Source organism: Streptomyces sp. NPDC048461 (assembly GCF_055587105.1).
Genome location: NZ_JBVJGW010000011.1, coordinates 55,262 through 168,081 on the forward strand (window position 1 = coordinate 55,262; position 112,820 = coordinate 168,081).

99 protein-coding genes and 2 tRNA genes (2 of these 101 running past the window's edge) are annotated in these 112,820 nt (G+C 73.1%); 66 read left to right on the plus strand and 35 right to left on the minus strand.

Translation table 11 applies throughout. The features are described from left to right. The 6 genes from ACZ6S8_RS20225 to ACZ6S8_RS20250 form a co-directional block, all read left to right on the plus strand. Positions 1–300, plus strand: partial view of an O-antigen ligase family protein gene (locus ACZ6S8_RS20225; RefSeq protein WP_469457563.1) — the final stretch only. The gene continues 1,077 nt to the left of window position 1, outside the view; only the last 300 of its 1,377 coding nucleotides appear in the window; its start codon lies beyond the left edge, outside the window; its stop codon occupies positions 298–300. Positions 301–557: 257 nt separating this feature from the next. Beyond that, a complete protein-coding gene (gene murJ / locus ACZ6S8_RS20230) occupies positions 558–2,294 on the plus strand; it encodes a murein biosynthesis integral membrane protein MurJ (RefSeq protein WP_469457884.1) in 1,737 nt (578 codons plus the stop codon). Further along, a complete protein-coding gene (locus ACZ6S8_RS20235; protein WP_469457565.1) occupies positions 2,284–3,060 on the plus strand; it encodes a polysaccharide deacetylase family protein in 777 nt (258 codons plus the stop codon). Before murJ ends, ACZ6S8_RS20235 begins: the two co-directional genes overlap by 11 nt. Positions 3,061–3,065: 5 nt before the next feature. After that, positions 3,066–4,379: a glycosyltransferase gene (locus ACZ6S8_RS20240; protein ID WP_469457567.1), complete on the plus strand. Its 1,314-nt coding sequence runs from the start codon at positions 3,066–3,068 to the stop codon at positions 4,377–4,379. A gap of 73 nt (positions 4,380–4,452) precedes the next feature. Further along, positions 4,453–5,169 (plus strand): YveK family protein, encoded by a 717-nt coding sequence (locus ACZ6S8_RS20245; protein ID WP_469457569.1) that lies wholly within the window; start codon positions 4,453–4,455, stop codon positions 5,167–5,169. After that, complete coding sequence (locus ACZ6S8_RS20250) at positions 5,166–6,308, plus strand: GNAT family N-acetyltransferase (RefSeq protein ID WP_469457571.1); 1,143 nt, start codon at positions 5,166–5,168, stop codon at positions 6,306–6,308. Before ACZ6S8_RS20245 ends, ACZ6S8_RS20250 begins: the two co-directional genes overlap by 4 nt. A gap of 5 nt (positions 6,309–6,313) precedes the next feature. On the opposite strand, the gene ACZ6S8_RS20255 is transcribed toward ACZ6S8_RS20250, so the two are convergent. Next, positions 6,314–7,966, minus strand: a complete 1,653-nt coding sequence (locus ACZ6S8_RS20255; RefSeq protein ID WP_469457573.1) for a glycoside hydrolase family 26 protein — start codon at positions 7,964–7,966, stop codon at positions 6,314–6,316. Positions 7,967–8,116: 150 nt separating this feature from the next. Here ACZ6S8_RS20255 and ACZ6S8_RS20260 point away from each other — a divergent pair, with 150 nt between their 5' ends. The 5 genes from ACZ6S8_RS20260 to ACZ6S8_RS20280 all read left to right on the plus strand — a co-directional run bounded on the left by ACZ6S8_RS20260 (position 8,117) and on the right by ACZ6S8_RS20280 (position 13,717). After that, a complete protein-coding gene (locus ACZ6S8_RS20260; RefSeq protein ID WP_469457575.1) occupies positions 8,117–9,763 on the plus strand; it encodes a carboxylate--amine ligase in 1,647 nt (548 codons plus the stop codon). Positions 9,764–9,794: 31 nt separating this feature from the next. Beyond that, entirely contained in the window at positions 9,795–11,069 is a 1,275-nt protein-coding gene (locus ACZ6S8_RS20265) for an NAD(P)-binding domain-containing protein (protein WP_469457577.1), read from the plus strand. Positions 11,070–11,092: 23 nt separating this feature from the next. Then, positions 11,093–11,362, plus strand: coding sequence for a hypothetical protein (locus ACZ6S8_RS20270; RefSeq protein ID WP_469457579.1), 270 nt, complete (start codon positions 11,093–11,095; stop codon positions 11,360–11,362). 14 nt (positions 11,363–11,376) lie between these two features. Further along, positions 11,377–13,464: a SpoIIE family protein phosphatase gene (locus tag ACZ6S8_RS20275; RefSeq protein ID WP_469457886.1), complete on the plus strand. Its 2,088-nt coding sequence runs from the start codon at positions 11,377–11,379 to the stop codon at positions 13,462–13,464. Positions 13,465–13,549: 85 nt separating this feature from the next. After that, the gene (locus tag ACZ6S8_RS20280) at positions 13,550–13,717 is read left to right on the plus strand and encodes a hypothetical protein (RefSeq protein ID WP_383921939.1); all 168 of its coding nucleotides are present in this window, start codon (positions 13,550–13,552) and stop codon (positions 13,715–13,717) included. 36 nt (positions 13,718–13,753) lie between these two features. Here ACZ6S8_RS20280 and ACZ6S8_RS20285 read toward each other — a convergent pair whose 3' ends face one another. Further along, on the minus strand, positions 13,754–14,200 hold the full coding sequence (locus ACZ6S8_RS20285) for a DUF6299 family protein (protein ID WP_469457581.1): 447 nt from the start codon (positions 14,198–14,200) through the stop codon (positions 13,754–13,756). Between the two features lie 178 nt (positions 14,201–14,378). Between ACZ6S8_RS20285 and ACZ6S8_RS20290 the strand changes: the two genes are divergently transcribed. After that, positions 14,379–14,993 carry a DUF4352 domain-containing protein gene (locus tag ACZ6S8_RS20290; protein ID WP_469457583.1) on the plus strand — a complete coding sequence of 205 codons (615 nt, stop codon included), beginning with the start codon at positions 14,379–14,381 and terminating at the stop codon, positions 14,991–14,993. A gap of 56 nt (positions 14,994–15,049) precedes the next feature. Continuing rightward, on the plus strand, positions 15,050–15,547 hold the full coding sequence (locus ACZ6S8_RS20295) for a DUF5949 family protein (protein WP_469457585.1): 498 nt from the start codon (positions 15,050–15,052) through the stop codon (positions 15,545–15,547). A 115-nt stretch (positions 15,548–15,662) separates the two neighbouring features. Here the strand turns inward: ACZ6S8_RS20295 and ACZ6S8_RS20300 are convergent, their stop codons facing one another. From ACZ6S8_RS20300 to ACZ6S8_RS20310, 3 genes are all read right to left on the minus strand, one after another. Further along, the gene (locus ACZ6S8_RS20300) at positions 15,663–16,928 is read right to left on the minus strand and encodes a cytochrome P450 (RefSeq protein WP_469457587.1); all 1,266 of its coding nucleotides are present in this window, start codon (positions 16,926–16,928) and stop codon (positions 15,663–15,665) included. A gap of 135 nt (positions 16,929–17,063) precedes the next feature. Next, entirely contained in the window at positions 17,064–18,230 is a 1,167-nt protein-coding gene (locus ACZ6S8_RS20305; protein ID WP_469457589.1) for a low temperature requirement protein A, read from the minus strand. 28 nt (positions 18,231–18,258) lie between these two features. After that, positions 18,259–18,984: a sirohydrochlorin chelatase gene (locus ACZ6S8_RS20310; protein ID WP_469457591.1), complete on the minus strand. Its 726-nt coding sequence runs from the start codon at positions 18,982–18,984 to the stop codon at positions 18,259–18,261. 246 nt (positions 18,985–19,230) lie between these two features. Here ACZ6S8_RS20310 and nirB point away from each other — a divergent pair, with 246 nt between their 5' ends. The 11 genes from nirB to ACZ6S8_RS20365 all read left to right on the plus strand — a co-directional run bounded on the left by nirB (position 19,231) and on the right by ACZ6S8_RS20365 (position 33,947). After that, positions 19,231–22,008, plus strand: coding sequence for a nitrite reductase large subunit NirB (gene nirB / locus ACZ6S8_RS20315; RefSeq protein WP_469457593.1), 2,778 nt, complete (start codon positions 19,231–19,233; stop codon positions 22,006–22,008). A gap of 173 nt (positions 22,009–22,181) precedes the next feature. Beyond that, positions 22,182–23,588, plus strand: coding sequence for an MFS transporter (locus ACZ6S8_RS20320; RefSeq protein ID WP_469457596.1), 1,407 nt, complete (start codon positions 22,182–22,184; stop codon positions 23,586–23,588). 271 nt (positions 23,589–23,859) lie between these two features. Then, complete coding sequence (pflB, locus tag ACZ6S8_RS20325; protein ID WP_469457598.1) at positions 23,860–26,130, plus strand: formate C-acetyltransferase; 2,271 nt, start codon at positions 23,860–23,862, stop codon at positions 26,128–26,130. 105 nt (positions 26,131–26,235) lie between these two features. Then, positions 26,236–27,102 (plus strand): pyruvate formate-lyase-activating protein, encoded by an 867-nt coding sequence (gene pflA / locus ACZ6S8_RS20330; RefSeq protein ID WP_469457599.1) that lies wholly within the window; start codon positions 26,236–26,238, stop codon positions 27,100–27,102. Positions 27,103–27,170: 68 nt separating this feature from the next. Continuing rightward, positions 27,171–28,280 (plus strand): MFS transporter, encoded by a 1,110-nt coding sequence (locus ACZ6S8_RS20335; protein ID WP_469457601.1) that lies wholly within the window; start codon positions 27,171–27,173, stop codon positions 28,278–28,280. Then, complete coding sequence (locus ACZ6S8_RS20340) at positions 28,277–30,613, plus strand: molybdopterin oxidoreductase family protein (protein ID WP_469457603.1); 2,337 nt, start codon at positions 28,277–28,279, stop codon at positions 30,611–30,613. The genes ACZ6S8_RS20335 and ACZ6S8_RS20340 overlap by 4 nt, the downstream gene beginning before the upstream one ends. 6 nt (positions 30,614–30,619) lie before the next feature. After that, positions 30,620–31,219, plus strand: a complete 600-nt coding sequence (locus ACZ6S8_RS20345; RefSeq protein WP_469457605.1) for a 4Fe-4S dicluster domain-containing protein — start codon at positions 30,620–30,622, stop codon at positions 31,217–31,219. After that, positions 31,216–31,875 carry a Rieske (2Fe-2S) protein gene (locus ACZ6S8_RS20350; protein WP_469457607.1) on the plus strand — a complete coding sequence of 220 codons (660 nt, stop codon included), beginning with the start codon at positions 31,216–31,218 and terminating at the stop codon, positions 31,873–31,875. Before ACZ6S8_RS20345 ends, ACZ6S8_RS20350 begins: the two co-directional genes overlap by 4 nt. Beyond that, positions 31,827–32,240 carry a hypothetical protein gene (locus ACZ6S8_RS20355; RefSeq protein ID WP_469457608.1) on the plus strand — a complete coding sequence of 138 codons (414 nt, stop codon included), beginning with the start codon at positions 31,827–31,829 and terminating at the stop codon, positions 32,238–32,240. Before ACZ6S8_RS20350 ends, ACZ6S8_RS20355 begins: the two co-directional genes overlap by 49 nt. A gap of 2 nt (positions 32,241–32,242) precedes the next feature. Then, positions 32,243–33,670: a NarK family nitrate/nitrite MFS transporter gene (locus tag ACZ6S8_RS20360; RefSeq protein WP_469457610.1), complete on the plus strand. Its 1,428-nt coding sequence runs from the start codon at positions 32,243–32,245 to the stop codon at positions 33,668–33,670. Positions 33,671–33,713: 43 nt separating this feature from the next. Beyond that, positions 33,714–33,947 carry a hypothetical protein gene (locus ACZ6S8_RS20365; RefSeq protein ID WP_469457612.1) on the plus strand — a complete coding sequence of 78 codons (234 nt, stop codon included), beginning with the start codon at positions 33,714–33,716 and terminating at the stop codon, positions 33,945–33,947. Positions 33,948–33,978: 31 nt separating this feature from the next. Here the strand turns inward: ACZ6S8_RS20365 and mscL are convergent, their stop codons facing one another. The 7 genes from mscL to ACZ6S8_RS20400 form a co-directional block, all read right to left on the minus strand. Further along, complete coding sequence (gene mscL, locus ACZ6S8_RS20370; RefSeq protein ID WP_469457614.1) at positions 33,979–34,491, minus strand: large conductance mechanosensitive channel protein MscL; 513 nt, start codon at positions 34,489–34,491, stop codon at positions 33,979–33,981. A 123-nt stretch (positions 34,492–34,614) separates the two neighbouring features. Further along, positions 34,615–35,184 carry a hypothetical protein gene (locus ACZ6S8_RS20375; protein WP_469457616.1) on the minus strand — a complete coding sequence of 190 codons (570 nt, stop codon included), beginning with the start codon at positions 35,182–35,184 and terminating at the stop codon, positions 34,615–34,617. A 126-nt stretch (positions 35,185–35,310) separates the two neighbouring features. Then, on the minus strand, positions 35,311–35,535 hold the full coding sequence (locus ACZ6S8_RS20380; RefSeq protein ID WP_469457618.1) for a hypothetical protein: 225 nt from the start codon (positions 35,533–35,535) through the stop codon (positions 35,311–35,313). 97 nt (positions 35,536–35,632) lie between these two features. Continuing rightward, a complete protein-coding gene (locus ACZ6S8_RS20385) occupies positions 35,633–36,466 on the minus strand; it encodes an S-methyl-5'-thioadenosine phosphorylase (RefSeq protein ID WP_469457620.1) in 834 nt (277 codons plus the stop codon). 68 nt (positions 36,467–36,534) lie between these two features. Next, positions 36,535–36,846, minus strand: coding sequence for an FmdB family zinc ribbon protein (locus ACZ6S8_RS20390; protein WP_469457622.1), 312 nt, complete (start codon positions 36,844–36,846; stop codon positions 36,535–36,537). A gap of 67 nt (positions 36,847–36,913) precedes the next feature. Then, the gene (locus ACZ6S8_RS20395; RefSeq protein ID WP_469457624.1) at positions 36,914–38,308 is read right to left on the minus strand and encodes an MFS transporter; all 1,395 of its coding nucleotides are present in this window, start codon (positions 38,306–38,308) and stop codon (positions 36,914–36,916) included. A 466-nt stretch (positions 38,309–38,774) separates the two neighbouring features. Then, positions 38,775–40,238, minus strand: coding sequence for a potassium/proton antiporter (locus ACZ6S8_RS20400; RefSeq protein ID WP_469457626.1), 1,464 nt, complete (start codon positions 40,236–40,238; stop codon positions 38,775–38,777). A gap of 277 nt (positions 40,239–40,515) precedes the next feature. Between ACZ6S8_RS20400 and ACZ6S8_RS20405 the strand changes: the two genes are divergently transcribed. Beyond that, on the plus strand, positions 40,516–43,374 hold the full coding sequence (locus ACZ6S8_RS20405; RefSeq protein ID WP_469457628.1) for a penicillin acylase family protein: 2,859 nt from the start codon (positions 40,516–40,518) through the stop codon (positions 43,372–43,374). Positions 43,375–43,377: 3 nt separating this feature from the next. Here the strand turns inward: ACZ6S8_RS20405 and ACZ6S8_RS20410 are convergent, their stop codons facing one another. Continuing rightward, positions 43,378–44,025: a 5-formyltetrahydrofolate cyclo-ligase gene (locus ACZ6S8_RS20410; RefSeq protein WP_469457630.1), complete on the minus strand. Its 648-nt coding sequence runs from the start codon at positions 44,023–44,025 to the stop codon at positions 43,378–43,380. A 61-nt stretch (positions 44,026–44,086) separates the two neighbouring features. Between ACZ6S8_RS20410 and galU the strand changes: the two genes are divergently transcribed. The 7 genes from galU (at position 44,087) to ACZ6S8_RS20445 (ending at position 49,547) form a co-directional block, all read left to right on the plus strand. Beyond that, positions 44,087–44,989: a UTP--glucose-1-phosphate uridylyltransferase GalU gene (galU, locus tag ACZ6S8_RS20415; RefSeq protein ID WP_386530026.1), complete on the plus strand. Its 903-nt coding sequence runs from the start codon at positions 44,087–44,089 to the stop codon at positions 44,987–44,989. Positions 44,990–44,993: 4 nt separating this feature from the next. Further along, the gene (gene glp / locus ACZ6S8_RS20420) at positions 44,994–46,355 is read left to right on the plus strand and encodes a molybdotransferase-like divisome protein Glp (protein ID WP_469457633.1); all 1,362 of its coding nucleotides are present in this window, start codon (positions 44,994–44,996) and stop codon (positions 46,353–46,355) included. Positions 46,356–46,430: 75 nt separating this feature from the next. Further along, positions 46,431–46,910, plus strand: coding sequence for a cyclic pyranopterin monophosphate synthase MoaC (gene moaC, locus ACZ6S8_RS20425; RefSeq protein WP_469457635.1), 480 nt, complete (start codon positions 46,431–46,433; stop codon positions 46,908–46,910). A 107-nt stretch (positions 46,911–47,017) separates the two neighbouring features. Continuing rightward, the gene (locus ACZ6S8_RS20430) at positions 47,018–47,518 is read left to right on the plus strand and encodes a MogA/MoaB family molybdenum cofactor biosynthesis protein (RefSeq protein ID WP_469457888.1); all 501 of its coding nucleotides are present in this window, start codon (positions 47,018–47,020) and stop codon (positions 47,516–47,518) included. A gap of 17 nt (positions 47,519–47,535) precedes the next feature. Next, positions 47,536–48,144, plus strand: a complete 609-nt coding sequence (locus ACZ6S8_RS20435; RefSeq protein WP_386530022.1) for a GNAT family N-acetyltransferase — start codon at positions 47,536–47,538, stop codon at positions 48,142–48,144. A 200-nt stretch (positions 48,145–48,344) separates the two neighbouring features. Beyond that, the gene (sepX, locus tag ACZ6S8_RS20440) at positions 48,345–49,397 is read left to right on the plus strand and encodes a divisome protein SepX/GlpR (protein ID WP_469457637.1); all 1,053 of its coding nucleotides are present in this window, start codon (positions 48,345–48,347) and stop codon (positions 49,395–49,397) included. A gap of 76 nt (positions 49,398–49,473) precedes the next feature. Then, a tRNA-Ala gene (locus tag ACZ6S8_RS20445) sits at positions 49,474–49,547 on the plus strand. Positions 49,548–49,818: 271 nt separating this feature from the next. Here ACZ6S8_RS20445 and ACZ6S8_RS20450 read toward each other — a convergent pair. From ACZ6S8_RS20450 to ACZ6S8_RS20465, 4 genes are all read right to left on the minus strand, one after another. Beyond that, positions 49,819–51,063 (minus strand): hypothetical protein, encoded by a 1,245-nt coding sequence (locus tag ACZ6S8_RS20450; RefSeq protein ID WP_469457890.1) that lies wholly within the window; start codon positions 51,061–51,063, stop codon positions 49,819–49,821. After that, complete coding sequence (locus ACZ6S8_RS20455; protein ID WP_469457639.1) at positions 51,063–51,929, minus strand: YwqG family protein; 867 nt, start codon at positions 51,927–51,929, stop codon at positions 51,063–51,065. The genes ACZ6S8_RS20450 and ACZ6S8_RS20455 overlap by 1 nt, the downstream gene beginning before the upstream one ends. Before the next feature lie 66 nt (positions 51,930–51,995). Beyond that, positions 51,996–52,484 (minus strand): DUF4265 domain-containing protein, encoded by a 489-nt coding sequence (locus tag ACZ6S8_RS20460; protein WP_469457641.1) that lies wholly within the window; start codon positions 52,482–52,484, stop codon positions 51,996–51,998. 58 nt (positions 52,485–52,542) lie between these two features. Continuing rightward, positions 52,543–53,154 (minus strand): DUF6461 domain-containing protein, encoded by a 612-nt coding sequence (locus ACZ6S8_RS20465; RefSeq protein WP_469457643.1) that lies wholly within the window; start codon positions 53,152–53,154, stop codon positions 52,543–52,545. A 102-nt stretch (positions 53,155–53,256) separates the two neighbouring features. Here ACZ6S8_RS20465 and ACZ6S8_RS20470 point away from each other — a divergent pair, with 102 nt between their 5' ends. The 3 genes from ACZ6S8_RS20470 (at position 53,257) to ACZ6S8_RS20480 (ending at position 55,130) form a co-directional block, all read left to right on the plus strand. Beyond that, complete coding sequence (locus ACZ6S8_RS20470; RefSeq protein WP_469457892.1) at positions 53,257–53,904, plus strand: SIMPL domain-containing protein; 648 nt, start codon at positions 53,257–53,259, stop codon at positions 53,902–53,904. 612 nt (positions 53,905–54,516) lie between these two features. Further along, a complete protein-coding gene (locus tag ACZ6S8_RS20475) occupies positions 54,517–54,822 on the plus strand; it encodes a hypothetical protein (protein WP_469457645.1) in 306 nt (101 codons plus the stop codon). After that, positions 54,819–55,130 carry a hypothetical protein gene (locus ACZ6S8_RS20480; RefSeq protein WP_469457647.1) on the plus strand — a complete coding sequence of 104 codons (312 nt, stop codon included), beginning with the start codon at positions 54,819–54,821 and terminating at the stop codon, positions 55,128–55,130. The genes ACZ6S8_RS20475 and ACZ6S8_RS20480 overlap by 4 nt, the downstream gene beginning before the upstream one ends. Positions 55,131–55,728: 598 nt before the next feature. Here ACZ6S8_RS20480 and ACZ6S8_RS20485 read toward each other — a convergent pair. Next, positions 55,729–56,226 carry a GNAT family N-acetyltransferase gene (locus tag ACZ6S8_RS20485; RefSeq protein WP_469457649.1) on the minus strand — a complete coding sequence of 166 codons (498 nt, stop codon included), beginning with the start codon at positions 56,224–56,226 and terminating at the stop codon, positions 55,729–55,731. A gap of 38 nt (positions 56,227–56,264) precedes the next feature. Between ACZ6S8_RS20485 and ACZ6S8_RS20490 the strand changes: the two genes are divergently transcribed. Beyond that, positions 56,265–57,068: an exodeoxyribonuclease III gene (locus ACZ6S8_RS20490; RefSeq protein WP_469457651.1), complete on the plus strand. Its 804-nt coding sequence runs from the start codon at positions 56,265–56,267 to the stop codon at positions 57,066–57,068. Here ACZ6S8_RS20490 and ACZ6S8_RS20495 read toward each other — a convergent pair. Next, a complete protein-coding gene (locus ACZ6S8_RS20495) occupies positions 57,053–57,766 on the minus strand; it encodes a MerR family transcriptional regulator (protein WP_469457653.1) in 714 nt (237 codons plus the stop codon). The two genes, ACZ6S8_RS20490 and ACZ6S8_RS20495, sit on opposite strands and share 16 nt — an antisense overlap. Positions 57,767–57,918: 152 nt before the next feature. Between ACZ6S8_RS20495 and ACZ6S8_RS20500 the strand changes: the two genes are divergently transcribed. The 4 genes from ACZ6S8_RS20500 (at position 57,919) to ACZ6S8_RS20515 (ending at position 61,656) form a co-directional block, all read left to right on the plus strand. Then, the gene (locus tag ACZ6S8_RS20500; protein WP_469457655.1) at positions 57,919–59,580 is read left to right on the plus strand and encodes a flavin-containing monooxygenase; all 1,662 of its coding nucleotides are present in this window, start codon (positions 57,919–57,921) and stop codon (positions 59,578–59,580) included. Then, positions 59,577–60,503: an alpha/beta fold hydrolase gene (locus ACZ6S8_RS20505; RefSeq protein WP_469457657.1), complete on the plus strand. Its 927-nt coding sequence runs from the start codon at positions 59,577–59,579 to the stop codon at positions 60,501–60,503. Before ACZ6S8_RS20500 ends, ACZ6S8_RS20505 begins: the two co-directional genes overlap by 4 nt. Next, positions 60,500–61,381 (plus strand): SDR family oxidoreductase, encoded by an 882-nt coding sequence (locus tag ACZ6S8_RS20510; RefSeq protein WP_469457659.1) that lies wholly within the window; start codon positions 60,500–60,502, stop codon positions 61,379–61,381. The genes ACZ6S8_RS20505 and ACZ6S8_RS20510 overlap by 4 nt, the downstream gene beginning before the upstream one ends. Positions 61,382–61,467: 86 nt before the next feature. After that, positions 61,468–61,656, plus strand: a complete 189-nt coding sequence (locus tag ACZ6S8_RS20515) for a hypothetical protein (RefSeq protein WP_469457661.1) — start codon at positions 61,468–61,470, stop codon at positions 61,654–61,656. Between the two features lie 73 nt (positions 61,657–61,729). Here ACZ6S8_RS20515 and ACZ6S8_RS20520 read toward each other — a convergent pair whose 3' ends face one another. Next, on the minus strand, positions 61,730–65,011 hold the full coding sequence (locus tag ACZ6S8_RS20520; RefSeq protein WP_469457663.1) for a S41 family peptidase: 3,282 nt from the start codon (positions 65,009–65,011) through the stop codon (positions 61,730–61,732). A 152-nt stretch (positions 65,012–65,163) separates the two neighbouring features. Here ACZ6S8_RS20520 and ACZ6S8_RS20525 point away from each other — a divergent pair, with 152 nt between their 5' ends. Together ACZ6S8_RS20525 and ACZ6S8_RS20530 are read left to right on the plus strand one after the other, a co-directional pair. Further along, positions 65,164–65,754 carry a TetR/AcrR family transcriptional regulator gene (locus ACZ6S8_RS20525; protein WP_469457665.1) on the plus strand — a complete coding sequence of 197 codons (591 nt, stop codon included), beginning with the start codon at positions 65,164–65,166 and terminating at the stop codon, positions 65,752–65,754. A gap of 122 nt (positions 65,755–65,876) precedes the next feature. Beyond that, the gene (locus ACZ6S8_RS20530; protein ID WP_469457667.1) at positions 65,877–68,078 is read left to right on the plus strand and encodes an MMPL family transporter; all 2,202 of its coding nucleotides are present in this window, start codon (positions 65,877–65,879) and stop codon (positions 68,076–68,078) included. 70 nt (positions 68,079–68,148) lie between these two features. Here the strand turns inward: ACZ6S8_RS20530 and ACZ6S8_RS20535 are convergent, their stop codons facing one another. Then, positions 68,149–68,550 carry an SsgA family sporulation/cell division regulator gene (locus ACZ6S8_RS20535; RefSeq protein ID WP_469457669.1) on the minus strand — a complete coding sequence of 134 codons (402 nt, stop codon included), beginning with the start codon at positions 68,548–68,550 and terminating at the stop codon, positions 68,149–68,151. A gap of 180 nt (positions 68,551–68,730) precedes the next feature. Here ACZ6S8_RS20535 and ACZ6S8_RS20540 point away from each other — a divergent pair, with 180 nt between their 5' ends. The 4 genes from ACZ6S8_RS20540 (at position 68,731) to ACZ6S8_RS20555 (ending at position 72,551) form a co-directional block, all read left to right on the plus strand. Continuing rightward, a complete protein-coding gene (locus ACZ6S8_RS20540; RefSeq protein WP_469457671.1) occupies positions 68,731–69,795 on the plus strand; it encodes an energy-coupling factor ABC transporter permease in 1,065 nt (354 codons plus the stop codon). Position 69,796: 1 nt separating this feature from the next. Next, a complete protein-coding gene (gene cbiQ / locus ACZ6S8_RS20545) occupies positions 69,797–70,558 on the plus strand; it encodes a cobalt ECF transporter T component CbiQ (protein ID WP_469457673.1) in 762 nt (253 codons plus the stop codon). After that, a complete protein-coding gene (locus ACZ6S8_RS20550) occupies positions 70,546–71,307 on the plus strand; it encodes an energy-coupling factor ABC transporter ATP-binding protein (RefSeq protein WP_469457675.1) in 762 nt (253 codons plus the stop codon). Before cbiQ ends, ACZ6S8_RS20550 begins: the two co-directional genes overlap by 13 nt. Before the next feature lie 62 nt (positions 71,308–71,369). After that, positions 71,370–72,551 (plus strand): serine hydrolase domain-containing protein, encoded by a 1,182-nt coding sequence (locus tag ACZ6S8_RS20555; protein ID WP_469457677.1) that lies wholly within the window; start codon positions 71,370–71,372, stop codon positions 72,549–72,551. 186 nt (positions 72,552–72,737) lie between these two features. On the opposite strand, the gene ACZ6S8_RS20560 is transcribed toward ACZ6S8_RS20555, so the two are convergent. Continuing rightward, a complete protein-coding gene (locus ACZ6S8_RS20560) occupies positions 72,738–73,223 on the minus strand; it encodes a YbaK/EbsC family protein (protein ID WP_469457679.1) in 486 nt (161 codons plus the stop codon). Positions 73,224–73,397: 174 nt separating this feature from the next. Beyond that, the gene (locus ACZ6S8_RS20565) at positions 73,398–75,029 is read right to left on the minus strand and encodes a penicillin-binding transpeptidase domain-containing protein (protein ID WP_469457680.1); all 1,632 of its coding nucleotides are present in this window, start codon (positions 75,027–75,029) and stop codon (positions 73,398–73,400) included. Positions 75,030–75,160: 131 nt separating this feature from the next. Here ACZ6S8_RS20565 and ACZ6S8_RS20570 point away from each other — a divergent pair, with 131 nt between their 5' ends. After that, entirely contained in the window at positions 75,161–75,835 is a 675-nt protein-coding gene (locus ACZ6S8_RS20570; RefSeq protein ID WP_469457682.1) for a histone deacetylase, read from the plus strand. A gap of 34 nt (positions 75,836–75,869) precedes the next feature. Here the strand turns inward: ACZ6S8_RS20570 and ACZ6S8_RS20575 are convergent, their stop codons facing one another. Beyond that, on the minus strand, positions 75,870–77,639 hold the full coding sequence (locus tag ACZ6S8_RS20575; protein WP_469457683.1) for a dolichyl-phosphate-mannose--protein mannosyltransferase: 1,770 nt from the start codon (positions 77,637–77,639) through the stop codon (positions 75,870–75,872). Between the two features lie 192 nt (positions 77,640–77,831). On the opposite strand from ACZ6S8_RS20575, the gene rsmI reads away from it, so the two are divergent. From rsmI to ACZ6S8_RS20640, 13 genes are all read left to right on the plus strand, one after another. Further along, positions 77,832–78,761, plus strand: coding sequence for a 16S rRNA (cytidine(1402)-2'-O)-methyltransferase (gene rsmI / locus ACZ6S8_RS20580; RefSeq protein WP_469457685.1), 930 nt, complete (start codon positions 77,832–77,834; stop codon positions 78,759–78,761). A 139-nt stretch (positions 78,762–78,900) separates the two neighbouring features. After that, the gene (locus ACZ6S8_RS20585) at positions 78,901–79,422 is read left to right on the plus strand and encodes a hypothetical protein (RefSeq protein WP_469457687.1); all 522 of its coding nucleotides are present in this window, start codon (positions 78,901–78,903) and stop codon (positions 79,420–79,422) included. 10 nt (positions 79,423–79,432) lie between these two features. Beyond that, on the plus strand, positions 79,433–80,308 hold the full coding sequence (locus tag ACZ6S8_RS20590; protein WP_469457689.1) for a TatD family hydrolase: 876 nt from the start codon (positions 79,433–79,435) through the stop codon (positions 80,306–80,308). A 591-nt stretch (positions 80,309–80,899) separates the two neighbouring features. Beyond that, complete coding sequence (locus ACZ6S8_RS20595; RefSeq protein ID WP_469457894.1) at positions 80,900–82,159, plus strand: ubiquitin-like domain-containing protein; 1,260 nt, start codon at positions 80,900–80,902, stop codon at positions 82,157–82,159. Positions 82,160–82,294: 135 nt separating this feature from the next. Further along, entirely contained in the window at positions 82,295–83,206 is a 912-nt protein-coding gene (gene rsmA, locus ACZ6S8_RS20600) for a 16S rRNA (adenine(1518)-N(6)/adenine(1519)-N(6))-dimethyltransferase RsmA (protein WP_469457690.1), read from the plus strand. Then, complete coding sequence (locus ACZ6S8_RS20605; RefSeq protein ID WP_469457692.1) at positions 83,203–84,111, plus strand: 4-(cytidine 5'-diphospho)-2-C-methyl-D-erythritol kinase; 909 nt, start codon at positions 83,203–83,205, stop codon at positions 84,109–84,111. Before rsmA ends, ACZ6S8_RS20605 begins: the two co-directional genes overlap by 4 nt. A 119-nt stretch (positions 84,112–84,230) precedes the next feature. After that, entirely contained in the window at positions 84,231–85,580 is a 1,350-nt protein-coding gene (locus tag ACZ6S8_RS20610; RefSeq protein ID WP_469457693.1) for an acyltransferase family protein, read from the plus strand. Between the two features lie 28 nt (positions 85,581–85,608). Beyond that, positions 85,609–87,411 carry an ABC-F family ATP-binding cassette domain-containing protein gene (locus tag ACZ6S8_RS20615; protein WP_469457694.1) on the plus strand — a complete coding sequence of 601 codons (1,803 nt, stop codon included), beginning with the start codon at positions 85,609–85,611 and terminating at the stop codon, positions 87,409–87,411. A 155-nt stretch (positions 87,412–87,566) separates the two neighbouring features. Continuing rightward, positions 87,567–89,237 carry an outer membrane protein assembly factor BamB family protein gene (locus ACZ6S8_RS20620; RefSeq protein WP_469457696.1) on the plus strand — a complete coding sequence of 557 codons (1,671 nt, stop codon included), beginning with the start codon at positions 87,567–87,569 and terminating at the stop codon, positions 89,235–89,237. Between the two features lie 41 nt (positions 89,238–89,278). Beyond that, on the plus strand, positions 89,279–91,009 hold the full coding sequence (locus tag ACZ6S8_RS20625; protein WP_469457698.1) for an outer membrane protein assembly factor BamB family protein: 1,731 nt from the start codon (positions 89,279–89,281) through the stop codon (positions 91,007–91,009). A 156-nt stretch (positions 91,010–91,165) separates the two neighbouring features. After that, positions 91,166–91,858, plus strand: coding sequence for a response regulator transcription factor (locus tag ACZ6S8_RS20630; protein WP_469457896.1), 693 nt, complete (start codon positions 91,166–91,168; stop codon positions 91,856–91,858). A gap of 104 nt (positions 91,859–91,962) precedes the next feature. After that, the gene (galE, locus tag ACZ6S8_RS20635; RefSeq protein WP_469457700.1) at positions 91,963–92,922 is read left to right on the plus strand and encodes a UDP-glucose 4-epimerase GalE; all 960 of its coding nucleotides are present in this window, start codon (positions 91,963–91,965) and stop codon (positions 92,920–92,922) included. A gap of 487 nt (positions 92,923–93,409) precedes the next feature. Beyond that, the gene (locus ACZ6S8_RS20640; RefSeq protein WP_469457702.1) at positions 93,410–94,177 is read left to right on the plus strand and encodes a LuxR C-terminal-related transcriptional regulator; all 768 of its coding nucleotides are present in this window, start codon (positions 93,410–93,412) and stop codon (positions 94,175–94,177) included. Here the strand turns inward: ACZ6S8_RS20640 and ACZ6S8_RS20645 are convergent. After that, positions 94,136–94,633 (minus strand): MarR family winged helix-turn-helix transcriptional regulator, encoded by a 498-nt coding sequence (locus ACZ6S8_RS20645; protein ID WP_383929601.1) that lies wholly within the window; start codon positions 94,631–94,633, stop codon positions 94,136–94,138. The genes ACZ6S8_RS20640 and ACZ6S8_RS20645 overlap by 42 nt on opposite strands. A 161-nt stretch (positions 94,634–94,794) precedes the next feature. Here ACZ6S8_RS20645 and ACZ6S8_RS20650 point away from each other — a divergent pair, with 161 nt between their 5' ends. Beyond that, positions 94,795–95,652: a trans-aconitate 2-methyltransferase gene (locus ACZ6S8_RS20650; RefSeq protein ID WP_469457704.1), complete on the plus strand. Its 858-nt coding sequence runs from the start codon at positions 94,795–94,797 to the stop codon at positions 95,650–95,652. Between the two features lie 111 nt (positions 95,653–95,763). Here the strand turns inward: ACZ6S8_RS20650 and ACZ6S8_RS20655 are convergent, their stop codons facing one another. After that, positions 95,764–96,438, minus strand: a complete 675-nt coding sequence (locus ACZ6S8_RS20655) for a TetR family transcriptional regulator (RefSeq protein WP_469457706.1) — start codon at positions 96,436–96,438, stop codon at positions 95,764–95,766. Continuing rightward, the gene (locus ACZ6S8_RS20660) at positions 96,435–97,415 is read right to left on the minus strand and encodes an acyl-CoA desaturase (protein ID WP_469457708.1); all 981 of its coding nucleotides are present in this window, start codon (positions 97,413–97,415) and stop codon (positions 96,435–96,437) included. Before ACZ6S8_RS20660 ends, ACZ6S8_RS20655 begins: the two co-directional genes overlap by 4 nt. Before the next feature lie 388 nt (positions 97,416–97,803). On the opposite strand from ACZ6S8_RS20660, the gene ppc reads away from it, so the two are divergent. Further along, on the plus strand, positions 97,804–100,575 hold the full coding sequence (gene ppc, locus ACZ6S8_RS20665) for a phosphoenolpyruvate carboxylase (protein WP_469457710.1): 2,772 nt from the start codon (positions 97,804–97,806) through the stop codon (positions 100,573–100,575). 92 nt (positions 100,576–100,667) lie between these two features. Here ppc and pth read toward each other — a convergent pair whose 3' ends face one another. The 5 genes from pth to ACZ6S8_RS20690 form a co-directional block, all read right to left on the minus strand. Next, positions 100,668–101,258 carry an aminoacyl-tRNA hydrolase gene (gene pth, locus ACZ6S8_RS20670; protein WP_469457712.1) on the minus strand — a complete coding sequence of 197 codons (591 nt, stop codon included), beginning with the start codon at positions 101,256–101,258 and terminating at the stop codon, positions 100,668–100,670. 91 nt (positions 101,259–101,349) lie between these two features. After that, a complete protein-coding gene (locus tag ACZ6S8_RS20675; RefSeq protein WP_469457715.1) occupies positions 101,350–101,931 on the minus strand; it encodes a 50S ribosomal protein L25/general stress protein Ctc in 582 nt (193 codons plus the stop codon). A gap of 191 nt (positions 101,932–102,122) precedes the next feature. Then, positions 102,123–103,100, minus strand: a complete 978-nt coding sequence (locus ACZ6S8_RS20680; RefSeq protein ID WP_150519288.1) for a ribose-phosphate diphosphokinase — start codon at positions 103,098–103,100, stop codon at positions 102,123–102,125. Between the two features lie 135 nt (positions 103,101–103,235). Next, positions 103,236–104,681 carry a bifunctional UDP-N-acetylglucosamine diphosphorylase/glucosamine-1-phosphate N-acetyltransferase GlmU gene (gene glmU / locus ACZ6S8_RS20685; protein ID WP_469457717.1) on the minus strand — a complete coding sequence of 482 codons (1,446 nt, stop codon included), beginning with the start codon at positions 104,679–104,681 and terminating at the stop codon, positions 103,236–103,238. Between the two features lie 109 nt (positions 104,682–104,790). Then, positions 104,791–104,862 (minus strand) — tRNA-Gln (locus tag ACZ6S8_RS20690). A 151-nt stretch (positions 104,863–105,013) separates the two neighbouring features. Between ACZ6S8_RS20690 and ACZ6S8_RS20695 the strand changes: the two genes are divergently transcribed. Continuing rightward, positions 105,014–106,279 carry a sensor histidine kinase gene (locus ACZ6S8_RS20695; RefSeq protein ID WP_469457719.1) on the plus strand — a complete coding sequence of 422 codons (1,266 nt, stop codon included), beginning with the start codon at positions 105,014–105,016 and terminating at the stop codon, positions 106,277–106,279. Between the two features lie 187 nt (positions 106,280–106,466). Here ACZ6S8_RS20695 and ACZ6S8_RS20700 read toward each other — a convergent pair whose 3' ends face one another. Together ACZ6S8_RS20700 and ACZ6S8_RS20705 are read right to left on the minus strand one after the other, a co-directional pair. Further along, the gene (locus ACZ6S8_RS20700) at positions 106,467–106,976 is read right to left on the minus strand and encodes an SUKH-3 domain-containing protein (RefSeq protein ID WP_469457721.1); all 510 of its coding nucleotides are present in this window, start codon (positions 106,974–106,976) and stop codon (positions 106,467–106,469) included. 2 nt (positions 106,977–106,978) lie between these two features. Continuing rightward, entirely contained in the window at positions 106,979–107,443 is a 465-nt protein-coding gene (locus tag ACZ6S8_RS20705; RefSeq protein WP_469457898.1) for a YwqJ-related putative deaminase, read from the minus strand. A 437-nt stretch (positions 107,444–107,880) separates the two neighbouring features. Here ACZ6S8_RS20705 and ACZ6S8_RS20710 point away from each other — a divergent pair, with 437 nt between their 5' ends. The 3 genes from ACZ6S8_RS20710 (at position 107,881) to ACZ6S8_RS20720 (ending at position 112,464) form a co-directional block, all read left to right on the plus strand. Then, positions 107,881–108,876, plus strand: coding sequence for an SMI1/KNR4 family protein (locus ACZ6S8_RS20710; RefSeq protein WP_469457723.1), 996 nt, complete (start codon positions 107,881–107,883; stop codon positions 108,874–108,876). Between the two features lie 7 nt (positions 108,877–108,883). After that, complete coding sequence (locus ACZ6S8_RS20715; protein WP_469457725.1) at positions 108,884–111,457, plus strand: SUKH-4 family immunity protein; 2,574 nt, start codon at positions 108,884–108,886, stop codon at positions 111,455–111,457. Positions 111,458–111,591: 134 nt separating this feature from the next. Beyond that, positions 111,592–112,464 (plus strand): cellulose-binding protein, encoded by an 873-nt coding sequence (locus ACZ6S8_RS20720; RefSeq protein ID WP_469457727.1) that lies wholly within the window; start codon positions 111,592–111,594, stop codon positions 112,462–112,464. A 65-nt stretch (positions 112,465–112,529) separates the two neighbouring features. Here the strand turns inward: ACZ6S8_RS20720 and ACZ6S8_RS20725 are convergent, their stop codons facing one another. Beyond that, positions 112,530–112,820 carry the 3' portion of an alpha/beta fold hydrolase gene (locus ACZ6S8_RS20725; RefSeq protein ID WP_469457728.1) on the minus strand. It continues 600 nt past the right edge of the window, so 291 of the gene's 891 nt are visible here — the last part of the coding sequence; its start codon lies off the right edge, out of view — the gene reads right to left on this strand; the stop codon is at positions 112,530–112,532.

Sequence of the window (112,820 nt, forward strand, 5' to 3'; positions counted from 1 at the left end):
GAGCAGGGGCTGATCGGACTGACCGCGCTGGTGGGCGGCTGGGCGGCGCTGCTGGTGGCGGGCCTGCGACGGCTCGCCGGCGGCGGGTCGGTGCGGGACTGCGGGCTCATCGCGGTCGGCCTGCTCGTGTGGCAGCTGACCGACTTCCTCTACGCGGACATCGGCGGGCCGTCCACCGTCCTGACCGGGGTGATCATCGGCCTGGCCGCCTGGTGGGCCCTGCCCCCGCGGGACCCCGCGGCCGGGCGCACCGGCCCCGCGGCCGGACCGCGCGCCGTTCCGGGTGCGGCCGGCCGGTGACGGACACCACGCCCTGGCGGCCCGCCTCCGGCCCTCCGGCCGGGGCGGGCCCCGCCCGTGTGCCGGGGATCCCGCACGGCGCCGCCGGGCCGGATCCGGTCCGCCCGCCGGGGGAGCCCGCCGGGGGAGCCGCGGCGGACCGCGGCCGCTGCCGGGACGTCCGCAGCGTGCGGGTCGCGGCCCGGACCGCGGCCGGCGCCGGGTCCGCGACCGGATCCGGCACCCCCTCCGGCACCCCCTCGGGCACCGCGTCCGGGGTGCCCGAGTCGCCCGCCGGGCCCGCCCGGTACGCGGGCGGCGCCGCCCCGGGGGTCCGCACGGCCCCCCGCCGGGCCGCCGCCGCGGGCCCCCGCCCGCCCGCCGCCCCGGGCGGCAACGCGCCCGCGCCGCTGGGGCGGTTCCTCGCCAAGGCCGCCGCCGTCACCGCGGGACTCACTGCCGCCGGGGCGGTGTTCGGGCTCGTGCGCGACCAGACCATCGCGCACCTCTTCGGCGCCGGGCACGACAGCGACGCCTTCCTGATCGCGTGGACCGTGCCGGAGATGGCCTCGACGCTCCTCATCGAGGACGCCATGGCCCTGCTGATGGTCCCCGCCTTCAGCCACGCCCTGGCCCGCCGGGCGGCCGGCCGCGCCGGGCTCACCCGCCAGGAGGCCCGCGCGCAGGACCCCGTACGGATGCTGGTGGCGGCGACCCTGCCGCGGCTGGCCGTGTTCCTCGCCGCCGTCGCCTCCGTGCTCATCGTGGCCGCGCCCCTCGTCGTCGCCGCCCTCGCGCCGGGCCTGCCCGATCCCGGGCTGGCCGTTCAGTGCACCCGGCTGACCGCGCTGACCGTGCTCTCCTTCGGCATCGCCGGCTACTTCAGCGCCGCACTGCGGGCGCACCGCTCCTTCGTGCCGCCGGCCGCGATCTACGTCTCGTACAACGTGGGCATCATCGGCACCATGCTCGCCCTGCACGCCCTGTGGGGGGTGCGGGCCGCGGCCGCCGGGGTCGCCGTCGGCGGGCTGCTGATGGTCCTCGTCCAACTGCCCGCCTTCATCCGGAACGTGGGCTTCGGACCGGCCCGGGCCAAGGGCGCCCCGCGCAGCCAGCGCGACCGCGACCGGCCCACCCTCATCGCCTTCGGCCTCATCGCCCCCGTGATCTTCTTCGCGGTCTTCCGGCAGTCCCAGGTCCTGGTGGAGCGGTTCCTCGCCGCCTCCCTGCCCTCCGGCGCCATCTCGCACCTGAACTACGCCCAGAAGGTGGCGCAGATGCCGATGGTGCTGTCCCTGATGATCTGCACCGTCACCTTTCCGGTCGTGGCCCAGGCCATGGCCGCCGGAGAGCGCGAGAAGGCCCGCCGCCGGGTGGAGCAGGACCTGGCGCTGGCCTCCCTCGCGGTCCTGATGGGCACCGCCCTCGTCATCGGCTACGCCCCGCAGATCATCCAGGTCCTCTTCGAACGCGGCGCCTTCACCCACCAGGACACCCTCGCCACCGCCTCCGTCATGCGGGTCTACGGACTCGGACTCCTCGGCCACTGCCTCGTCGGCGCGCTGTCCCGGCCCTTCTTCTCGACCGCCCGGCCCACCTGGTTCCCGGCGCTCGCGATGGGCGCCGGCCTCCTCGTCAACATCGTGGCCGGAGCCTTCGCCGTCGGCTGGTGGGGCACCTGGGGCATCGCCGCCGCCAACGCGGCCGGCATCACCACCACCGCCGTGCTGCTCCTCACCGGCCTCGGCTCCCGGATCGTCGCCATCCAGGTCCGCCGGGTCGCCGTCAGCATCGGCCGGCTCGCCGTCGCCGCCGCCGCCGCCTGCGGCACCGGCTGGATCGCCGGCCCGATGATCCCCGACCCCACGGTCAGCGCGGCGCTCGGCTGCCTGCTCGTCCCCGCCATGTTCGGGGCCACCGGCATGGCCATACGGGCGCTCGAAGTCACCGCCCTGCCCGGCCAGATCGCCCAGTTCTCCTCCCAGCTCACGCAGAGGTTCCGCAATGTCCGCTGACACCGACACGGCGCCCGCCGCCGTGGTGGTCCCCGCCCGACGGGCCGCTTCGCCGTGGGTCCTGATGTACCACTCGGTCGCCGAGTTCACCGACCCCGCCGAGGACCCGTACGGGATCACCGTCACCCCGCGCGCCCTGGAGGCCCAGCTGCTGTGGCTGCGCTCCCGGGGCCTGCGCGGCGTCTCCGTCGGTGAGCTGCTGCGCGCCCGGGCGGCCGGGCGCGGCGACGGGCTCGTCGGCCTCACCTTCGACGACGGGTACACCGACTTCCTGACCCGGGCCCTGCCGCTGCTGCGCCGCCACGACTTCACCTGCACCCTCTTCGTGCTGCCCGGACGGCTCGGCGTCGACAACGTGTGGGACCCGCTGGGCCCCCGCAAGTCCCTGCTCACCGCCGAGGGCATCCGCGAAGTCGCCGCCGCCGGACAGGAGATCGGCTCGCACGGGCTGCTCCACCAGGACCTCACCGCCGCCGCCGACGACGTGCTCCTGCAGGAGCTGCGGGGCAGCCGCGACCTGCTGCGCGAGCTGACCGGGACCCGGCCGGAGGGCTTCTGCTACCCGTACGGGCACCTCGACGCGCGGGTCGTCGACGCGACCCGGGCCGCCGGGTACGGCTACGCCTGCGCCATCGACCCGGGCCGCCTCGCGGGACCGCACGCGCTGCCCCGCACGCACGTCAGCCAGGCCGACGGCGGGGCGCGGCTGCGGGTCAAGCAGCTGCGCCACCAGGTGCGGGAGCTCCGGCGGGGGGTGCGCCGGTGAAGGGCGTGGGCAAGGACGTGCGGGAGGCCAGGGCGCTCCACATCATCACCGGGCTCGGAGTGGGCGGCGCCGAGCAGCAGCTGCGGCTGCTGCTGCGGCACATGCCCATGCCCTGCGACGTCCTGACGCTGACGAACCCCGGGCCGGTCGCCGAGGGGCTGCGCGCCGACGGGGTCCGCGTCGTCCACCTCGGGATGACGGGCAACCGGGACCTGGGCGCGCTGCCGCGGCTGGCGAAGTTCATCCGCCGCGGCCGGTACGACCTCGTGCACACGCACCTGTACCGGGCCTGCGTGTACGGGCGCCTCGCGGCCCGGCTCGCCGGGGTCCGCGCGACCGTGGCCACCGAGCACTCCCTCGGCGCGGGCGAGATCGAGGGCCGGGCGCTGTCGGGCGGCGTACGGGCGCTGTACCTGGCCAGCGAGCGCCTCGGCGCCGCGACCGTGGCGGTGTCGGACACCGTGGCCGCCCGGCTGGAGGGCTGGGGGGTGCCGGCCGCCCGGGTGCACGTCGTGCCCAACGGCATCGAGGCCGTCCGCTTCCGCTTCGACGAGGGCGTACGGCGCTCCACCCGGGCCCGCACCGGGCTGCCGGAACGGGCCTTCGTGGTCGGCGGCGTCGGCCGGCTGGTGCCGGGCAAGCGGTTCGACGTCCTGGTCAGGGCCGTCGCGGCGCTGCCCGGCGCACACCTGCTGCTGGCCGGCGACGGCCCGGAGCGGGCCGCGCTGCGACGGCTGGCCGCCGAACTCGGCGCGCAGGGCCGCATCCACCTGCTGGGGGAGCGGGACCCGCTCGGCGACAGCGCCGACGGCCGCACCCCGGGCATCCCGGCGCTGCTGGCCGCCATGGACGTCTTCGTCTCCCCGTCCCGGGAGGAGGCGTTCGGCCTGGCGGTGGTGGAGGCGCTGGCCGCCGGACTGCCGGTGCTGCACGTGACCTGCCCGGCCATCGACGACCTGCCGGCCGCCCAGGCGCCCGGCGCCCGGCGCATCGGCCCCGGCACGGAGGAGCTGGTCGCCGCCCTGCGGGGCCACATGGAGGCGGGGGCCCGACGGCTGCCGCCGCCGCCCGTGGTCCGCCGCTACGACATCGCCCGCAGCGCGGAGCAGCTCCTGGGCGTCTACGCCCTCGCGCTGGCCGGACCGGCGGACCGGGCCCGGACGGTACCGGCCGCCGCCTCCCCGCGGCCGGGCCGGACGCCCGCGGCCGCACCGGCCCCGGGCCCTGCCCCGGCGCCCGCTCCGCAGCTCCCGGCGGAGCCGGGCCCGGCCCGCCCCCGCTCGGGACGGGACGGGGCCGGCGCGCCCGGGCCCGGCTGATCCGCACCCACCCGGCCGGGGCAACGGCCGGGACCCGACAACGCCCCTCCCCTCCCAGGAAGCGAGCACGCCCATGGCCGACACCGCCGACCAGAAGAAGTCCGACCACCGCTCGGAGAAGAAGAAGGGCGCCCGGCGCAGGCCCGGGCCGCCGCCCGCGTGGTGGCCGCTGCCCGTCTGCGCCCTGCTCGGGCTGGCCGCGGGCGGTGCGTACGGGGTGCTCAAGGCCCCCGAGTACGCCGCCACCAGCTACGTCGTCGCCGTCCCCGACGACACCACCGAGCCGGCCACCGCGCTGGGCTTCGCCCAGGCGTACGCCCGCATCGCCACCAGCAGTTCCACCCTCGCGTACGCTCAGCCGCGCGCGGGCATCACCGTCCAGCGGCTGCGGACCCAGGTGCGGGCGGAGACCTCCCCCGAGTCCCCGATGATCGCCATCACCGGGACCTCCAAGAGCCCCGCCGAGGCCGCCGACATCGCCAACGCCGTCGCGGACGCGCTGTCGCTGAGCAGCAATCAGGCCGCGAAGAACACCGGCGTCCAGCTGCTGCTGTTCAACCAGGCCGTGGCCCCCGCCGACCCGGCCTCCCCGTCCGCCCCGATCAGCGGCGCCGTCGGGATGTGCGCGGGCGGCCTGCTGGGCGGACTGTGGCTGCTGGCCCGGCCGGCGCGCGGACGGCGCCGGGACCAGGCCGCCGTCGCCGCGGGCGCGCCCGCGGTCGAGGAGTACGCCACGCTCCCGGCCCAGGGCGACCACGCCGAGACCAAGGAGAAGGAGTCCGTGCGATGAGTCCGGGCTCCGCCGGGGCCCTGGCGGTCACGCTGTGCCGCGATCCCCGGCAGTTCGCCGCGCTGGAGGAGCCGTGGAACCGGCTCGTCCGCGGCTGCCCCACCGCCACCCCCTTCCAGAGCCACGCCTGGCTGCACTCCTGGTGGCTGTCGTACGGGAAGGAGGGGCGGCTGCGGATCGTGCTCGTGCGGCGCGACGGGGAACTGGTCGGCGCGGCCGCGCTGATGCTCGTCCACCGGCCGCTGCCGCTGCTGGTGCCGCTCGGCGGCAACATCACCGACTACTTCGACGTGCTGGTGGCCGCCGAGCACGCCGGCCAGGTCGTCCCGGCGCTGGCCCGCGGGCTGCACCGGGCCGCCCGGAGCGCGGTGGTCGACCTGCGCGAGGTCCGTCCGGGGGCCGCCGCGGAAGGCGTGTACGACCACTGGGCCGGGGCCCGCAGCAAGCTCACCGACTCCACCTGCATGGAGCTGCCGACGCTCCCCTTCGACGAGCTCGTCAAGCGGATGCCGGCCTCCGGCGGCCAGCGGGTGCGGGCCAAGCTCCGCAAGACCGACGCGGCCGGGATCGAGGAGCACGAGGTCACCGAGCAGGAGGTGCCGCGCGCCGTACGGACCCTGCTGCGGCTGCACGAGAAGCAGTGGCGCGGCCGCGGGGTGACCCCCGAGCACCTGAGGCCCCGGTTCGCCGAGCACCTGACCCGGGCCACCCGGCGGATGGTGCGGGCCGGGGAGGGCCGGCTGACGGAGTTCCGCCTGGACGGCGAGGTGGTGGCGGCCAACGTCACGCTGCTGTCGGCCGGCCTGAGCGGCGGCTACCTGTACGGAGCCGACCCGGACCTGCGCACGCGCAAGGTGGACGTGGCGTCGCTGCTGCTGCGCCACGAGACCGGCCGGGCGCTGGCCGACGGCCGCCCGGTGGTGAGCTTCCTGCGCGGCAACGAGCCGTACAAGAACCACTGGCGGCCCGAGACGGTCGTGAACCAGCGGTTCCTGCTGGCCACGACCGCGCTCGCGCCCCTGCTGCGACTGCACGAGTCGCAGCTGGCGGGGCGCGGGCGGGCGGTGGACGCGCTGCGGGAGGCGTTGCCGGCCGCCAGGGACTGGCGGGCGCGGCTCAACGACCTGCGGGTGCGATGACCCGGCTAGAAGGGCCAGAAGCGGGAGTCGTGGTTCCAGTCGACCTGGACGCAGAACGACTGCTTGCCGACGAGCTTGGAGAGCCACTCGCCGAAGTTGAGCGGCACGCACCACTGCTTGCTGTTGGCCGGCGGCTTCGGCGGCTGGGGCTTGGGCGTCACGGGCACGGGCGTGGGGACGAGCGGGCTCGGCGCCGCGGGCGAGGGCGCCGGGCTCGCGGGCGACGGGACCGCCGGCGAGGGGACCGCCGGCGACGGGACTGCCGGCGACGGGACGGGTTCGGGCCCGGGGACCTCGGGCGTGGGGACGACCGGGCTCGGGGCGGCCGGCGACGGCACCTCGGGCGTCGGGACCTCCGGCGTGGGGATCTCCGGCGTGGGGACGAGCGGGCTCGGCGCGACGGGGCTCGGCACCTCCGGGCCCGGCACCTGCGGCGACGGGACGAGGGGGCTCGGGGCGGCCGGCGACGGGACCTCGGGCGTCGGGACCTCGGGCGTGGGGATCTGGGGGGTCGGCACCTGAGGGGTCGGCACCTCGGGCGTCGGGACCTGCGGCGTCGGGACCTGCGGCGTGGGGATCTGGGGGGTCGGCACGACCGGCGTGGGAACCACGGGCGTCGGGACCACCGGGGTCGGGACCACGGGCGTCGGGACCACCGGGGTCGGGATCACCGGGCCCGGCTTCTCGGGCGTCAGCGCGTCGCGGAAGGCCTTCGCCGAGTCGGGGTTCTGCTTGCACTGCCACACGCCGTGCGGGCAGTAGTCGGTGATGGTGTGGTAGAGCGGCTTGTGCTGCTCGATCCACTTCAGCATGCGCCGCACGTACTCCGGATTGTCGCCGTGGCGGAACAGCCCCCACTCCGGGTAGGAGATCTGCTTCCCGTGTGCCTTCGCGAAGTCGACGTGCTGCTGGAGCCCGTACGGCTGGGTGATCTGGTCGTCGAACGTCCGGCCGGGAGCCTGGTCGTACGAATCCATCCCGATGATGTCGACCACGTCGTCACCGGGGTAGCACTTGGTCCAGCCGATCGCGTCCGTACCCCGGTTCGGGGCGAAATCGAACTTGAACTTCTGTCCGGGCACCGACCGCATCGTGGTGACGACGCGCTTCCAGTACGTCTTCCAGCCCTCCGGGTCCGGCCCGCAGCGGTGGGTGTAGGTGGTGCCGTTCATCTCCCAGCCGAGCACGATCACCGTGTCGGGGACGTCCAGCGCCACCAGCTTCTCGGCGAGCCTGCGGAAGTGGCGGTCGTACTGGCCCTCCGCGCCCGCGCGGATCAGCTGGGCCACCTGGTAGTCGGGCACCCGTTCCTCGTTCCGTGCCTGCATGGGCACGTTGAGGACGAACATCCGCCTGTCGTCGGCCAGCCGCCAGGCGGCCCAGTTCGCGAGGAACGAGACGTTCCCCTCGATGCCCGCCCACTGGTCGCCGGGGAGATAGGTGTGTCCCACCCGGATCTCCCTGCCGCCCAGCCAGCGCGACAGGAGCGGGATGCGGGCCACTCCGGGCGGTCCGTAGTCGAGATAGGCGCCCATGGCGATGTCGGAGCTCTTGGGCCGGTCCTCCTCGGGCGCCGCGAGCGCGGCCCCCGTCGCAAGCAGTCCGGCCGTGACCGTACCGATGCAGGTGCTCGCCAGTCGGCGGCGTGGTCTGGGCATGGCGTCTCCCGAGCTTTCCTGAATCGGTGTGCTTACCAAAGACGTTAGACATCAGATCTGACGAATGGCCTGTTCGGTGATCGCCGCATAGGCCATTCGCAGGTGCGCACCACCCCCGCTTGGTCCGACTAGGTGAAAGACACCGTTTCCATGCACGCGTTCACCAACCATGTGCCCGCCGTCCTGCTCAGACTCGATCGCAATCCGTTCCACCACGGAACCCTCGGCGCCGTCAGATCCCTTGGCCGCAAGGGCGTGGAGGTCCATGCCGTCGTCGAGGCCGGGGGAGGCCCCGTGGGGCGTTCGCGGTACCTGCGCGCCGCGCACGCGGGACCTGACGGAGGGTTGGATCCGGAGGCGCCCGAGCCGCTGCTGGAGTGCCTGACCGGGGTGTCCGAGCGGATCGGGCGGCCCGCCGTGCTCATCGCCATGGACGACCTGAGCGCCATCGCCGTGTCCCGCGTCGCGCCCGGGCTGACGGACCGATTCCGGATTCCCCATCAGCCCGACAACCTGCCCGCCCGGGTGGCCGACAAGGCGGAACTGTCCCGGCTCTGTGCCCGGTGGGACGTCCCGCACCCGGAGACGGTGATCCCGGCGAGCGGGGCGGAGGCGGCGGAGGCCGCGTGGAGCCTGGGGCTGCCGGTGATCGCCAAGTGGAGCCGGCCGTGGCTGCTGCCCGCGGGGGCCGGGGGCCTGCGCAGCACCCTGCTCGTGCACACCGTCGCCGAGGCGCGCCGGCTCTACGAGCGCTCCGCCGAGGCCGGAAGCCGGCTGCTGCTCCAGCGGTTCCTGCCGGCCGGGCCGGACACCGACTGGTTCTTCCACGGGGCCTTCGCCCGCGGCGGGCGCCCGCTGCTGGCCGGGTCGGGCCGCAAGGAGCTTTCCTGGCCGGTGCGGACGGGCCTGACGGCGGTGGGCCGCTGGCTGCCGGACCCGGCGGTGGAGGAGGCCGGGCTGAAGCTCGCCGAACGCCTCGGCTACCAGGGGATCCTGGACCTGGACTTCCGGCGGGACGAGCGCGGCACCTTCCGGCTCGTGGACTTCAACCCCCGGCCGGGGGCGCAGTTCCGGCTGTTCACGGACGCGTCCGGGCTGGACGTCGTCCAGGCGATGTACCTGGACCTGACGGGCCAGCGGGTTCCGGAGCCCTCGGGCGGTCCGGGCCGCGTGTTCGTCGCCGAGAACTACGCGCTGCTCGCGGCGCTGCGCGGCGGTTCGCTGCCGCGCCGCCTCCCGGCGGGCCAGGCGGCCCCGAAGCCCCCCGCGGCCCCGAAGCACCCCGCCCCCGCGAAGCGCGCCGGGGCCGCCCCGGGCGGGTCTCCCGTACCGCCCGTCCCGCCCGCGGTGGGGGCCGGGGCGGTCCCCGGGCGGCGGGCCGGACCCGTGGTGGCCGGGCCGCGGTCCGCGCCCGGTGCGGCGGCTGCGACTCCGGCCCAGGCCCAGGCCCCGGCCCCGGCGGCGACCGGTACGCCGGGGGCCGCGGGCGCCGCAGGACGCGGGCCCCTGCGGGCGCTGCCCCCGGGGGAGCGGGGGCGGGTGGAGGCGGCCTGGTTCGCGTCCGACGACCTGCGGCCGTTCCTGGCCATGCTGGCCGCCTTCCTCGGCCGGGGCGCCGACAAGGGCGTGCGCGTCCTGCGCGGCGTGCCCGCCCACGGCCGCCGGACCGCCCGCGCGGTGGTCCGCGCCCCCCGCCAGCGCGGCCGCGACCGGCCGGACGCCGCGGGCGGCGCCGCGGCCTCCCGGCCGGCCCCGCCGGAGGCCCCGGCCGAGCCGGACGAGCTGGTGACCCGTTGACCGTGGAGAGGGAAGGACGGCCGTGACGCGGATGGACGATCTCGTGGTGGTCGGCGCGGGCCCGTACGGGCTGTCGATCGCCGCGCACGCGGCGGGCGCCGGGCTCGGCGTGCGCGTGCTCGGGCGGCCCATGGCCTCCTGGCGCGACCACATGCCCGACGGCATGTACCTGAAGTCGGAGCCCTGGTCCTCCAACCTGTCCGCACCGGACGGGCGGCACACCCTCGGCGACTACTGCGCGACGCGCGGAACGGTCGCGGAGCACGGCACTCCGCTGCCGATCGGCACGTTCAGCGCGTACGGGATGTGGTTCGCCCGCCACGCCGTGCCCGAGGTGGAGGAGGTGACCGTCACGGAAGTGACCCCGTCCGGCGGTGCCTTCCGCGTCCACACGGCCGAGGGGCCGCCGCTCCTGACCCGTACGGTCGCCCTCGCGGTCGGGGTGATGCCCTTCGTCCACCACCCCCGGGCGCTGCGGGACCTGCCTCCCGCGCACTACTCGCACAGCAGCGGCCACCGGGACCTGTCCCGCTTCGCCGGGAGCGAGGTCGCCGTGCTCGGCGCCGGACAGGCGGCCCTGGAGACCGCCGCCCTGCTGGCCGAGCAGGGCGCCCGGCCGTGCCTGGTGGCCCGGCGGGACCGGCTGAACTGGAACACGGTGCCACAGCCCCTGAGCCGGCCCGCGCTGCGCGCCCTGCGGGCCCCGCACAGCGGGCTCGGCACCGGCTGGCGCAGCTGGGCGTGGTCGGAGCTGCCCTGGGCGGTGCACCGGCTGCCCGCCGCGACCCGGGAGCGGATCGCGGCCACCGCCCTGGGCCCGGCGGGCGCCTGGTGGCTGCGGGACCGGTTCGAGCGGCGCGTACCGGCCCTTCTCGGGCACCGGCTGCACCGGGCGTCCGCGGTGGGCGACCGCACCCGCCTGGAGCTGACCTCCCCGTCCGGGGAGCCGCTGGTGCTGGACGCCGCACACGTCATCGCGGCCACCGGGTTCACCCCTGACCTGGACCGGCTCGGCCTGCTCGACGCGGGGCTGCGGGACGCGCTGGAGACGGTGGGGCAGAGCCGTACGCCGGAGCTGAGCGCCGGATTCGAGTCCTCGTGGCCCGGACTCTTCTTCGCGGGGCTGCTGACGGCTCCCTCATTCGGCCCTTCCATGCGATTCGTGCACGGTGCGGGCTTCACGGCGGGGAGACTGGTGGGAGGAGTCCGCAGGCGCCTCGGTGCCGGGGGTCCGCTGCCGGGCTCCACCGGCGCCGCACGGACCGACCGCGCCACGGCCGGGCATCCGAAGACGTACCTGCGGTGAGAGCCGCGTGAGAGGGGTCCGCGATGAGCGGGGAGCGAGCACAGGGCAGAGGCTGGGTACGGATCCCCGCCAGCCGCGGCGAACAGCCCGCGGTCCGGAACGCCGGGTACGACCGCCCCGCCCGCGCCGCCGGGTACGACCGTCCCGCGTACCCGGCGCCCGCCCACCCCGCCCAGCCGCCGATCTACCTGTCGCTCGTCACGCGCTGGCGGGAGGCCGGACGGACCCTTCCGGGGCATCCTGACGAGGAGTGGGAGCGGCTGATCTCCCAGCCGTACTGGCCGGGCCGTTAGGTGGTGTGAGTCTCTTGGCAGCGGCGGAGCGAGACAGCGCCGGGCGGCGCCGGCCGTCCCCCCTGACCGGACCGGGCGAGCGGCTCGCGCTGAACGGCATGGGCAGCTTCGAGTGGGACCTCGGCGACGGGACCCTGGCGCTGGACGAGGCCGGGATGACCGTCTTCGACCTGGAGCCCGCCGAGTTCGACGGCACGCCGGAAGGGCTCGGGGTGCGGATCCCGCCCGAGGACGGCGCCCGGCTGGGCGAGACGGTGGTGGCCGCCCTGGACAGCGGCGCCGAGACGTACGGGGCGTACTTCACGGTGCAGCGCCGGGACGGCCGCGACCAGTGGACGCACACCCAGGGCCGGGTGCTGCGGGACGCGGACGGGCGGGCCCACCGGATCGTGGGCATCGTCCGCGACGCCACGGCCGAACTGGCCCAGGCGACGCAGCTGCGCAAGCTGGAGTCGGCCCGCGCCCAGCAGTCGACGATCGTGCAGCGGACCACGGACGCCCTGTCGCGGGCGGTGACGGTCGACGACGTGACGGCCGCGCTGACCGGGGCCGGCGCGCTGGAACGGCTCGGCGCGGACGGGCTGGCCCTGGGCCTCGTCGAGGGCGGCACGATGAAGATGATCGCGATGAGCGGGGAGTCCCTGGAGATCCTCGACGAGCGCAGCACGACCCGGCTGGACGGCTCGCTGCCGCTGTCGCAGACGGTCCTCACCCGCCGGGCGCGCTTCGTCACCTCGCTCGCCGCGCTCGGCGAGGAGTTCCCGCTGCTGCGGGACTACCTCGGCCGGATCCGGTACGACGCCGCCGCCTACCTGCCGCTGATCGCACAGGCCCGGGCCATCGGCGGGCTGGTGCTCTTCTACCGCCGGCGCACCGAGTTCAGCCCGGAGGAGCGCAACCTGTGCCTGGGCCTGGCCGGCATCGTGGCCCAGTCGCTCCAGCGGGCGCTCCTGTTCGACCAGGAGCGGGAGTTCGCCACCGGCCTCCAGGCGGCGATGCTGCCGCGCCGGATCCCCGAGATCACGGGCGGGGAGATCGCGGTGCGCTACCACGCCGCGTGGAGCGGGCGGGAGGTCGGCGGGGACTGGTACGACGTGATCTCCCTGCCCCGCGACCGGGTCGGCATCGTGGTCGGCGACGTACAGGGCCACGACACGCACGCGGCCGCCATCATGGGTCAGCTCCGGATCGCGCTGCGGGCGTACGCGGGGGAGGGCCACCCGCCGTCCACGGTGCTGGCGCGGGCCTCGCGGTTCCTGGCCGAACTGGACACCGAGCGCTTCGCGACCTGCATGTACGCGCAGGTGGACCTGGAGTCCGGAGGCGTACGGGCGGTCCGCGCCGGCCACCTCGGCCCGCTGATCCGCCACACGGACGGGCGCACGGGCTGGCCCAACGTGCGCGGCGGTCTGCCGCTGGGCCTGGCCACGCACTTCGCACAGGAGGAGTTCCCCGAGACGCGGCTCGACCTCGTCCCCGGGGAGACGCTGGTGCTCTGCACGGACGGCCTGGTGGAGGAGCCCGGCACCACCATCACCCAGGGCATGGAGTCCCTCGCGCACGCCGTGCGCAGCGGCCCGCAGGAGGCCGGGGCCCTCGCCGACCACCTCCTGGACCGGCTGTGGGAGCGCTGGGGCTCCGGGGACGACGTGGCCCTGCTGGTGCTGCGCCGGGCCCCCGACCCGGGCACGCACCGGGCGCCGCGCATCCACCAGTACATCCACCAGGCCGACCCCGAGGGGCTCTCCGAGGCCCGCTACGCCCTGCGGCAGGCGCTGCGCGACTGGGGCGTGCCCGAGCTCGCCGACGACGTCGAGCTGGCGGCCGGGGAACTGCTGGTCAACGCGCTGCTTCACACGGACGGCGGAGCGGTGCTGACCATGGAGGTGCTGCCGGAGCCGGTGCGCCGGATCCGGCTGTGGGTCAAGGACCGCTCCAGCGTGTGGCCCCGCCGGCGCACCCCCGGTGAGGCCGCCACGACGGGCCGCGGTCTGCTGCTGGTGGATGCGCTGGCGACGCACTGGGGCGTGGAGTCCCGGGGCGACGGCAAGGCGGTCTGGTGCGAGTTCGACGCCGGGGGAAGCCCCCGGAGCGCGGGGTGACCGTGCGCTCACGCCGAGTTGTGGGGCGCCCGGGGGCGGGTGATGATGCGGTCATGGAACGGAAGTCTTCGAGTGGGACCGTGCCGTGCGCAGGCTGAGCAAGGGAGCCGCGACGGGAATCCTGGCGCTGCTCCTGCTGGCGGCCGGGGTGCCGACGGTCGTGGACTGGACGACGGGGCGCCCGCACGCGGACCCCGGATGCCAGTCGACCGCGTTCATGTCGATGACGGGCGTCGCGCCCGAGTGCCGGTAGCGGCGGCCACCGGTCCCGCGCGCGGGCCCGTTCCGGTCAGCGGTGCGCGTGGAGTTCGATGTCCCGGCGGTCCTCCGCGACGGTGCTGAGCCGCGTCGGGAGCAGCCCGCCCGAGCGGCCGATCTCCTGGAGGCGGACCTCGGCGCCGGCCCGGCCCGGGTGGACGTCGGGCGTCAGGCGCAGCGTGCCCGTGGCCTCCCAGCGGTGCACCTGGCCGTCGCAGTCGGCCTCGCCGCCGCCGAAGCCCAGCTTCGTGCCCTCCTGGACGAGGGTGGCCGCGATCTGAACCGTCCCCATGGGTGACGGCGGGGTGCAGCGGTAGGTGCCGGAAAGAGTGACGGTGCCCTGTTCTCCGATCTGCGCATCGCGCTGTACGGAAATCTCATTACCGTTGTGGGCCGCGCTCGCGGTGGCGGTGAGAACGGTGGCGGCGGCCAGTGCGGAAAGGCCCGCCAGAGCCAGGCGGGGTCCGGAAACGCGCATGAATTCCTCCAGGGTGACGCGGGTGTGGACGGGGTGCGGATTCGGTCGGCGGGAATCCGCCGGAACGCATTGTGCTGGCATATGGGCGGCAGCGGGCTCCCCACACTCGTGTCGGTGTGTGCAATTGCCCGCTCGGGCGCGTGAGACTGACCGAAATACATCCCCGAAGGGATTCCGCATGCGCCAGTCCGCCGTCCCCGCCCCGCTCCTCGCCGCCGCCCTGCTCCCGCTCCTCCTGTTCGGTGCCACGGCCTGCCAGCGCGCCCCCGAGGGCGCCGCGCTCGCGCCCGCCGCTGCGCCCGCCGTCCCGGTGGACGACGGGGCGCCGGGTGCGGGGGCCGCCCCGGGGGCCGAGGGGGAACCCGGGCGGCCCGCCGTGAAGGACGCCCGTGTGGGTGACTCCGTACGGGTGCGGGGGCAGCAGGTCGGCCGCCACCTGGAGGCGGTGCTGAACGCGTACGTGGACCCGGCGGTCAGCGTGGAGAAGAACTTCGCGCCGCCCGCCGGCAAGCGCTGGGTGGCGGCCTCGATGTCGTTCGTCAACGTGGGCGGGGACTCGTACGGGGCCCTCGGACGCATGTGGGCGCACGACAGCGCGGGGCAGCGCCACGCGGTGGTGCCCACCGGCGAGCTGACGACCGGCAAACCGCTCGTCTTCGATTCCCTCGCGGTCGGTGAGCGGGCCGAGGGGTGGGTGGTGTTCGAAATCCCGGAAAACGCCTCCATCGCGCGCCTCCAGTACCAGGACGCGAACACGCAGGCGAATTCCGGAGGGGGTTTCTGGGAGGTCTAGCCCGCCCGGGTGAAAGGCCGTGAAAGGGCCGGGCGCCGGGCCACTAGGGTGCGCGCATGACTTCTACTCAAGCCGAGATCGACCGGTCCCACCTCGGCACCCTTTCGGTGCTCGCCTGGATCGGCGACCCCTCCGACGGGCACGACATCCCGTACCTCCTCGCCTACACGCTCGGCGACGGCCCCGAGGGCCGGGAGGCCGGGGAGACGGCCGCGCGCGGGCTGCTGGAGGAGATCGGCCTGCCCATCGGCGACGTGGTCATGGACGGGACCCGCAGCCCGCGCACCTTCGCGGTCCAGATCGTGCTGATGGCCGGCAATCAGGTCACGCTGACCCTTCCGGGGCTGAACGCGACCTGCACCGCCCCCGACGAGTGGGTCGCGGCGGCCAACGAGAGCGGGCAGGCCTACTTCCTCTTCGCCACGCGCGCCTGGCCCGAGGCGGTCCCGGGACGCCCGGTGACCGCGGAGATCCTGCAGGCCTTCGCGGGCGACGAGGAAGTGCTCACCAGCAGCGCCCACTGCGTCATCGCGGTGCAGACCCTCCAGGTCTGACACCCGCGCCCTCCAGGTCTGACACCCGCGACGGGCCGCCGACCGCCGGCCGCCGGGCCCCCAGCCTGCCCGGTGGCCGGCCCCGGCCGGGGATCCCGCGGCCGGGGCCCCGGAATCAGGGCCGTTCGAAGGCGAACCTGAGCGAGCGGACCCGGTTGTCGAAGTTCGACCCCGCCAGGTCGGGCAGGCCGACCGCGCGCAGCCCGACCGGCCGGGTCAGCAGCTCGCGGAAGAGCGCCCGCATCTCCACCCGCGCCAGGTGCGCGCCCAGGCAGAAGTGCGGGCCGCCGCCGCCGAAGCCCAGGTGCGGATTGGGCGAGCGGGTGATGTCGAAGGCGTCCGGGTCCGGGAAGACGGCCTCGTCGCGGTTGGCGGAGGCGTAGTACAGGACCACCTTGTCCCCCGGGCTGAACAGGTGCCCGTCCATGGTGTGTTCGGCGACGACCGTCCTGCGGAACTGGATGATCGGCGTCGAGTGGCGGATCATCTCGTCCACCGCGCCGTCCGCGTGCGCCTCGAAGTCCGAGAGCAGCAGGTCCCGTTGGGCCGGATGGTCGGTCAGCAGGGTCAGCCCGTGGGTGATCGCGTTGCGGGTGGTCTCCACCCCGGCGACCATCAGGAGCGAGAAGAACGCGCCGAGTTGGCGGGCACCGAGCGCCTGGCCGTCGACGTTCGCGCGGACCAGGGCCGAGATCAGGTCGTCGGTGGGGTTCTTGCGCCGCTCGCGGCCGATGCCCGCCACCATCCGCTGCATCCGGGCCAGCGCCCGCAGGCCGCGCCCCGGCATCCGCAGCCGGGCCGCCAGGCCCCGTTCCACGCCGATGTGCTCGGAGGCGTGGTTGACGCGGTCGGCGATCTCGGCGCGGTGGCGCTCCGGGATGCCCATCATGTTGCAGATGACCTCCAGGGGAAGCCGGGAGGCCACCGCCGACACGAACTCGTCCGGGCGTTCGTCGAGCACGTCGTCCACGATCCGGGCCGCCACCGCGTGGATGTCCTCCTCGGCGGCCGCCAGCAGGCGGGGCGTGAAGGCCCGTTGGACGATCTTGCGGAGCTGCGCGTGGTCGGGGCCGTCCAGGTTGACCATCGAGTCACCGAACAGCGCGCGCACCCACCGGGCCGGTTCGGGGGTGGTCACCCCGGGGGCGCTCGCGAACACCTTGGGCAGGCGGCTGGCCTCCTGCACCTGGGCGTGCCGTACGAGGGCCCAGTGCCCGGGCCCGGTCCCCTCGGGGACGAACACGGGGGCGCCGAGGGCGCGGAGGCGGGCGAAGGCCGCCAGCCGGTGTTCCGGCGGGAGCTGCCAGAAGCCGGGTTCGGCCAGTTCCCCTCCGGGACCGGGTCCCGTTCCGGTGCCGTGCCGCTGAGCCGGGAGTGTCATGGCCGTGCCTCTTCCTGTCGCGCCGTTGTGCCGCGCTGGAGAACGGTCGCGGCGGCGCGGGGGTGACGGCCCGGCGCGGAGCCGTTGCCGGGGCCCCGCCGGAGCGGGGGGCCGGGGCCGCCCGCCGCCGGGGCGTCAGAGCACGACGTGGTCGGGGCGGGTGTCCCGACCGGCCAGGGTCAGGCCGATGGCGATCGTCGCCGTCGCGGCGAGGCCCGCGTACAGGACGGCGTACGGGCCGGCCCAGGTGCAGGCCAGGATCACGAGGGCGGAGAGCGGCAGGGTCAGCTGCTCGGCGACACCGCGCTTGAAGTAGCGCGAGTGCAGCAGCCACACCATCAGCAGGAACAGCGCGGACGGGATGGTGACGGCGGCGTTCGCCGCGACCTGCGAGATGTGCGCCTTGCCGACCGCGTGCTCGACCGCGACCTCGATGCCCGCCCCGATCGCCGCCCCCGAGGCGAAGATCAGCAGATGGCCGTAGCCCCACGGGATCGCCTCGCGGTTGGAGGTCAGCCGCCGGTGCATGGGGACGGCGAAGTAGATCCACCACGCGGCGAAGACGATCAGCAGGCCGCCGGCCGCGATGGGCAGCAGCTCGCCCAGGGCCTCGTGCTCGTCCAGCGCCGACTTCACGGCGACCGTGCTCGCGGCGATCGTCTCGCCCAGCACGATGATGGTGAACAGGCCGTACCGCTCCACGATGTGGTGCGCGTGCCACGGCGTCCGGTGCCCGCGCTCGGCCACCACCGGGACCAGCAGCTCGGCCGCGGCCACCACCAGGAACAGCCACCGCTTCAGGTCGCCGGGGGCGAACAGCAGCGCCACCCAGCCCGCCTGGCAGACCACCAGTCCCGCGGCGTACGTCAGGGCCGCCCTGCGGGCCGGGCCGCTCTCCCCGGCCGCGGCCCGCAGCCACTGGGCGGTCAGCGCCACGCGCATGATCAGGTAGCCGATGACGGCCACCGTCCAGTCGTTGTCGTCGGAGGCCCGGGTGACGCCCGCCGCGTAGACGAGGACGCCCGCGATCTGGACCAGCGTCGCGATCCGGTACGGGACGTCGTCGCAGTCGTAGGCGGAGGCGAACCACGTGAAGTTCATCCACGCCCACCACACGCCGAAGAAGACGAAGAAGTAGCCGATCACCCCGGTCAGCGGGTGCCCCTCGGCCACCGCGTGCACCAGCCGGGCACCGCACTGGGCGATCGCGACGACGAAGCACAGGTCGAAGAACAGCTCCAGCGGGGTCGCCGCGCGGTGCGCCTCGTCGGGGCTGCGGGCGATCATGGGTGAGTAGGCCATACCGGCCAGCAGACCAGGAACGCCGCCTTCAGCAGGCCAGGCGCGCGGCCCGGACCGCTCCGGTGCCCCGCGCGGAGGCCTCGTACCGCGCCAGCACCAGCCGGGCCACGCGCGGATGGTCGGCCAGCGGCTGCGACACCGTCCACGCGCCGCAGCCCGCCAGCGCGTCCGTGAACCGGCCCGGGGCCAGCAGGTGCGCCGCCACGGCGATCCGCCGGTGCCCGGCCGCCCGGAGCGCGGCCAGCGCCTCGGGCACGGTCGGACCCGCCGACGTCAGGTACGCGGGTACCACCGGGACGGGGTCCGGACCGCCGTCGTCCGCCAGCAGCGCGGCGAGCCCGGCGGCGCAGAGCTCCGTACCCCGGGTGCCGCCGGGGCGGGAGGAGCCCGCGCCGGCCACGACCACGGCGTCGGCGCGGGCGTACGGGCCGCGGCGGCGCTCCGCCTCGCGCAGCCGGCCGTACAGGGCGAGCGCGACGTCCCGCTCCCCGCCGAGCCCCTCGGTCAGCACGCAGCCGGTGCCGGCCAGGACCGCCGGGACGTCCACGCGGCGGTGGTAGCCGTCGCCGAGCAGCAGCGGGACGACCACGGAGCGCGGACGGGTCCGGACGACGTCCGCGAGGGACGGCGATCGGACGTCGAGGTGGCCGACGACCGGCCGGACGCCGCTCAGCGCCTCGACGGCGCCGGTCAGCCGCCGGAAGACCCCGGCGGCGGCCGGGGACGCGCTGCCGTGCACGGCCAGTACGAGCATCTGGTGCCTCCGTGGACCTGCCGGGACCCCCTCGCTCCACCGGGCGGTGGACCCTGTCCACGCTAGGCGCGCGGCGGGCCGCGGGGAGCCTGCCCAAGGGCCCCCGCCGCGGGTCGCAGGTCCCGCGCGGGACGGGCCGGTGTCCCCGGGGTGAGGGGCCCTTTTCGGGCGCCGCGGGCCGGGGCGCGGACCTACGGTCGAGCAGGGGGACATCCGTCCACACACCAGGCACACGGAGTGAGACCCATGGCGCAGACGCTGGTTGTCATCGGCCACGGCATGGTGGGGCACCGCCTGCTGGAGGCGCTCGCCGAACGCGACGCGCTCGCCGGCCCGGCCCGCCCGGGGGACACCGGCTGGCGGGTGACCGTCCTCGCCGAGGAGGAGCGCCCCGCCTACGACCGGGTCCACCTGTCCGCCGCGTTCACCGGCTCCACCGGCGAAGACCTCTCGCTCGTCGCCCCCGGCTTCCTGGAGCGGCACGGGATCGACCTGCGCCTCGGCGACCCGGCCGAGCGGATCGACACCGCCGCCCGTACGGTCACCAGCCGCTCGGGCGCCGTCATCGGCTACGACGCCCTGGTCCTGGCAACCGGCTCCTACCCCTTCGTGCCGCCGATCGAGGGCGCCGGCGCCGAGGGCTGCTTCACGTACCGCACGCTCGACGACGTCGCGGCGCTCACCGCCCGCGCGGCGGACGCCCGCACCGGCGTGGTCGTCGGCGGCGGACTGCTCGGGCTGGAGGCGGCGGGCGCGCTGCGGACCCTCGGCCTGACCACGCACGTCGTGGAGTTCGCGCCCCGCCTGATGCCCCTCCAGGTGGACGACGGGGGCGCGGCCGCGCTGCGCGCCACCATCGAGTCCATGGGCGTCGCCGTGCACACGGGCGTCGGCGCGGCCGCCGTCGCCACCGACGGCGACGGCAGGGCCGTCAGCCTGCGGCTGACCGACGGCCAGGACATCAGCGCGGACGTGGTGGTCTTCTCCGCGGGCGTGCGCCCCCGCGACCGCCTCGCGCGCGAGTGCGGGCTGACCGTCGGGGACCGCGGCGGGGTGGTCGTGGACGCGCACTGCCGCACCGGCGACCCGTACGTCTACGCGATCGGCGAGTGCGCGCAGACCGCCGACGGCACGGTGTACGGGCTGGTCGCGCCGGGCTACCAGATGGCCGAGACGGTCGCCGAGGCGCTGGCCGGGGCCGGCGAGCTGACCTTCACCGGGGCCGACACCTCCACCAAGCTCAAGCTGATGGGCGCCGACGTGGCCTCCTTCGGCGACCCCTTCGCGCCGGAGGGCCGCGACGGGGCCGTCGCGGTCGTCTTCTCCGACGCCCGCGAGGGCGTGTACAAGAAGCTGCTGCTCGGCCCGGACGGGGCGCTGCTCGGCGGCATCCTGGTCGGCGACGCGGAGGCGTACGGCTCGCTGAAGCCGCACGCGGGCCGCCACCTGCCGGCCCCGCCGGAGGCCTTCATCCTTCCCGCCGCCGAGGGCGCGGCCCTGCCGGGCGCGGATGCGCTGCCCGACGACGCGGTGGTGTGCTCCTGCCACAACGTCACCAAGGGACAGGTCCGCGGCGCGGTGGCCGACGAGGGCCTCACCGACCTCGGCGGCGTGAAGAAGTGCACCAAGGCCGGCACGGGCTGCGGCGGCTGCATCGGCACCCTCCAGGCCGTGCTCGACGCCGAACTGGAAGCGCGGGGCGTCGAGAAGCCGCGCGGGCTCTGCGAGCACTTCGCCCTCACCCGCTCCGAGATCTACGAGAAGGTCCGCACCGGGCGCATCCGCGGCTTCGCCGAGCTGCTGGAGGCGCACGGGCAGGGCGGCGAGGGCTGCGCCGTGTGCAAGCCGGTCGTCGCCAACGTGCTGGCCTCGCTGGCCCCGGAGCTGGGGATCGGGCACGTCCTGGCGGGGGAGCAGGCGTCGTTGCAGGACTCGAACGACCTGTTCCTCGCCAACCTCCAGAAGGACGGCACCTATTCGGTGGTCCCGCGCGTCGCGGGCGGCGAGATCACCGCCGAGCAGATCATCGCGCTGGGCGAGACGGCCCGCGACCACGGCCTCTACACGAAGATCACCGGAGCGCAGCGGATCGGCCTCTTCGGGGTCCGCAAGGAGCAGCTCCCGGACGTCTGGCGCCGCCTGGGCGGCGCGGGCTTCGAGTCCGGGCAGGCGTACGGGAAGTCGCTGCGCGCGGTGAAGTCGTGCGTGGGGGCGCGCTTCTGCCGGTTCGGGCAGGGGGACTCGATCGGGCTGGCGGTCGACCTGGAGCTGCGGTACCGGGGCCTGCGCACCCCGCACAAGTTCAAGGGCGGGGTCTCGGGGTGCCTGCGCGAGTGCGCGGAGGCGCGCGGCAAGGACGTCGGCGTCATCGCGACCGCGAAGGGCTGGAACCTGTACGTCGGCGGCAACGGGGGCGCGACCCCGCGCCACGCCGACCTGCTGGCGGCGGACCTGACGCGGGACGAACTGTTCGCCCTCGTCGACCGGTTCCTCATGTACTACGTCCGCACGGGCGAGCGTCTGGAGCGCACGGCGGCCTGGATCGAGCGGCTCGGCGGCCCGGTGGCCGGCGTGGAGCACCTCCGGTCGGTCCTGATCGAGGACTCGCTCGGGATCCGCGCCGAGCTGGAGGCGCAGATGGAGCGGCACGTGGCGGCGTACGAGGACGAGTGGCAGGCGGTCCTGGAGGACCCGGCGGCGCTGGAGCGGTTCGGCGCCGTGGACCTCGGCGCGGTGGACTTCGGCGCGGCGGACTCCGTGCTGGAGCCGGGCCGGGGGCGTACGGCGCGGCGGGCGGACGGCACCGAGGCGGCGGTCTTCAAGGACCGCGGGGGCCGGGTGTACGCGGTCGGCAACCGGGACCCGTACTCCGGGGCGGACGTGATCGCCGACGGCATCATGGGCACGCGCGGAGGGGTGCCGGTGGTGGCCTCGCCGATGCACAAGCAGGTCTTCGACCTGCGGACCGGGGTCTGCCTGGACGATCCGGAGGTCTCGCTGGCCCGGGTGACACCGGAGGCATAGGGCCGCGGGAGGCGGAGGACCCGGCACGCGGCCTACCAACGCACCGGGGACGACGGGACTTCGGGCCGTCGCCCCCGGTGCGTTGTCCTCTGCCGCGAGCGTGCCGGGCAGCGGAGTCTGGATAGGTCAGGACCTTTCTCGCAGGTCAGGCCCCTTTGACTTCAGGAAGTGCAATGAGTACCGCCACCAAGGAAGCGCAGAGGTCGTTCGCCGATCCGGCGCAGTACCGCCCCGGCCGCACCATCACGGACTGGGCGCCGGAGGATCCGTCCTTCTGGCGCTCCACGGGGAAGAAGGTCGCCACCCGCAACCTGTGGATCGCGGTGCCCGCCCTGCTCGTGGCCTTCGTGGTCTGGCAGGTCTGGAGCATCACGGCGACCAACCTCAAGGACGTCGGCTTCGGCTTCTCGCAGTCCCAGCTGTTCTGGCTGACGGCGGTCCCCGGCATCACCGGCGGCACCGCGCGGATCCTCTACACGTTCATCGGCCCGATGATCGGCCAGCGGCGCTTCACGGCGATCTCCACGGTCGTGCTGATCGTCCCGCTGCTGTGGCTGGGCTTCGCGGTGCAGAACCCGGACACCCCGTACGGCACGATGATCGCCATCGCCGCCCTGTGCGGCATCGGCGGCGCCAACTTCTCCTCCTCGCTGGCGAACATCGGCTTCTTCTACCCGAAGCAGGAGAAGGGCAACGCGACCGGCATCAACGGCGGCCTGGGCAACCTCGGCGTCTCGGTCGTCCAGCTCCTGACCCCGATCCTGATCACGTCCTCGGTCCTCGCGATCGGCGCGGGCCAGAAGAAGGCGGACGGCTCGGAGATCTACCTGCAGAACGCCGCCTTCGTGTGGGTGCCGGTCCTGATCGTGCTGGCGGCCGTGGCCTGGTTCGGGCAGAACGACCTGAAGGTGGCCTCCACGCCCTTCAGCCAGCAGAAGATCATCTTCAAGCGCAAGCACAACTGGGTGATGACCTGGCTCTACGTGGGCACCTTCGGCTCCTTCATCGGCTTCGCGGCGGCGCTCCCGCTGCTGATCAAGACCACCTTCCCGGCGTACTCGGTGGCCACCTACGCCTGGATGGGCCCGGCGCTGGGCGCGCTGGCCCGCTGGGCGGGCGGCTGGATCGCCGACAAGCTGGGCGGTGCCCGGGTGACGATCCTGTCCTTCGTGGGCATGGGCGCGTCGATCATCGGCGTGATCACCTTCCTGCCGGCCGGTTCCGACCAGGGGTCGTTCTACGGGTTCTTCTTCTGCTTCCTGTCGGCCTTCTTCTTCTCGGGCATCGGCAACGGCTCGACCTTCCGGCAGATCCCCGTGATCTTCCGGGGGCAGCACCTCAAGGGTCTGACCGAGGGCACCCCGGAGTACGCCGGCGCCCTGAAGCAGGCGGAGATCGAGTCCGGCGCGGTGACCGGCTTCACGGCCGCCATCGCCGCGTACGGCTTCTTCTTCATCCCGGCGATGTTCGCGAACTTCGCCGTGACGAGCGCGATGTGGGGCTTCGTGGCCTTCTACGCCTCGTGCGTGGTGGTGGCCTGGTGGTTCTACGCCCGCAAGGGCGCGGAAGCGCCCAGCTAGACGCTGCGGAAGCGTCGCCGGGTGCTGTTCCTGGTTCCTCCCGTCCTCTGTACCTCCGTAGCTCCGTCCGAAATTTCTTGTGAATGCTTTCACAAGCACACGAGGGACCTTTGACCTGCTCGAAATGCCAGGTCAAGCCGGGTGGGGGAGGCTGGAGGGCGGGAATCGCGGGACCTTCGGGCCCCAGCTCGGGACCAACGCGGCGCCAAATGATCGATCAAAAAGCGTGCAATGGATACAAGCAACGACGCGACTGAAGAAGGTGCGGGCGATGACTGCCACCCCTGCGGTGACCACGAAGAACGGCGAGGCCTGGGACGGCTTCAAGGGCGGCCTGTGGCGCGACGCCGTCGACGTCCGCGACTTCATCCAGCAGAACTACACGCCGTACGAGGGTGACGACGCCTTCCTCGCCGGTCCCACCGAGCGCACCACCGCCGTGTGGAAGGCGATCACGGACAAGTTCCCGGAGGAGCGCGAGAAGGGCGTCTACGACGTCGCGTACGACATCCCGTCGACGATCACCGCGCACGCCCCCGGCTACATCGACCGCGACAAGGACCTCATCGTCGGCCTCCAGACCGACGCCCCGCTGAAGCGCGCGATCATGCCGTACGGCGGCTGGCGCATGGTGGCCGGCGCCCTGGAGACGTACGGCTACCCGGTCTCCGAGGACCTGGAGCGCGTCTTCACCGAGTACCGCAAGACCCACAACGCCGGGGTCTTCGACGCCTACACCCCCGCGATCCGCGCCGCCCGCAAGGCCGGCGTCGTCACCGGCCTGCCCGACGCCTACGGCCGCGGCCGGATCATCGGCGACTACCGCCGCGTGGCCCTCTACGGCATCGACCGCCTCGTCTCCGTCAAGAAGGAGGAGAAGGAGGGGCTGAACTCCCTCCCCGCGGGCGACCGTTCCCTGGAGGAGACGATCCGGCTGCGCGAGGAGCTCTCGGAGCAGATCCGGGCGCTCGCCGAGCTGAAGGCGATGGCCGCCTCGTACGGCCACGACATCTCCGGACCGGCCGCCACCGGCCGCGAGGCCATCCAGTGGATGTACTTCGCGTACCTGGCCGCGGTGAAGGAGCAGAACGGCGCGGCCATGTCCCTGGGCCGCACCTCCACCTTCATCGACGTCTACCTCCAGCGCGACATCGAGGCCGGCCTCCTCACCGAGGAGCAGGCCCAGGAGCTGGTCGACGACTTCATCATCAAGCTCCGCATCGTCCGCTTCCTGCGCACCCCCGACTACGACGAGCTCTTCTCGGGCGACCCGACCTGGGTCACCGAGTCGATCGCCGGCATGGGCGAGGACGGCCGCCCGCTGGTCACCCGGACCTCCTTCCGCTACCTCCAGACCCTCTACAACCTCGGCCCCGCCCCCGAGCCGAACATGACGGTCTTCTGGTCGCCGCGGCTGCCGCAGGGCTTCAAGGAGTTCTGCGCCCGCGTCTCGATCGACACCTCCTCGGTGCAGTACGAGTCCGACGAGCTGATGCGCCCGCGCTTCGGCGACGACACCGCCATCGCCTGCTGCGTCTCGGCGATGCCGGTGGGCAAGCAGATGCAGTTCTTCGGCGCCCGGGTGAACCTCGCCAAGACCCTGCTCTATGCGGTCAACGGCGGCCGGGACGAGAAGTCCGGCGCCCAGGTCGGCCCCGAGACCGGCGCCCTGACCTCCGAGGTGCTGGACTACGACGAGGTCATGGCGAAGTTCGACGAGCAGATGGAATGGCTCGCCGAGACGTACGTCCACGCCCTGAACGTCATCCACTACATGCACGACCGGTACGCCTACGAGCGCATCGAGATGGCGCTCCACGACCGCGACGTGCGCCGCACCATGGCCTGCGGCATCGCCGGTCTCTCGGTGGCCGCGGACTCCCTGTCCGCCATCAAGTACGCCAGGGTCAGCGCGCTGCGCGACGAGACCGGGCTCGTCACCGACTACACCGTCGAGGGCGACTACCCGGCGTACGGCAACAACGACGACCGCGTCGACGGCATCGCGGTGTGGCTCGTCGAGGAGTTCATGCGGAAGATCCGCAAGCACGAGACCTACCGCGGCGCCGAGCACACGCAGTCCGTGCTGACCATCACCTCGAACGTCGTCTACGGCAAGAAGACCGGCAACACCCCGGACGGACGCCGCGCCGGCGAGCCCTTCTCCCCGGGCGCCAACCCGATGAACGGCCGTGACACCCACGGCTACGTCACCTCGGCGCTGTCGGTCGCCAAGCTCCCGTACGAGGACGCCGAGGACGGCATCTCGCTGACCAACACCGTCACCCCCGACGGCCTGGGCCGCACCCCCGAGGAGCGGATCAGGAACCTGGCGGGCGTACTGGACGGCTACATGGCGGTCGACGGCTTCCACATGAACGTGAACGTGCTGAACCGCGACACGCTCATGGACGCCATGGAGCACCCGGAGAACTACCCGCAGCTGACCATCCGGGTCAGCGGCTACGCGGTGAACTTCGTCCGGCTCACGCGGGCCCAGCAGCTCGACGTGCTGAACCGCACCTTCCACGGCTCCCTGTAGAGCCCCACCGGAGCCCCACCGGCCGCGCGGCCCGGGGCCGGCCCTCACCCGGCCCCGGAGCCGTGCGATTCCCACGGATACCGGATCACCTCTGGAGCACCTGCCATGACCGTCCTCTTCGGTACGAGCATCCCCGTCGGCCAGGCCAACGCCGCCGTCGTCGGCCCCGGCCCCGGCCCCGCGGCCGGCCCCGCTTCCGCCGGTGCGTCCCGCACGCCGGCCGCCGCCGCGACCCAGCGGCCGAGCGAGGGCTCGGTGCACTCCTGGGACCTGTCCACCGGGGTCGACGGACCCGGCACCCGCTTCGTGACGTTCCTGGCCGGCTGCCCGCTGGCCTGCCTGTACTGCCACAACCCCGACACCCTGCGGATGCGCAACGGCAGGCGCACCTCCGCGGACGACGTCATCGCCGAGGCCCGCAAGTACACCCGCTTCATCTCCGCCGCGGGCGGCGGCGCCACCGTCTCGGGCGGCGAACCGCTGCTCCAGCCCGTGTTCGCCGGCGAACTGCTGCACCGGATGAAGAACGACCTCGGCCTGCACACCGCCCTCGACACCTCCGGCTACCTCGGCGCGCGGGCCAACGACGCGCTGCTGCGCGACGTCGACCTGGTCCTGCTGGACGTCAAGTCCTGGGACCGGGAGACCTACCTGAAGGTGACCGGCCGCCCCCTGGAGCCCACCCTGGACTTCGCCCGCCGCCTCGCGGACCTCGGCAAGGAGGTGCACCTGCGCTTCGTGCTGGTGCCGGGTCTGACGGACGCCCGGGAGAACGTCGAGGGCGTCGCCGCGTTCGCGGCCGGGCTCGGCAACGTCTCGCGGGTCGACGTGCTGCCGTTCCACAAGCTGGGCGAGAGCAAGTGGGAGGCCCTGGACATGCCCTTCACCCTCCACGACACGCCGTCGCCCACCGTGGAGCAGGTGGCCGCGGCGAAGACCGTCTTCGCGGCGCGGGGCTTGACCGCCGTCTGACCCCGTACGGCCTAACCCCCAACGGGGCATAACGGGCTGAAACGGTACACACCACCTAGCGTGGTGCTGTGTCCGAGCCCACGGAAGTCCTCGCCGCCGCCCCACCGCCGCCACCGGAGCGGCCCGAGCCGCCCGATGAGCCGCCCGCGGCCCGGCGGTCCGTCGCCGCGCGGGCCACCCTGGCCGGCACGGTCGTCTCGCTCCTGCTCGTCGTCGCGATCGTGCTGGGCAGCCGGCTGCTGCGCGACTTCGACTCGGCACTGCTGCCGTACGCCGTCGCCACCGTCTTCCTGGCCTTCGGCGTCGCGTACCGGTACACCGTCTGGGTCTCGGCGCCCGGTGCCCGCCGTCTCTTCAAGAGGGGCTTCGGCAGCTTCTTCTCGGCCGCCAACTTCCGCAAGGCACCCACCGCCCTGCCGAAGATGATCGCCACCTACCTCGGCTTCCAGAAGTTCCTCGGCGCCCGCTCGCGCGCCCGCTGGGCCGCCCACCAGCTCATCTTCTGGGGCTGCATCATCGCGGCCCTCATCACCTTCCCCCTCACCTGGGGCTGGTTCACCTTCACCTCCGGGAGCGGCTCCGGGCCCGGCTACGAAATGCGCATCTGGGGCATCAAGGTGCTCGGCTTCGACTCGCTGAGCATCCTGGGCTGGCTGATGTTCCACGGCCTGGACGTCGCGGCCGTCCTGGTCATCCCCGGGGCCTCGTACTTCCTGTGGCGGCGGATGAAGGACCGCGGGGCCATGACCGGCCAGCGCTTCGCCTACGACCTGCTGCCGCTGATCTGTCTCATCGTCATCTCGGTGACCGGGCTGCTGCTGACCTTCTCGTCGATCTTCCTGCACGGCGGCGGATACGAGTTCCTCGCCATCCTGCACATGGTGTCGGTGGTGTTCACCCTCATCTACATCCCGTTCGGGAAGTTCTTCCACATCGTCCAGCGCCCGGCCGCCGTCGGCATGCAGCTGTTCAAGTACACGGCCCGCCAGGACGAGCAGGTCTTCGCCTGCAAGCGCTGCGGCGAACCGGTCGACACCGCCCCGTACGTCGAGAACCTCCGCGGGACGATGAAGGACCTGAAGCTCGACTTCGACGCCTGGGCCGAGTACTGCCCCCGCTGCAAGCGGGTGCTGCGCGGCAGCGCCTACCTGACCCACGTCAAGAAGGGCTTCAAGTGACCGCGACGGACCCCTCCGAGGCCGCCGCCCGGCCCGCGCCCGTACCGATCTCCATCGACCCCTCCATCGCCCCGCCCGGCACCCGCAACTTCCGCGACGCCGGAGGCATCCCCGCCGACCAGTGGCACGCCGACCAGAACGGCGAGACCCTCGTCCCCACCCACTGCTGCTTCTGCGGCGTCCAGTGCGGGATGTACCTGCGCGTGGACAAGGGCGGGAAGGTCTTCGGCGTCGAGCCCCGCAACCACGACATCAACCGGATGCGGCTGTGCCCCAAGGGCATCAACGCCTACCAGCAGGTCAACCACCCGGACCGGCTGACGGCCCCGCTGATGCGCCGCTCCCGCGACGAGGAGTTCCGGGAGGCCTCCTGGGACGAGGCCCTCGACTTCACCGTCTCCGAGATCCGGCGCATCCAGGAGCAGTACGGGAACGACGCCTTCGGCCTGCTCGGCGGCGCCAGCCTGTTCTCCGAGAAGACCTACCTGGTCGGCAAGTTCGGCCGGGTCGCGCTGAAGACCAAGCACGTCGACTACAACGGCCGGCTGTGCATGGTCAGCGCCGCCGGCGCCAACAAGCTCGCCTTCGGCATCGACCGGGCCGGCAACCCCTTCTCCGACATCCTCCTCAGCGACTGCCTGCTCATCGCGGGGTCGAACGTGGGGGAGTGCTTCCCCGTGATGACCCAGTACCTGTGGGGCGCGCGGGACCGCGGCGCCTCGCTGATCGTCATCGACCCCCGCGAGACGGCCGTCGCCCGCACCGCGGACATCCACGTCGCCCTCAAGCCGGGCACCGACTCCGCCTTCTTCAACGCCGTCCTGCACGTCGTCGTCGCCGAGGGCCTCGCCGACGAGGCGTACCTCGCCGCCCACACCACCGGCTGGGAGGAGGTGAAGCAGACCGTCGCCGCCTACCCGCCCTCCCGCTCCGCCGAGATCTGCGGGATCCCCGCCGAGCAGATCGTGCAGGTCGCCCGGGTCTTCGCCGCCGCGGACCGGGCCATGGCCTGGCACGCCCGCGGCATCGAGCACCACTCCCAGGGCGTCGAGAACTGCCTCTCCGTCATCAACCTGTGCGTGGCCACCGGAAACATCGGCAAGCCGGGCGCCGGCTACGGCACCATCACCGGCCAGGGCAACGGCCAGGGCGGCCGCGAACACGGCCAGAAGTCCGACCTCCTCCCCGGCGGCCGCTCGATCACCAACCCCGAGCACCGGCGGCAGATCTGCGAGATCTGGGGCATCGAGGAGTCCGAACTGCCCGGCGCCGGCACCTCCATGATGGAGATGGTCTGGCAGATGCAGCGGCGGGAGATCCGCGGGCTCATCGGGATCTGCAACAACCCCTTCGTCTCCCTCCCCAACTACGGGGTGGTCAAGGACGGCTACGACACCGCCGAGTTCCACGCCCAGTTCGACTTCTTCCTCTCCGAGACCGCCGCCAACGCCCACGTCGTCTTCCCCGTCACCACCTGGGCCGAGGACGAGGGCGTGATGGCGAACGCCGAGGCCCGGGTGGTCAAGCACAACAAGGCGCAGGAGCCGCCCGCCGGGGTCCGCACCGACACCTGGGTGATCTGCGAGCTCGCCCGGCGCCTCGGCGCCGGACGGCACTTCGACTTCCCCGGCTCCCGCGAGGTCTTCGAGGAGCTGCGGGTCGCCTCCGCCGGCACGGTCAACGACTACTACGGCATCACCTACGACCGGCTGGAGGAGACCGGCGGGATCGCCTGGCCCTGCCCCTCCACCGACCACCCCGGCACCCCGCGGCTCTTCGAGGACGGGCGGACCTACCACCCCGACGGGAAGATCCACCTCCAGGTCGTGGAATGGCATCCGCCCATGGACGCCTACACCGAGGAGTACCCCCTCTCCCTCACCACCGGCCGCACCGTCGCGCACTTCCTCTCCGGCAACCAGACCCGCCGCCTGGGCGCCCTCGTCGAGCAGACCCCCCGCCCGTGGGTGGAGGTCCATCCCTCGCACGGATTCCGGGACGGCGACCCGGTCCGGGTGGTCACCCGCCGCGGCAGCGAGGTCTTCCCCGCGCTGGTCACCGAGGCGATCCGCCCCGACACCGTCTTCATCCCGTACCACTGGCCCGTTCCCACGGCCGCGAACGCCCTGACCATCGACGCCCTCGACCCCCGCTCGAAGATCCCCGAGTACAAGGTCTGCGCCGCCCGGATCGAGGCCGCCGAGCGGATCGACGAGGTCCCCGCGCCGCCCACGGCCCCGGGACACGAGGCCTATCCGGAGACCCAGGTCTCGCGCACCGACCCCCTGCCGCCCACGGCCCCCCAGGGCCGCGGCACGGCGGAGAGGAGCTGACCCGCCATGATGGGCCGCACGATCTTCATCGATCCGGGTCGGTGCATCGGCTGCCAAGCGTGCGTCTCGGCCTGCCGCGAGTGCGACTCGCACCGCGGCAAGTCGATGATCCACCTGGACTACACCGATCCCGGCAAGTCCGTCGCCTCCCTCCCGACCGTCTGCATGCACTGCGAGGACCCGGTCGCGCCCTGCGCCGAGGTCTGTCCCGCCGACGCGATCCTGGTGACCGCCGACGGGGTGGTCCAGCAGGCCGACACCACCCGCTGCATCGGCTGCGCCAACTGCGTCAACGCCTGTCCCTTCGGCGTTCCCAAGATCGACCTCCAGGCGAAGCTGCAGATGAAGTGCAACCTCTGCTACGACCGCACCGCGTACGGCCTGGCCCCCATGTGCGCCACCGTGTGCCCCACCGGCGCCCTCTTCTACGGAACGCTCGAAGAGCTCCAGGCCGAGCGCCCCGGCGTCCAGGTGGCCGACTCCTTCGTCTTCGGCGACGTGGTGGTCAGCACCGGCGTGGCGATGGTCGTGCCCGCCGAGAAGGTCCAGTGGCCCGTCCCCGGCGGTCTGCCCGTCGTCGAGATCAACGGAGTGGACGTCCGATGAGCGTCACCGAACAGCCCGCCCCGCACTCCGCCCCGGGCCCCGACGGCGACGCCGCCGCCGACCAGCTCCGCGACCGCATCAGTGCGGACTCCCTCACCACCCGCCGCGACTACCTGCGGATCGTCGCCACCGTCTCCGGCGGCCTGGCCATCGGAGGCGTCGGCGTCGCCGCCGGCATCCTGCACCGGCACGGGGACAGCGAGACGATGCCCGAGGCCAAGAAGGTGGCCGACCGCCTGCCGGCCGGCCAGTCCGTGGCCTTCCGGTTCCCCGGCGAAGAGGACCGGGCGCTGGCCGTGCGGCTGGAGGACGGCTCCCTCGTCGGCTACTCCGCCGTCTGCACCCACCTGGCCTGCGCCGTGCTCTGGCGCGAGGACCGGGGCCCGGACGGGGAGCTGTACTGCCCCTGCCACGAGGGCGTCTTCAACGCCCGCACCGGCGAGGTGACGGCCGGGCCGCCGCCGCGCCCCCTCCCGAAGGTCTTCCTGACCGAGCAGGCCGACGGCAGCGTCTGGGCCGTCGCCACCGCCCGGTCGGGAGAGCCGGCGAAGGACGCCCTCTGCCGGCAGTTCGGCGATTCCCGCCCCGAGTTCTCCGCACAGCTGGGATGCCCCGGGGCGGCTCGCGCCATGTCGACCGAAAGCGGGCGGACGTGAGTGACGCACAGCTTCCTCCGCGCCCGGACTACCACCCGGGCAGTGCCCAGCCCCGGCTGAACCGGCCGGTGCGGGAGCGGTATCCGCAGATCCGTCCCACCAGCGGCTACGGCGACCCCCGGATCCGGCACACGGGCCCGGGCCCGGGCGCCGGCAGCGAACAGGAGCCGGAGCGGTCCTCCAAGCTCAACGCCCGGCTGCTCCTGGCCCTCACCGTGGTCGTCGGCCAGCTCTGGGCGCTCACCGTGATCGTCAACGAGTGGATGGAGGGCAATACCGGCACGGCCTGGTGGGGGGCGGGATTCCTGGTCCTGTCCTTCCTCGTCGTGATCGCCCTGTGGCTCCTCGACCCGAAGGACCGATGACCATGTCGATACCCCCGCCCGCTCCGAACCCGGTGCGCTCGCACCGCGCGGAGACCTACAAGCCCGGCGCCACCATCGGCGACTGGCGGCCCGAGGACGACGGCTTCTGGCAGTCCACCGGCCGCAAGGTCGCCCAGCGCAACCTCTGGGTCTCGATCCCGGCACTGATGCTCGGCTTCGTGGTCTGGCAGGTCTGGTCGGTGACCGTGGTCAAACTCAACGACGTCGGCTTCGGGTTCTCCAAGTCGCAGCTGTTCTGGCTGACCGCCATCCCCGGCATCACCGGCGGCACCTTCCGGATCCTGTACACGTTCATCGGGCCGATCTTCGGCGAGCGGAAGTTCACCGCGTTCAGCACGATCATCCTGGTCGCGCCGATGCTGTGGCTCGGCTTCGCGCTCCAGGACACCGGCACCCCGTACTGGGAACTGGCCCTCATCGCGGCCGTCTGCGGCATCGGCGGCGCGAACTTCGCCTCCTCGATGGCGAACATCGGCTTCTTCTTCCCCAAGCGGGAGAAGGGCAGCGCCAACGGCCTCAACGGCGGCCTCGGCAACCTCGGCGTGAGCGTGGTCCAGCTCGTCGCCCCGCTGGTGGTCACCGCCGCCGTCCTCGGCGCCCCGGCGGGCGGTCCGCAGCGCGACGGGAAGAAGGACACCGACATCTGGCTGCAGAACGGCGCCTTCCTCTGGGTGCCGCTGCTGGTCATCATGGCGCTGCTCGCCTGGTTCCTGATGAACGACCTCAAGGTGGCCGCGGCCCCCTTCAGCCAGCAGAAGATCATCTTCAAGCGCAAGCACAACTGGCTGATGACCTGGCTCTACGTCGGCACCTTCGGGTCCTTCATCGGCTTCGCCGCGGGCCTGCCCCTGCTGATCAAGAACAACTTCGAGGCGCAGGGCTACCAGGCCACCACCTATGCCTGGATCGGCCCGTTCGTCGGCGCGCTCATGCGCTGGGCCGGCGGCTGGCTCTCGGACAAGATGGGCGGAGCCAGGGTCACCATGCTGTCCTTCGTGGGCATGGCCGCCGCGCTGGTCGTGGTGGTCTTCGCCCTGCCGTCCGGTGGCGACCAGGGCAGCTTCTGGGCCTTCTTCATCGGCTTCCTCGCGGCCTTCGCCTTCTCCGGCCTCGGCAACGGCTCGACCTTCCGGCAGATCCCGGTGATCTTCCGGGACCAGCACATGCGGGAGGCCGAGGGCAAGGGCCCCGAGGCGCAGGCCGCCGCCCTCAAGCAGTCGGAGATGGAGTCCGGCGCCGTCACCGGCTTCTCCTCGGCGATCGCCGCCTACGGCTTCTTCTTCATCCCGGCGATGTTCGCCGCGATGGCGGTCACCAACGCCCTGTGGATCTTCATCGCCTTCTACGCCACGTGCCTCGCGGTGTGCTGGTGGTTCTACGCCCGCAAGGGCGCCGAAGCCCCCAGTTGAGCGGGACCGGGACCGGGGGAGGGGGCGGCCGTACCCTGGAGGCATGAGCCCCGCCCCCGCCTCCGACCCGCAGTCCCCCCGGCCGTCCCGGCAGCCGGCCGATCCGGCGCCGAGCGGCGGCGCGCCCCGGCCGAAGCCCCGGCTGGTCTTCGACGACCCGCTGGACCAGCAGTCCTCGGACGACACCGACCGCGGCTGGGGCGAGCGGCCGCCCGCCGGCGGAAGCACGGCCGACCTGGCCCGCTTCCTCGACGAGAAGCCCCCGCACCACATCTGAGCCGCCGCGGCGGCCCGTGCGCACCGGCCGCCTAGAAGGCGTCGCGCGACCCCGTGGGACCCGTGCCCGCGGGGCCCGCGCCGCCGCCGTTGGCGCGCTGGGCGACCAGGGTGTCGCGGATCTCCTTGAGGACCTCCAGCTCGGTGATCTCCATGGTCTCCTTGACGCCCTCCTTGGCCTTGCGGCGCGCCTCCACCTTGGCGAGGTACTTGGCCATCGGCAGCACCATCAGGAAGTAGACGACGGCCGCGGTGATCACGAAGGTGAGCGTCGCGTTGAGGACCGAGCCCCAGAGGATCTCGACACCCGTCGGCTGCCCGTTCCCGTCGAGGCCGCACGGGTCCTTGAGGCACGACTTGTAGACGTCCAGGTTCTTGGTGCCGATCGCGCCGACCAGCGGGCCGATGATCCCCTTGACGATGGAGTTCACGATGTTCGTGAACGCCGCGCCGATGACCACGGCGACCGCCAGGTCGACCACGTTGCCGCGCATCAGGAAGGCCTTGAAGCCCGCCAGGACGCTCTCCTTCTTCTTCTCGCTCACCACTGAGCCTTTCTTCACATGTGCCGATTTCGGAGCCAACGGTTCCGAAAGCTACGGCAGTCCGGGCCCGGCGTGTCCAATCGGGTGCCACCTCAAGGTGACTTGACTGTGCGCCTGTGCGATTCAGCACAACGTCACCGCCAGTCGGGCCGTGGCGCCCGCCCCCACGAGGGCCCGCGCCGTGTCCCGCGGCACGGACAGGACGACCAGCGCCCCGCCGTCCCCCGCACCGTCCTCGAGGTCGGGCACGCGGGCGACCCGCGCCCCCGCGGCCACCACCCTCGGCGGTCCCGCGCGCTCCGCCGCGACCACGTCGACCCGGTCTCCGGGCCGCAGGAGCCGCACGGTCGCCGCGTCCGCGATGCGCACGGGCGCCGACACCAGACGCACGGCCGCCGGCGCCGCCCTCACCACCGGCGGCGCGGCCCCGCGCGAGGCCTGTGCCTCGGTGCCGCCCACGGCCAGGGCGGCCGCGACGACGGCCAGCCCGGCCGCGGCGGCCCGCCGCCTGCGCCGCACGGCCCGGCCCAGCCGGTACCCGCCGCGCCCCACCCGCAGCGGCGGGAAGGCCGGGACCGGTCGCGCCGGCGGACACGGAGAGGGACACGTCGGGGCGCCCGCCGACGGGAAAGGGAAAGTCGAAGGGGCTGAAGAAGCGGAAGGGGCCGAAGAGGCCGAAGGCGTACGGGACATGGGGACCACCACCGAGCTGAGTGGGTTGCGGGGTCCGGACCGGACGTCCGGACCCGACCCACGATCCGGCCTCCCGCGGGATCCCGCTCCGGCCTGTGGACGGCCTCCGTCCTGTGGAAAACCGCGTCACCCCCACGGGTGACGCCGCGCCCCGCGCTCCGGGCGGAGCCAGCGTCCGCCGGGGACCCGGCAGGCCTCCGCGAAGCCCTGGCTCGTCAGGCCGAAGGCGCTGTTGACGCGCGAGCGCCGGTTCTCCGGGGCGACCATCGCGGTGAGTGCGACGAACGCGGGCTCCCCGAGCCGGGCGATCAGCCCCGCGGCCGGCCGCCCGCGAAAGCGGAAACGTTTCACCGCACCGCACCGCACCGCCCCGCACCGCACCGCACCGCCCCACAACCGACCCGCCCGCCCCACAATCGAACCCGACCGAACCGGATCGGACCCGCCCCTACGGCAGCTCGATCCCCAGGTCCCAGCCGTCGTGCGCGTGCGTGCACAGGCAGTCCCGCGACTCCGTCGACGGCAGGGCCGCCACCGCGTCGAAGAGGACCTCGCGCAGGCGGCCGACGTTCTCGCCGAACACCTTCAGGACCTCGGTGTGGGACACGCCCTCCCCGGTCTCGGCCCCCGCGTCCAGGTCCGTCACCAGCGCCATCGAGGTGTAGCAGAGCCCCAGCTCGCGGGCGAGGACCGCCTCCGGGTGGCCCGTCATGCCGACCACGGACCAGCCGGCCGCCGCGTGCCACCGGGACTCGGCGCGCGTGGAGAAGCGGGGCCCCTCGACGACGACCATGGTGCCGCCGTCCACCGGCTCCCAGTCGCGCCCCCGGGCCGCCGCGAGCGCGACCGCGCGGCCGACCGGGCAGTACGGGTCGGCGAAGGTGGTGTGGACGACGTTCGGCACGGTGCCGTCGGGCAGCGGCTCCCCGTCGAAGAACGTCTGCGCCCGGGCCTTCGTACGGTCGACCAGCTGGTCGGGCACGAGCAGCGTGCCCGGACCGTACTCGGCCCGCAGGCCGCCGACCGCGCACGGGCCGAGCACCTGGCGCACGCCGACCGAACGCAGCGCCCACAGGTTGGCCCGGTAGTTGATCTTGTGCGGCGGGACGGTGTGGCCGCTGCCGTGCCGGGGGAGGAAGGCGACCTGCCGGCCGGCCAGCTCGCCGACGTACAGGGAGTCGCTGGGGGGTCCGTACGGGGTCTCCACCCGGACCTCGGAGACGTCCTCCAGGAAGGAGTAGAAGCCCGAGCCGCCGATGACACCGATCTCTGCGTTCACCATGGAGTCACCCTAGCCGGGCATGCGGAAGACCCCGCTGCCCGGTGGGCGGCGGGGTCTCGCGACGGCTGTCAGGCGGCCGAGGTGGAGCTGCTGCTCGAACTCGACGACGTCGTGGAGGACGAAGCGGCAGGAGCGGGCGCCGCGGTCGTCGTGGACGACGTCGTCGAGGCCGGCTTCGAGGCGGGGGTGCTGCTCGACGAAGAGCCGCGACTGTCGTTCCGGTAGAAACCGGAGCCCTTGAAGACGATGCCGACCGCGGAGAACACCTTCTTCAGGCGTCCGTCACAGCTCGGGCACACGGTCAGTGCGTCATCGGTGAACTTCTGCACGGCCTCAAGGCCCTCACCGCACTCGGTGCACTGGTACTGGTAGGTCGGCACGAATTTCCTCCTGGCACTCTCACTCAATGAGTGCTAACGACGCTCCATGGTGACGTATTCCGGCCGATCAGTCCACCGTCACCGGCACGCGGTGACCGATCCCACGCTCGTTCACCCGGTTCCGGGCGGCCGAGGGGGACGCGGGCGACACCGTGTTCGACGCCGACGCGTTCGACGGCGCCGCGCTCGGGGATCCCGCGCCCGGGGATCCCGTGTCCGACGACGAGTTCACGATCCGGCTCGGGGCCTTCGGCGCCAGCCTGCCCCGCAGGGACAGCAGGACGACCAGCGCGAGCGCGGTGGCGGCCATCGGCACCAGGAACCCGGCGGTCGAGCCGTACGCGTCGGTCAGCCGGCCCGCGATGGTGACGGCGGCGGCCTGGCCCAGGGCGACCGCGCCGGTCAGCGCGGTGAACGCCTCGGTCCGGGCGGAGGCCGGGACCAGCTGCTCGATCATGGTGTAGCCGGTGATCAGGGCGGGGGCGATGCACAGGCCGACGACGAGGCCGAGCGCGCCCAGGAGCACCGCGGAGTTCGCGGCCCACAGGACGGACGCGGCGGCGGTGAGGCCGACGTAGCCGAGGATCAGGCGGCGGCGCGGGCCGATCTTCCAGGCGATCGTGCCGCAGGCGATGCCCGCGATCATGTTGCCGCCGGCGAAGACGCCGTACAGCAGGCCGTTGGCGCCCGGGTTGCCGATCTCGTTGGAGAACGCGGCGAGCGAGATCAGCATGCCGCCGAAGACGGCGCCGATCCCCACGAAGGCGATGACCAGAACGCGCAGACCGGGGATGGACAGCGCCGAGACGTGCTTCTGGCCGCCCGCGAGCCGCGGGGCGGGCTTGGGCTGGGTGCCGCGCTGGGCGGCGAACAGCAGGCCGCCGAGCAGCGTCAGGGACGCCTCGGCGATGAGGCCGGCGGAGGGGTGGATCGTGGTGCACAGGAAGGTCGCGAGCACCGGGCCGACGACGAAGGTCAGTTCGTCGGTGACGGACTCGAACGCGGCCGCGGTCGGCAGCAGCGGGGAGCCCTCCAGCTTGGCGGCCCAGCGGGCCCGGACCATCGGCCCGACCTGCGGTACGGACGCACCCGCCGGCACGGCGGCCAGCGCCAGCGCCCACATCGGCGCGCCCAGCAGGGCGAGCGCGGTCAGGGCGCCGATGGCGGCGGCGTGCACGAAGACGACGGGGACCAGGACGGCGCGCTGGCCGCGGCGGTCGGCGAGCTTGCCCATCTGGGGGGCGAAGAGAGCCATGGACACACCGGTGACGGTGGCGACGATGCCGGCGTCCCCGTACGAGCCGGTGGTGTGCTGGACCAGCAGGACGATGCCGATGATCAGCATGGCGAAGGGCTGGCGGGCGGCGAAGCCGGGAATCAGGAAGCCGATGGCGCCGGGAGTGCGCAGGAGCTGTCCGTAGCCGGGGCGGGCGGACGTGTCGGTCGTGACCGCGGATGTCACGGCCTGGCCTTTCCGCTGCCTGGTAGAACTCCCCGTCTGCGGACGATGCGCCGCCTCGTGAGCGACCGCACCCGTACATGTGGGAGCCCCGAGAGCTGTCCTCTTGCGCAATACCGAGTGATACCTGGGCGCCCACTGCGGGAGGGTGCCACGGCCGCTTTGCGGTCGCGCCAGCTCTGCGTCAGGCAGAGTTGGTTCGATGTGGTGTGCCTTCATCGTACAGGGAATGCGGCTACCTCGCCCTGTGATTCCGACGACAGGGGGGGACTTCACCTGCGATTAACGGAAACTTTGCAGGTAGGAGCCCCTAAAACGCGGGCAAAACAGCCCACACACCCCCGGAAATGGCGAATTAGAACGTCGCTCTAATTCAAACTCGTACGAAGATCCATCGGAATTCGGACGCCGAACGCCGCTTTCCGGACGGTGTCCGAGGGTGTTCGAGGGCGTCCGAGGTGTCCCGGCCTCAGTGCCGCGCCGTCCCGCCGCCCGTCCCGAGCCAGCCCGCCAGCTTGCCGCCCTTGGCCACCGCGCGCAGCCGCGCCTCGGCCGCGTCCCGGACCGGGTCGGTGGCCACCACCAGCAGCTCGTCCCCGCGCCGCAGCACCGTGGACGGCGCCGGTACGAAGCTCTTCGCGTCCCGGACCACCAGCGTCACCGACGCCCCGGGCGGCAGCCGCAGCTCGCTCACCTCGACGCCGTGCATCCGCGAGGCCGGCGGGATCGCGAACGACAGCAGGTGCCCGCGCAGCTTCTCCAGCGGCGCCGACTCGATGCCGAGGTCGGAGGCGGCCTCGTCGCTGTCGCCGAGCTTCAGCTTGCGCGCCAGCCACGGCAGGGTCGGCCCCTGCACCAGGGTGTAGACGACGACCAGCACGAAGACGATGTTGAAGACGCGGTCGCTGCCCTCGATCCCGGTCACCAGGGGAATGGTCGCCAGGATGATGGGGACCGCGCCGCGCAGGCCGGCCCACGACATCAGGGCCTGCTCCTGCCAGGGCACCCGGAAGGGCAGCAGGCTGACGAAGACCTCCAGCGGCCGCGCCACCATCGTGAGCACCAGCCCGATGATCACGGCGGGCCAGAAGTCGTGGACCAGCTCGTGCGGGGTGACCAGCAGACCCAGGAGGACGAACATGCCGATCTGCGCGATCCAGCCGAGCCCGTCCGCGAAGCCCCGGGTGGCCGGCCAGTGCGGGAGCTTGGCGTTGCCCAGCACCATGGCCGCCAGGTAGACGGCGAGGAAGCCGGAGCCGTGCGCCATCGCGCCGGCCGCGTACGCCGCGACCGCGATCGCCATCACCGCGATCGGGTAGAGGCCCGAGGCGGGCAGTGCCACGTGCCGCAGGCCGTACGCGCCCAGGAAGCCGACCGTCAGGCCGATGAGCGCGCCGATCGTGAGCTCCAGCGCGATCTTGCCGAGGAGGACGTACCACTCGTCCACGGGGCCCACGGTGGCGAACGCCACCACCAGGATCACCACGGGGGCGTCGTTGAAGCCGGACTCGGCTTCCAGGACGCCGGTGATCCGCGACGGCAGCGGGACCCTGCGCAGGACCGAGAAGACGGCCGCCGCGTCGGTCGAGGAGACGACCGCGCCGATCAGCAGGGCCTGGCGCCACTCGAGTCCGACGAGGTAGTGCGCCCCCGCCGCGGTCACGCCCACGCTGACCGCGACACCCACCAGCGACAGCACGATCGCTGCCGGCAGGGCGGGTTTGATCTCTTTCCACTTGGTGCCCAGACCGCCCTCGGCGAGGATCACGACGAGCGCGGCATAGCCGATGACCTGGGTCAGCTCGGCGTTGTCGAATACGACGTTGCCGATGCCGTCCTGGCCTATCGCGATGCCTATGCCGAGGTAGATGAGCAGGCTGGGAAGGCCGCTGCGCGAGGAGACGCGCACCGCCGCCACGGCGATGAGCAGCACGAGCGAGCAGACCAGCAGGAGCTCATTGAGATCGTGGACAGTCAGCGGGCGGCCCTTTCCTCAAAGCGCCCGGCGGATCGTTGCTCCGCGGCGCATCGGCAAGTACTTCGTTACCTTACCTAATCTTTGACGCTTTCTTGACGCGATACCCACATTGTGAAACGCCCGTTCGCCCCTGTCCTCGGCAGCCCGACCCCTGGCGGATCAACGACCGGGGTCCTGCGCCTATGGTTGCTCCCAGCACTCCCAGGACCACCCTGCCCCTCTAAGGACAGCGATGCCCGCCAACGAATCCGCTCCTCCCGCCAAGAAGAAGGGGCGACGCGCCCGTCTGATCGTGCTCGTTCTGGTCCTGGCACTCTTCGCGGGCCTCGGCTACGGGGCGTACTGGGGCGTGGACAGCGTGCGCGCCTCCTTCCCCCAGACCACCGGCTCCCTCGACGTGCCCGGCCTGGCCGGGACCGTCGACGTCAAACGCGATGCCCACGGCATCCCCCAGCTCTACGCGGACAGCGACGCGGACCTCTTCCGCGCGCAGGGGTTCGTCCACGCGCAGGACCGCTTCTGGGAGATGGACGTACGCCGTCACATGACCTCCGGCCGGCTGTCGGAGATGTTCGGCTCCGGTCAGGTCGAGACGGACGCCTTCCTGCGCACGCTCGGCTGGCGCCAGGTCGCGCAGGCCGAGTACGACACCAAGCTCTCGGACGAGGCGAAGAAGAACCTGCAGTCCTACGCCGACGGGGTCAACGCGTACCTGAAGGGGAAGTCCGGCAAGGACCTCTCCGTCGAGCACGCGGCGCTCAAGCTCAGCGGGGACTACGCGCCCGAGCAGTGGACGCCGGTCGACTCGGTGGCCTGGCTCAAGGCGATGGCCTGGGACCTGCGCGGCAACATGCAGGACGAGATCGACCGCGCGCTGATGTCCGGCAAGCTCACGCAGGCGCAGATCGACGAGCTCTACCCGCCCTACCCCTTCGGCCGGAACAAGCCGATCGTCGAGGGCGGCAAGACCGACAACGGCAAGTACACCCCCCAGGGCGCGGCCGGCAGCAGCTCCGGCGCTCCGGGCTCCGGTTCCGGCACGGGCGGCTCCGCCGCCAACGGCTCGCAGGCCTCCACGGCCCCGGGCACCGGCACCGGTACGGGTACGGCCACCGGCCTCGCCGGCAACGTCGCCGCCCAGGGCGCGACCGTCGGCCTGAACACCCAGCTGACCGCCCTCGCCAAGACCCTGGACGAGATCCCCGCGATCCTCGGCCCCAACGGCAGCGGCATCGGCTCGAACTCCTGGGTCATCTCCGGGGCGCACACGACCACCGGCAAGCCGCTGCTCGCGAACGACCCGCACCTGTCCCCGCAGCTGCCCTCGGTCTGGTACCAGATGGGCCTGCACTGCCGTGCGGCCTCGGCCCAGTGCCAGTACGACGTGGCCGGCTACACCTTCTCGGGCATGCCCGGCGTGGTCATCGGCCACAACGCCGACATCGCCTGGGGCATGACCAACCTCGGCGCGGACGTCACCGACCTCTACCTGGAGCAGGTCAAGCCCGAGGGGTACGTCTACGACAACAAGGTGCTCCCCTTCACCACCCGTGAAGAGGTCATCAAGGTCGCCGGCGGCGCCAGCAAGAAGATCACCGTCCGCACCACCAACAACGGACCGCTGATCTCCGACCGCAGCGACGAGCTCGGCACGGTCGGCGCCCGCGCTCCCGTCAGCAGCGCCGCCCCGGACCGCGGCAACGGCTACGCCGTCGCCCTGCGCTGGACGGCCCTGGACCCGGGCAAGTCGATGGACGCGGTCTTCAAGCTGAACCGGGCCAAGGACTTCGCCTCCTTCCGGCAGGCGGCCGCCGACTTCGAGGTCCCCTCGCAGAACCTGATCTACGCCGACACCAAGGGCAACATCGGCTACCAGGCCCCGGGCCGCATCCCGCTCCGCGGCCAGAACGACGGCCGCATGCCCGCCGCCGGCTGGGACTCCAAGTTCGCCTGGAAGGGCGGCAAGGACGGCGGCACCGGCTACATCCCGCAGAGCGAGCTGCCCTGGGACTACAACCCGTCCCGCGGCTACATCGTCACCGCCAACCAGGCCGTCGTGGAGACCGGCACCGGCGCCGGCAAGTACCCGAACCTGCTGACCACGGACTGGGGCTACGGCGCCCGCAGCCAGCGGATCAACGACCTCATCGAGGCGAAGATCAAGGACAACGGGAAGATCTCCACCGACGACATGCGCACCATGCAGATGGACAACAGCAGCGAGATCGCCGCGCTGCTGACCCCGATGCTCGCCAAGATCGAGGTGTCCGACCCGGACGTGCGCTCCGCCCAGAAGCTGCTGGAGGGCTGGAACTACACCCAGGAGCCCGACTCGGCGGCCGCCGCCTACTTCAACGCGGTCTGGCGCAACATCCTCAAGCTGTCCTTCGGCGACAAGCTGCCGAAGGAGCTGCGCATCGAGGGCAGCTGCATGAACGTGCGCGGCAACGGCACCGGCCCGGCCGACGACCTGGCCGAGACCGTCCGCGAATGCGGCGACCGCGACGCCGTGTCGGCGCAGCCCGACGGCGGCGACCGCTGGTTCGAGGTGGTCCGCCGCCTGGTCAAGGAGGAGAAGTCGCCGTGGTGGACGGCGCCCGCGACCCGCAGGGAGCCGGCGGCCACCAACCGCGACGAGATCTTCGCGCGCGCCATGGAGGACGCCCGCTGGGAGCTGACCGCCAAGCTCGGCAAGGACCAGTCGAGCTGGACCTGGGGCCGGCTGCACCAGCTGACGCTGAAGAACCAGACGATCGGCACCGAGGGCCCCGGCTTCATGCAGTGGCTCCTCAACCGCGGCCCGTGGAACCTGGGCGGCGGTGAGGCCACCGTCAACGCGACCGGCTGGAACGCCTCCGGCGGTTACGGGGTCACCTGGGTGCCGTCGATGCGGATGGTCGTGAACCTCAACGACCTGGACAAGTCCCGCTGGATCAACCTGACCGGTGCCTCGGGGCACGCGTACAACGGCAACTACACCGACCAGACCACGATGTGGGCCAAGGGCGAGCTGCTGGAGTGGCCCTACGGCAAGGACGCCGTCGACAAGGCGACGGTGGACACCCTGACCCTGAAGCCCGCGGGCTCCTAGCGGTCACGCGCCGAAACGGCGCACCCCCGACGGGGTGGCGACGGCCTGGACGGGGTGGTCGTGCGGTTCCTCCGGGACCCGCGCGACCACCTCGTCGTCGTAGAGGAGCACGACCAGCGCGGGATGCGCCCCGGCGCGCTCCAGCCGCTCCAGCACCCGGTCGTACGAGCCGCCGCCGCGGCCGAGCCGCATGCCGCGCCGGTCCACCGCCAGCCCGGGGAGCAGCACGGCGTCCGCCCCGGTGACGGCGTCCGGGCCGAGCCGGGGGCCGGCCGGCTCCAGCAGCCGCATCTTCCCGGGGTGCTCGGCCCCGGCGAGGGAGCCGGGACCCCCGTACGCGCCCCAGTCGAGGTCGTTGTCGGGCAGCAGGACGGGCAGCAGCACCTGCTTGCCGGCGGCGCGCAGGGCGTCGAGCAGGTCGCGGGTGCCGGGCTCGGCTCCGACGGAGACGTACGCCGCGACCGTACGGGCACCGGCCAGTTCGGGCAGGGCGAGGGCGGACCGGGCGAGCGCGCGGGCCGCAGCCTCGCGGTCGTCGGGGGACAAGGCCCGGCGGGCGGCGAGGAGTTCCCGGCGCAGTACGGCCTTCGCGGCGGGGAAGGAGCGGTTATCTGCCACTGGTGACTCAAATATCCTTGTGAAGATGGACATATATGATGATATCGACGGTGATCCGGCCTGACGTTCGGCTGGACCCACTATCGTTCCGCCCATGACTATGTTGCACCCCGTGATCAAAAAGGCCGTCATCCCGGCTGCGGGCCTCGGTACTCGGTTCCTTCCGGCGACCAAGGCGACTCCGAAGGAAATGCTCCCGGTCGTGGACAAGCCGGCCATCCAGTACGTGGTGGAAGAGGCCGTCTCGGCCGGGCTGGACGACGTACTCATGATCACGGGGCGTAACAAGCGCGCGCTGGAAGACCACTTCGACCGCAACTACGAGCTGGAATCCGCCCTCACCGCCAAGGGCGACGACGACCGGCTCAAGAAGGTCCAGGAGTCCAGCGACCTGGCCACCATGCACTACGTCCGCCAGGGCGACCCGCGCGGACTCGGCCACGCCGTCCTCTGCGCCGAGCCGCACGTCGGCCGCGAGCCCTTCGCCGTCCTGCTCGGCGACGACCTCATCGACCCCCGCGACCCGCTGCTGCGTCAGATGGCCGACATCTACGCCCGCACCGGCGGCACCGTCGTCGCGCTGATGGAGGTCGACCCCGCCAGCGTGCACCTCTACGGCTGCGCCGCCGTCGAGGCCACCGACGAGGAGGACGTGGTCCGCGTCACCGGTCTCGTCGAGAAGCCGGACGCCGCGGACGCGCCCAGCAACTACGCGGTCATCGGACGCTATGTCCTCAACCCCGCGATCTTCGACATACTGCGGGAGACCGAGCCGGGCCGCGGCGGGGAGATCCAGCTCACCGACGCCCTGCAGAAGCTGGCCGCCGACGAGACCATCGGCGGCCCGGTGCACGGCGTGGTCTTCCGGGGCCGCCGCTACGACACCGGGGACCGCGGGGACTACCTGCGGGCCATCGTCCGCCTCGCGTGCGAGCGTGAGGACCTGGGCCCGGAGTTCCGCACCTGGCTTCACCGTTACGTCACGGAGGAGATGTAGCACCTTGAGCAGTTCCGCACCGCAGGACACCGGGCAGGCCCGGCGCGAGCAGCGCCTCTGGTCGGTGGACGAGCACCTGGCGGACGTCCTCGCCACCGTCCGGCCGCTGGAGCCCATCGAGCTCCAGCTGCTGGACGCCCAGGGCTGTGTCCTGGTCGAGGACGTCACCGTGCCCGTCGCCCTCCCGCCCTTCGACAACAGCTCCATGGACGGCTACGCCGTCCGCACGGCCGACGTCCAGGGTGCGAGCGAGGAGTTCCCGGCGGTGCTGACGGTCATCGGGGACGTCGCGGCGGGCAGCGGCGAGCTGCCCACCGTGGGCCCCGGCCAGGCCGCGCGGATCATGACCGGCGCCCCGCTGCCGCCCGGCGCGGAAGCCGTCGTACCGGTCGAGTGGACCGACGGCGGCACGGGCGGCGGCGCCGCCTCCGGCATGACCCCGGCCAGCTCCGCGCCCGAGGGCGCGGGCGGCGAGGTACGGGTGCACCGGGCCGCCGAGGCCCGGGCGCACGTCCGGGCGCGCGGCAGCGACGTACAGGCCGGTGACCTGGCCCTGGCGGCGGGCACCGTGCTGGGTCCGCCGCAGATCGCCCTGCTGGCCGCGATCGGACGGGGCACCGTCCGGGTCCGGCCGCGCCCCCGCGTGGTCGTCCTGTCCACCGGCAGCGAGCTCGTCCAGCCGGGCGAGGCGCTGACCGCCGGGACGATCTACGACTCCAACAGCTTCGCGCTCGCCGCCGCGGCCCGGGACGCGGGCGCCATCGCCTACCGGGTCGGCGCCGTCGCGGACGACGCCGACACCCTGCGCTCCACCATCGAGGACCAGCTGATCCGCGCCGACCTGCTGGTCACCACCGGCGGGGTCAGCGTCGGCGCGTACGACGTGGTGAAGGAGGCGCTGACCTCCGTCGCCACCGGCGGCCCGGACGCCGAGGACGTGGACGGCGCCGGCATCGACTTCCGCAAGCTCGCCATGCAGCCCGGCAAGCCGCAGGGCTTCGGCGTCATCGGACCGGACCACACCCCGCTCCTGGCGCTGCCCGGCAACCCGGTCTCCTCCTACGTCTCCTTCGAGCTGTTCGTGCGCCCCGCGATCCGTACGCTCATGGGCCTCCCGGAGGCCGGGGTCAGCCGGCCCGGCGTGCGCGCGGTGCTCACCGCCGACAAGCCGATCGGCTCCCCGGCCGGCCGCCGCCAGTTCCTGCGCGGCACCTACGACGCCGAGAACGGCACGGTCAGCCCGGTCGGCGGATCGGGGTCCCACCTGATCGCCGCGCTGGCGCACGCCGACTCCCTGATCGTCGTACCGGAGGACGTCACCTCGGTGGAGCCCGGTGCCGAGCTGGAAGTGATCCTGCTCGGCTGAAGTGCGGCCGGTGCGGGTAGCGTGTTGCATCACACAGGCCCCCCGGGGACCCGGACGGAAGCGGCGCGCAGAGCTATGAGTACGCAGAGCAGGCTGACCCACATCGACGAGGCCGGGGCGGCCCGGATGGTCGACGTCTCCGGGAAGGACGTCACCGCCCGGACGGCCCGCGCCAGTGGACGGGTGCTCGTCTCCCCCCGGGTGATCGAGCTGCTGCGCGGCGAGGGCGTCCCCAAGGGCGACGCGCTCGCCACCGCGCGGATCGCCGGGATCATGGGCGCGAAGAGGACGCCCGACCTGATCCCGCTCTGCCACCCGCTGGCCGTCTCCGGCGTGACGGTGGACCTCAGGGTCGCCGACGACGCCGTCGAGATCCTGGCCACCGTGAAGACGACCGACCGCACGGGCGTCGAGATGGAGGCGCTCACCGCCGTCGCGGTCGCCGGGCTGACCGTCGTCGACATGGTCAAGGCCGTCGACAAGGGCGCCGTCATCACGGACGTCCGGGTGGAGGAGAAGACCGGCGGCAAGTCCGGCGACTGGGCGCGCGCGTGAACGCCCCGCGCGGCGGCGAGGTCCACAGCCACCTGCACGCCGTGCCCGCGGCGACCGCGGAGACCGAGCCCGGGACCGAGTCCGCGACGGAGACCGCCCCCGCACCGCTGCGGGCCCTGGTGGTCACCGCCTCGAACCGGGCCTCGCAGGGCGTCTACGCCGACCGGGGCGGACCGCTGCTCGCCGCGGCGCTGGAGGAGCTCGGCTTCGCGGTGGACGGCCCGCGGGTCGTCCCGGACGGCGACCCCGTCGAGCAGGCGCTCCGCGCGGGCGTGGCCGCCGGGTACGACGTCGTCCTCACCACCGGCGGTACCGGCATCTCGCCGACCGACCGCACTCCGGACGCCACGGCACGGGTGCTGGACTACGAGATCCCCGGCATCCCGCAGGCCATCCGCGCCGAGGGCCTGGCGAAGGTCCCGACCGCGGCCCTGTCGCGGGGCCTGGCGGGCGTGGCCGGACACACCCTGATCGTCAACCTCCCGGGTTCGACGGGCGGGGTGAAGGACGGCGTCGCCGTCCTGTCCCGGATCCTCCTGCACGCCGTGGACCAGATCCGCGGCGGCGACCACCCCAGACCGGCGGGACCCTCCGGGAGCACGAGCTGAACGGCCCCACCTGGCCGGTGGTCCTGGCGGACGGCGACGTCACGCTCCGGCCGATAAAGCTGCGGGACCAGAAGGCCTGGCGCGAGGTCAACCGGCGCAACCGCGAGTGGCTCCGGCCGTGGGAGGCGACCATCCCGCCGCCCGCTCCGTGGGGGCCGGTGGTCCAGCGGCCGACGTACCGCCAGATGGTGCGCCACCTGCGGGCCGAGGCGAACGCGGGCCGGATGCTGCCCTTCGTCATCGAGTACCAGGGCCGGCTCGTCGGGCAGTTGACGGTCGCCGGGATCACCTGGGGCTCGATGTGCGCCGGTCACGTCGGCTACTGGGTGGACCGCGAGGTGGCGGGCCGTGGGGTGATGCCGACGGCGGTCGCGCTCGCGGTGGACCACTGCTTCGGCCGGGTCGGACTGCACCGGATCGAGGTGTGCATCCGCCCGGAGAACGGGCCGAGCCGCCGGGTCGTGGAGAAGCTCGGCCTGCGCGAGGAGGGCCTGCGCCCGCGCTACCTGCACATCGACGGGGCCTGGCGCGACCACCTCGTGTACGCGGTCACCGTGGAGGAGGTCCCGGACGGACTGCTGCGCCGCTGGCACCGGGCGCGGCATCCGGAGAGCCCGTCGAAATAGATATCCCGCACGGGTAAGCGGGCCCGACGTCGAACGTCGATCGAAAACCGAATAGCTGTTCGAATTAAGGGTCACTGAACCGATTCGCCCATAACCTGATCCGAAGAATCACAAAAAAAGTCCGTGATATCAGCGAGATCGTGCGACACACCGGCCCAATTGGCCGATCCCGTCGGCCCGGCCCCTCTACGGTATGAGGTGTGAGCAGCAGCGGCCTCATCTACGCAGTCATTGTCGGGGCCTGGGCCGCCTACTTGGTGCCCATGTGGCTCCGGAGGCAGGACGAGCTGAACGAAGCCCGTCCGACGGAACGCTTCTCCACTGCCATTCGGCTGCTTTCCGGCCGGGCGGGAATGGAGCGCCGTTACGCCAAGGGGCTGCGTGAGCGCGGTGACGAGGAGGCGGAGCCCCAGCCCCGCGCGGACCCGGACGCCGCCACGGAGAAGGTCGAATCCGTGGACACCGACGCCCGGGCCTTCGTCGTGCCCCCGACCAGGTCGGAGCCGAGACCGGCCGCGGCCGAGCGCGAGCAGCGCGCCGAGCGGGCCCGGCGCGAGCAGCGCCTCCAGGTCCTCGCCCGGCGCCGGCGCACCACCGCGCTCCTGTTCCTCGTCTTCACCCTGGGCGCCGTCGTCGCCGCGGTGGGCGGCCTGCGCCTGCTGTGGGCTCCGGCCGTCCCGGCCCTCCTGCTGAGCACGTACATCGTGCACCTGCGGGTCCAGGAGCGGCGCCGCTACGAGTTCACGATGGACCGGCGCCGCGCCGAGGCCGCCGCGCGCCAGCTGCGCGAGAACCGCCCCCGCCGCCGCGAGCCCGAGGCCGCCGCCGGCGGCGATGCGGACCCTGCGCCACCGGTCTCCCCGCAGGAAGCCGGCCGCAGGGCGCTCGTCGAACAGACGGACCACGCCGAGTGGGTGGACCAGCAGCGCGAGCGCGAGCGAGGCCCCGCCCGCGGTGACAGCTGGGAGCCGGTCCCGGTCCCGCTGCCGACGTACGTGACGGCGCCCGTCGCCCCGCGCGCCACCGGCCCCGCGGCCCCGGACGCCTGGAGCTCGACCCGCTCCAGCACCGCCGAACCGACGGAGCCGCGCCTGCGCGCCCAGCCCGGCGCCCCGGCGCCGGAGTCCAAGCCCCAGGCGCAGACTCCGGCCCAGACGCCCACCACGCCGCGCCCCCGGGGGCGCGAGCGGGGCCGCACCCCGCTGTTCGACCAGTACGAGAGCGACGAGCGTCCGCGCGCCGCGAACGAGTGAGCGGACCTGCGCGGACGCTCCCGGAATCCGGTTTTGGAGCACCCGCGGGGGGATGCTAATGTTTCACACGTCGCAAGGGCCTGTGGCGCAGTCTGGTAGCGCACCTCGTTCGCATCGAGGGGGTCTGGGGTTCAAATCCCCACAGGTCCACAAACGACAGTTCGCGAGTAGCTCTCGGGAACGGTGACGAGATCCCGTCCGATCGAAAGATCGGACGGGATCTTCGTCGTTTCCGGGGCTTTCGATGCCTGTTCGGGGCGGTGGGTGGAGGTGTACGCGGGCTTGCGGTTGCTTCGCCCCGCTCCCGGCCCGTTCTGGCGTGACGCTGACCGCCCTCATGACTGGTGCCCGCGCAGCAGACGGATCACCTCGGTCCTGGGCAGCAGCCCTCGCCAGCCGTAAAGGTGAACGAGGCAAACGGTTACGGCAGATCAGGGCCTGCCTGCATCGTGCTCGACACCGCGTCCCCCATGACGAGACCGGGGAGGAGGGACCGCGCGAGATCTCGATGCTCGACGTACGGGCTCGTCATGTTCTCCGAGATACGAGGCAGCCAGGAGCTCATCCGGCCCAGAGCGGACTGCAGGCGCTCTTCCTCGTCCCCGAGGAGAGCTGTCATGAGAGCCACCACGTCGGCACGGTCCGTCCCCGCTGGAGCCGGCAGCTCGGCCAACCTCACGAGCAGACGTTGGTCATCCCCATCCCCACCGCACACGGATGCAAGGGCGGCGAGCGCGAACCGGATGACATCGCCCTCGTCTTCCCAGCGGGACAGCAGCCGCGGTAGCGCCCGGCCTATAGCCTGCCGCGTCAGGTAGTCAGCGGCCGGCTCCTGCCACTCTCCGCCGAGAGCCGCCGCTCGGTCGGCCAGGGAGACGGCTGCGGATGGGCCCGATGCCGCGAGACGCAACAGATCGCCGAGCAGTACCAACCGGCTGCCGGCCGCGATCGTCTCATCGCTGACCAACTCGACGAGGAAGGGAACGGCCTCGACCGTAGCGTCCGTACAGGTGCCTTGATGCGCCACGGCATCCGCGAGATCGCCAAGGAAGTCACCCGCCGTCTCGTAGGGCTCCCCGAAGGCGAACTCCTCGTCGAGCAGCCATGCCACGGCCTCCGGAGCATCTGCGATCCCGCCGTACATCCGCTCTGCAGCCGTCACTACGGCCCGGACGGCCAACGTGGGGTCACCGAGCCCGTCGCAATTCCACGCTGGACCGGCCGGAGGCCGCACAGGCTCTGTGGGGAGAGGGCCGGGAAGGGGGACCTCGGCTCCAGCCCGTTCATGAACCAGGCCGTCCCGTGTGAAGACCCCCTCGAGGGTCGCTGCATGCCCCTCGCTACCTCCTTGCTGGAAACCGCCGTGCTCACGCGCGACGCGGGCCATCCGAGCCCGCTCAGTCCGGAAGAACGGCTCCAGAGCCATCCGGTCGTGGCCGCTGTAGACGGCCAGCGAAAACACCTGCCACCAGCCTGCAAGCTCAGGATCCATTGACGGTTTGCCGTACCAGAAGCTCGACGGAACGGACCGGAAGTGATCGTGAACCCGCACCGCTGTCAACCGGTGCCCCATCCCCGCCAACTCTGCCGCAGCCGCCCGCGCCGCATCCTCACCGGGCAGGTACAGCGTGTACTGGACGCCCCAAGCTGGGCCCGCGAAGCCCATCAGCTGCACTGCCAGGTGAACATCGCCCGCTCGAAGCGCCGCTCTGCCAGATCCTCTGGGCGGATCAACCAGTACAGAACCCCGGCGTCGCCCCACATCATGTCCGCCGTGTCCTCGCTGTCGAACTGGGCCAGCAGCACCCAGTTGTCCGTCTCCTCAGACAACCGTGGGTCGTGCCAGGGCACCTCGCCGTCCAGGACCGCCTCTGCAACCTCGATCTCCACAGGGTTCTGCACCGAGTGAGCATGGCCGCCGATCTGGTGCCCTATCTCCTCGTCGAACTCCCACAGGGCGTCGAGGAAGTCCTGAGCGCAGACAGGATGGTCGTACCGGTTTCCGAGCGGAGCACCTGGAGCGAAGGCGTCCCTGACGCGCGGATGCCATGGTTCGGTCGCCGTCATCTCCGCCCGGGCGGTCAGCTGCACCGCCGGGTACGGCTTGAGCCCGTCCGGCGTTCCGCGCTCCGCCACTTTCTCGTCGGCCGCCACATAGAGCACGCGGGCACCTGCCCAGCTCGCTCGGTCCTCGGCCAGAACGAGCGCTTCACCGTCGTCCAATTGCCCGTCGAAGTAGAAGAACAGAAGTACTCCCGCTTCGGGGAGATCGATGTCCAGCGCGGCCTTCGGCAGTCGCGCGCAGTCGATCGAGGCGACGAAGGAGAGCGGACCGTGCCCCTCCCAGGTCGGCCACTCCGAGGCGACTGGCAAAGTCGGGAGGCCACCGAGTTGGCCAACCACGTCGTCAATGCCCGCCGCTACCTCAAGACGCACACCAGGGCGAAGTAGACCGAGCCACTTCTCAGTTTCCTGGGGCGACAGATGCAGCAAAGCGAGAGAGCGGAAGGCATCTCGGGAACCGTGTGTCATGAGCCCGATCATGCACGGCGCCACTAACAGAGGCCTTGGCAGCCCTCCAGCCGCACGCGCAGCTGCTCAGCTTGCAGCCGTGGATCTCCAGGCAGCGGTGACGCACCCTTCCTCCCAGTGCCACCACCCCTCCACCGCACCGCGTTCCAGAAGCTTCTGGATCCGAGGAAGGTCCGCCTCCGGCGGGATGTCAAGCGCGACCATCCCGTACCGCTCAATGCCCTCGCCCGTCGTGCCGAGTTTGTGGAAGATCTCCAGCGCACGTTGCCGGGCGGCCGCTGAGCCGCCGTCCTTGAGTACGATCAGCCGGATCGTGCAGTTCTCTGATGCTCGGACCGTCTCGCCGGCCCATCGGACACCCTCGCCATCGAGCTCCACCTGGATGATGTCGCCGCTGGCGACTCCCCGTACGAACCAGGGCGTGTTGTCCAGCCGCACCGTGCCGTCGCCGAGTTCCACGGCCCACAGACTCTCGACACTCGCCGGCGGCCAGCCGTCCTCGCCTATGTCCATCCGGAAGTGGACCTTCACGTGGTCGTCATTGATGTTCGTCACCGCGCCATCATCCACGCCGCATCCATGGGCCCGGACATGGGAGTGCGGACGGACGATGTCATCGGATCTGGACGGTGGAGCAGGTGAACGTCGTGTCCTGGAGCAGCTCGGGAGTGATGGCGACGCCGGTGAGGTGTTCCGCCAGAGCGAAGCCGGCCGGTGAGGAAAGGTCCATCTCGGTTTCCGGTGCGTCGTCGTCGACGTGGAAGCCGATGTGAGTCATGACGTCGAGGAGTTCGTCGGGTGTGGTGCCCCAGCGGTCTTCGGGGAACATGGGGTCGAAGCAGAGCCGCAGGGCCTGGTCCTCGGCCCACAGGAACGTGCCGACGGCGTTGACGTTGACGAAATGAGAGATCCAGCTCGTGCCGGCGGAGGCCGGAAGCGCTCGCTCTTCGGTGACCCCGAGGTAGCCGTTGGGCTCGATCAGCAGCGTCCAGGCGCCGACAGTCGTCACGGCGACCAGCAGACGGTCGCCATCCTCCAGCTCGTACTGGGCGAAAGCGGCATCGACGACCGCGGCTATGCCCTGCAAGGGAGCCTCCGGCCGTCCTTCCAGCCGCGATATCAGCTCAGCAGGCGACAGGCCCCGCACCAGAGTGAAGCAGTACGCCTCGGCGATGTCTGGAAAGTCGTTCTCGAACCACGCGTAGTCCGCCCCGGTCTTCGTCATGCCGTTCATCCTTGCCTCTGGGTCTGACAGCGGAGAAGGTCCGGCCGCCAGCGGGGTGGGAAGCGATCTTCCTTGGCGACTCAACCTGCTTGGATGGGCGACATGAACGGTACTCAGTCCATAGACGCCCCTTGGGGTATATCCGTGTTCGGTGCGGCGAGCGTGGATGCCGCGCCTGATGTGGCCCGACTTCGCGTGGCGGTCAAGCAGACGAGGCAGAAGGCGAGCGAGGCGTTCGAGGTCACACGGGGCAGCGTCAACCAGGTCCGGGAGGTGCTGCGCGGCCACGGGGTCCCGGACACGGCTGTGTCCACGTCGCGGCTGAACCTGGAGTCCTCATGGAACTTCGGCAATGAGCGCAAGTTCCTCGGCTACGAGTGCACGGCCGCGTTTGTGATCGAGCTGCGTGAGCTGGACATCCTGGAGACGGTGCTCGTCGATGTTGTCGAGGCCGGTGCGAACCAGGTTGCAGGTGTCGAGTTCGATGTGAGCACGAAGAAGGAGCTGCGAGCACGGGCGCGCACGGCCGCCGTCGCTGCCGCACGTGAGAAGGCTGTGCTATACGCGGAGGCCGGCGGTGTCCGGCTCGGTCCCGTCATCCACATCAAGGACGTGGACTCCGACCAGCTGCAGAACTCCTACCGTGGACACCGGCAAGGCGGTGGTGGAGGAGGAGAGGGTGACCTCGCCCCCGGCAAGGTCACTGTGACGGCGGGTGTCGTGATCGGCTTCTCGATCATCGGCGGCTGACACAAGGCACACAGGCGTGATGCCCGGCCTCGAGCGGAGCCGGGCACCGCGTTGCTTGTCTGCATGGAAGCAAGAGGGCTGCCCCTGGCGATTGCTGGACGTGCGTGAGCCCGGTGTGTGGTGCCGGGGTGTCAGGTGCTCGGGCGAACCGTCCCGGCAGCTGGGGCGGGGAAAGCCCGTTCGCGATGATGGCGGACGAAGCGCTTCCCGCGAGTTCCGTGATCGCATCGACGGCACCACTGTTTGGCCGGTGCCGATGTTGCCCCGCGGGCCCTTGAACAGGCCACGCCGGTGGGCGGGGCGGACGGTGACGAGCACCAGGCAGTCGCTGATCACCTGGACGGGTCCGTCGCCGGGCAGTTGAGGCGCACCTGCCCATCGGGTGCCCACCGACCCGCCGACAAGTTCCGGAGTTCTCGCAATAGCGCGAGCGAGTGGACAGTGCGATCTTGTGAGCTGGCCGGTCCTGGGCCAGCGGTGGATCCGCGGCCGCGGCCGGATCCTCTCGGCTGCCTGCCCGCCCCACGCCTTACGCACTATCGTGGAGGGCGCCGACCGGAAGAGGATGCGACCATGACCACCGCCCCCGGGCCCTCCCAAGGCGTCCCCCCGATGCCCGAGCGCAGCATTTCCGCGCTGCGGGCTGCAATCGCCGCGCATGCGCCGCAGCTGCTGGCCGACTTCGAGGCCAACTGGCGGGCGAAGATCGCCGACACCTACGACATCGGCGCGGCCCCCGCCTTTCTGGCGCGCTGGTGGGGCGAGTACGCCCTCGCCCGGGATCCCGAGCTCGACCACCACGTTCGCGATCTCGAGCAGCGGGCCGCCGAGTGCGCCGATCCGGACAAGGCCAAGGATCTCCTGGAAGAGGCGTCCCGAATCCACCACCAGGTGGCTTCGCTCGGGCCCGGCGAGTGAGCGCAGAGTTCACCGGCCCGCCCTGGGCCGCCGACTGGACCAAGCTGGCCGCCGAGTACCGCGACGCTTTGCCCGCCAGCGTGCGAGACCTGATCATCGACGCGGTCACCGAGCTGAAGACCTCCCGCCATCCCTACCGTGACGACCACCTCGACACGGCGAAGGTCAGCATCGAGCCCGTCCGCTCCACCGAACCCCGCGGGGCCCACATCCTTTACTTCGACCACGGACACGGCTGGCTCCGCTACACCTTCACCCACCGCACCGCCGACCCACAGATCGTCATCGAACAGATCTTCTGGCAGTAACACCCGAACGCGCAGGCACCCGCGGTTGCTGCAGTCGCCCGGCTTCATCCGGGCAGCCAGTGCCGTGCCGTCGTGAGGGGCGCCATGGCGGGTGTGTGGGAACCGTGCTCCCCTGCCGTGGGCGTCACGCAGCCGCACTGCCTCTCCCCGCCGTCTAACGTCGCCGGCGTGCTCAGGGCCTATGGCGGCTTCGCCCCCCGAAACAGCGGATGGGGATCGTTTCGGGGGTGCGCATTCGCCGTCGGCCAACCTGGGGGACGGATCCGTCCCCCAGGTGCCGCAGGGCCCCGACAGCATTGCACGCACGTCCGACACCCCAGCCGCCTGCAGAGGTGGGAAGCGATCTTCCCGCCCACGGGAAGCGATCTTCAGCTGCTTCGCGCGGCCCTGGTCAGACCCACTCGTGAACACCCCACAAACGACAGTTCGCGAGTAGCTCTCGGGAACGGTGACGAGATCCCGTCCGATCGAAAGATCGGATGGGATCTTCGTCGTTTCCGGGGCAATTGACGCTTCCGCAGCCGGCGCGGCCCGCAGGCGCACCGGGTTCAGGCGGAGTTCGGGCCTGGGGGTGCCTGCGCGGCCGGGCGGGGTGGGGTCAGGGGTGGAGGGGCTTGGTCATGCAGCGGCTGGAGTCGTGGAAGCGGTAGTGGCCGAACTTCGCCGACGGGGCGTAGCCCGAGGAGAGGTACAGGGCTATCGCCTCCGGCTGCTGGTCTCCGGTCTCCAGCACCATCCGGGTGCGGCCCGCCGCGCGGGCGTCCTCCTCCAGGACCGACAGGATGCGGCGGGCGAGGCCCAGGCCGCGGGCCTCGGGGACGACGTACATGCGCTTCAGCTCGGCGTCGCCGTCCGCGTACCCCTCCTCGTTCTCGTCCTGGCCGCGCCAGCCGCCGCTCGCGACCGGGGCGTCGGAGAGGTCGTAGGCGACGAGGTAGAGGCCCCGGGGCGGGGCGAACATCGCCGGGTCGAGGTACGTGACGTCGCCCTCGCTCTGGTAGCGCTCCTGGTACTCGAGCTGGACCTGGTCGTTGAGCTTGACCGCGTCGGGGTGGTCGTAGGGCACGGCGCGGAGCTGGATCATCCCGTGAGACATTCGAATATCGTACGGAAGCATCCCGCTATCGTGCAGGGATGCTCACTGTGACCTCCGTGAATGTGAATGGGATCCGCGCCGCCGCGAAGAAGGGCTTCGTGGAGTGGCTCGCCGGCTCCGACGCCGACGTCGTCTGCCTCCAGGAGGTGCGGGCCGAGGAGGGGCAGATTCCCGCCGAGGCCAGGGCGCCCGAGGGCTGGCACACCGTCTTCGCGCCCGCCGCGGTCAAGGGCCGGGCCGGGGTCGCGCTCTACAGCCGGCGCGAGCCGGAGCGGGTGCGGGTCGGCTTCGGCAGCGACGAGTTCGACGCCTCCGGGCGGTACGTCGAGGCGGACTTCCCCGGTGTGACCGTCGCCAGCCTCTACCTGCCCTCGGGCGAGGCGGGGACCGAGAAGCAGGACGAGAAGTACCGGTTCATGGACGAGTTCCTCGGCTACCTCCGGGAGCTCAAGGTGCGGGCCGCCGCCGACGGGCGCGAGGTCGTCGTGTGCGGCGACTGGAACATCTGCCACCGGGAAGCCGACCTCAAGAACTGGAAGACCAACCGCAAGAACGCCGGCTTCCTCCCCGAGGAGCGGGAGTGGCTCGGGAAGGTCTACGGGGAGGCCGGCTACGTCGACGTCGTGCGCGGGCTGCACCCCGACGCCGAGGGGCCGTACTCCTGGTGGTCCTACCGGGGCCGGGCCTTCGACAACGACGCCGGCTGGCGCATCGACCTCCAGGTCGCGACCGAGGGGCTGGCCGCGAAGGCGGTGAAGGCCTTCGTCGAGCGGGCCGAGACGCACCCGGAGCGCTGGTCCGACCACGCGCCGGTGACCGTGGTCTATCAGCTCGGGGTCTGATCCGGGCCGGGGGAGGGCGCGGGGGGCGGCGGTGACGCGGCCAGGAGGCGGTCCATGGCCATCGTCAGCTCCGCCTCCACCACGCTCTTCGCCAGCGGGCGCAGGCGCGGAAGGGCATCCTGCGAGGTGTGGGTCGAAATCAGCTCGGTGAACAGGGCCGCGAGCGCGTCCGCGTGTTCGCGGACCCGGCGGCCGGTCTCCAGGACGGCCGAGAGCGGGATCCCCTCGCGGACCAGGGCCGCGGAGACGTCCAGCAGCCGCCTGCTGACGTGCACGATCTCCTCGCCGTCGGTCGCGAGGTAGCCGAGGTCCAGGGAGGCCGCCAGGTTCTCCGGGGTGACCTCGCCCTCGAAGTAGTCGGCGAGGGCCTCGGGGGTCAGGCGGACGGGGGTCTCCTCCGACCAGCCGATGCCGAGCAGCTCACCCAGTTGGCCCACGTCGCGGCCGTTCTCGAAGGCGGCGGTCAGCTCGGCGATGCCGCCGAGGGTGTGGCCGCGCTCCAGCAGGGCGGCCACCGTGCGCAGCCGGGCCAGGTGGTGTTCGTCGTACCAGGCGATGCGGCCCTCGCGGCGCGGTGGGGGGAGCAGTTTGCGCTCGCGGTAGAAGCGCAGGGTGCGGACGGGGATGCCGGCCGCCTCGGCCAGTTCCTCCGTGCGGTACTCGCGCACTGTCTTCGCTTCCGTCTCGTCCTTCGCCACAGGCGCAGCCTATGGCGTACCGGCGGTAACTTTCCGGGCGCGACCCCTACCCATGAGTACGGAGCTGCTCTACTCTCCCGATTGTGCCAGTGATTGCTGGCAGTGTTGCGATGGTCTGGCAAGGCACTGCGGATGAAGCGGAGGCGGCGGGCATGGGCGAGCGCGAGCACGGGCGGCGTGAGCACGTACGGGTGGCGGTGATCGGGTCGGGCTTCGGAGGTCTCGGGGCCGCCGTACGGCTGCGGCGCGAGGGGATCACGGACTTCGTCGTCCTGGAGCGGGCGGGGTCGGTCGGCGGGACGTGGCGCGACAACAGTTATCCGGGGTGCGCGTGCGACGTCCCGTCGCACCTGTACTCCTTCTCCTTCGCGCCCAACCCGGACTGGCCGCGGACCTTCTCGGGGCAGCCCGCCATCCGGGAGTACCTGGAGCACGTCGCCGACACCTTCGGGCTGCGCCGGCACATCCGCCTCGACTCCGAGGTGCTGATGATGCGCTGGGACGCCGAGGAGCTGCACTGGGAGATCGAGACCGCCGCCGGGGAGCTGACCGCTGACGTGGTCGTGTCGGCCACCGGACCGCTGTCCGACCCGAAGATGCCGGAGATACCGGGGCTCGCCCAGTTCCCCGGGAAGGTCTTCCACTCGGCCCGCTGGGACCACGACTACGACGTCGCCGGCAAGCGCGTCGCCATGATCGGCACCGGCGCCTCCGCCATCCAGATCGTGCCCGCCATCGCCCCCGACGTGGAGCGGCTCACGCTCTTCCAGCGGACCCCGCCGTGGGTGATGCCGCGCACCGACCGGGCGATCTCCACCGCGGAGCGCTGGCTGCACCGCCAGCTGCCCTTCACCCGCGCGGCGCGGCGCGGGCTGCTGTGGGGGATCCGGGAGCTCCAGGTCAGCGCCTTCACCAAGCGGCCGAACCAGCTCGGGCTCGTCGAGGCGCTGGCCAAGGCCAACATGGCCCGCTCCATCAAGGACCCGGCGCTGCGGGCCAAGCTGACGCCCTCCTACCGGATCGGCTGCAAGCGGATCCTGCTGTCCAGCGAGTACTACCCGGCGCTGGCGCGGCCCAACGTGGACCTGGTCGCCTCCGGCCTCAAGGAGATCCGCGGCTCGGTGCTGGTCGCCGCGGACGGGACGGAGACCGAGGTCGACGCGATCGTCTTCGGCACCGGCTTCCACGTCACGGACATGCCGATCGCCGACCGGGTGGTCGGCGCGGAGGGCAAGACCCTCGCGGACGAGTGGAAGGACGGGATGCAGTCGCTGCGCGGTGCGACGGCGGCGGGCTTCCCCAACTGGATGACGATCATCGGTCCGAACACCGGGCTGGGGAACAGCTCGATGATCCTGATGATCGAGTCCCAGCTGAACTACATGGCGGACTACCTGCGCCAGCTGGCCCTCCTCGACGGGGGCAGCCTGGGCGGGAAGGTCGCGCTGGCCGCCCGGCCCTCCGCCGTGAACCAGTGGAACCGGCACGTCCAGGCGCGGATGGAGCGGACGGTCTGGAACACCGGCGGCTGCACCAGCTGGTACCTGGACGCACAGGGCCGCAACACCACCGTCTGGCCGGGCACCACCGGGGAGTTCCGCAAGGAGACGCGGTCCGTGGACCTCGCGGAGTACGAGGTCGTCCGCGCCCGGGACCGCGACCGGGAACAGGAGCGGACACCGGTGCCGGTGGGCGTGTCCCGGGCCGCCGCCGGGGCCCCCGCCGCGCCCGCGCCCGCCCCCGCGCCCGCCGCCAAGGCCCCCGTGCCGCCGGCCGGGCCGTCGTCCGCCGCCGCCGGGGAGGGGGCCGCGTGAGCCGCACGGCGCACGTCACGACCGGGCGCTACGCCCCGCCCGCCGCGGGGCGGGAGCTGGAGGCCGTCTCCGCCGACGGGGCCCGCCTCCACGTCGAGGTGCACGGGCCGCAGGGGGCGCCGGCCGTGGTGCTGGCGCACGGCTGGACCTGCTCCACGGCCTTCTGGGCCGCGCAGATCCGCGAACTGGCCACGGACCACCGGGTCATCGCCTACGACCAGCGCGGCCACGGGCGCAGTCCCGCCTCCCGCGCGTGCACCACCACCGCCCTCGCGGACGACCTGGTGGCCGTGCTGAAGGCCACCCTGGCCGCCGGGGAGCGGGCCGTCGTCGCCGGGCACTCCATGGGCGGGATGACCGTCATGGCGGCCGCCCGCCGGCCCGAGTTCGCCGAGCACGCCGCGGCCGCCCTGCTGTGCAGCACCGGGAGCGGACGGCTGGTCGCCGAGTCGCGGGTGCTGCCGCTGCGCCCGGGGCGCGCGCGGACCCGCATCACCGGCGCGGTGCTGGGCTCGCGCGCCCCGCTCGGGCCCGTCACGCCGGTCGCCCGGGCGGTCCTCAAGTACGCCACCATGGCCCCCGGTTCCGCGCCCGACGCGGTCGAGGCCTGCGCCCGCATCGTGCACGCCTGTCCCGCGGGGGTTCGCCGGGACTGGTCCCACGTGCTGGCCGGGCTGGACCTCGACGCGGACGTCGCCCGGCTCACCGTGCCCACCGCGGTCGTCGCCGGTACGAGCGACCGGCTCACCCCCGTGGTGCACGCCCGGGGGCTCGCCGCCGCCCTGCCGAACTGCGTGGGGCTGACCGAGCTCACCGGGATCGGGCACATGACCCCGATCGAGGCCCCGGAAGCCGTCACCCGCGCCCTGCGCGAACTGACCGCCCTGTACCTCCCCACCGAAGAGAAGGAGAAGACCCCGTGAGCCGCAGGAGTCTGGAAGGCCAGGTCGCCGTCGTCACCGGCGCGGCCCGCGGGGTGGGCGAACTGCTCGCCCGCAAGCTCTCGGCGCGCGGCGCGAAGATCGCGCTCGTCGGACTGGAGCCGGAGGCCCTCAAGGAGGTCTCCGAGCGGCTGCACACCGAGAGCGCCCACTGGTTCGCGGACGTCACCGACCACGAGGCGATGGCCCGCGTCGCGCAGGAGGTCAAGGAGCGCTTCGGCAAGGTCGACATCGTCGTCGCGAACGCGGGCGTGGCCTCCGGCGGCCCGTTCGCCGACTCCGACCCCGACGCCTGGCGCCGGGTGATCGAGGTCAACCTGATCGGCGGGGCCGTCACCGGCCGGGCCTTCCTGCCCGTCCTGACGGAGAGCCGCGGCTACTTCCTGCAGATCGCCTCGCTCGCCGCGATCACCCCGGCGCCCATGATGACGGCGTACTGCGCCTCCAAGTCGGGCGTCGAGGCCTTCGCCCACTGCCTGCGCGCCGAAGTCGGCTACAAGGGCGTCAAGGTCGGCGTCGGCTACCTCTCCTGGACCGACACCGACATGGTGCGCGGCGCCGACCAGGACGACGTGATGCGGGAGCTGCGCCAGCGGCTGCCCTGGCCGTCGAACCGCACGTACCCGCTGGGGCCGGCCGTCGACCGGATCGTGGCGGGCATAGAGCGGCGCTCGGCGCACGTGTACGCGCAGTGGTGGCTGCGCGGGATGCAGGGCGTGCGCGGCTACCTGCCGGCGGTCATCGCGGCCGTCGGGCAGCGCGAGATGAAGCGGTTCGAGCCGCGGCTGGCCTCCGTCTCCAAGGGGCTCGTCGGGGCCGGCGGGGCCGCGGACGAGCAGGAGCGGGCCGCGCGCACCTGAGCGTCAAATGTCGGATGTGCGAGGTTCGTCCAGTCGTGCCAGGCTGGTCGCACCCGAGCCCCCCGACATCACGCTGGAGGTACGCCATGGGCCTGAGAGACCAGTTCCACGAGAAGGCGAGGCAACTGGCCGAGCGCGCGGGCGCCGAAGCCGGACCGCCCCGCGAGGAGTCCCCGGAGGGTTCGGCGCAGCGCGCGCCGGACGCCCCGGGCACGCCCGTCCGGGCGGAGCGGCGGCGTCCCGCCGAGGCCTTCGACGACGGCTTCGGCGCGTAGCGGCGCGACCGGACCGACCGACGGAAGGGGCGCGGCCCGCGGGCCGCGCCCCTTCCCCGTGCCCCGTCCGCCCCTACGGCCGCGGCGGCAGCTCCGGGCGGCGCCGGTCCGGTACGTCCGTGTAGCCGGGCGGCACCGCCGCCGGGTCCTGCTCCAGCAGCTCCAGCGCCAGGTGCACCGCGTCGTCGAGCTGCGCGTGGCGGCCCTCGGCCCAGTCGAGCGGGGTCCGCAGGACCGCGAGGTCCGGCTCCACGCCGTGGTTCTCCACCGACCAGCCGTACTCCGGGAACCACGCCGCGTTCATCGGCACCGTGATCACCGTCCCGTCGCCGAGGGTGTGCCGGCCGGTCATCCCGACCACCCCGCCCCAGGTCCGCTGGCCGACCACCGGGCCGAGCCCCAGCAGTTTGACGGCCGCGGTGATCATGTCCCCGTCCGAGGCGGTCGCCTCGTCGGCCAGGGCGACGATCGGACCGCGGGGCGCGTTGGAGGCGTACGAGACCGGCTGGGCGCCCCGGGTCAGGTCCCAGCCGAGGATCGAGCGGGTCAGCTTCTCCACCACCAGCTCGCTGATGTGCCCGCCCGCGTTGCCGCGCACGTCCACGATCAGCGCCGGACGGGACATCTCCATCCGCAGGTCGCGGTTGAACTGCGCCCACCCCGAGCCGCCCATGTCCGGGATGTGGAGGTAGCCGCAGCGGCCGCCGCTGATCTCCCGGACCACCGCGCGCCGTTTGGACACCCAGTCCTGGTAGCGCAGCGGCCGCTCGTCGACGAGCGGGACGACGGCGACCCGGCGGGCCCGGCCGGAGCCCTCCGCGGGCCGGAACGTCAGCTCCACGGTGGTGCCGCCGGCCGCCCCCAGCAGCGGGTACGGTCCGGTCACCGGATCGACCGGGCGGCCGTCCACGTGGGTGAGCTCGGCGCCCTCCCGGATGCCCGTTCCGGCCAGCGGGGAGCGGGCCTTGGAGTCCGAGGACTCGCCGGGCAGGATGCGGCTGACCACCCAGGCGCCGTCCCGGGGGACCAGGTTGGCGCCGAGCAGGCCGATGGCCCGCTGGTAGTGCGGGGGGCCCTCGTTGCGGCGGGCGGGGGAGACGTACGCGTGCGAGGTGCCCAGCTCGCCGAGGACCTCGCGCAGCAGGTCGGCGAACTCGTCGGGTGAGGCGACCCGTTCGACCAGGGGGCGGTACTGGCGCAGCACCCCGTCCCAGTCGATCCCGCACATGCCCGGCTCCCAGAAGTACGCGCGGATGATCCGGCCGGCCTCCTCGAAGGCCTGGCGCCACTCGGCCCCCGGGTCGACCTCGTGCAGGATGCGCCGCAGGTCCAGGTAGACGGTCGAGTCGCTGTCGCCCGACTCGGTCGCCGGGACCGCGCGCAGGTCGCCGTCGTCGTTGACGACGAGCCGGGTGCCGTCCCCGCTGACCGCGAACCAGTCCAGGCCGGAGGCCAGTTCGGTCTTACGGGCCTTCGTCATGTCGAAGTGCTCCAGCGTCGGCTTGCCGCTGGTGTCCGCCGGGTTGGCGAAGGTCTCGCCGAGCGCGCCGGAGATGGGCCAGCGCAGCCACACCAGCCCGCCGCCGCTGACCGGGTACAGGGCCGAGTACTTCGACGCCGACACCGGGAACGGCGTCACCCGGCTCTCCAGCCCCTCCACCTCCACGGTCACCGCGCCGTCCCCCGCGTCCGAGTCCCCGTCGACCGGGTCGAGCCCGCCGGCCGCGGGCCGCCCGTCGGGCGAGAACGCGAACGGCGAGGGGGTCGCCGAGGACAGCGGCACCAGGTAGGGGCGGCAGCCCAGCGGGAAGGACAGGTCCCCGGTGTGCACGTCGTACACCGGGTCGAAGCCGCGCCACGACAGGAAGGCGAGGTAGCGGCCGTCCCGGGTGAAGACCGGACTCTCGTCCTCGAAGCGGCCGTTCGTGACGTCGATGATCGTGTGGGCGCCGGGACCGGAGATCCGGGCCATCTTGATCTGCCGCAGCGAGCGGCCGATGCCCGGGTGCGACCAGGTCAGCCAGCACCCGTCGGGGGAGAAGGCCAGGTCGGTGACGGGTCCGTTGACGGACCGGATGAGCTCGGTGACCTCGCCGTTGGACTCCTCCGTCGCGTCGATGAGGAGCAGCCGCCCGTCGTTGGAGGCGATCGCGAGGCGCTCCCCGTCCGGATCGGACAGCAGCTCCAGTACGCGCCCCAGCTCGCCGGAGGCGAGCCGGCGCGGCTCCCGCTCCCCGGAGGCCCGCGGCAGGTAGGCGATCTCGACCGCGTCCTCGCCCTCGGCGTCGGTGACGTACGCGACCTGCCCGCCGCTCCCGAGCATCTCCGGCAGCCGCACCCGCACGCCGGGGGTGTCGGCGATGGTCCGGGCGGGCCCGTCGCGGTGGGTCAGCCAGTACAGGCTGCCGCGCACCACGACCGCGCTGGCCCGGCCGGTGGCGTCCACCGAGAGCGAGTCGACGTGGTGGGCGGCCGGCACCTGGTAGCTGCGCCGGCCCGCGCGGGGACCCCCCAGCCGGACCCGGAGCTTGCGCGGGACCGCGTCGGGGGCCAGCGACTCCACGAGCCACAGGTCCCCGGCACACTGGTAGACGATCCGCGAGCCGTCGCTGGAGGCGTGCCGGGCGTAGAACTCCCGGTGGTCGGTGTGCCGGCGCAGGCCGGTGCCGTCCGGCAGGCAGGAGTACAGGTTGCCGACGCCCTCGTGGTCGGACAGGAAGGCGATCCGCCCGGCCACGAACATCGGGGAGTCCAGGTGGCCCTCGATGTCCTCCAGGAGCCGGGTGCCGTGCAGCCAGAGCCGGCCCGTTGCGCCGCCGCGGTAGCGCTTCCAGGCGGCCGGCTCGTGAGGGGGCTTTCCGGTGAGCAGCAGGGTGCGCCGCTCGCCGTCCTCGCCGTCGTGCACCTGGAGGTCGGAGACCGGCCCCCAGGGCAGGCGTCCGCCGGGGCTGCCGTCGGTGGGGAGGCTGTACGCCCAGGCGAAGTAGGAGAAGGGCTGGCCGTGCGAGGAGACGGCGAGGATGTCGCTGCGGCCCTCCTCGTCGGGCGGCGTCCAGCCGCAGACGCGGGTGTCGGTGGCGCCCCAGTGGCTCAGCTGCCGGGCCGGGCCGCCGTCCACGGGGGCGAGGTGGATCTCGGGGTCGAGGCTGCGCCAGGTGGTGAAGGCGATGTGCCGGCCGTCGGGGGAGAAGCGGGGGTGGCTGACCCGGGTCCGGTCGACGGTGATCCGCCAGGCCCGGCCGGGGTTCTGTCCGTCGGGGACCAGCGGGGCGACCCAGAGGTCGTCCTCGGTGGCGAAGCACAGCAGGTCGTCGTGCAGGTGCGGGAAGCGGAGGTACGCGACGTCGTGACTCACCCCCCAATGCTTTCCGCGGCAGGGGGGCCCGGCAACTCGTACAGGTGATCCATGACACCCCCCGAAGCGAAACGGTACGGTTTCGTTTCGCTAGGCGCGGGGGTATGGTCTAAGCGTACGGAACAGTTTCGTTCGGACGGAGGGTGGCGGACATGACCGAGGCGATGGCGGCTCGGCGCAGCCGGATCACCCCCGAACGGCAGGCCGAACTGCACGAGGCGGTCCTCGACCTCCTGCGTGACGTCGGCTACGAGGCGCTGACCATGGACGCGGTCGCCGCCCGGACGAAGTCCAGCAAGGCCACCCTCTACCGCCAGTGGGGGAGCAAGCCGGAACTGGTCGCCAAGGCCCTTCGGTGCACGCAGCCCGTCTCGCTGCGCGAAATCGACACGGGCACCCTGCGCGGGGACTTCGCGCGCATGGTGGCGCACTCGGACGACGCGCAGATGGCCAAGGACACCGCGCTGATGCGGGGTCTGGCCCACGCCGTCCACGAGAGCCCGGAACTCCACCAGGCGCTGCGGGACCTGCTCGTCGACCCGGAGATCAACGGTCTCCAGCACATGCTCCAGCACGCGGTGGACCGGGGCGAGATCCGCCCGGACTGTCCCGCCCTGGATTTCGTACCCCACATGCTCATCGGGGCGTTCATCGCGCTCCCGCTGATCGAGGACCGGCCCGTGGACCGGGCGTTCCTCGGTGACTTCATCGACGCCGTGGTGTTCCCCGCCCTCGGCGTCTGATCCGCCCCGTCCCCACCACCGCCTCCCGCTGCTCCTGACACGCCGCTCTCGTCGTCGGGCCGGCTCACCATGCCCTGATCCGCCTCGGATCCATCCCACGACCTGAACGGGAGAACCACGACGTGGCCACCTTCCTCTACCGGCTCGGCCGGGGCGCCTTCCGGCGCCGCCGCCTCGTCGCCCTCGTCTGGGTGGCGCTGCTGTTCGTCGCCGGCTTCGGTGCCGCATCGGCGTCCGCGCCCACCTCCGGCTCCTTCTCCATACCCGGTACGGAGGCCCAGAAGGCCTTCGACCTGCTGGACCAGCGCTTCCCGGGCATGGCCGCCGACGGCGCCACCGCCCGCATCGTCATCAAAGCCCCCGAGGGGGCCAAGGTCACCGACCCCGGCACCAAGACCGAGGTCGAGAAGATCGTCTCCGAGCTGAAGTCCGGCCCGGGCTCGCAGCAGATCTCCTCGGTCGCCGACCCGTACCAGTCCCAGGCCGTGAGCCAGGACGGTTCCACCGCCTACGTCAGCGTCAAGTACGACGTCAGCGGCATGGAGCTGAAGGACGAGACGCGCGACGCGCTGAAGGACTCCGGCAAGGAGGCCACCGCCGCGGGGCTGAACGTCCAGATCGGCGGCGACGCCCTGATGGCAGCCCCCGAGACCGGGTCCGGCGAGATCATCGGCATCGCGGTCGCCGCGATCGTCCTCGTCATCACCTTCGGCTCGCTGATCGCGGCCGGGCTGCCGCTGCTGACCGCGCTGATCGGCGTGGGCATCGGCGTCTCCTCGATCACCGCGCTGGCCAACGTGCTGGACCTCGGCTCGACCACCTCCACCCTCGCGATGATGATCGGCCTCGCGGTCGGCATCGACTACGCCCTCTTCATCGTCTCCCGCTACCGCGCGGAACTCGCCGAGGGCCGTGAGCGCGACGAGGCCGCGGGCCGGGCCGCCGGAACCGCCGGTTCCGCCGTCGTCTTCGCCGGTCTGACCGTGGTCATCGCCCTGGTGGGCCTGGCCGTCGTCAACATCCCGATGCTGACCAAGATGGGCTTCGCGGCCGCCGGAACCGTGGTCATCGCGGTCCTGGTCGCCCTGACCCTGGTCCCGGCCATCCTCGGCTTCGCGGGGAAGAAGGTCCTGCCCGCCGGTACGAAGAGCAGGCTGTTCGGCAAGGGCCGCCCGGCCGAGGCCGAGCCCAAGGCCAACGGCGGCACCCGCTGGGCCCGCTTCGTCCTGCGCCGCCCCGTCATGGTGCTGCTGGCCGGCGTGATCGGCCTCGGGATCATCGCGATCCCGGCGAGCAAGCTGGAGATGGGCCTGCCGGACGACGGCGCCCAGCCGGTCTCCACCACCCAGCGCCAGGCGTACGACCTGCTGTCCGACGGCTTCGGCCCGGGCTTCAACGGCCCGCTGATGGTGGTCGTCGACGGCGACAAGGCGCTCGCCGACAAGACGGTCGACCAGATCAAGGGGCTGGAGGGCGTGGCCGCGGTCACTCCGCCGAACCTCAACGAGGCCGGCGACGCGGGCGTCATCACCGTCATCCCGAAGGACCGTCCGTCCTCGACGCAGACCGAGGACCTGGTCCACGAGATCCGCGCGGTCAGCGGTGACGAGGTCCTCGTCACCGGCGCCACCGCGATGAACATCGACTTCTCGCAGAAGATGAACGACGCGCTGCTGCCCTACCTGGCGCTCGTGGTCGGCCTCGCCTTCCTGCTCCTGATGCTGGTGTTCCGCTCGATCCTGGTTCCGCTCAAGGCCGCCCTCGGCTTCCTGCTGTCGGTCGTCGCGGCCCTCGGCGCGGTCGTCGCGGTCTTCCAGTGGGGCTGGCTCGGCTCGCTGTTCGGGGTGGAGCAGACCGGCCCGATCATGTCGATGATGCCGATCTTCATGGTGGGCGTGGTCTTCGGCCTGGCCATGGACTACGAGGTCTTCCTCGTCACCCGCATGCGCGAGGCGTACGTGCACGGAGAGCGTCCCGGCCAGGCGGTCGTGACGGGCTTCCAGTACAGCGCCCGGGTGGTCGTGGCCGCCGCCGTCATCATGATCGCGGTGTTCGCGGGCTTCATCGGGGCCAGCGAGCAGATGGTCAAGATGATCGGCTTCGGACTGGCCGTCGCCGTCTTCTTCGACGCCTTCGTGGTCCGCATGGCCATCGTCCCGGCCGTCCTCGCCCTGCTCGGGCACAAGGCCTGGTGGCTGCCGAAGTGGCTGGACAAGCTGCTGCCGAACGTGGACGTGGAGGGCGAGAGCCTGCGCAAGCACCTCGCCGGCGGCTCCACCCCGCCGGAGGGTCCGGACAAGGACCGCGAGCTGGTCAACGTCTGACGGCTCCGGCCCGACGGCCCGGCCCCGTACCGCCTGATCGCCAGGTGGTACGGGGCCGGGCCGTTTGCGCCTACCGGGTGGCGGAGGCGTACGTACGGCGCAGGAAGCGGCGCAGCACGGCGATGTCGAACTGCACCACGGCGACGCCCTCGGGGGAGTGGAACTCGACGACCGCCTGGACGCGGCCGCAGGGCCAGACGCGTACGTCCCCGGTCCCCGTCGGGGTCACCAGGCCGGCCTCCAGCAGGGCGCGGGGGAAGACCCACTCGTTGTCCGTGCCCTCGGGGGAGAGGTCCGCGGGGAAGACGATCCGGACGGCCAGGGGTTCGTCGGGGTCGAAGCGGAGGAAGGCCGGGACGGTCCGGTAGAACGGGTCGTCGGTGATCACGCGCGCCCTGGCGCGTTCCTCGACGGCGGCCGCGGTCGCGGTGGCCGCTCCGGCGGCGGGCGGATTCTCGGCGGTCGCTGACATCGACACGACTCCTCGAAATCGGAACATTTGAGTCCGTTTGTCCGTCCAGCCTCGCACATTCCCACGAAAGCGCACGGGTCCATTTGTGACGGAGACGCTCTTGCCAACCGTTCGCAAGTGGGCACTATTCTTGAACGGTTAAAGACTTTGTAAGTCTGTGTGAGGAAGCGGAGCCATTCCATGCATGTGCCCGACGGATTCATCAACGCACCCGTCTCGGTGGCCGCCGGAGTGGTGGCCGTCGCCGCGGTGGGCGTCAGCCTGCGCGGCGCGCGCCGCGAGCTCGACGAGCGCACCGCCCCGCTCGCCGGTCTCGTGGCCGCCTTCGTCTTCGCCGTCCAGATGCTCAACTTCCCGGTGGCCGCCGGCACCAGCGGCCACCTGCTCGGCGGGGCGCTCGCCGCGATACTCGTCGGCCCCTACACCGGCGTGCTGTGCGTCTCGGTGGTGCTCCTCATGCAGGGCATCCTCTTCGCCGACGGCGGGCTGACCGCGCTGGGCGTGAACATCACCGTCATGGGCGTCGTCACCGTGGTCGTCGCGTACGCGCTCTTCCGCGGGCTGCTCAAGGTGCTGCCGCCCACCCGCCGCTCCGTGACCGCCGCCGCCTTCACCGGCGCCCTCGTCTCCGTACCGGCCGCCGCCGCGGCCTTCACCGCCGTCTACGCCGTCGGCGGTACCACCGACGTCCCGCTCGCCAAGGTCTTCACCGCCATGGTCGGCGTACACGTCCTCATCGGCATCGGCGAGGCCGCCATCACCGCCGCCACCGTCGGCGCCGTCATCGCCGTCCGCCCCGACCTGGTGCACGGCGCGCGCGGGCTGCGCGCGCCGCTCCGGCTGCGCGTCGGCGGCGAGCTCGTCGAGGCCCCCGCCGCCCAGGCCCCCGCGCCGGCGGCCCACCGCTCCACCCGGACGTTCTGGCTGACCGGGCTGGCCACCGCCCTCGTCCTCGCCGGATTCGTCTCCTTCTACGCCTCCGCCAACCCCGACGGCCTGGAGAAGGTCGCCGCCGACAAGGGCATCGACGCCAAGGTCGAGGACCACGCGGCCGCCGGCTCCCCGCTCGCCGACTACGGCGTCAAGGACGTCGAGGACCCGCGCCTGTCCGGCGGCCTCGCCGGGGTCATCGGCGTCGGCGCGACCGTCGCCGTCGGCACCGGCGTCTTCATCGCCGTGTCCCGCCGCCGCCACCGCGCCGACGAGCTCACCGCGGCCTCCACGGCGCCCCCCGCGGCGGGCTGACATGGGAACCGGCCACGCCCACACGCTCTACCGGCACGGGCACTCGCCGGTCCACGGCCTCCCGCCGCACTGCAAGCTCGCCGCGACCTTCGCCTTCGTCCTGGTCGTCGTGTCCACACCGCGCGAGGCGGTGTGGGCCTTCGGCCTGTACGCCGTCCTCGTCGCCGGGGCCGCCGCCGTGGCCCGCATCCCCGCGGGCTTCCTGCTCCGGCGGCTCGTGATCGAGGTCCCGTTCGTCGCGTTCGCCGTCCTCATGCCGTTCGTGGCGGAGGGCGAGCGGGTCGAGGTGCTCGGCATGTCGCTCAGCGTCTCCGGGCTCTGGGGCGCCTGGAACGTCCTGGCCAAGGGCACCCTCGGCGTCGCCGCCTCCGTGCTGCTCGCCTCGACCACCGAACTGCGGGCGCTGCTGCTCGGCCTCCAGCGGCTGAAGCTGCCGCCGCTGCTCGTACAGATCGCCTCCTTCATGATCCGCTACGGCGACGTGGTCACCGACGAGCTGCGCCGGATGTCCGTCGCGCGGCGCTCGCGCGGCTTCGAGGCCCGCGGCGTCCGGCACTGGGGCGTCCTGGCCAAGACGGCCGGGGCCCTGTTCATCCGCTCCTACGAGCGCGGCGAGCGGGTGTACCTGGCCATGGTCAGCCGCGGCTACGCCGGCTCGATGCCGGTGATCGACGAGGTGACGGCCACCCGCACCCAGTGGGCGTACGCCGCCGTGCTCCCGGTGACGGCGCTCGCCGTCTGTCTGATGGGATGGACCCTGTGACGACCGCACCCTCGCTGGAGATCTCCGGCCTCGCCTACGCCTACCCCGACGGCCACCAGGCCCTCTTCGGAGTGGACCTGACCGTCGGCCGCGGCGAGCGCGTCGCCCTCCTCGGCCCCAACGGCGCCGGCAAGACCACCCTCGTCCTGCACCTCAACGGGATCCTGACCGGCGGCGTCGGCTCCGTCACCGTAGCCGGCCTGCCCGTGGAGAAGCGGAACTTCGCCGAGGTCCGGCGGCGGGTCGGGATCGTCTTCCAGGACCCCGACGACCAGCTGTTCATGCCCACCGTCCGGGAGGACGTCGCCTTCGGCCCGGCAGCGGCCGGCCTGCGCGGCGCGGAGCTGGAGCAGCGGGTCCACGCCGCCCTGGAGCAGGTCGGCATGGCCGGCTTCGCCGACCGGCCCCCGCACCACCTGTCCTTCGGGCAGCGCCGCCGCGTCGCGGTGGCGACCGTACTGGCCATGCGGCCCGAGATCCTCGTCCTCGACGAGCCCTCGTCCAACCTGGACCCGGCCTCGCGGCGCGAGCTCGCCGACGTCCTGCGGTCCCTGGACGTGACGGTCCTCATGGTCACGCACGACCTGCCGTACGCCCTGGAGCTGTGCCCGCGGGCCGTGATCCTCAGCGAGGGCGTCATCGCGGCCGACGGACGCACCCAGGACCTGCTGTGCGACGAGCGGCTGATGCGGTCCCACCGCCTGGAGCTGCCGTTCGGGTTCGACCCGCGCTCCGTGCACGTGGCATAGGGGGACGGCCGGCATAAGGGGACGACCGGCATAAGGGGACGGCGCCGCGTGTTGGACCGCTCGTGAACATCCAGGGTGAGGTGGCGGAGGGTTTCGAGGCCGTCCGCGAGGCCTTCGTACGCAACTTCGAGGTGCTGGGGGACCGGGGCGCGGCCGTGGCCGTGTACCGGGACGGGCGCCGGGTCGTCGACCTGTGGGCCGGACCGAAGGACGCGGACGGCGTCGTCGACGGGGGCTCCGCCGAGCCGTGGGGAGCGGGGACCGCGCAGGTGGTCCGGTCGGCCACCAAGGGGGTCGCCGCCGCCGTGCCGCTGCTGCTGCACCAGCGGGGGCTGCTGGACCTGGAGGCGCCGGTGGGCTCGTACTGGCCCGAATTCAAGGCGGGCGGCAAGGACCGGGTCCTCGTACGGGACCTGCTCGCGCACCGGGCCGGGATACCCGCGCTGGACCGGAGCCTGACCCCGGCCGAGGCCGTCGACGGGACGACCGGGGCGCGCGCCGTCGCCGCACAGCGGCCCTTCTGGGAGCCCGGCACCGACCACGGCTACCACGCGCAGACGTACAGCTGGCTGCTGTCGGAGCTGGTGCTGCGGGTGACCGGCACCCCGCTCGGCCACTGGCTGGCGGCCGAGGTCACGGGCCCGCTGGGGCTGGACTTCTGGATCGGGCTGCCCGGAGCCGAGGCGGCGGCCGGCCGGGTGGGCCGCGTCGCCCCGGTGGAACCGCCGGAGCGGGCTGGTTCGCTGAGGATCCGGCCGCGCAGGAACGTGTCCGAGGCGTACGCCGACCCCGCCTCCCTGACCCGGCGCGCCTTCGCCGCCATCGATCCGCTGCCGGACGAGAACGCCCCGGAGTACCGGGCCGCCGAACTCCCCGCCTCGGCGGGCATCGGCACGGCGCGGGCCCTGGCCGGCTTCTACGCGGCGCTGCTGGACGACACCGAGGACGGCGCCCGCCTGTTCACCCCGCGCACCACGGCCCTCGCCGGGTCGGAGCTGTCCGCGGGCCCGGACCGGGTGCTCGTGGTGAACACCCGCTTCGGCCCCGGCTACATGCTGCACGGCGCCGCCTCGCCCCTGCTGTCCCCGGCCTCCTTCGGGCACCCGGGACGCGGGGGCTCGCTGGCCTTCGCCGATCCCGAGGCGGGCGTCGGCTTCGGGTACGTCACGAACGCCCTGGCCAAGTCGGTCACCGCCGACCCGCGGGCACAGGCCCTGGTCCGGGCGGTGCGCGCCTGCCTCTAGGCCGTCTCTTTCGGATCTTGCCGGGCCCGCGACGCCCGGCACCGCGCCCGGCCGCACTGCCAGGGCAACCGAGTACGTCCAGTACACGGGCGCCCTGACAGCACGACCAGGCACGGCACCAGACGCCGCGGGCTCGGCCGACAAGATCCGAAAGAGACGGCCTAGGCCGGGGGAGGCCGTCGGCCCTCAGGCGGTGGCCGGCCGTTCGCGTACGTCGGCCAGGACGGCCCCCGCGTGCGCGAGCAGCTCCTCGGGGGGCATCGGGAACACGGTGTGCGGGGTGCCGGCGGCCGCCCAGACGACGTCGTGGTCGAGCAGCGCCCGGTCGGCCAGCACCCGGGTCCGGGTGCGGTGGCCGAAGGGCGGGACGCCGCCGATGGCGTACCCGGTGGTCTCGCGGACCACGGCGGCGTCGGCGCGGGTGACGCGCGCGGCCCCGAGTGCGCGGCGGACCGCCTCGACGTCGACCCGGGAGGCGCCGTCGACGAGCACCAGCACCGGTACCCCGTCCGCCGCGAAGATCAGCGACTTGGTGATCTGGCTGAGTTCGCAGCCGATCGCGGCGGCGGCGTCGGCGGCGGTGCGGGTGCCGTCCGGGAAGCTGCGGACGGCCGACGCGTCGAGGCCGAGGCGGGTCAGGGCCTCGGCGAAGAGGGGGTGCGGGGTGGTCATGGGGGCACGGTATCCCCACGGGGCGGCGGGCGGGTACGGCGTGGTCGCGGGGCCGGCGGGGCTCGGCCCCGCGCCCCGGGGGCTGGCCGGCCCCGCTTCCGGGGGCCCCGCCCCCGGACCCCGCGCCTCAAGCGTCGGCGGGGCTGGGGGCGGGGGCCGCCTGGGGCGGGCGGGTCAGCGCGTGCCGAGCACCGAGGCGACGATCGGGCCCGCCGCGTCGCCGCCGTGGCCGCCGCCCTCGACCATCGCCGCCGCGGCGACGTCGCCGCTGAACCCGGTGAACCAGCTGTCGGGGCTGCCCGCGCCGTCGACCTCCGCGGAGCCGGTCTTCGCGCCCTTGTCGCCGCCGACCGGCGCCATCGCCCTGGCGCCCGTACCGCTGGTCGCCGTCAGCCGCATCATCGACACCAGCTGCTGGTGCACCGCCGGCTTCATCCGCCGCTCGGCCGTGGCGACCGTACGGCCGTCGAGGTCCGGGGAGACCAGCAGCGGCTGGCGGAACACCCCGGAGCGCGCGGTCGCGGTGATCGACGCGACGTTCAGGGGGTTCATGGTGATCCGGCCCTGCCCGATGTACGCGGCGGCCTCCTCCGCGCCCGTCGCCGTCGGCACCTTGCCGTCCGTGGACTTGACGCCCGTCTTCCAGTCCAGCCCGATGCCGAAGACCTCCTGGGCCTCCTTCGACAGCGCCGCGTCGTCGCGCACGTCGTCGATCGGCTTGATGAAGGCGGTGTTGCAGGACTGGGCGAAGCTCTTGGCGAAGGTCGCGCCGGGCAGTTCGAAGTTCTTCAGGTTGTGGAAGGTGCGGCCGCCCCAGACCACCTCCTTCGTGCACTCCGCCGGCTTGTCGGCCGCGACCAGTCCGCGGTCGAGCAGCATCGCGGCCGTCACGACCTTCATCGTCGAGCCCGGCGCCCGGTTGCCCGTCATCGCCGCGTCGTAGCCGTCCGCGCGGTGGTTGGCGATGGCCAGGATGTGCCCGTTGCTCGGCTTGACGGCGACCACCGAGGCCTCGGGGTACTTGGCCACGGCCTGCTCGGCCGCCGCCTGCACCTTCGCGTCCAGGTACGTCTTCAGGGTGCTCGGCTCGCCCTCCACCAGCGTCAGCAGGGTCCGCCGGGTGCCGCTCCCGCCGGCGGGCTCGATCCACAGCTCGGCGCCCGCCTTGCCGCCGCCCTTGGCGCCGTACGTCTCGCGCAGCTGGGCCAGGACCGTCCGCAGCGAGGGGTACTTCTCCGCGGTCAGCTCCTCGCCGTTGCGGTCCACGGCCTTCACCGGCGGGGTCGCGGGCGCGCCGGCGCGCAGCGTCTCGCCCGTGCCGAGCTCCGGGTGGACGATCGAGGACTGCCAGTCGACCAGGGGCTTGCCGCTGGTCAGGCCGCGCACCACGGTCAGCTTGGAGTCGTAGGCGAGCGGCTTGGTGACGCCCTCGTACGTGATCTCCGCCGCGACCTTGAAGGGCACGGTGGTCCCGGTGGGCGGGCCGGGCGTGATCACGGCCTTCGACACGTGCGCCTTGGCCGTGAAGTCGCCCAGCGCGGTCTGCGCGGCCGCGGCGTTGTTCGTCAGGTCGGCGGCGGTCCTGCCGTCACCCGCGGCCCACGCCGACAGGAAGGCCTTGGCGGCCGAGGCGGCCTCCTTCTCGCCGACCGGCCCGCTGCCCTTCTCCGACCGCACGGCGGTGCCGCCGGAGGCGTCACCGCCCGCGCCGTCGTCCCCCACCAGCGCGTACACCCCGTACGCGGTTCCGCCCACCATCGCCAGGAACACCCCGCCGATGACGGCACTCTTCGCTGCCCCGTTCACTACTGGTCCCTCCCCCGGGAAAACACATCGCTTCTCTGAACGCGTTCAAAGAATCTCAGGTGCAGACCTTACGCTGTGCATACACAACCGTTCAGCCTTGTTACCGGACCGGAACATCTCCCAGGAGCCCCATGCGTCCCAGGAACGTCGTGCACGAGGTGGAAGCGGCCCGGGTGGACGGGCCGCCGCCGGACCTGATCTGGTACACGGCGTACGGCTCGAACATGCACCTGGACCGCCTGAACTCCTACATCGCCGGCGGCGCCCCTCCGGGGTCCTCCCACCGCCACCCCGGGTGCCGCGACCGGCGCGCCCCGGCGCGGTCGGTCGCCGTCGAGCTGCCGGGCCGGCTGTACTTCGCCACGGAGTCCGTGGTGTGGACCGGCGGCCGGGGCTTCTACGACCCGGCGCCGCCGGGCCGCACCCGGGCGCGGGCCCACCTGGTGTCGGCGCGGCAGTTCTCCGACATCGCGGCCCAGGAGATGTACCGGGAGCCGGGCGCCGACCTCGACCTGACCACGGTCCTGCGCACGGGCCGCGACGTGCTGGGGCCCGGCCGGTACGAGACGCTGATCTGCCCCGGCGCGCTGGAGGGCGTCCCGGTGCTGACGTTCACGGCGCCGTGGGCCATGGCGGACGTGCCCTGGGCCGCGCCCTCGGCCGCGTACGTACGGCTCCTGGCGGCGGGCCTGCTGGAGACCGGAGCGTGGGACGAGCGCTCCGTCGCCGCGTACCTCGCCCGCTGCCCGGGCGCCTCGGGCCACTGGACGGAGTCCCGCATCACGACCCTCCTGAACCCGGCCTGACACCGCCTGGCGGCGCCGCCAGGCGGGACGCCCGCTAGACCCAGGTGTCCAGCCACATGCGGTTGCGCCAGGAGTCCATCGGCAGGGTCTCGCCGGTGTAGATGGGCCAGAAGTAGATGAAGTTCCACACGATCAGCAGGACCAGCACGCCCGCCCCGATCGCGCCCAGGGCGCGCCGGCGTTCCGACGAGCCCGCCGGGCCCAGCAGGGCGCCGATCATCATCGCCACCGCCAGGCACAGGTACGGGACGAAGACGACCGAGTAGAAGAAGAAGATCGTCCGCTCCTGGTAGTTGAACCAGGGCAGCAGGCCCGCGCCCAGCGCGCACGCGATCGCGCCCGCCCGCCAGTCGCGGCGGAAGAACCACCGCCACAGCACGTACAGCAGCGCGAAGCAGCCCGCCCACCACAGCAGCGGGGTGCCCAGGGCCAGGACCTCGCGGGCGCACTTGCCCGCCTCCGTCGCCGGGCAGCCGTCCGTGCCGGGGCCGGGGGACTCGTAGAAGAAGGAGACGGGCCGGCCCAGGACCAGCCAGCTCCACGGGTTGGACTCGTAGGTGTGCCCGGAGGTCAGGCCGACGTGGAAGCGGTAGACCTCGGTCTCGTAGTGCCACAGGCTGCGCACCCACTCGGGCAGGAAGGACAGGGCGCTGCCCTGGTCGTTCTTGGCGGCCCAGTCGCGCAGGTAGCCGCCCTTGCCGTTGTCCGGGCTGAAGATCCAGCCCGACCAGGACGCCACGTACGTCGCCACCGCCACCGGCACCGTCGACACGAAGGCGGGCAGCGCGTCGCGCCGCAGCATCGAGGCGTACGGGGCGCCCGCGCCCGCCGTGCGGCGCGCGGCCGCGTCCCACAGGACGGTCAGGACGCCGAAGAAGGCCAGCGCGATGAAGCCGTTCCACTTCGTGCCCGCGGCCAGGCCGAGGCAGACGCCGGCCAGGATGCGGTACGGCCGCCAGCCCAGCCCCAGCGTCTCGGCGATCGTCGTGTCGGGCCTGGTCCGGCCCTCCTCGTCCACCGGCAGCGCGCCGGCGAGTCTGGCCCGGGCCCGGTCCCGGTCGACGAGCAGCGCCCCGAAGGCGGCCAGCACGAAGAACATCAGCACCAGGTCGAGCAGCGCGGTCCGGCTCATGACCAGGTGCAGGCCGTCCACCGCCAGCAGCGTGCCCGCCAGGCAGCCGAGGAACGTGGACCGGAAGAGGCGGCGCCCGATCCGGCACAGCATCAGCACCGACAGCGTGCCGAGCACGGCGGTCATGAACCGCCAGCCGAAGGGGGTGAGGCCGAACATCCACTCGCCGAGCCCGATGACCCACTTGCCGACCGGCGGGTGCACCACGTAGCCGGGGTCGACCGGCAGCGGCACCCCGTCCGGGTTCGCGAGGATCGACTTGTCGATGTCCTTGGGCCAGCTGGCCTCGTAGCCCTGACGGATCGTGGCCCAGGCGTCCTTGGCGTAGTACGTCTCGTCGAATATCACCGCCTTCGGGCTGCCCAGGTGCACGAACCGCAGCACGCCGGCGACCAGCGCCACCAGCAGCGGACCGGCCCACGCGACGATGCGCTGCCAGGTGCCCCACACCTCGGGCGGCAGCCCGAAGGTCGCCCACAGCTGCGCCGACGGCCTGGCGTACGGGGGCACCAGGCGGGTGCGGACGTCCGGGCGGGGCCCGGTCCCCGCCGGGGGCGCGTAGCCGAAACCGCGCAGGCGGCGCAGCCATGTGGGCGGCTCTTCTGCGCGTCCCGCGGGCGGGGCGGGCGGGGCCCCCGCGGGGCTGGGCGGCGGCGTCGCGGTACTGGTCACCGGGTCATCGTAGGGAACCGATCTGTGGGAGCCCCAGTCGCCGCGTGCCCACCGGGCGAACCGGGCCCCGCGGGGCCGCCCGGCCCCGGCCCCGGCCCCGGCCCCGACCCCGCCCCGGCCCCGCGCCCGGCCCCGCCCGACCCCGACCCCGCCGCGGGCCGGGCCGGCCGGGCGGGCTGAGAGGATGGGGCGGTGACAACCGACCAGCCCCGCGGCACCGAACCCGTCCACACGCCCGCCGGCCAGGCAGGCGTCCTCGTCCTCGCCGGGACCCCGATCGGCGACCTGGCGGACGCCCCGCCGCGGCTCGGCGCCGAGCTGGAGCGGGCGGACGTGATCGCCGCCGAGGACACCCGGCGGCTGCGCCGCCTCACGCAGGGGCTGGGGGTGCACACCACCGGGCGCGTGCTCTCGTACTTCGAGGGCAACGAGTCGGCCCGCACCCCGGAGCTGGTCGAGGCCCTGGAGGCGGGCAAGCGGGTGCTGCTGGTGACCGACGCGGGCATGCCCTCCGTCTCGGACCCCGGCTACCGGCTGGTCGCCGCCGCCGTGCAGAAGGACATCAAGGTCACCGCCGTGCCCGGCCCGTCCGCGGTGCTCACCGCGCTCGCGCTCTCCGGACTGCCCGTGGACCGGTTCTGCTTCGAGGGCTTCCTGCCGCGCAAGGCGGGCGAGCGCCTGGGCCGGCTGCGCGAGGTCGAGGGCGAGCGGCGCACGCTCGTCTACTTCGAGGCCCCGCACCGGCTCGACGACACCCTCGCCGCCATGGCGGAGGTCTTCGGCGCCGACCGGCGGGCGGCCGTGTGCCGCGAGCTGACCAAGACGTACGAGGAGGTCAAGCGCGGCGGGCTCGGCGAACTCGCGGCCTGGGCCGCCGAGGGCGTCCGCGGCGAGATCACCGTCGTCGTCGAAGGCGCGCCGGCGGCCCGGCCGGGCGACGTGGACGCCGAGGAGCTGGTGCGCAGGGTGCGGGTGCGCGAGGAGGCGGGGGAGCGGCGCAAGGAGGCCATCGCGGCGGTCGCGGCCGAGGCCGGGGTACCCAAGCGCGAGGTCTTCGACGCCGTGGTGGCGGCAAAGAATGAGGCTCGAAAGGCGCCCCCGTCGGGTAAAGAGCTAGCCTGAAAGGCAAAGCTCAGACCGCGCACCGGGCGCTTTGGGCATGAGTCGCCCAAGGACCGTCCAACACTCGACCGAGCCTGATGCGCTCCCGCCCGAAGAGGCGTCCACTGGCAATGGCACCAGTGGAACAAGAGGAGCTGGCATGAGTGAGATCGCAGACACCCCGGTACCCGTCGCCGCCGCGGTTCCCCGCGCCGTGTCCACCCCTGCCGTGCAGATCGTGCACGAGGCGTACTCGTTCGCGTGCATGAGGTGCGGCTACGGCTGGGAGCAGGCGTACGAGATAGAGCACCGCGTCGACGGCACGGGACGTCCGTTCATCGTCTACACCGCCGACCAGGAGCGGGTGCCCTCCCCGCTGTCGAACCCGACCTGCCTGAACTGCGGCGGGCACGTCGTACGGATCATGCGGGCGGGCCAGGTCTCCTCCGTGCTCGGGATGATCGACCAGCTCTACCACCACCCCGTCGCCCCCGGCATCGCCGGACCCGTCCCGGCGGGGCAGAACGTCCCCAGGGCCCCAAAGGCGCCCAAGCCGCCCAGGGCGCCGAAGCCGCGCAGGGCCGCCCCGCTCCACGACGCCCCCGGGCCGGTCGCCGTGGACGCCGCCGACGGGCACCGGGGACCGCTCGCCCGGCTGAAGGGGCTCATCCGCCGGTCATAGGATCGGCCGTATGAGCACCGCTTCGAAGGACGCCCCGCCGCCGCTGCCCGAACCGCTGCGGGTGGCGGTGGCCGACTCGCACACCCACCTCGACATGCAGGCCGGAACCGTCGACGAGGGTCTCGCCAAGGCCGCGTCGGTGGGCGTGACCACGGTCGTCCAGGTGGGCTGCGACGTGAAGGGCTCCCGCTGGGCCGCCGAGACCGCGGCCCGGTACCCGAACGTGCACGCCGCGGTGGCGCTCCACCCGAACGAAGCCCCCCGCATCGTCCACGGGGACCCCGACGGCTGGTCGCGGCAGGGCGCCCGGACCGGCGGCGGCGAGGGCGCGCTCGACGACGCGCTCGCCGAGATCGAGGCGCTCGCCGCGCTCGACCACGTGAAGGCGGTCGGCGAGACCGGCCTGGACTTCTTCCGGACGGGCCCGGAGGGGACGGCCGCGCAGGAGCGTTCCTTCCGCGCCCACATCGAGATCGCCAAGCGGCAGGGCAAAGCCCTGGTCATCCACGACCGTGACGCCCACGCGGACGTGCTGCGCGTCCTGCGCGAGGAGGGCGCCCCCGAACGGACCGTCTTCCACTGCTACTCGGGGGACGCCGAGATGGCCCGCGAATGCGCGGCGGCCGGGTACTACATGTCCTTCGCCGGGACCGTCACCTTCAAGAACGCCGCGCCGCTGCGCGAGGCCCTCGCCGTGGCCCCGCTGGAGCTGGTGCTCGTCGAGACGGACGCCCCGTACCTGACCCCGGCGCCGTACCGCGGACGGCCCAACGCGCCCTACCTCATTCCGCTGACCGTACGGGCGATGGCGGCCGTCCGCGGACTCGACGAGGACGCCATGGCCACCGCCCTGGCCGCCAACACGGCGCGCGCCTTCGCCTACTGACGCCCCGCCGCCCGCGCGTCCCCGCTCCCCCGATCGCCGGATCCCGTCCCGGATCCCGTCCCGGATCCATCCCCGGACACCCGCTCGACCGCCACCCTGTGTGATCGAACGGATTGGGAGCGTGACGGATCCTCCGCTAAGGTGCCGTGCCCGAACCAGCGGGGGCCGGACAGTGGAGCGAGCGTCGTGAGCGATACGCAGGGCAGTCACCGCCGCGGCGGTCCCGTCCCGGAGGCGTACGAGGACGAGCCCCCGGGCCGGCCGGCCGGCCCGTGGGACCCGGCGGAGCCGGACGCCCCGGCGGGCCGTCGCCGCCGCGAGGCCCCGGCCGCCGCCGTGACGCTGCCCGGCGCCGTGACCATCCCCGCCCCCGCCGCCGAACCGGGCACCGGCCGCCGCCGCGGGGCCGGGGAGCCCGCCGCCCCGGCGGCCGCCCCGTCCGGCTCCGGCAGACGCCGGGGCAGCGCCGCGGAGGCCGCCGGGCCGGGGGTCCTGCCCGCGCCCGCCGGACCCGGCCGTCGGCGGGGCGGCCGGCCCGACGTACCGCTCGCCGGGTCCGGCTCCGGCCGCCGCCGGGGTCCCGCCGAGGCGGTGGCGGGCCCGTACGCGCCGGCCGTCCCCGCGCCGGGCGTCCCCGCGCCCGCCGTCCCCGCGCCCGCCCTCACCCCGCCCGCCCTCACCCCGCCCGCCGTTCCCGCCGTACCGGCCGGGGTTCCCGGCGCCGGACGCCGGCGCGGTGCCCGTACGGCGGGGCCCTCCGCGCTCGGCGCGACCTGGCGGCGGATCGTCCCCCAGGCCCTGGTCGTCGCCTTCCTCGCCGGCGGCACCACCGCGTTCGTCGCCGCCGACAAGGCCGTACGCCTCACCGTCGACGGGGTCCCCCGCGACCTGCACACCTTCGCCGACGACATCGGCGAACTGCTCGCCTCCGAAGGCCTCGGCGTCGGCCCCCACGACCTCGTCGCCCCCGCCCCGGGCGCCCGCCTCGACGACGGCGAGGAGATCGTCGTCCGCTACGGCCGCCCGCTGCGCCTCACCCTCGACGGCCGGCAGCGCCAGGTGTGGACCACCGCCCGCACCGTCGAGGGCGCCCTGCGCCAGTTCGGCATCCGGGCCGAGGGCGCCTACCTCTCCGCTCCCCGCACCGCGCCGGTCCCGCGCGCGGGCCTCGCCCTCAGCGTCCGCACGGAGCGCAGCGTCACGTTCCTGGCCGACGGCCGCGAGCGCACGATCCGCACCAACGCCGCCACCGTCCGGGAGGCCCTCGACCAGGCCGGCATCACCCTGCGCGGCGAGGACACCACCTCGGTTCCCCCCACCGCCTTCCCGCGCGACGGCCAGACCGTCACCGTGCTCCGGATCACCGGCAGCCGCGAGGTCCGCGAGGAACGCATCCCGTACGCGACGGAGCGGGTCAAGGACCCCACCCTGTTCGCCGGCACCGAGGTCGTCGAGCGGTCCGGCCGGCCCGGGGCCCGCCGGGTCACGTACAGCCTGCGCACCGTCAACGGGGTCCGGCAGAAGCCCCGCCGGATCGCCGAGGAGACCGTCCGCGAGCCCGTCGGGCAGCTCGTCAAGGTGGGCACCAAGCCGCTGCCGACCTCGGTCGCCGGCGCGGACGGCCTCGACTGGGCGGCGCTGGCCCGGTGCGAGTCCGGCGGCCGCCCCTCCGCCACCGACCCCTCGGGCACCTACGGCGGCCTCTACCAGTTCGACGTCCGCACCTGGCAGGGCCTCGGCGGGAGCGGGCGCCCGCAGGACGCCTCGGGATCGGAGCAGACGTTCCGGGCGAAGAAGCTCTACGTCCAGCGGGGCGCGAGCCCCTGGCCCCACTGCGGCCGCAGGCTGTAGGCCGTCCCTCCGCCCGCGCCGTCCCCCACCGGTCCCGGCGCCGTCCCCTCGCGGGCGCGGGGCGGGGACGCCCCGCGGCGGCGGGCGCGCCAGGTCCGGCGCGGGACCACCCGCTCGATCTGAGACGCTTTACCGGTGAGCACCGCAGAGCAGCAGCCCGAGAACCCCGACACCCCCGCATCCGACTCCCTCCTCGGCCCCGCCGACATCCGGGAGCTGGCCGCGGCCCTCGGCGTACGCCCGACGAAGCAGAAGGGCCAGAACTTCGTCATCGACGCCAACACGGTCCGCCGGATCGTGCGCACCGCCGGGGTCCGACCCGACGACGTGGTGGTCGAGGTCGGCCCGGGCCTGGGCTCGCTGACGCTCGCACTGCTCGAAGCCGCGGACCGGGTCGTCGCGGTGGAGATCGACGACATCCTCGCGGCGGCGCTGCCCGCCACCATCGAGGCCCGCATGCCCGCGCGCCAGGACCGCTTCGCGCTGGTCCACTCCGACGCGATGCTCGTCACGGAGCTGCCCGGCCCGCCGCCCACCGCGCTCGTCGCGAACCTCCCGTACAACGTGGCCGTGCCCGTGCTGCTCACGATGCTCGACCGCTTCCCGAGCATCGAGCGGACCCTGGTCATGGTGCAGGCCGAGGTCGCCGACCGGCTCGCCGCCGAGCCCGGCAACAAGGTGTACGGAGTCCCCTCCGTGAAGGCCAACTGGTACGCGCACGTCAAGCGCGCCGGATCCATCGGCCGCAAGGTCTTCTGGCCCGCGCCGAACGTCGACTCCGGACTCGTCTCGCTCGTCCGCCGCACGGAGCCCGTCAAGACCACCGCCACCAAGGCCGAGGTCTTCGCGGTCGTGGACGCGGCCTTCGCCCAGCGCCGCAAGACGCTGCGCGCCGCCCTGGCCGGCTGGGCCGGTTCGGCGGCCGGCGCCGAGGCTGCCCTGGTCGCCGCCGGCGTCTCGCCGCAGGCGCGCGGTGAGTCGCTGACGGTGGAGGAGTTCGCCGCGATCGCCGAGCACAAGCCGGCGGCGGGGGAGAGCGCGCTGTGAGCGGCGCCGTGACCGTACGGGTCCCCGCGAAGGTCAACGTGCGCCTCGCGGTGGGCGCGGCCCGCCCCGACGGCTTCCACGACCTGGCCAACGTCTTCCTGGCCGTCTCCCTCTTCGACGAGGTGACGGCCACGGCGGCCGACGCGCTGACGGTGACCTGCGAGGGTCCCGACGCGCACCGGGTCCCGCTGGACCGCACCAACCTCGCGGCGCGCGCCGCCGAGATGCTGGCGGAGCGCGCCGGCCTCGACCCGGCCGTCCACCTCCACATCGACAAGCGCATCCCGGTGGCGGGCGGCATGGCGGGCGGCAGCGCCGACGGCGCCGCGGCCCTGCTGGCCTGCGACGCGCTGTGGGGCCTGGACACCCCGCGCGCCGAACTCCTCGACATCTGCGCGGTCTTGGGCAGCGACGTGCCGTTCAGCCTGGTGGGCGGCGCCGCGCTCGGCACCGGCCGCGGCGAGCTGCTGACCCCGGTGGCCGCGGGCACCTTCCACTGGGTGTTCGCGGTCGCCGACGGCGGACTGTCCACCCCGGCCGTCTTCCGCGAGTTCGACCGCCTCGCCGCCGCCACGGGTACGGAGATCCCCGCGCCGGCCGCGTCGCCGGAACTGCTGGCCGCCCTCGCCTCGGGCGACCCGGACGCGCTGGCCGCCACCCTGGCCAACGACCTGCAGCCCGCCGCCCTCTCGCTGCGGCCGCGGCTGGCCGACGTCCTGGCGGCGGGGGCCGACGCCGGGGCGCTGGCCGGGCTGGTCTCCGGATCGGGGCCGACCACCGCGTTCCTGGTCCGGGACGCGGAGGCCGCCGCCAAGGTCGCCGCCGGGCTCGACGCCTCCGGGACCTGCCGTGCCACCCACGTGGCGTCCGGCCCGGCCCCCGGCGCCACGGTCCTCCCGGCCTGATCCCCCCTCACCCGGGGTCCCGGCACGGGGATCCCGGGGGCGGCGGGCGGGCGTACCCAGGCCGGAACTGAGTACCCGTACCCTGTCGCCGGCCCCCGCCGGGCGGCGATGTTGGGGCCATGACCGTCAGTTCCAGCACCCTCGCCGCCGCCACCCCCGTCACGCGGGACCGGTACGTCGACCTGCTCCGCGTGGCCTCCCTCGGCACCGTCGTGTGCGGGCACTGGCTGATGGCGGCCGTCAGCAGCGACGGCATGGGGAACCTGCTCGCCGTCGTGCCCGGCCTCCAGGTCCTCACCTGGGTGCTGCAGGTCATGCCCGTCTTCTTCTTCGTCGGCGGCTTCTCGCACGCCCTGTCCTACCGCTCCCTCGCCCGCCGGACGGACGGCCGTCCCTACGCGGTCTTCCTGCGGGCCCGCCTGCGGCGGCTGCTGCGGCCCACCCTGGTGTTCGTCCTCGTCTGGGGCGCGGCCGCCCTCGCGCTCCAGCTCGCGGGCGCCGGCGGCGGGCGGCTGACCGGGGCCGCCCTGCGGCTGGTCACCCAGCCGCTGTGGTTCATCGGGATCTACCTCGCCGTGGTCGCCCTCACCCCGCCGCTGCTGCGGCTCCACGAGCGCTTCGGCTGGGGCGCCTTCGCCGGGCTGGCCGGAGCCGCCGCCCTCGTCGACGTGCTGCGCTTCGCGCTGGGAGTTCCGTACGCCGAGTTCCTGAACTTCGCCTTCGTCTGGCTCGCCGTGCACCAGCTGGGCTTCCTGCGCGCCGACGGCCGCCTGGCCGGCCTGCGCCGGCCCGCCGCCCTGGCCGCCGCCGGGCTCGGCGGGGCCGTGCTGCTCGTCGCGTACGGCCCGTACCCGCTGTCCATGGTCGGGATGCCCGGCGAGAAGGTGTCCAACATGGCGCCGCCCACCCTCGCCCTGCTCTGCCACGGCCTGTGGCTCGTCGGCGCCGTCCAGCTCCTCGCCGGGCCCGCCGCCGCCCGGCTGCGCCGCCCGCGCGTCTGGCGCGCGGTCGTCGCCGCCAACGGGATCGCCATGACCGCCTTCCTCTGGCACCTCACCGCGATGCTGGCGGTGTACGCGGCCCAGCTCGCCCTGGGCATGACCCTCCCGGCTCCGGCCGGCGCGGCCTGGTGGGCGCAGGTTCCCGTACGGATCGCCCTCGCGGCCCTGGTGACCGCGCTGCTCGTCGCGGTGTTCCGCCGCTTCGAGGCCCCGGCCCGGCCGGGCCCCGCCGAGCCCGCGGGGACCGCCCCGGCCGGCAGCGGGCCGCTGGCCGCCCTCGGCGTCACGCTCTGCCTCCTCGGCGTCCTCGGCCTGTCCGTGACCGGCCTCGGGGGCCTGCTGGAGGGTCACAGCGCCATCCTGATCGCCGTCCCGGTCACCGCGCCCGCCGCGATCGGCATGACGCTCGCGGGCCTGCTGCTGGTGGAACGGTCGGGCCCGGCCCGGAGGGTTAGGCTGAGGGGCTGATCCACACCCCTTCCCTGGAGCGCGTCTGATGGCCGTCAATCTGGTCAATGTCGAGGCAGTCAGCAAGGTGTACGGCACACGTACCCTGCTCGACGGCATCTCCCTCGGCGTGTCCGAGGGGGACCGGATCGGCGTCGTCGGTCGCAACGGCGACGGGAAGACCACCCTCATCCGGATGATCGCCAAGCTGGAGGAGCCCGACAGCGGACGGGTCACCCAGAACAGCGGCCTGCGCATGGGCGTCCTCACCCAGCACGACTCCCTCGACCCCTCGGCCACCGTCCGCCACGAGATCATCGGGGACATGGCCGACCACGAGTGGGCCGGCAACGCCAAGATCCGCGACGTGCTCACCGGCCTCTTCGGCGGGCTGGACCTGCCCGGCTTCGGCCAGGGCCTGGACACCGTCATCGGCCCGCTCTCCGGTGGCGAGCGCCGCCGGATCGCGCTGGCGCAGTTGCTCATCGCCGACCAGGACCTGCTGATCCTCGACGAGCCCACCAACCACCTCGACGTCGAGGGCATCTCCTGGCTCGCCAAGCACCTCCAGGAGCGCCGTTCCGCGCTCGTCTGCGTCACCCACGACCGCTGGTTCCTCGACCAGGTCTGCACCCGCATGTGGGACGTGCAGCGCGGCGACGTGCACGAGTACGAGGGCGGCTACAGCGACTACGTCTTCGCCCGCGCCGAGCGCGACCGCATCGCCGCCACCGAGGAGTCCAAGCGGCAGAACCTGATGCGCAAGGAGCTGGCCTGGCTGCGCCGCGGCGCCCCCGCCCGGACCTCCAAGCCCCGCTACCGCATCGAGGCCGCCAACGAGCTCATCGCCGACGTGCCGCCGCCGCGCGACACCTCCGAGCTGATGAAGTTCGCCAATGCCCGCCTCGGCAAGACGGTCTTCGACCTGGAGGACGTCACCGTCCAGGCCGGCCCGAAGACCTTGCTGGAGCACCTGACCTGGCACCTCGGCCCCGGCGACCGCGTCGGCCTGGTCGGCGTCAACGGCGCCGGCAAGACCTCCCTGCTGCGCGCCCTCGCCGAGGCCGCCCGCACCCAGGGCGAGGTCCAGCCCGCCAAGGGCAAGGTCATCGTGGGCAGGACCGTCAAACTCGCCTACCTCTCCCAGGAGGTCGGCGAGCTCGACCCCTCCCTGCGGGTCCTCGAAGCCGTGCAGCGGGTGCGCGACCGCGTCGACCTCGGCAAGGGCCGCGAGATGACGGCGGGCCAGCTGTGCGAGCAGTTCGGGTTCACCAAGGAGAAGCAGTGGACGCCGGTCGGCGACCTCTCCGGCGGCGAGCGGCGCCGGCTGCAGATCCTGCGCCTGCTGATGGACGAGCCGAACGTCCTGTTCCTCGACGAGCCCACCAACGACCTCGACATCGAGACCCTGACGCAGCTGGAGGACCTCCTCGACGGCTGGCCCGGGTCGATGATCGTGATCTCCCACGACCGGTTCTTCATCGAGCGCACCACCGACACGGTGATGGCCCTGCTCGGCGACGCCAGCCTGCGGATGCTGCCGCGCGGCCTGGACGAGTACCTGGAGCGCCGCCGGAAGATGATCGAGGCGGCCGCGCCCGCGCCCGCCCCCGCGTCCTCCGGGGTCAAGACGTCCGCCTCCGGTGACGCCCGCGCCGCGAAGAAGGAGCTCCAGAAGATCGAGCGGCAGCTGAACAAGCTCTCCGACCGCGAGAGCAGCCTGCACGCGAAGATCGCCGAGAACTCCACCGACTACGACAAGGTGGCCAAGCTCGACGCGGAGCTGAGGGAACTCCTCTCCGACCGCGACGACTTGGAGATGCGCTGGCTGGAGCTGGCGGAGGAGGCGTAGCCTCCGGCCGTCCTCCGGGCCGACTGGCCGGATAACGACGGCATCACGGGCCGGTCCTCCCTTGGGAACAGGGGGCGGACCGGCCCGGCATAAGGAAGGCGTGAGTGATAGAAAGGCATCCCCCACGACCTCCCCGAAGCCGAAAGCGTGCGCTGATGACCGAGCCGCCCCCGCCGCCGAACCAGCCACCGACACCTTCCGGTTACGGTCACCTGCCCGGCCCGCCCCAGCCCGGCCCCGGATACCCGCCGCAGGGCCCGAACCCGTACGCGCAGCAACCGCCGTACGGCCAGCAGCCGCAGCAGCCCCCGCAGTACCCCCAGCAGCCGCCCCCGCCCGGCTACGGCTACCCGCCGCAGCCCCCGACGGTGCCCGCCGGCCAGGCGCTCGGCGGCCCGGGCACCCCGCCGGGGAAGAAGAAGACGACCGTCCTGATCGCGGCCGCCGTCGCGGGCGCCCTCGTCCTCGGCGCCGGCGCGTACGTCGCCTTCGGCGGCGACGGTGACGAGGACCCGAAGAAGCCCGTGGCGCAGGCGTCCACCCCCGCCGACCCCAAGCCCTCGGCCTCGGCCGAGGTCGACAAGGGCGACGGCACCGGCAACGGCGGCGGAGAGGAAGACCTCAACGCCGGCCGGCAGCAGGGCGAGGACAAGGTCCTGTGGCTGAAGACCGCCAAGATCGACGGCCCCGGCATGGGCGTCGAGTCCGAGGGCCAGTGGGTCGTCGGCGACACGGTCGTCAAGAGCGTCTGGAAGTCCCTCACCGGATACGGAGTCGCCGACGGCAAGGAGAAGTGGACGCTTCCCTTCCCCGCCGCGGTCTGCTCGGTCACCCCGCAGACCACCGGCGACAACAAGACGGTCGTCATGTACCGGGAGAGCGAGGCGGAGTCCGCCGCCTGCACGCAGATGCGCGTGGTCGACCTCGCGTCGGGCAAGGAGGTCTGGTCGAAGGAGGTGCCCAAGGAGCAGCTCTTCGACATCTTCACCAGCCCGACCATCGCCATCACCGGCGACACCGTGGCCATCAGCCGCGCGGGCACCGCCAGCGCCTTCAAGATCAGCAGCGGTGACAAGCTCTTCGCCAGCACCCAGGCCGAAGGCTGCAAGCCCAGCGCCTACGCGGCCGGCAACAACCGGATGGTCGGCCTCGCCACCTGCCTCGACGACGACAAGACCGCCGAGATCCAGGGCACCGACCCGGCCACCGGCAAGCGCGGCTGGACCTACCGGGTCCCCAAGGGCTTCAAGGTCACCAGCGTCTACTCGCTGGACCCGCTCGTCGTCGACCTCGGCAACGAGGCGACGAAGGAACGCGTCATCACGGTGATCGGAGCCGACGGGAAGCAGGGCCCCAACCTCTCCGCCGAGGGCAAGTTCCCGCTCGGCTGCGGGGACACCGGCATCTTCCGGTCCCTCTCCGTCTGCTCCTCGGCCGTCGTCGACGGCGGGACCCTCTACCTCGCGACCGCCCCCGACGCCGCCGCGGGCAACGCCGTCGTCGCCTTCGACCTGGGCACCGGCAAGGAGAAGTGGCGCACCCCCGCCGGGGCCAAGCGCACCCTCACCCCGCTCAAGGCCGCCGACGGCGGGCTCATCGCCTACCGCAAGGCCGAGTACGACAAGGGCGGCGAGATCCTCTCGGTCCCGGCCGGCGGCGCCACCCCCACCGCGCTCCTGCGGAACCCGTCGGGTGCGGCGGCTCCGGTCGAGAGCGCCTTCCACACCCCCAGGCTCGACTACGTCGACGGGCGGTTCTTCCTCTCCGTATCGCGCCTGCAGGCCCGGGGCAAGGACGAGAAGTTCCTGATGGTCTTCGGCAAGTGAACGCGTCCAACGAGCCGCCCACCGAGAGGCAGTAGCAACCGATGAGCACCCCGCCGCCCCCCAGCCAGCCGCCGTCCGGCGGCTTCGGAGCGCCGCAGGATCCCCCGCCGGGCGGATTCGGCGCGCCCGCCCCGCCGCCCGCGCCCCCGGCGCCCCCGCAGCAGCCCCCGGCCGGGTACGGATACCCGCAGCAGCCCCCGGCGGGCTACGGATACCCCCAGCAGCAGCCCGGCCCCGGCACCCCGCCGGCGTACGGGCAGCCGCCCACGGCCCCGCCGTACGGGCAGCCGCCCACCGTGCCGGTCCCGGCCGCCCGGCCCCCGGCCGGCGGCAACGACAAGCGGACCCAGCTGATGATCGTCGGTGCGGCCCTGCTCGCCATCGTCATGATCGTCGGCGGCGGCCTCTGGTACGTCTCCGGCGACGGCGGCGGCACGGGCGGCGAGCCCACCGCGAGCGGCAGCCCCAGCGCGGGACCCGACGGCAAGCCCCAGGGCGCGCCGGGCTCCGAGAAGGTGCCCGGCAACCCCAAGTCGAAGTCGCTGTTCAACCAGCCGAGCCCGCAGCCGGCCGACATCGCCAACGTCGCCGGCTCCTGGCTGACCGACACCACCTACGTCAAGTCCGACGTGGCCAAGGTGGTCGGCTACAACGTCGTCGACGGCGGCAAGACGTGGGAGCTGGCCTTCCCGGGCGAACTCTGCGGCGCGACCCGGCACATCAGCGACAACAAGACGGCCGTCCTGTTCAAGGCGGCCATGCCCACCCCCGAGAACAAGTACCCGCAGTGCACCGAGGTCGGCGTGATCGACCTGGGCACCGGCAAGCTCGTCTGGTCCGGCAACGCCAAGGGCGCCACCAGCGGCGACCGGCCCGTCGCCTATTACGAGGTCACCCTCAGCGGCCAGACCGTCGCCGCCGCGGGCGTCGCCGGCGGCGCCGCCTGGAACCTCGCCGACGGCAAGTCCCTGTGGCTGCCCAAGATCGACGGCGAGGGCTGCCGCGACGCGGGTTACGCGGGCGGCGAGGCCCTCGGCGTGATCCGCAAGTGCGGCCAGAGCTCCAGCCCGACCCTGCACGCGCAGCTCCTCGACCCGGCCACCGGCGCGCCCACGGCCTCGTACAAGCTCGCCCCGGGCATCGAGTACGCCGGCATCGTCTCCACGAAGCCCCTGATCGTCGGGGCCGACGTCGGCAAGACCGCCAAGAACGCCACCGGCGTCAGCGACCTCTTCGTCATCGCGCCCACGGGCGAGCTGAAGGCGCGCATCTCGCTCGCCGACGGCACGTTCGCCGGCAAGTGCGCGGCCACCGAGGTCGAGAAGTGCTCCAACATGGTCGTCGGCAACGGCAAGGTCTACATCCCGTCGTACGAGCACCAGGGCGGCCAGTCCGCCAGCGGCCGCACCAACGAGCTGCTCTCCTTCGACCTGGAGACCGGCAAGCAGACCACCGACCGCGCCGACGCGGGCGACGGGTTCACGCTGTTCCCGCTGCGCATGGACGGCTCGAACGTCATTGCCTACAAGCGGCCCCCCTACGACAAGGGCGGCCAGATCGTCAGCATCGACGGGACGAGCATGAAGGAGACCCTCCTCATGCAGAACCCGTCGGAGAAGACGAGCCAGCGCATCGAGACGGCCTTCTCGCCCGAGTACTCCGAGTACCGCTACCACAACGGCAAGCTGTTCATCTCGCGCACGACGGCCCGCAAGCCGTACTCGGAGAAGAGCGACCCCGAGTACCTCTTCGTCTCCTTCACCGCGAGCTGAGCGCGAGCTGACGGCGAGCCGACCGCTCCCGCACCCGCACCGGCACGAAGCCCCCGGAAGGTCCGCCTTCCGGGGGCTTCTGCGCGGTATCCCCCGCGCTCCGTCGAACAAGCGTGTAGCTTGCCGGGTCAGAAGGGTCGGGGGGTGGGTGCCTTCATGGGCGTACGGGTCGTGGTGGTCGACGAGCACCGCCTGCTGGCCGAGGCGCTCGCCTCGGCCCTGAAACTGCGCGGGCACCGGGTGCTCGCCGCGGCCGCCCCGGCCGCGGGCGCCGCCGAGCTGGTCATCAGCCGGGCCCCGGAGGTCTGTCTCTTCGGCACCGCCTCCCCGGCCGAGCCGGGCGTCTTCGAACCCGTGCTCCGCGTCAAGCGGGAGCGCCCGCAGATCGCCGTGGTCGTCCTCGGCCCGGTGCCCAGCCCGCGCGGGATCGCGGCCGCCTTCGCCGCCGGCGCCTCGGGGTACGTACGCCACGACGAGCGGATCGAGGGCGTCGAACGGGCCCTGGCCAAGGCGCGGGCCGGCGAGGTGGCGATCTCGCCGCAACTCCTCCAGGGCGCCTTCGCCGAACTGCTCAACCCGGCCGTCCAGCCCGACGACGAGGGCAGCCGGCTGCTGCGCCTGCTCACCCCGCGCGAGGTGGAGGTCCTGGTCCGGGTCGCCGAGGGCGAGGACACCCGGCTGATCGCGGCGGGGATGGAGATCGCGCCCAGCACCGCCCGCACGCACGTGCAGCGGGTGCTGATGAAGCTGGGCGTGGGGTCCCGGCTGGAGGCGGCGGCGCTGGCCGCCCGTACCGGACTGCTGGACCGGGCGGCCCCGGCGCAGCCGCCCGCCGGGGCCCGCGGCTGAGCGGGGCGGGCCGCCGATTTCCCTGGGGGCGTCCGATCGGGTAAGCCAGACTCCAGCGCGCGCACGCACCCGGCGCGCGTTTCCCCGCGAGAGGCAGTAGGCGAGTGAGCAAGTACCTGGTAACCGGTGGCGCCGGATACGTCGGCAGCGTGGTCGCTGCCCACCTCCTGGAGGCCGGCCACGAGGTCACCGTCCTCGACGACCTCAGCACGGGCTTCCGCGCGGGCGTCCCGGAGGGTGCCACCTTCATCGAGGGCCGGATCCAGGACGCCGCCGAGCACCTCGACGGCTCCTACGAGGCGGTGCTGCACTTCGCGGCCTCCTCGCAGGTCGGCGAGTCGGTGGCGAACCCGGCCAAGTACTGGGAGAACAACGTCGGCGGCACCCTCGCGCTGCTGAACGCCATGCGCGGCGTCGGCCTGCGCAAGCTGGTCTTCTCCTCCACCGCCGCGACCTACGGGGAGCCGACGGAGGGCCTGCTGACCGAGGCGTCCGTCACCGCCCCCACCAACCCGTACGGGGCCACGAAGCTCGCGGTGGACCACATGATCGCGGGGGAGTGCGCGGCGCACGGCCTGGCGGCCGTCTCCCTGCGCTACTTCAACGTGGCGGGCGCGTACGGGCGGTTCGGCGAGCGGCACGCCCCCGAGACCCACCTGATCCCGCTGGTCCTGCAGGTCGCGCTCGGCGAGCGGGAGTCGATCTCGGTGTTCGGCGAGGACTACCCGACCCCGGACGGCACCTGCGTGCGCGACTACATCCACGTCGCGGACCTCGCGGAGGCCCACCTGGCCGCGCTGGAGAACGCCACCGCCGGCGAGCACCTGATCTGCAACCTCGGCAACGGCAGCGGCTTCTCGGTCCGCGAGGTCGTCGAGACGGTCCGCAAGGTCACCGGCAAGGAGATCCCCGAGGTCATCGCGCCGCGCCGGGCCGGCGACCCCGCCGTCCTGGTCGCCTCCGCCCGCACGGCCCACGAACGCCTCGGCTGGACCCCGAACCGCTCGGACCTCACCGGCATCATCTCGGACGCGTGGAACTTCGCGCGCACGCACGCCTCCTGACCCGACGCCGCCGCCGGTTCCACCGGCACCACCGCTGTCGCGCACGCCCTCCGCACCCTCGGGTACGGGGGGCGTACGCGTGTGCGCCGGGCGCCGCGCGCGCGGGAGCTGTGCGCGGGCGCCCGAGGTGCACGCGCGGGGTGACATGCCCCCCGTGCAACTGCCCGCGGCACAGGCGGGAGCGGAAAGGGCCATCCGGACCTTCGGGGCAGTCGAATTCAAGCCATGACAAAGCCCGTTCGGACCGGCCGCGCGGGAAAATCCCTGGGAAAACTTCTGCAATTCGGCCAACTGTCAGCCGCCCCGGCCCTACGCTGGTGCGTGACACCGGTGGGGGCCGGTGTTGATTCAGGGGTCGAGACAAGTCGGGTACGGCGTCCGGTCCGGGGTAGTGCAGAGGTGTCTCGGCGGCGGCCGCGACAGCTGCGGATCACCCGGTCCGGGCGCCGTACCCGCCGCCGTCCGTTCCCCTACCCTTGGGGGTTTTGTGGTTCGTATCCGGGTTCTCGTGGTCGACGATCACCGCATCTTCGCCGAATCGCTCGCAGCCGCGCTCGCGGCCGAGCCGGACGTGGACGTGTCCGCGGCCGGCAGCGGCCCCGCCGCGCTGCGCTGCCTCGAACGCGCGGTGGCCGAGGGCCGCCGTTTCGACGTCCTGCTGGTCGACGCCGATCTCGGCGCCGCGGCCGGGGCCGTACCCGCCCAGCGCGAGTCGGGTTCGGGACCGCCGCCGGGCACCCCGGACGGGATCGCTCTGGTCGCGGGGGTGCGGGTGTCCCACCCCGGGGTCCGCACCGTGGTCCTCGCCGAGCGCGACGAACCCCGCCGGGCGGCGCTGGCGTTGCAGGCGGGGGCCTCGGGCTGGGTGGCGAAGGACTGCTCGCTCTCGCGGCTGCTGGCCGTGGTCCGCGGCGTGCTGCGCGAGGAGACGCACCTCCCGCCGGCCCTGCTCACCGGAGTGCTCCGCGAGCTGACCGCGGCCCGCAAGCACCGTACGGACAGCGAACGGCTGGTGGAGTCGCTGACCCCGCGCGAGCACGAGGTGCTGCGCTGCATGGTGGCGGGGCTGGGCCGCAAGGACGTGGCGGCGCGGCTGTTCCTGTCCCCGCACACGGTCCGCACCCACATGCAGAACGTGCTGGGCAAGCTCGGCGTGCACTCGACGCTCGCCGCGGTGGCGCTGGCCAGACGGGCCGGCGTACGTCCCGCGGAGCTAGCCGGGGACGTTGTCGAACGGAGCGGTCAACTGGCGTAGCAGCCCGGCGAGGTCGCCCCGCTGGCTCTGGGAGAGCTGGGCGAGGATCGCCCGCTCCTGGGCCAGCAGTCCGGCGAGGGCCTGGTCGGCGCGGTCCCGCCCCTCGGGGGTCAGCCGCACCAGGACCCCGCGGCGGTCGCTGGGGTCCGGGAGCCGCTCGACGAGGCCCTTCTTGGCGAGCCGGTCGATGCGGTTGGTCATGGTGCCGGAGGTGACCAGGGTCTGGGTCAGCAGCTGGCCCGGGGAGAGCTGGTAGGGCGCGCCGGCGCGCCGCAGCGAGGTGAGGACGTCGAACTCCCACGGCTCCAGGCCGTGCTCGGAGAAGGCGAGCCGGCGGGCGCGGTCGAGGTGGCGCGCGAGCCTGCTGACGCGGCTCAGCACTTCGAGCGGTTCCACGTCGAGGTCAGGGCGCTCCCGCCGCCAAGCCGCGACCAATCGGTCGACCTCGTCCTCCATGCGGATCAGTGTAAGGGGTCTGTCGACGTGAAGTCTCTTCATGTCATGTATCTCGACATGGAGTATCTTGACATCGAGATATAAACGGGTCGACCATGGGGCAGGGAGGGGTCCGGAACCGCTTCCGCTTCCGACCACCCCGCCAGCAGGGAGGCTCACCCATGCATTCCGATACCGCGCAGGACCGGACCCCCACGGCCACCGCACCCTCCGCGCCCACCTGGGACCCCCAGCAGTACCTCCGGCACGCGGGGCACCGGGCCCGCCCGTTCGCCGACCTCCTGGCCCGGATACCCGAGCTGCCGGGCAGGCCCGCCCGCATCGCCGACCTCGGCTGCGGTCCCGGCAACGTCACCACCCTCCTCGCCGACCGCTGGCCCGAGGCCCGCATCACCGGCTTCGACCTCTCCCCGGAGATGCTCGACCGCGCCACCGGGGAGTACGCCGGCCCCACCGCGGGCGGCGGGAGCCTCGACTTCCGGCACGGGGACCTGGCCTCCTGGCTCCCCGAGGAGCCCTACGACCTGATCGTCTCCAACGCCGCCCTGCAGTGGGTCCCGAGCCACCCCGCGTCCTTCGGGCCGTGGATCAACGGCCTGCGCCCCGGCGGCACCTTCGCCTTCCAGGTCCCGGGCAACTTCAGCGCGCCCAGCCACGCCCTGCTCGCCGAGATCTGCGACGCCCCGCGCTGGCGCTCCCGGCTGGCCGGCCACGGCGCCCACTACGTCCACCTCCTCGAACCCGCCGAGTACCTGGCCCGGCTGACCGAGCTCGGCTGCGCCGTCGAGGTCTGGGAGACCACGTACCTCCAGCTGCTCCAGGGCCCCGACCCGGTGCTCGACTGGGTCAAGGGCACCGCCCTGAGGCCGGTCCTCACCGCCCTCGGTGACGACCGGGACGCCGTCGACGCCCTGCTCGCCGAGTACCGGGACCGGCTGCGCGAGGCCTACCCGCCGGGTCCGCGCGGCACCGTCTTTCCGTTCCGCCGGATCTTCGCCGTGGCCCGCAAGGAGGCCTGACCGTGCCGACCGCCTGACCGCGCGCGCCGGCCCGCCGCACGACGGCGCCCCGGCACCGGAGCCTTCCGGTGCCGGGGCGCCGCCCGTGTCCGCCGTGCCCGCCCGCGGGCGTCAGCTCTTGCGCCGGCCCACCAGCTGCGGCTTGGACTCCAGGCGGTCCAGTCCGTGCCAGGCCAGGTTCACCAGGTGCGCTGCGACCTCCGCCTTCGCCGGGCGGCGGACGTCCAGCCACCACTGCCCGGTCAGCGCCACCATCCCGACCAGCGCCTGCGCGTACAGCGGGGCCAGCTTCGCGTCGAAGCCCCGGGCCTTGAACTCCAGCCCGAGGATGTCCTCCACCTGAGTGGCGATGTCGCTGATCAGCGACGCGAAGGTGCCCGTCGACTGCGCGACGGGGGAGTCGCGCACCAGGATCCGGAACCCGTCCGTGTAGGACTCGATGTAGTCCAGCAGCGCGAACGCCGCCTGCTCCAGCAGCTCCCGCGGGTGCCCGGCCGTCAGCGCGCCCGTCACCCCGTCCAGCAGCTGGCGCATCTCCCGGTCCACGACGACCGCGTACAGGCCCTCCTTGCCGCCGAAGTGCTCGTACACCACCGGCTTGGACACCCCGGCCTTCGCCGCGATCTCCTCGACCGAGGTGCCCTCGAAGCCCTTCTCCGCGAACAGGGTCCGGCCGATGTCCAGCAGCTGCTGGCGCCGCTCCGCGCCCGTCATCCGCACCCTGCGGCCGCGCCGGGGCTTGTCGCTGCTGGAATTACCGCCGTCGATCGCCACGCCCCCCATCATGCCGCGTTCGACTCGTTTTCCCTGCGCCGGGCGTCGATGCGGGCGGCGGACGGCCAGCGCACGTCCGTGGCCCAGCCCAGCTGCTCGAACCAGCGGATCAGCCGCGCACTGGAGTCGACCTGGCCGCGCAGCACCCCGTGCCGGGCCGAGGTCGGGTCGGCGTGGTGCAGGTTGTGCCAGGACTCGCCGCAGGACAGCACCGCCAGCCACCACACGTTGCCCGAGCGGTCCCGGGACTTGAACGGCCGCTTGCCCACCGCGTGGCAGATCGAGTTGATCGACCAGGTCACGTGGTGCAGCAGCGCCACGCGCACCAGCGAACCCCAGAAGAACGCCGTGAACGCACCCCACCAGGACATCGTCACCAGGCCGCCCACCAGCGGCGGGATCGCCAGCGAGAACATCGTCCAGAAGATGAAGTCACGGGAGATCCGGCGGATCGCCGGGTCCTTGATCAGGTCCGGGGCGTACTTCTGCTGGTCGGTCTGCTCCTCGTCGAAGAGCCACCCGATGTGCGCCCACCACAGGCCCTTCATCAGCGCGGGGAGCGTCTCGCCGAACCGCCACGGCGAATGCGGGTCGCCCTCGTGGTCCGAGAACTTGTGGTGCTTGCGGTGGTCCGCCACCCAGCGCACCAGCGGGCCCTCCACCGCCATGGACCCCATGACGGCCAGGGCGATCCGCAGCGGCCGCTTCGCCTTGAAGGAACCGTGCGTGAAGTAGCGGTGGAACCCGATGGTGATGCCGTGGCACGCCAGGAAGTACATGAAGACCATCAGGCCGAGGTCCAGCCAGCTCACCCCCCAGCCCCAGGCCAGCGGCACCGCCGCCAGCAGCGCCAGGAAGGGGACGGTGATGAACAGCAGGAGGGCGATCTGCTCGACGGACCGCTTGTTCTCGCCGCCCAGGGTCGCTGACGGCGCGGGGGCGTCGGGGGACGCCGAGGCGTCCTCGATCAGATCGGGACTGATGGTCATGGGGGTCCCCTGGGGGTGAGGAGTCGGCGAGGGGGCACCACCCAGCGGTGCTGGGGGAACCGGGAGAGCACGGAGACTACGGACCCGTAACCTACGGCATCGTAAGTATGGCAAAGGAGGGGGCGAGGGCAAGAGGAGCGCGGCCGCGGAGAGTCGCCACAGGCCGTGCACACCCCGTACGCGCGACGTCCACAGGCCGTGCACGGCCCGCCTCGCGGCCGCCTCGCGAGACAACTGACCGGACTCGGGGATCGGACACCTATCCTGTTCTCGTCGGACAGCGCGGTCCGTACGGGCAGCCCGGGCTGCGCATCAGGAGCGGCAGTGCCGCGTGCGACCGGGAGCCCACCGCCCAGTAGCGCTCGAAACACTGCAAGGAGCCGCACCTGTGAGCAGTGCTGACCAGGCCCCCCGGGCCTCCCAGCCGGCAGCCCCCCTCACCCCGGCCGCCACCGCGAATGCAGAACTGCGCGCGGACATCCGCCGCCTCGGCGATCTCCTCGGGGAGACGCTCGTACGCCAGGAGGGCCAAGACCTCCTGGACCTCGTCGAACGCGTCCGCGCCCTCACCCGCACCGACGGCGAGGCCGCGGCCGAGCTGCTCGGTGACATCGACCTGGAGACCGCCGCCAAGCTGGTGCGCGCCTTCTCCACCTACTTCCACCTCGCCAACGTCACCGAGCAGGTGCACCGCGGCAAGGAGCTGCGCGCCCACCGCGCCGCCGAGGGCGGGCTCCTCGCCCGCACCGCGGACATGCTCAAGGACGCCGACCCCGAGCACCTGCGCGAGACGGTCAGGAACCTCAACGTCCGCCCGGTCTTCACCGCGCACCCCACCGAGGCGGCCCGCCGCAGCGTCCTCAACAAGCTGCGCCGCATCGCCGCGCTGCTGGAGGAGCCCGTCACCGGCGCCGGCGACCGCCGCCGCCACGACCTGCGCCTCGCCGAGAACATTGACCTCGTCTGGCAGACCGACGAGCTCCGCGTGGTCCGCCCCGAGCCCGCCGACGAGGCCCGCAACGCCATCTACTACCTCGACGAGCTGCACGCCGGCGCGGTGGGCGACGTCCTGGAGGACCTCGCCGCCGAACTCCAGCGCGTCGGCGTCGAGCTGCCCCCCGGCACCCGCCCCCTGACCTTCGGCACCTGGATCGGCGGCGACCGCGACGGCAACCCGAACGTCACCCCCGACGTCACCCGGGACGTGCTGATCCTGCAGCACGAGCACGGCATCACCGACGCCCTCGAACTCGTCGACTTCCTGCGCGGGCTGCTGTCGAACTCCATCCGCTACACCGGCGCCACCGAGGAGCTCCTCGCCTCGCTCCAGGCCGACCTGGAACGCCTCCCCGAGATCAGCCCGCGCTACAAGCGGCTGAACGCCGAGGAGCCGTACCGCCTCAAGGCCACCTGCATCCGGCAGAAGCTCGTCAACACCCGCGAGCGCCTCGCCCGGGGCACCTCCCACGAGGAGGGCCGCGACTACCTCGGCACCGCCGAGCTGCTCGCCGACCTCACCCTCATCCAGACCTCCCTGCGCGAACACCGCGGCGCGCTCTTCGCCGACGGCCGCATGGACCGCACCATCCGCACCCTGGCCGCCTTCGGCCTCCAGCTCGCCACCATGGACGTGCGCGAGCACGCCGACGCGCACCACCACGCGCTGGGCCAGCTCTTCGACCGGCTCGGCGAGGAGTCCTGGCGCTACGCCGACATGCCGCGCGAGTACCGCGGCAAGCTCCTCGCCAAGGAGCTCCGCTCCCGGCGCCCGCTGGCCCCCACCCCGGCGCCGCTCGACGCGGCCGGCCAGAAGACCCTCGGCGTCTTCGGCGCCGTCAAGGACGCCTTCGAGAAGTTCGGCCCCGAGGTCATCGAGTCGTACATCATCTCGATGTGCCAGGGCGCCGACGACGTCTTCGCCGCCGCCGTCCTCGCCCGCGAGGCCGGCCTCATCGACCTGCACGGCGGCTGGGCCAAGATCGGCATCGTGCCGCTCCTGGAGACCACCGACGAGCTGCGCGCCGCCGACGTGATCCTCGACGAGATGCTCGCCGACCCGTCCTACCGGCGCCTGGTCTCCCTGCGCGGCGACGTCCAGGAGGTCATGCTCGGCTACTCCGACTCCTCCAAGTTCGGCGGCATCACCACCAGCCAGTGGGAGATCCACCGCGCCCAGCGCCGGCTGCGCGACGTCGCGCACCGCTACGGGGTGCGGCTGCGCCTCTTCCACGGCCGCGGCGGCACCGTCGGCCGCGGCGGCGGCCCCTCGCACGACGCGATCCTCGCGCAGCCGTGGGGCACGCTGGAGGGCGAGATCAAGGTCACCGAGCAGGGCGAGGTCATCTCCGACAAGTACCTCGTCCCGTCCCTGGCCCGGGAGAACCTCGAACTGACCGTCGCGGCCACCCTGCAGGCGTCCGCCCTGCACACCGCGCCCCGCCAGTCCGACGAGGCCCTCTCCCGCTGGGACGCGGCCATGGACACCGTCTCCGACGCCGCCCACGCCGCGTACCGCGAGCTCGTCGAGGACCCGGACCTGCCCGCGTACTTCTTCGCGGCCACCCCCGTCGACCAGCTCGCCGACCTGCACCTGGGCTCGCGCCCCTCGCGCCGCCCCGACTCGGGCGCCGGCCTCGACGGCCTGCGCGCCATCCCGTGGGTGTTCGGCTGGACCCAGTCCCGCCAGATCGTCCCCGGCTGGTACGGCGTCGGCTCCGGCCTCAAGGCCCTGCGCGAGTCCGGTCACGCGGACGCGCTGACCGAGATGGGCGAGCGCTGGCACTTCTTCCGCAACTTCCTGTCCAACGTCGAGATGACGCTGGCCAAGACCGACCTGCGGATCGCCCGGCACTACGTCGACACCCTCGTGCCCGACGACCTCAAGCACGTCTTCGCGCGCATCGAGGCCGAGCACGAGCTGACCGTCCGCGAGGTCCTGCGCATCACCGGCGGCGAGAAGCTCCTGGACTCCCACCCGGTGCTCCAGCAGACCTTCTCCGTCCGCGACGCCTACCTGGACCCCATCTCCTACCTCCAGGTCTCCCTGCTGGCCCGCCAGCGCGCCGCCGCCGCCCGCGGCGAGGAGGCGGACCCGCTGCTCGCCCGCGCCCTGCTGCTCACCGTCAACGGTGTCGCCGCGGGCCTGCGCAATACCGGCTGACCCGCCGCACCACGGCACACGGGAGCCCCCGCACCCTTCCGGTGCGGGGGCTCCCGTACGTCTCGCGGCCGCCGCGCCACGAGCCGGCCGTCCTACGAGTTGTACGTGGACTGCGCGCGCTCCAGGCCCTCGGAGACCAGGCTCTCCACGGAGTCGGCCGCCCGGTCCACGAACCAGTCGAGCTCCTTGCGCTCCGTCGAGGAGAAGTCCTTCAGCACGAAGTCGGCGACCTGCATCCGGCCCGGGGGCCGGCCGATGCCGCAGCGGACCCGGTGGTAGTCGGGACCCATCGACTTCGTCATCGACTTCAGGCCGTTGTGCCCGTTGTCCCCGCCGCCCAGCTTCAGCCGCAGCGTCGGGTAGTCGATGTCCAGCTCGTCGTGGACCGCGACGATCCGCTCCAGCGGCACCTTGTAGAAGTCGCGCAGGGCCGTCACCGGGCCGCCGGACAGGTTCATGTACGTCATCGGCTTGGCCAGCACGACCCGGCGGCCCGCCGGCCCGGGCGGTCCGATACGGCCCTCGACCACCTGGGCCCGGGCCTTGTGCGCCTTGAACTTCCCCCGGATCCGCTCCGCCAGCAGGTCGGCCACCATGAACCCGATGTTGTGGCGGTTGCCCGCGTACTCCGGTCCGGGGTTGCCGAGGCCGACGATCAGCCAGGGCGCCGCGTCGTCCGACATCAAAAGCTCCTTAAGCGGGAACGACCGCCGTCCCGCTCCAGTGGAGCCGGACGGCGGTCGGTCAGCAACTGCTGAGGGGTGAGGGGGAGGCTCAGGCCTCGGTGCCCTCGGCCTCGGCGGCCGGCTCCTCGGCCTGCGGTGCGACGACCTGGAGGACGGCGATGTCGCCGTCGACGGCCAGGGTGGTGCCCGAGGGGAGGACCAGGTCCTTGGCGTGGATGGTCGCGCCGGCCTCGAGGCCCGCGATGGAGACGGTGACCTCGGTCGGGATGTGCGTGGCCTCGGCCTCGACGGAGATGGTGTTCTGGAGGGTCTCCAGCATGTTGCCGCCGACGGCCAGCTCGCCCTCGGTGACGATCGCGACGTCGACGGTGACCTTCTCGCCCTTCTTGACGATCAGGAAGTCGACGTGGGAGATCGAGCGCTTCAGGGGGTGACGCTGCACGGCCTTCGGGATGACCAGCTCGGTGCCGGCGCCCGCGATGTCCAGGGAGAGCAGGACGTTCGGGGTGCGCAGCGCGAGCAGCAGGCCGTGGCCCTCGACGTCGACGTGCTGGGGGGCGGTGCCGTGACCGTAGATGACGCCGGGAACCTTGCCCGCGATGCGGGCCTGGCGGGCGGAGCCCTTGCCGAACGACGTGCGGGCCTCGGCGGAAAGCTTGACCTCGGACATGCTCACTCCTCGTGGGGTGACGGAAGAACGGACTGGTCACCCGGCCGGAACGGCCTGCTACGAAGAGCGCGTCGATAACGGAGCATCCGTACCGGAAAACAGGTACGGCCTCCCTCGCCGAGCAACTCATGGAGTGTACCCGGCGGGGGAGGCCGTACCAAAAAGGATCTACCGCGTCCGCTGGCGAACGGTTACTGCTGCTCTTCGAACAGGCTGGTGACCGAGCCGTCCTCGAAGACCTCGCGCACCGCGCGCGCGACCATCGGGGCGATCGAGAGCACCGTGATCTTGTCGAGCTCCAGGTCGGACGGGTCCGGCAGGGTGTTCGTGAACACGAACTCGCTGACCTTGGAGTTCTTCAGGCGGTCGGCGGCCGGGCCCGACAGGATGCCGTGCGTGGCCGTCACGATGACGTCCTCCGCGCCGTGCGCGAACAGCGCGTCGGCCGCGGCGCAGATGGTGCCACCGGTGTCGATCATGTCGTCGACCAGGACGCAGACGCGGCCCTTGACCTCGCCGACGACCTCGTGGACGGTCACCTGGTTGGCGACGTCCTTGTCGCGGCGCTTGTGCACGATGGCCAGCGGCGCGTCCAGGCGGTCGCACCAGCGGTCGGCCACGCGCACGCGGCCGGCGTCCGGGGAGACGATCGTCAGCTTGGTGCGGTCCACCTTGGCGCCGACGTAGTCCGCGAGGACCGACAGGGCCGAGAGGTGGTCCACCGGGCCGTCGAAGAAGCCCTGGATCTGGTCCGTGTGCAGGTCGACCGTGAGGATGCGGTCCGCACCCGCGGTCTTCAGCAGGTCGGCGACCAGGCGGGCCGAGATCGGCTCGCGGCCCTTGTGCTTCTTGTCCTGGCGGGCGTAGCCGTAGGACGGGACGATCACGGTGATGGAACGTGCCGACGCGCGCTTCAGCGCGTCGATCATGATCAGCTGCTCCATGATCCACTTGTTGATCGGAGCCGTGTGGCTCTGGATCAGGAAGCAGTCCGCGCCGCGAGCCGACTCCTGGAAGCGGACGTAGATCTCGCCGTTCGCGAAGTCGAAAGCCTTGGTCGGCACGAGGCCGACTCCCAGCTGGTGTGCGACCTCCTCGGCCAGCTCGGGGTGGGCGCGGCCGGAGAAGAGCATCAGCTTCTTCTCGCCGGTCGTCTTGATCCCGGTCACAGCACTGTCTCCTCAGACGTGTGGGAAAGCTGCTCGCCCCCGTGTGCGTCCGTCCCGCACACGGTGAGCCAGCCGAATTGCGTGCACCTATCACGGTACGCCGTCAGGGGCGCACCTGTTTCCGGTCAGTTCACCTCAGTGGTGGCCGGGGTCCTCCGGGGCCGCCGACTGCGCCGCGGTCGCGGCGGCGCTGCCCGGGCGCTTGCGGGCCACCCAGCCCTCGATATTCCGCTGCTGGCCGCGGGCCACGGCCAGCGCACCGGGCGGAACGTCCTTGGTGATCACGGAGCCGGCCGCGGTGTAGGCGCCGTCCCCGATGGTGACGGGTGCCACAAACATGTTGTCCGAGCCCGTCTTGCAGTGTGAGCCGATGGTCGTGTGGTGCTTGTGTTCGCCGTCGTAGTTCACGAACACGCTGGCCGCGCCGATGTTGGTGTACTCGCCGATCGTCGCGTCGCCCACGTACGACAGGTGCGGCACCTTGGTGCCCTCGCCGATCGTGGCGTTCTTCATCTCGACGTACGTCCCGGCCTTGGCCTTCGCGCCGAGGTTCGTGCCCGGCCGCAGGTACGCGAACGGTCCCACGGTCGCGGACTCGCCGACGACCGCGCTGTCGGCCACCGTGTTGTCCACGCGGGCGCCCGCGTGGACGGTCGTGTCCCGCAGGCGGGTGTTGGGGCCCACCTCGGCCCGCTCCGCGACGTGGGTGGCGCCGAGGAGCTGGGTGCCGGGGTGGATCAGCGCGTCCTGCCCGAAGGTGACGGTCACGTCCACGAACGTACTGGCCGGGTCCACGACCGTCACGCCCGCGAGCATGGCCTGCTCCAGCAGGCGCGCGTTCAGCAGCGCGCGGGCCTCCGCGAGCTGCACGCGGTTGTTGATGCCGAGGATCTGACGGTGGTCGCCGCCGACCGAGGCGCCGACGCGGTGGCCGGCCTCGCGCAGGATGCCGAGGACGTCGGTGAGGTACTCCTCGCCCTGGCTGTTGTCGGTGCGGACCTTCCCGAGGGCGTCCGCGAGGAGGGTGCCGTCGAAGGCGAAGACCCCGGAGTTGATCTCGCGGACGGCGCGCTGGGCGTCGGTGGCGTCCTTGTGCTCGACGATGCCGGTCACGGCGCCGTCGGCGCCCCGGATGATCCGCCCGTAGCCGGTGGAGTCGGGCACCTCGGCGGTGAGCACGGTGACGGCGTTGCCGTCGGCCTCGTGCGTGCGCGCGAGTTCGCGGAGCGTCTCCCCGGTCAGCAGCGGGGTGTCGCCGCAGACGACGATCACGGTGCCGGTGACGTTCCCGCCGAGCTCCTCCAGGGCCATCCGGACCGCGTGGCCCGTGCCGTTCTGCTCGTACTGGACGGCGGTGCGGACCCCGGCGTCGACGGTGGAGAGGTGCGCGGTGACCTGCTCGCGGGCGTGTCCGACGACCACGACGAGGTGGGCGGGGTCCAGCTCGCGGGAGGCGGCGACGACGTGACCGACGAGCGAGCGCCCGCAGATCTCGTGCAGGACCTTGGGGGTGGCCGACTTCATGCGGGTGCCTTCCCCCGCTGCGAGTACGACGACGGCTGCCGGGCGGTTGGCGCTCACGGGTGGGCCCTTCGGCTTCGGGGGTGGACCCGTGAAGGATAGCGGGGGGCCCGTGCCCCCCAACGAAGGCGGGTCCCGACCGTGGAGGTCAGGACCCGTACGTGCGGAGCTCCCCCGCCAGGACTCGAACCCGGACATAAGGCACCAAAAGCCTCAGTGCTGCCAATTACACCACAGGGGATTATCTGCGACTAAACCAGACATTGCGGTCTCATGGTCGAGTCGACGGCACCTACTATGCCGCACCGGGTGCCCTCGACGCGACGGTCTTCGGCGGCGCTTCGCCGATGCGCCCCGGCGGTGCGAGGGGGGCGCTGGCTAGGGTGGAGCGCATGACCGGTACGGGGGAAGTGAAAGGCCGGGCCGGGCCGCCTTTGTGGTGGGTGCGGCGCCGGGATCTCTGGGTGGACCTGACGCTCGGCGGGCTGTCCGTCGTCGAGTGCGGCTGGGAGGGCGTGCTCTTCGCGCGCGAGGCGGGGCTGCCGACCGCGGTCGGGGTGCTGTTCGGCATCGTGGTGGGGGCCGTGATCGTGCTGCGGCGGCGCCGGCCGATCGCCGTGGTGCTGGTCGGGATCGCCGTCGCTCCGGCCTCGATGGGGTTCCTGCTCGGGGTGGTGGGGCTGTACACGCTGGCCTCCTCCGAGGTGCCCCGGCGGATCATCGCGACGCTGGCCTCCATGTCGCTCGCCGCGACCTTCGCGGTGATGTACATGCGCACCCGCGGGGACGTGGAGGCCGATCCGACGCTGGTGGTGGTGCTGTCCGGTTTCGTGGCGGTGGCGCTGACCGTGCCGCCCGTCCTGTTCGGGCTGTACATCGGCGCCCGGCGGCGGCTCATGGAGAGCCTCCAGGAACGCGCGGACTCCCTGGAACGGGAACTGTCGCTGCTGGCCGACCGGGCGGAGGAGCGGGCCGAGTGGGCCCGGACCGAGGAGCGGACCCGGATCGCGCGGGAGATGCACGACGTCGTCGCGCACCGGGTCAGCCTGATGGTGGTGCACGCCGCGGCCCTGGAGGCGGTGGCGCTGAAGGACCCGGCGCGGGCCGCGAAGAACGCCGCCCTGGTGGGGGACATGGGGCGCCAGGCGCTGACCGAGCTGCGGGAGATGCTCGGGGTGCTGCGGGCCGCCGAGAAGCCGAAGCCGGTCCCGGCGCCCGTGGCGGCCGTCGCGGCCCTGACCGCGACGGCGGCCGGGGGTTTCGAGGACGGGCCCACGCTCGGTGAGCTGGAGGCGCTGGTCGGGCAGTCCCGGACGGCCGGGATGACCGTCGAGATGGTGGTGCACGGCGAGGGGCCGGCGTACGCGGCGGAGGTGGAGCAGACGGCGTACCGGGTGGTGCAGGAGGCGCTGACCAACTGCCACAAGCACGCCCCGGGCGCGCGCGTCGTGGTGCGGCTCGCGCACCGCGACGGGGAGGTCGCGATGCAGGTGGAGAACGGACCCTGCGACGGCACCTCCGCCGAACACGGGCTGCCGAGCGGGGGCAACGGGCTCGTCGGGATGCGGGAGCGGGTGCTCGGGCTGGGCGGGGTCTTCGTGTCGGGGCCGACGGACGAGGGCGGCTTCAAGGTGTCGGCGGTCCTGCCGGTCCGCTAGGCGCTGTCCTCGGCGGGCGGGCGGGCGGGCAGGCAGGCGCGCGGGCGCGGTGGCGCGGTGGCGCCGGCCCTCCGGGCGCGGGGCCGGGCCGGGTTTGCCGGGGCGGTTCTGCCGGGCCGGCTCGCGGCGGGCGCGCGGTGCGGCCGGCGCCGGGCGCGGGGCCGGTCCCGCCCCGGCGCCCCGCCGGTCAGCCGGTGGTGAGGCGGGTGGGCTGGAGGCCCGTCAGGAGGAGCGTCAGGGCCTCGTCCACGCTCGCCCCGAGGTACCAGTCGCCGGTGTGGTCGATGCCGTACACCCGGCCCTCGGCGTCGAGCGCGAGGTGGGAACCGCCGTCGGACTCGACGCCGAGCGGGCAGAGCGTGGTGGACAGGGCCCGGCCGAGGTCGGCGAACGTACGGGCCAGGTGCAGTCCGGTCAGCGGGTCGATCCGGACGGGGACCGGCGCTATCTGCCGCCCCGGCCCCGGGGCGGTGACCGTGAGGCCGCCGAATTCCGCCCAGGCCTCGACGGCGGCCGGGAACACCGTGTGCCGGTGTCCGGCGGGGGTGGTGTGGTCCCGGAGGGCGTCGGCCCAGTACTCGGCCTGCTTGATGTCCCAGCGGCCGGGTTCCCAGCCGGCGATGCGCAGGGCGGAGTTCACGGCGACCGGGAAACGGGTGGCCGAGGAGCGGTCGTAGGACGCGGAGGTGCTGGTCATGGCTACTCGGCTGGGGTGAGGTCGACGGAGCGTACGCCGAAGTGGGCGAGGAGGGCCTCGCAGGAGCGGCAGGGGGGTGCGTAGCTGCCGTGGAGGGGGTCGCCGTCCTCGCGGATGCGGCGGGCGGTGATCTTCGCGTGCTTGAGGGAGCGGCGGGCCTCGCTCGCGGCCAGGGGCTTGCGGGAGGCGCGCTTGGAGCGGGCGCCCTCGACGGCCGTCAGGTGGCGGGAGAGGAGGAGCGCCTCCGGACATCGGCCGGTGAACCGTTCGCGCTGGCCGCTGGTGAGGGTGTCGAGGAAGTCCTGGACGAGGGGGTGCAGTGCGGGCGGCTGGTCGGCCTTGCCCGCGGTGCCGGTGAGGGTCTCGCCGCGTACGGAGAGGGCGGCGGCGACCGTGGGCAGGATCCCGTCGCGGCGGAACCGCAGGACGGGCGGGGTCGGCCGGCCGTCGGCGCTGCCCCAGCGCAGGCGGGGATCGCCGACGGGACCGCCCGCCTCGGCGGCGCCCGCGGGCGCTCCCCGGCCTTCCGGTGCCGCTCCCCGCTCTTCCGTGGGCCTCGTCCCTTCCTCTGCCGGTGTGCCTTCGGGTGCTTGCGCCGCCGCTCGGTCTCCCGGTGTTCCCGGGCCTCCCGCGGCGGTCTCGGCCGGATCCGGCCGTGTTGCCGTGTGGTGCATGGTCGCGCTTTCCCTCCCGTGGCGGCGGTGGTGGCCGCTGTCGCGCACGCCCCCGTGCCGCGGGGACAGCCTGTCAAATGTCTCCTGTCCTGCGGAAGCGGGGTCGAATTTTCGTATCAATTCGGATGTTCCCGGCCGGAGCCCGGAGGCGTGGCCTACGCGCGGGTGAGCCCCTTGCCCCAGCGCATAGGCTGTGGCGAACCAGCCAGATCCAGCAGGGGGCTACCGCCATGACGACAGGTCGGCTCGGGCAGCAGGCCGCGCCACCCAACGCCGCTTACTCGGGGCAGGTCGTGCATTTCCCGGACCCCGTCCGGGCCGCTCGGCATCCCCACGGTGTGCGGATGGACGGCAACGGCCATCCGGACTTCTCCGCCTACGCGCGGGCCGCGGTCGAGATCGCCGACCCGCCCGAGGGCTTCGGCGTGGACGAGCTGCGGCTGACGGACTGCGTGTCCGCGAACGCCGCGATGCGCGCCGCCGGGCACGAGCTGTGGGACACGGTCGGGCCGGTGGCGACCCCGCACGGCTGGACCTGGCACCACGTGTCGGGTTCGCGGCGCATGGAGCTGGTCCCGGTCGAGGTGAAGGCGCTGCTGCGGCACCACGCGGGGCTGGCGACGGCCCCGGTGGACCACGACAAGCGCGGGACGCGGTCCCTCCAGGAAGTGCGCCCGGTGCACCTGGGGCTGCCGAAGGCCGTGGTGTCGGTGTCCGAGGAGCAGGTGCAGGGCGTCGAGGAGGACCTCGGCTACCGGCTGCCGGAGGCGTACCGCTCGTTCCTGAAGGCCGCGGGCGGCTGCGCGCCAGTCGGCGCGGGCCTGGACGTGGACCTCGGTCTGCTGGTGGACCAGCCGTTCTTCACGGTGCGCGAGGAGGCCGCGGTCAACGACCTCGTGTACGTCAACAAGTGCCTGCGGGACCACCTGACGAAGGACTACCTGTGCGTGGCCTTCGTCCAGGGCGGCCTGCTCGCGCTGAAGGTGCGGGGCGAGGGCACCGGTTCGGTGTGGTTCTCCCCGTACGACGACGCCCGCGACCGGGACGGCTGGTCGGTGCAGGAGCGCGTGGAGCGGTTGTTGCTGCCGTGCGGCGCTGATTTCGATGCCTTCCTGGAGCGGCTCGCGGGCAATCCGCCGGAGCTGGAGACGGTGGCCGGTCTGATGGTGGACGGCGGATTCGCACGCTCGGTTCCCGTGGTGCGTGCCGGTTCGGATGAGGGGTGACGGCGCGGTGGTGACGTTTGCGCAGGCGCAGGAGCGCGCCGAGGAGTGGATCAACGGCGACGTGCCCGGCTACCAGCACCGTGAGGTGCGGGTCCGGGAGTTCGGCCTCGGGTTCGTGGTGTGGGCGGAGGACCGGGCGGCCGGCCCGGTGTCCGGGGGCGGCCGGCAGCGGCTGGTCATCGCCCGGGACAGCGGGGAGGTGACGCTGTGGCCGGGACTGCCGGTGGGTGAGGTGATCCGCCGGTACGAGGAGGAGTACGGGGCGACGGCCGTGGCCGCCGCTTCGGAGGCGTCCGTTCCGCCGCCTCGGATCGACTCGGAGCAGACCTCGTTCATGCTGAGTCCGCCGGAGTGGCTCCAGGAGGCGGCGGACCGGGCGGGGATCCCGCGCGGACCGGCGTCGTCGGCGTCTTCTTCTTCCGCGTCCTCATCTTCTTCCGCTTCCCCGTCGTCCTCGTCGGCCCCGCAGCCTTCGTCGCTCTCGTCGTCCTCGTCCTCGTCGCCGGATCCGGCCGCGGGCCCGGTCTCCGCGCCGGTCTCCTCCTCTTCCTCGTCCGCTTCTTCCCCTTCGCCCTCCTCGCCGGATGCGGTGGCCCCGGAGACCGCCGAGCCCGCCGGCGGTGCGCCGGCGTCCGTGGACGCGGTGCCGCTGCGGCGCGGGGGCGAGATTCCGTACGAGCCGACCGCCAACGACGGTGTCCCGTCGGCCGTGCCGACCGGGGCGACGCCCTGGGCCGGTACCGACGTGACCCCCGACGCGGACGACGCCTCCGTGCCGCTGCCCGCGACCGTGTTCGCACCCCCGCTGTCCGGGTCGGACCTGGAGGACGGGCCCTCCTCGGGAGTGGCCCCGGAGGCGCAGACCACGCTCATGGCCGGGGGAAGCGCGCTCCCGCGCACCGCGGTCGTGCCGGCGCTCGGTTCGGACGCGGGCGACATCGCCGACGCGCCGACCAGCAAGGCCCAGATCTCCCGGCCGGGTTCGCGCGGCCCCGGCCAGACGCCCGTGCCGCCGGGTCCGCCCGGTGCTCCCGGCGCGCCCGGTGCCTCCCTGGGCGGGCAGCCGCCCGCCCGCCCCGGCGCCGGGGCGGACCATGCCGCCACGATGCTGGCCGGTCCCGGAGTTCCGGGTACGGGTCAGCCGCCGGCTCCTCCGGGTCCGCCCGGGGCTCCCGGCGGGGGTGCGCACCATGCCGCGACGATGCTGGCCGGTCCCGGTGTGCCGCAGCCGCCCGGTCCGCCGGGTCCGCCCGGCGGCACCCCGGCCGGCGGCTTCGACCACGCCGCCACCATGCTGGCCGGGCCCGGCGTACCGCAGCCCCCGGGCCCGCCCGGTGCGCCCGGTGCGCCCGGTGCGGGTCAGCCGCCGGCTCCTCCGGGTCCGCCCGGGGCTCCCGGCGGGGGTGCGCACCACGCCGCGACGATGCTGGCCGGTCCCGGTGTGCCGCAGCCGCCCGGTCCGCCGGGTCCGCCCGGCGGCACCCCGGCCGGCGGGATCGACCACGCCGCGACCATGCTGGCCGGCCCCGCCGTGGGCCGTGCGCCCGCGCCCCCCGGCCCGCCGCCGGGCGGGCCCGCGGCGCCGCCCCCGGCGCCCACCGGCGCGCCCACGGTGGGCCCCGGCTACCAGGCCGTGCTCCGCTACCGCGCGCCCGACGGCTCCGAGCAGCAGCTGATCCGCCGCTCGGCGCCCGGCACGCCGCACCCGGAGTGGCAGATCCTGTACGAGCTCCGCGCGATGAACGTGCCGCCGCAGCAGGTGCTGGAGCTGCACACCGAGCTGGCGTCCTGCGAACTGCCCGGCGGTTACTGCGCCCGGATGATCCGGGAGACCTGGCCGCAGGTGCGGATCACCAGCGTGGCTCCGTACGGGACGGACCACGCGGGCCGCCAGCAGGGCATGCGGCACCTGCTCACCCACCAGGGGGAGCTGCACCAGGTGGCCGACGGCCCGGCGCGCCCCGCGCCGGTGCGGGCCCCCCTGCCGCAGGTCCCGCTCCAGCCGGCCGTCCCGCTGGACGCGATCGCGCAGGAACTGGCGGGTGCCTTCGGTCCGCAGGGCGTGTTCCGCTTCGAGCAGCGGGCCGTGTCCCGGCAGGGCGTGCCGGAGATCGTGGCGCAGACCCTGATGTGGGCGGGCGTGCCCGTCGACTTCGGGCCGTTCTTCTGGGGCCAGGCGGTACCGGGCCAGCCCGTGCCGACGCTGGCCGAACTGGCCGCGCAGCGGCAGGTGCAGCCGGCGTCGGACGCGGGCTCGTACCTCGTCGTCGGCAGCGACTTCGGCAAGGCGCTCTGCGTGCAGTACGGGACCGCCAGCATCGTCGCGGTGCCGGTGGAGGGCGGTCCGGGCGGCGCCCCGGTCCCGCCGCAGTTCGTGAACTCCAGCCTGCCGCAGTTCGTACGCTCCCTGGCGATGCTGGGTCACATGTGGCGGCTGCGCCAGCATCTGACGCCGGAGCAGGCGGGCCGCTGGACCGTCGATTTCCAGGCGAATCTGGCGGGCCTCGACAGCGCCGCGCTGGCGTCTGCCGAGAACTGGTGGTCGGTGCTGCTGGAGCAGATGTGGGACGGACTGCTGTGATCGCAGGCTGATCCGAAGATCGGTTGTATGGCCGGGGTGAGACCTTCGCACAGGGTCTCGGCCCGGCCATTCCGGCTTCTGCTCGCAAATGACGCATCCTTGACAGCAATCCCCGCGAGAGAGGCGCTTCCAGGATGAGTGCACCGATTGCGACCGTGCGCGGTCGCGGCTACCGCCCGGAAGAGGTCGACCGGTATCTCGCCCGGCTCTCCGGCAGCCGTGACGAGGCCCGGGAGCGGGTGGCACGGCTGACCGTCCTGGCCGAGCGGCTGGAGGGGGAGTCGGCGCGGCTCCGCGACGAGGTGGCCGCACTGGCCCCGCAGACGTACGACGAGCTGAGCGAGCGGGCCCGGCGGATCCTGCTGCTCGCACAGGAGGAGTCGCAGGCGCTGGGGGCGGACGCCCGGGCGGACGCCGCGCAGATCCGTGACGCGGCCGGCGCGCACGCCGAGCGGGTCGCGGAACTGGCCCGCCACGACGCGGAGGCGGTGCGCGAGCAGACCGAGGTACGGGCCCGTCAGGGACTCCTGCGCGCGCAGCGGGAGGCGGACGACGCGCGCGCGGGGGCGCGGGACGACGCGGAGGCGTGGCGCGCGGAGGGCCTAGCCGCGCTGGACGGGATGCGACGCCGGTCGGAAACGCTGCTGGCGGAGCGCGAGCAGGAGCACACGGACCGGTGGGACGCGGCCGAGCGGGAGCTGGCGGCGCGGGACGCGGAGCTGGCCGGCCGCCAGGCGGAGCTGGAACGGCACGCGGAGGCGCGGCTGGCCGAGGCGCGGCGCGCGCTGGCCGAGGCGGAGGAGTCGGCGCGGCACGGGCAGGAGGACGCGGAGGCGGCCGCCGCCGAGGTGATCGCGGAGGCCAGGGTCCAGGAGGAGCGGGTGGGCCGGGAGACGGAGCGGATCCTGCGGGAGCACGCGGAGTCGCAGGACGAGATGCGGGCCCACATGAACCACGTCCGCTCCAGCCTGGCGGCCCTGACGGGCCGGGCCCCGGCGGAGGGCTGAGCCGCTTCCGCGCGCCGCCCGGCGGAGGCCCGGCAGGCGATCGGCCGGAACGTCGGGCCCGTCGCTCAGGGGAGTTTCGCGAGGAAGGCGGCGATCAGCGGGGCGATCTCCGGAAGGTGGGTCTCCAGGGCGAAGTGGCCCGCGCCGTCGAAGACGTGGACTTCCGCGTCCGGCACGTCCCGGCGGTACGCCTCGGCGCCCGCCGGGGTGAAGAAGGGGTCTCCCGCGCCCCAGACGACCAGCACCGGCACGCCCGCGGAGCGCAGCCAGGCCTGCCAGACGGGGTACTGGGCGAAGTTCGAGGCGTAGTCGAAGGCCAGGTCGGCCTGGGCGTCGGCGCGGCCCGGCAGGCCGAG

Excerpts from the sequence above, each read along its gene's own strand:
- ACZ6S8_RS20270 (WP_469457579.1), top strand. The coding sequence starts at position 11,093 with ATGAGCGGGGAGCGAGCACAGGGCAGAGGCTGGGTACGGATCCCCGCC.
- ACZ6S8_RS20365 (WP_469457612.1), top strand. The coding sequence starts at position 33,714 with ATGAGCCCCGCCCCCGCCTCCGACCCGCAGTCCCCCCGGCCGTCCCGG.
- ACZ6S8_RS20700 (WP_469457721.1), bottom strand. The coding sequence starts at position 106,976 with ATGACCAGCACCTCCGCGTCCTACGACCGCTCCTCGGCCACCCGTTTC.
- ACZ6S8_RS20235 (WP_469457565.1), top strand. The coding sequence starts at position 2,284 with ATGTCCGCTGACACCGACACGGCGCCCGCCGCCGTGGTGGTCCCCGCC.
- ACZ6S8_RS20610 (WP_469457693.1), top strand. The coding sequence starts at position 84,231 with ATGACCGTCAGTTCCAGCACCCTCGCCGCCGCCACCCCCGTCACGCGG.
- ACZ6S8_RS20345 (WP_469457605.1), top strand. The coding sequence starts at position 30,620 with ATGATGGGCCGCACGATCTTCATCGATCCGGGTCGGTGCATCGGCTGC.
- ACZ6S8_RS20305 (WP_469457589.1), bottom strand. The coding sequence starts at position 18,230 with ATGGCCTACTCACCCATGATCGCCCGCAGCCCCGACGAGGCGCACCGC.
- ACZ6S8_RS20560 (WP_469457679.1), bottom strand. The coding sequence starts at position 73,223 with ATGACCACCCCGCACCCCCTCTTCGCCGAGGCCCTGACCCGCCTCGGC.
- pflB (WP_469457598.1), top strand. The coding sequence starts at position 23,860 with ATGACTGCCACCCCTGCGGTGACCACGAAGAACGGCGAGGCCTGGGAC.
- ACZ6S8_RS20590 (WP_469457689.1), top strand. The coding sequence starts at position 79,433 with ATGAGCACCGCTTCGAAGGACGCCCCGCCGCCGCTGCCCGAACCGCTG.
- cbiQ (WP_469457673.1), top strand. The coding sequence starts at position 69,797 with ATGGGAACCGGCCACGCCCACACGCTCTACCGGCACGGGCACTCGCCG.
- ACZ6S8_RS20385 (WP_469457620.1), bottom strand. The coding sequence starts at position 36,466 with ATGGTGAACGCAGAGATCGGTGTCATCGGCGGCTCGGGCTTCTACTCC.
- ACZ6S8_RS20285 (WP_469457581.1), bottom strand. The coding sequence starts at position 14,200 with ATGCGCGTTTCCGGACCCCGCCTGGCTCTGGCGGGCCTTTCCGCACTG.
- nirB (WP_469457593.1), top strand. The coding sequence starts at position 19,231 with ATGGCGCAGACGCTGGTTGTCATCGGCCACGGCATGGTGGGGCACCGC.
- ACZ6S8_RS20525 (WP_469457665.1), top strand. The coding sequence starts at position 65,164 with ATGACCGAGGCGATGGCGGCTCGGCGCAGCCGGATCACCCCCGAACGG.
- ACZ6S8_RS20515 (WP_469457661.1), top strand. The coding sequence starts at position 61,468 with ATGGGCCTGAGAGACCAGTTCCACGAGAAGGCGAGGCAACTGGCCGAG.
- ACZ6S8_RS20265 (WP_469457577.1), top strand. The coding sequence starts at position 9,795 with ATGGACGATCTCGTGGTGGTCGGCGCGGGCCCGTACGGGCTGTCGATC.
- ACZ6S8_RS20320 (WP_469457596.1), top strand. The coding sequence starts at position 22,182 with ATGAGTACCGCCACCAAGGAAGCGCAGAGGTCGTTCGCCGATCCGGCG.
- ACZ6S8_RS20455 (WP_469457639.1), bottom strand. The coding sequence starts at position 51,929 with ATGACACACGGTTCCCGAGATGCCTTCCGCTCTCTCGCTTTGCTGCAT.
- ACZ6S8_RS20290 (WP_469457583.1), top strand. The coding sequence starts at position 14,379 with ATGCGCCAGTCCGCCGTCCCCGCCCCGCTCCTCGCCGCCGCCCTGCTC.
- ACZ6S8_RS20490 (WP_469457651.1), top strand. The coding sequence starts at position 56,265 with ATGCTCACTGTGACCTCCGTGAATGTGAATGGGATCCGCGCCGCCGCG.
- ACZ6S8_RS20535 (WP_469457669.1), bottom strand. The coding sequence starts at position 68,550 with ATGTCAGCGACCGCCGAGAATCCGCCCGCCGCCGGAGCGGCCACCGCG.
- ACZ6S8_RS20360 (WP_469457610.1), top strand. The coding sequence starts at position 32,243 with ATGTCGATACCCCCGCCCGCTCCGAACCCGGTGCGCTCGCACCGCGCG.
- ACZ6S8_RS20620 (WP_469457696.1), top strand. The coding sequence starts at position 87,567 with ATGACCGAGCCGCCCCCGCCGCCGAACCAGCCACCGACACCTTCCGGT.
- pflA (WP_469457599.1), top strand. The coding sequence starts at position 26,236 with ATGACCGTCCTCTTCGGTACGAGCATCCCCGTCGGCCAGGCCAACGCC.
- ACZ6S8_RS20410 (WP_469457630.1), bottom strand. The coding sequence starts at position 44,025 with ATGTCCATCTTCACAAGGATATTTGAGTCACCAGTGGCAGATAACCGC.
- ACZ6S8_RS20695 (WP_469457719.1), top strand. The coding sequence starts at position 105,014 with ATGACCGGTACGGGGGAAGTGAAAGGCCGGGCCGGGCCGCCTTTGTGG.
- ACZ6S8_RS20615 (WP_469457694.1), top strand. The coding sequence starts at position 85,609 with ATGGCCGTCAATCTGGTCAATGTCGAGGCAGTCAGCAAGGTGTACGGC.
- ACZ6S8_RS20550 (WP_469457675.1), top strand. The coding sequence starts at position 70,546 with ATGGACCCTGTGACGACCGCACCCTCGCTGGAGATCTCCGGCCTCGCC.
- ACZ6S8_RS20675 (WP_469457715.1), bottom strand. The coding sequence starts at position 101,931 with ATGTCCGAGGTCAAGCTTTCCGCCGAGGCCCGCACGTCGTTCGGCAAG.
- ACZ6S8_RS20310 (WP_469457591.1), bottom strand. The coding sequence starts at position 18,984 with ATGCTCGTACTGGCCGTGCACGGCAGCGCGTCCCCGGCCGCCGCCGGG.
- ACZ6S8_RS20245 (WP_469457569.1), top strand. The coding sequence starts at position 4,453 with ATGGCCGACACCGCCGACCAGAAGAAGTCCGACCACCGCTCGGAGAAG.
- ACZ6S8_RS20250 (WP_469457571.1), top strand. The coding sequence starts at position 5,166 with ATGAGTCCGGGCTCCGCCGGGGCCCTGGCGGTCACGCTGTGCCGCGAT.
- ACZ6S8_RS20650 (WP_469457704.1), top strand. The coding sequence starts at position 94,795 with ATGCATTCCGATACCGCGCAGGACCGGACCCCCACGGCCACCGCACCC.
- ACZ6S8_RS20475 (WP_469457645.1), top strand. The coding sequence starts at position 54,517 with ATGCCCGAGCGCAGCATTTCCGCGCTGCGGGCTGCAATCGCCGCGCAT.
- galU (WP_386530026.1), top strand. The coding sequence starts at position 44,087 with ATGACTATGTTGCACCCCGTGATCAAAAAGGCCGTCATCCCGGCTGCG.
- ACZ6S8_RS20500 (WP_469457655.1), top strand. The coding sequence starts at position 57,919 with ATGGGCGAGCGCGAGCACGGGCGGCGTGAGCACGTACGGGTGGCGGTG.
- ACZ6S8_RS20710 (WP_469457723.1), top strand. The coding sequence starts at position 107,881 with ATGACGACAGGTCGGCTCGGGCAGCAGGCCGCGCCACCCAACGCCGCT.
- ACZ6S8_RS20260 (WP_469457575.1), top strand. The coding sequence starts at position 8,117 with ATGCACGCGTTCACCAACCATGTGCCCGCCGTCCTGCTCAGACTCGAT.
- ACZ6S8_RS20295 (WP_469457585.1), top strand. The coding sequence starts at position 15,050 with ATGACTTCTACTCAAGCCGAGATCGACCGGTCCCACCTCGGCACCCTT.
- ACZ6S8_RS20375 (WP_469457616.1), bottom strand. The coding sequence starts at position 35,184 with ATGTCCCGTACGCCTTCGGCCTCTTCGGCCCCTTCCGCTTCTTCAGCC.
- ACZ6S8_RS20625 (WP_469457698.1), top strand. The coding sequence starts at position 89,279 with ATGAGCACCCCGCCGCCCCCCAGCCAGCCGCCGTCCGGCGGCTTCGGA.
- ACZ6S8_RS20300 (WP_469457587.1), bottom strand. The coding sequence starts at position 16,928 with ATGACACTCCCGGCTCAGCGGCACGGCACCGGAACGGGACCCGGTCCC.
- ACZ6S8_RS20585 (WP_469457687.1), top strand. The coding sequence starts at position 78,901 with ATGAGTGAGATCGCAGACACCCCGGTACCCGTCGCCGCCGCGGTTCCC.
- moaC (WP_469457635.1), top strand. The coding sequence starts at position 46,431 with ATGAGTACGCAGAGCAGGCTGACCCACATCGACGAGGCCGGGGCGGCC.
- ACZ6S8_RS20350 (WP_469457607.1), top strand. The coding sequence starts at position 31,216 with ATGAGCGTCACCGAACAGCCCGCCCCGCACTCCGCCCCGGGCCCCGAC.
- ACZ6S8_RS20720 (WP_469457727.1), top strand. The coding sequence starts at position 111,592 with ATGAGTGCACCGATTGCGACCGTGCGCGGTCGCGGCTACCGCCCGGAA.
- ACZ6S8_RS20655 (WP_469457706.1), bottom strand. The coding sequence starts at position 96,438 with ATGATGGGGGGCGTGGCGATCGACGGCGGTAATTCCAGCAGCGACAAG.
- ACZ6S8_RS20255 (WP_469457573.1), bottom strand. The coding sequence starts at position 7,966 with ATGCCCAGACCACGCCGCCGACTGGCGAGCACCTGCATCGGTACGGTC.
- ACZ6S8_RS20570 (WP_469457682.1), top strand. The coding sequence starts at position 75,161 with ATGCGTCCCAGGAACGTCGTGCACGAGGTGGAAGCGGCCCGGGTGGAC.
- ACZ6S8_RS20660 (WP_469457708.1), bottom strand. The coding sequence starts at position 97,415 with ATGACCATCAGTCCCGATCTGATCGAGGACGCCTCGGCGTCCCCCGAC.
- ACZ6S8_RS20630 (WP_469457896.1), top strand. The coding sequence starts at position 91,166 with ATGGGCGTACGGGTCGTGGTGGTCGACGAGCACCGCCTGCTGGCCGAG.
- ACZ6S8_RS20450 (WP_469457890.1), bottom strand. The coding sequence starts at position 51,063 with ATGGGCTTCGCGGGCCCAGCTTGGGGCGTCCAGTACACGCTGTACCTG.
- ACZ6S8_RS20355 (WP_469457608.1), top strand. The coding sequence starts at position 31,827 with ATGCCCCGGGGCGGCTCGCGCCATGTCGACCGAAAGCGGGCGGACGTG.
- ACZ6S8_RS20405 (WP_469457628.1), top strand. The coding sequence starts at position 40,516 with ATGCCCGCCAACGAATCCGCTCCTCCCGCCAAGAAGAAGGGGCGACGC.
- ACZ6S8_RS20540 (WP_469457671.1), top strand. The coding sequence starts at position 68,731 with ATGCATGTGCCCGACGGATTCATCAACGCACCCGTCTCGGTGGCCGCC.
- ACZ6S8_RS20470 (WP_469457892.1), top strand. The coding sequence starts at position 53,257 with ATGAACGGTACTCAGTCCATAGACGCCCCTTGGGGTATATCCGTGTTC.
- ACZ6S8_RS20485 (WP_469457649.1), bottom strand. The coding sequence starts at position 56,226 with ATGTCTCACGGGATGATCCAGCTCCGCGCCGTGCCCTACGACCACCCC.
- pth (WP_469457712.1), bottom strand. The coding sequence starts at position 101,258 with ATGTCGGACGACGCGGCGCCCTGGCTGATCGTCGGCCTCGGCAACCCC.
- ACZ6S8_RS20645 (WP_383929601.1), bottom strand. The coding sequence starts at position 94,633 with ATGGAGGACGAGGTCGACCGATTGGTCGCGGCTTGGCGGCGGGAGCGC.
- ACZ6S8_RS20465 (WP_469457643.1), bottom strand. The coding sequence starts at position 53,154 with ATGACGAAGACCGGGGCGGACTACGCGTGGTTCGAGAACGACTTTCCA.